The organism is Microbispora sp. H10830 (assembly GCF_014161375.1).
In the GTDB taxonomy this organism is placed as follows: Bacteria; Actinomycetota; Actinomycetes; order Streptosporangiales; family Streptosporangiaceae; genus Microbispora; species Microbispora catharanthi.
In genome coordinates this window covers 1-113,478 of sequence record NZ_JABBWX010000017.1, presented here as the reverse complement: position 1 = coordinate 113,478, position 113,478 = coordinate 1, and the positions used below count along the sequence as shown (strand labels likewise).

Sequence of the window (113,478 nt, the reverse complement as noted above, 5' to 3'; positions counted from 1 at the left end):
TCGCGATGGCGAAGGCGATCGCGTAGAACTGGACCGCCGCGCCCTTCTGCAGGAAGTAGGCCACCCCCACCACCGCCGTCCACACGACCAGGCTGGCCAGGACCGTGCGCTTGGTCCCGATCCTGGCCGCGATCCGCGCGAGCCCGAGCGCGCCGCCGACGGCGATGAACTGCACCATGAGGATCGCCCCGATCTGGTGCGTCTGGCTCAGCCCCAGCTCCTGGTCGGCGTACGTCGCGGAGAACCCGATAACCGTCTGCACGCCGTCGTTGTAGATCAGGTAGGCCGCGAGGAACAGCAGCGTTCGCGGATAACGCCGCAGGTCGGCGAGGGTCCGGCCGAGCTGGCGGATGCTGCCGGCCGCGGCCCGGGCCGCGGTCGCCTCGTGGACGGGCACCCGCCGGTTGCGCAGGCGCAGCATCGGGATCAGGGTGAACGCGCCCCACCACAGGCCCGCCGAGGCCAGGCTCACGCGGACCGCCAGGCCCTCCTCGACCGCGCCGGACAGGTAGAGCACCAGGTTGAGCGCCAGCAGCAGACCGCCGCCGAGGTAGCCGAAGCCCCAGCCCCTGCTGGAGATCGCGTCGCGTTCCTCCGCGCCGGAGATCTGCGGCAGGAAGGAGTCGTAGACCACCCGCGCCACGCCGAAGGTCACGTTGGCGACCAGGAACAGCACGCCGCCGAGCAGGTAGCCGCCGCCGGAGACGAGGTAGAAGCCGAGCGTGGCCGCCGCGCCCACGTAGGCGAAGACCCCGAGGATCTGCTTCTTGCGGCCGGTGTGGTCGGCCAGGGCGCCGGCGATCGGCATGATCACGATCTGCAGCAGCACCGAGATCGTCACCAGGGCCGTGAAGTACGCCTTCGGCCGCAGGTCGAGGCCCAGGAACGACACGAAGCCGTCCTCGCCGCCCGCCGCCGTCGTGGCGACCGAGGTCAGGTAGGGCCCGAGGAAGACGGTCAGGACGGTCGTCTGGAACGCCGAGTCAGCCCAGTCGTACCAGTACCAGCCGCGTTGCTCGCGTCGTCGCGCGCCGGGGATCTCCTCCTGAACGACCTGGGGAGCGGTCATGGTCTCTCCTCACGGGGGTGGAGCGTCGCCGGGGCCGAGGGCTCCGCAGGGGCAGGGTTCGGCAGGGGCAGGGTTCGGCAGGGGCAGGGTTCGGCGGGGGCAGGGGTTCGGCGTGGACAGAGGATCAGCGGCTTCGGCGGGGCGTTCCGGGCCGGGTGTGATGGTCCGGGGTCACGGCTCGGCCGGGCGGGGGTGCCACTGCCCGCGTGACTTGAGCACGTCGCGCAGGCCGCTGATGTTGTCCGTCATGATCCCGTCGACGCCGAGATCGAGCAGATGTGCCATCGTCACCGGGTCGTTCACCGTCCACACGTGCACCTGCATGCCGATCGCGTGCGCGGTGCGCACGAGGGCACGGGTGGTCACCCGCAGGCCGCGGAACCCGATCGGCGCCTGCGCGCACGGCACTCCCGCCCGGGCCAGCCCGGACAGCAGCCTGCCGTACCCGCCTCCCATCGCGGCCGTGCGCAGGGCGGCCAGGCCGCGCGGGCCGAGCGAGAAGCAGACCTCCCGGTCGATCGCGCGCCGGGCGCGGGCCAGCCGCACATCGGAGAACGAGGTCAGGCACACGCGGTCGTAGGCGCGGGTGCGGCGGATCGCCCGGGCCAGCGGCACGATCGCGGCGCTCTCCTTGACGTCGATGTTGAACCGCACGTCCGGCCAGGCGCCGAGCAGGTCCTCCATCAGCGGGATCTCGTGCCGGCCGCCGATCCTGGCCCTGCGCACCTCGCGGTAGGGCAGCCGCGAGATGCGGCCGGTGCCGTCGGTGACGCGGTCGAGGGTGTGGTCGTGGAACGCCAGCAGGACGCCGTCGGCGGTCGCGTGCGCGTCGGTCTCCAGGTAGGTGTAGCCGAGCTCGACCGCCCGGGAGAAAGCGGCCATGGTGTTCTCGCGGGCCTCCGCCGCCCCGCCTCGATGCGCGAAGGCGAGCGGTCCGGGATGGTCGAGGAACGCGAAACGGCGATGCACGAGAGGAGTATGCCGGGTTCCGGCCATACAGTCAGCGCACCAAGGTGAACATTTGCGTCACAAGAGTCCCTTGTCATCTTCGCGGCGGAAGTTCCGCTTCGATGTGCCGCGGTTCACTCCGTGTCCGAAGGCCCTTGTCCGATTCGGCCTCCCGACAGGAGGCCGGCCAGGTGGGCGGCGATGTCGTCGATCGTGGGGTGATCCCAGGCCAGGGTCGGCTCGACCAATAGGCCGACGGCCTCTTCCACGTCGACGCACAGACTGAGCGCGTGGATCGAGTCCAGGCCGTACGTGCGGAGCTTGACCGTCGGGTCGATCTCCGCGGGTGGCAGCCGGAGATAGACGGCCACCCGCTCGATCAGCCATCGGCGCAGGTCGCCGTGGGGCCCGGGATCGGGGACGGCGTTCATGCGACGGTCTCCGGCAGGTCGTTGAGCGCGGGTTCCAGTTCGGCGTACAGCGGGGTGAGGGTTCCGCTGAGGAACAGCTCCCGCATGTGGCGGCGGCGAAGCTTGCCGCTGGTGGTCTGCCGCACCGCGCCGCGGGCCACCAGCATCAGGCTCAGCGGGACGCCGAACTCCCGCGTCACCTGATCCATGACCCGGTCGGCCGTCTCGCCGAGGTCCCCCGGCTGTCCCCGCCGTATCTCCTGGACCAGAACGACGTGTTCCCCGCCGTCGTCGCGGCGGACGCCGAAGGCGGCGCTGCGCCCCGCGGCCGGGTTGGACCGCGCGGCCGCCTCCTCCAGGTCCTGCGGGTAGAGGTTGCGGCCGTTGACGATGATCACATCCTTGATCCGCCCCGTCACGTAGAGCTGGCCGTCGAGCAGGAACCCCAGGTCTCCGGTGCGCAGCCAGCGGCCGTGCTGCGCGGAATCGTCGGCGCGGAAGGTGGCGCGGGTCTCCGCGGGGCGGCCCCGGTAGCCGAGGGCGACGCTGGGGCCCGAGACCCAGATCTCCCCGATCTCGCCGTCGGCGAGGGGGCGGAAGCCGTCCGGCTCGACGATCCGCAGGTCGAGCCCGGAGACAGGGCCGCACGCGACCAGGGGCGTCCCCTCGGGCACCGGGACCGCCCGATGCCGTTCCAGCGCGGAGGGGTCGAACCGCCGCACGGTCACGCCCTGCCCCTGTGGCACGCAGGTGACCATCAAGGTGCATTCGGCCAGGCCGTAGCCGGGATTCCAGGTGGTCGGGCGGAATCCGGCGGGAGCGAACCGCCGCTCGAACTCGGCGAGCGTGCCGGCCCGGATCGGCTCGGCTCCGCTGAGGGCCATGGTCAGCGTGGACAGGTCCAGGCCGGCGAGCTGCTCGTCGGTGATCCTGCGGGTGCACCAGGCGTACCCGAAGTCCGGCGACACGGTCCAGTCCGCGCCGTACCGGCTGATCAGCTCCAGCCAGCGCACCGGCCGCGCGACGAACGCGGCCGGTGACATGAACACCAGGTCGGCGCCCGCGTGGAGCGCCTGTAACTGGAGGCCGACCAGGCCCATATCGTGATAGTGGGGCAGCCACCCGGCCAGCCGCCGCACCGGCGTGTTCCGGGCCAGCAACCGGAAGAGCTCCAGGTTGTGCAGCAGGTTGCCGTGTGAGACCTCGACTCCCCGCGGGTCGCTCGTCGAGCCGGAGGTGTACTGCAGATAGGCGAGGGTGCCGGCGGTCATGGCGGGCGGGGTCCAGGCGTCCGGATCGGCGACGGCGGGATCGGCCACACGGGCAGAGAAGCCGGACAGCTCGGCCGCGTGCGCGGAATCGGTCAGGACCAGCCGCGCGCCCGCGTCCCGCATCAGTGCCCGCACGCGGTTCGCGTGCGGTGCGCCCGCGTCCGGCAGGGGAGCGGGGATGGCCGGCACCCGGGCGTAGAGACAGCCGAGGAACGCGACGGTGAAGTCGAGCCCCGCCGGGTAGAGCAGCAACACCGGCTGATCGGTCAGGCCGCGTGCGGCGAGCCACACGGCGGTGGCGCGCGCCCGCCTGTCCAGTTCGGCGAAGGTGAGCCGGGCCGGGCTGCCGTCGTCCCGCACGAAGACGAACTCCCGATCGTCGCCGAGGCGGGCCCGTACGTGTGTGACGAAGTCGGTCATTCGGGCAGCCCCTCCCGTACGTACCAGGAGACCAGCCGGTCGAGGGTCGAGGGAGTGACGGCGGGCGGAGCCGTCGCATCCCGCCACTCGAAGTCGTAGTGGTGCCGGAAATAGGTCGCGGTGTACTTGGCCCGCATGTTGACCACCGCCTCGAACTGGCTGAACGGCCTGGCGCGGATCTCTTCGGGCGTGGCGGGAACCAGTTCGATCGGCAGGTGGGCGTTGATCACGTCGAACAGGTCGCGCACCGGCACGGTGGCTCCGTTCACCAGGTGGGAGACCGGACGCGCCCGGTCCGCGGCGGCGAGCGCGAGCAGCCGGGAGACCGTGGTGTCGACGGGGGCCAGATGGAGGTTGGCGTCCGGATGGCAGGGGAGGCGGACCCGTTCCCCGGGCGTGCGCCGGGCGAAGAAGGCGATCACCCGGAGGAAGTCGTACAGGCCGTAGTCGGTCAGCGCCCGCCCGGTGCGGGAGTGCCCGACCATCACGCCCAGCCGGGCCACCAGGGCGGCGCCCTCGCGGACGGACCGCGACCGTGCCAGCGCGATCTCCGCCTGGCGTTTGGAGTATTCGTAGAAGTTCCGGAACCGGTCCGGCGGAGCCTGCGACGGCCAGTCCTCGGGAACGGGGCCCTCGGTATCGAGCCCGCACTGATAGGCCGTCCCGACGAGGACGTAGCGCGAGCCGGGCCGGGCGTGCCGCTCGTACGTCGCCAGCGTGTTCGCCGATCCCGTCACGTTCACGTTCAGGAGCTCCTCCTCGCGGCGGGGGAAGAAGGTGACGAGCGCCGCGACATGCCAGTAGGTGCAGGGCTCGGCGAAGACCTCGGTGACAGGAAGGCCGAGGTCCGGCTCGTCCAGCGCCAGCCCGCGCACCCGGAGGCGTCGAGCCGGGGACTCGTCGAAGCCGAGGCAGCACAGCGCGTCCGCGACCCGGCGGCGCACCACCTCGGCGGAGGCGCGGGCGAGGGCGATCACCTCGTCGCCCCCGGCCAGCAGTGAGCCGATGAGATGAGAGGCCACGAAGCCGTTGGCCCCGTCGATCACGTGAACCCGCACCACGGCACCTTCCCACAATCGGTAGCGGACGGTAAAGTCTCGGTCGCTCACGGTAACAGGACTCGGGAGGTCCCATGCTCAACGACCTGCAGCAGCGCAAGCTGACCCATCTGTTCACGCTTCTGGACGTGGACGACGACGGGACCATCGACAAGATGGACTACACCGCCTCGGCCGACCGGCTGGTGAACGCGTTCGGGTTCGCGCCGGGCTCCACGCAGTCGCAGCGGGTCCGGGACCGGTACGCGAGGCTGTGGGACGAGGTCACCCTGCCCATGGACACCGACGGGGACGAGCGCGTCGAGCTGAAAGAGTTCATGGCCGGGTTCCATCGGTTCGTCACTCAGCCCGAGGCGGGCTACCACACCCATGTCGCGCCGGTCGCCGACGCCTTCTACGACCTCATGGACACCGACGGAGACGGGAGGATCACCCGGACCGAATACCTGCGGATGGCCGCGAGCGCCTTCCGCATGTCGGAGGCGAACGCCGCCGCCGCGTTCGAGCATCTCGACCTGGACGGCAACGGCTCACTGAGCCGGCAGGAGCTGCACGTGGCCAACGAGCAGTTCTTCCGGAGCCCGGACGCGGAGTGCCACGGCAACTGGCTGTTCGGTCCGCTTCCCGCGTAGGGCCGAGCCGCCGTACGGCAGGGAGAGGGCTCGCGGCGCGGCCGGGCCGCGAGCCCGCACGTCGTGCGCTGGTCCGGGCGCGACGCCGGGGGCCGTCTCGGGGGGCGGCTACCCGGCGGACGACGCCCATTCCTGCCGCCTGGCCTCCGCCATCGCGATGGCCGCGGCGACCGCCACGTTGACAGAGCCCACGCGGCCGACCTGGGGGATGTAGGCCACCGAGTCGGCCGCCTCCAGGCAGGCGGGGGAGCAGCCGTGGTCCTCGCTGCCGAGCACCAGGCAGACGTCGCCGTCGAGCTTGGCCTCGTGCAGGGGAACGGCGTCGCCGGTCAGCTCGACGGCGACCACCCGGAATCCCTCCTCCCTGGCCGCGCGTACGGCCTCGGTCACCGGGACCGGCTCGTGCCACTCGACCAGACGGTCGGTGCCGAGTGCGGTCTTCTGGGCCTTGGGGTTGGTGGGCGGGGTGGCGTTGCCGGCCAGCCAGACCGTCTCCACGCCGAAGGCGGCGGCCGTACGGAAGATCGATCCGATGTTGAAGGGGCCGGTCACCGATTCGAGGATCAGCGCGAGACGGCCCTCGGTGTTGCGGCGCCAGGTGCGGTTGAGCCGCTTGACGTCGGTCGGCTTGAGCTGCCTGCGCGGGTTCGGGGTGCTCATGGCTCCTTGCTTTCTCGCTGCTGGGTCTCTCGCTCGGCGGGACGGGCGTCGACCCGCAGTACGCGGTAGGCGGACCGGGAGGCCAGCCGTGAGGTGGGCAGGCCCTGATCGCTCAGCCAGCGCTGCAGGGAGTCGGAGCCCAGGTGCTTCTGCACGACCAGGTAGGCGCTGCCGTCGGGGGTGAGCCGGTCGAGCCACCGGGTGAGCATCTCGTGAAGCGCGGCCTTGCCGATCCGGATGGCCGGGTTCGACCAGATGGCCCTGAACCTGACGTCCGCCGGCATCTCGTCGACATGAACCGACCTTACTTTGTCAAGGCCGGCGCTCCTGGCGTTGCGCGCGCACAGCTCCACCGAGCGGCGGTTGACGTCGACGGCCCACACCGTGGCCCCCGGCGCCCGCGACGCCATCGTCAGCGCGATGGGCCCGTATCCGCATCCGAGGTCGAGCAGGTCGCCCTCGGCCGGAGGCGGGGGCACGCTCTCCAGCAGCACCCGGGTTCCCGGATCGATCCGTTCGGGGGAGAACACCCCACGGTCGGTCTCCAGCCGCAGGTGAAGATCCGGGAGGACCAGGGTGACCGAACCGGGCCGGCTGGCCGTCTGGGGGCTCTCCTCGAAGTAATGGGCCACGTGCCCAAACGTACCAACGCCGCGGACCTGTGATCTCCACGCGTGCGGTCCGTGCCGCGCGTCCGCGGCCCTGGCGTCATCGCCGTTCGGTGAGTTCGGGCAGGGGCAGGGCGCCTCAGGGCGTCAGGCGGGTCAGGGGATGCGGGCGCCCAGCAGCATCGCCGCCGCGGCGGCCAGCAGGCCCGCGACGATCGCCGCGACGAGGAACCGCTGGGTGATCTCCTGGTGCACGACCTTGTAGCCGAGCGAGGTGCCGATCTGCGCGTACACGTCGCGCAGTTCGCTGCCCGACTCCGCGGTGTAGGCCCGGCCTCCGGTGCCGTCCGACAGCGACTTCAGCGTGGTCTTGTTGACCGGCACCTGCACCGCCCGGTTGTCGATCGTCACCGTGCCCTCGGGCGTGCCGTACGCGATCGTGGACACCGGCACCTTGGCGCCGACCGACGCCTCGATGGCCTCGTTGACCGACCGTCCGGAGGTGTTGTCGCCGTCCGACAACAGCACGATGGCGGACGGGGGCGGATCGGTGACGGCCCGCTGGTCGAACGATCTGATCGAGTCGAGCGAGTTGAACACGGCCTCGCCGATCGCCGTGCCGGGCCGGGTGGTGAGGCTGGAGATCGCGGTGTTCACGGCGGCGTGGTCGGTGGTGGGGGAGATCACGACGGCGGCCGATCTGGCGAAGGCCACCACTCCGACGTTGAACCGGTCGGGCAGGTCTCTCACGAACTGCTGGGCGGCCTGCTTGGCCGCGACGAGCCGGGTGGGCGGGACGTCGGCCGACTCCATCGACAGCGACACGTCCACGGCGACCATGATGGTGGCGCGGTCGCGGGGCACCCTCACCTCGCCCGCGGGCCGGGCGGCGCCGAGCACCAGCAGGCTCATCATGACGAGGAACAGCACGGCCGGCACGTGCCGCCGCCAGGTGGGCCGCTCGGGCGCCACGAGCGACAGCAGTGCGAGGTTCGTGAAGCGCACCGTGTAGCGGCGACGCGCGAACTGCGCCGCGACGTACGCCGCGACCATCGCGGCGACCAGGACGAACAGCCAGAGCCAGCCGGGGGTGAGGAAGGTCATGCGCCCGCCTTCCTGTTCGCGGCCCGGCGCAGCAGGTGGGAGGCCCGCCGCTGGCGCAACACGAACTCGGCGATGTCGAACACCCAGTCGCGATCGGTGCGCAGCACCAGGTGGGCCGCCCCGGCCCGGCGCAGCGCCGCCCGGGTCGCCAGGCGCTGCTCGGCCGCCGCCTCGGCGTACCGCTCCCTGAGCGCGTGCGACAGGTGGACGCCGCGCGAGCGCCCGGTCTCGGGGTCGGCGAGGGTGACGAACCCGACGTCGGGCAGTTCCAGCTCGCGGGGATCGATGATCTCCACGGCGAGCACCTGGTGCCGCGCGGCCAGGCGGCGCAGCGGCGGCTCCCAGGAGTCGGGCGAGTCGAGGAAATCGGAGACGACCACCCGCAGCCCGCGCTTGCGGTGCGCCGTCGCCATCATCTCCAGAGCCTCCCCGAGGTCCACCGAACCCTGCGCGGGCGGCGCGCTGAGCAGCGAGTGCAGCAGAGCGTACAGCCGGGGCCGGCCGGGCCTGGCCGGAAAGCGGTGCACGTCGTCGCCGTACAGGATGTAGGCGCCGAACCGGTCGCCCACCCGGCTCGCCAGGATCCCGATCGCCCCGACGGCGCTGACGACCAGGTCGCGCTTGGACATGTCGGCAGTGCCGAACTCCATGCTGGCCGACAGGTCGGCCACCGCCCAGGTCTCCAGCTCCCGGTCGGCGATCAGGTCCCGCACGTGCGGGACCGTCGTGCGCGCCGTCACCGCCCAGTCCATGCGGCGCACGTCGTCCTCGCCCGGCACGTACACGCGGGTGTCGCCGTGGTCGCTGCCGGGCCCGGGGATCAGCCCCTGGTGGCGGCCCTGCAGCAGCCCGTCCAGCCGCCGCACCACCGTCAGCTCCAGCCGCCGCAGCGCCTGGTCGGGGTTCGCCCCGCTCATCGCATGCCCTGGTTCCACACGACGAGCGGCGGCGGCACCGACTGAAGGACCCGGCGTACGACGTCGTCGGGGTCCACCTCGTCGGCCAGCGCGTCGAAGGTGAGCATCAGCCGGTGCGACATGACGTCGACCGCCACGTCGCGGACGTCGTCGGGCAGCAGGTAGTCGCGTCCGCGCAGCAGGGCCAGAGCCCGCCCGGCGGCGATCAGCCCAAGCGTCGCCCGGGGGCTCACCCCGATCTCGATCGTGTCCTGCAGGTCGGCCAGGCCGTAGTCCGCCGGGGTGCGCGTGGCCATGACCAGCCGTACGACGTAGTCGGCCACGAGCTGGTGGACCGAGACCTCCTCGGCCAGGTCCTGCAGCCGCACGAGCGTGGCCGGGTCGAGCACCGGCCTGGGCACGGGCGGGCGCACGCTCATCCGCTGCAGGATCTCCAGCTCCTCGTGCGCGCTCGGATGGGACACGCGCACCTTGAACAGGAACCGGTCGCGCTGCACCTCGGGCAGCGGGTAGACGCCCTCCGACTCGATCGGGTTCTGCGTCGCCAGCACGACGAACGGCCGGGGCAGCGGGTGGGTGCGCCCCGCGAGCGTCACCTGCCGCTCGGCCATCACCTCCAGCAGGGCCGACTGCACCTTCGCGGGAGCGCGGTTGATCTCGTCGGCGAGCAGGAAGTTGACGAACACCGGCCCGAGCTCGACGTCGAACCGCTCGGAGCTCGGGTGGTAGACGCGGGTGCCGACGATGTCGCTGGGCACCAGGTCGGGGGTGAACTGGATGCGGGCGAACGTGCCGCCCACGACGGTGGCCAGCGTCGAGGCGGCCAGCGTCTTGGCGACCCCCGGGACGCCTTCGAGCAGGCAGTGTCCCCGGGCGAGCAGCGCCACCAGCAGCCGCTCGACCATGTGCTCCTGTCCGACGATCACACGCCGGACCTCGCCCAGCGCCTCCCGCAGGGCGTCCAGCGGGGCCTCGCCCTCCTCCTGCTCCGTCACGCCCTCGCCGGGCTCCGGGTCACTGCGTTCATCGGCAACGGTCATGCTCGTTATTCAATCGTGACTCGGCTGGAGAATCCATTTCTCTCCCATTTGCCCGTCCCAGCGCGTGCCACACCCCCTGACGCGCCCGTGGGTTCCGGATGTGGGGGTGTGTTTTGATGTGGGGGATGGTCACTCCGCTGCAGTACGGCGACCCGCCCCACGTGGGGCCGTTCGCGCTGCAGGCGCGTCTGCAGACGGCCCCGGCCGGGCTCGTCTACCTGGGCCAGGCGTCCGACGGCCGGGTGGTGTCGGTGGCGGTCCTGTCCAGCGGCGCCGCCCTCGACGCCGCCGCGAGGGACCGGTTCGTCACCGCGATCAAGGACGCGCAAGGCCGGACGGGTGTACGCGGGTGGGGCGCCTCCTTGGTCGACCGGGTGCGCGGCAGGGTGTCCCCCGACACGCCTCCCGTCCTGGCGATGCAGGACGGGCCCGCGCCCTGGGTGGCCGTGCCGTACATGCCGAACGGCCCGGGGGCCGAGCGGTTCCTCGACCCGGTCACCGTGTCCGGCACGCTGATCGGGCAGCGGCACGGGCCCGACTTCGCGCATTACTGGCTGGGCGACCGCACCCCCGCGCTGCCGGCCCCGCCCGCGCCGCCCCCGCCGCCGGTGGCCACCCGGCGCTCGGTCGTGCTCGCCTCGACGCTGCTGGCCACGCTCGTGCTCGCGCTGCTGCTGGTCACCTGGATGCTGCTGTTCCGCGGCGAGGACGAGCCGGAGCCGCCCCGGCCGCTGCCGAACACGCAGTTCGTGCCCACCCCGCCGCCCGAGCCCGCCTCGCCCGAGCCGCAGCAGCCCACCCCCGGCCCGTCCGGCAGCGGCGACGGCAGCCAGAGCCCCTGGCCGGACGACCTCTTCGACGGCCGCGGCCCGATCTGACGCACCCGTCAGGCGCCGGTGAAGACCAGTGAGGCGTTGTGGCCGCCGAAACCGAAGGAGTTGACCAGCCCGGCCGTCCAGCGGCCGCTGCGCGGCGCCCCGGCCACCAGGTCGAGCTTGACCTCCGGGTCCGGGTCGCCGAGGTTGCGGATCGCGGGGATCACCCCGTCGCGCAGGGCGAGGACGGTGGCGATCGCGCCCAGCGACCCGGCCGCGCCGCACAGGTGACCGGTCATCGACTTGATCGCTGTGACCACGGGATGCGTCCCGATCGCCTCGGCGATCGACGCGTTCTCGGTCAGGTCGCCCGTGGGGGTCGAGGTGGCGTGGGCGTTCACGTGCCCCACGTCGAGAGCGTCCAGACCGGCGTCGGTCAGGGCGAGCCGCATCGCGCGCGCCTGTCCGGCCGCGTCGGCGGCGGTGATGTGGTGGGCGTCGGAGGTGACCCCGGCGCCGGCGAGGGTGGCGTGCACCCGGGCGCCGCGGGCGGCGGCGAACTCCTCGCGTTCCAGCACCACCAGCGCGGCCCCCTCGCCCAGCACGAAGCCGTCGCGCCCCACGTCGAACGGCCGCGACGCCTCCTGCGGCGCGTCGTTGCGCGTGGAGACGGCCTTGGCATGCGCGAACCCGGCCAGGGTCAGCCGATGGACGCATGCCTCCGCGCCGCCCGCGATGACCATGTCCGCGCGCCCGAGCCTGATGAGGTCCAGGCCCATCGCGATCGCCTCGGCGCCGGTGGCGCAGGCGCTCACCGGCGTGTGCGCGCCTCCGCGCGCGCCGAGCTCGATGCTGACCACCGCCGCCGGCCCGTTGGGCATCAGCATCGGCACCGTGTAGGGCGAGATCCTGCGCGGGCCGGACCTTTCGAGGATCTCGTTCTGAGTCAGCGTGGTCAGGACGCCGCCGACCCCCGTGCCGATCACCACGGCGAGGCGCTCGGGCTCGACGCCGGGCGCCCCCGCGTCCGCCCACGCCTCCCGCGCGGCGACCAGCGCCGCCTGCTGGCAGCGGTCGAGCCGCCGCGCCGCCACCCGCCCCAGCACCTCGGCGGGGTCCACCGGCAGCCGACCGGCGATCCGTACGGGCAGGTCATCGGCCCAGCCCTCCTCGATCAGGCGGATGCCCGACCGTCCTTCCAGCAGGCCCGCCCAGGTGGTGGCCACGTCCGCGCCCAGCGGTGTGATGGCGCCCAGCCCGGTGACCGACACCCGCGCCCTGATCCCGTCTCCCATCGACGACCTCTTTTCTGTGATGGCCGCACCGACTCGTCCCGTACGGTGGTGGGCGAATCGCGCCGGAAGCTTCGGGTTCCCACGCTGCCAAAGCACCCCACCTCGGGCAGGCGTGACGATCAACCAAAAAGCCGCGGAAGATTTGTCGGTGCCGCGCAGCCCGCCGCCGCTCCTCACCGGTCCGTGGTCGCCTGTCGCAGAGCGGCGTGCGAACCTCGTGGGCGTCTTTCTGAAGGGCTGGTCGAGCCCCGCGGCCGGCCACCGCCGCTCTCCACTGAATAGGCTCGGATGCGTCGCTACATGTCGAAAAGATCAGGGAGACCCGTAATTGGTGATCATCGCTGAGGAGACGGCGTTCGACGAGGCGGAGGTGTTTGAGCTCTACGACTCGGTCGGCTGGCACCCATGGACGCGCGATGTCGCTCGGGTGTGCCGGAGCCTGGCCAACTCGCACCTGGTCATCACCGCCAGAGACGAGTCGGGCCGACTGCTCGGCCTGGCACGGACGGTGTCCGACGACGAGATCGTCTGCTACGTGCAGGAGCTGCTGGTCAACGCCCAGCACCACGGCAAGGGCGTCGGCCGCCGGCTGCTGGAGCACCTCAAGGACCGGTATGCGCATTGCCGCTACTTCGTCCTCACCACCGATCACGAATCCACCTCGGAAGGCCCCGCCAACCACGCCTTCTACCGCCGCCTCGGGCTGATCGAGCACCACGAGCAGGGCCTGTCGGCCTTCGGCCTGCGGGTGCGCGACCCGCGGAGCCTCTAGACCCTCTAGGCGCGTTTTCGCACGTCAGGGCTTGAGTAGCAGGCACTTGGCCATCGAGTTCTCCTCAGTATGGCCGGGACCGTGTTCAGGCGCGCTCACGCTCGGCCCGCTGCCGGACCAGCTCCTCGACCGCGCTCGGCAGGGTCGTCTCGAAGTCGATCAGCTTCGCCCATGTCGGCGTCACCACGATCCGGACCATGCCGTCGTAGAGCGAGCGGACCTCGGCCTCCCACTCGACCCGCTGCTCGGGCGTCATCTCGTACGAGCCGTTCATCTGGAGGTACTCGTCCGGGATGCCGTCGACGACGTCCAGTTCGGCCCGACCGCGGATCAGCAGGATCTTGGGCGGATGCACCTCGGTGTCGATCGTCAGGGCGACCATCGGGTTCTCGCGCAGAGCCGGGAGCTTCGGAGCATTCTTCGTGGTGCACATGACGATCTCCGATCCGTTCCAGGTGAACGCGATCGGGACGTTCCGGGGCGTGCCGTCCTTGGCCACGTAGGCCAGCCGGGTCACGTCGCGTGCCAACAGCTCTCGGCTGATCGGCCGGTCCAGAATCTCGATGATCTCGCTCGCTCGCATAGCCGTCCCTCCAGGGTCGTTGTCGTGATCCGCCCCAGGGACGGAGCCGTCGGAGCATTCTCGACATCCGCCGGCCCCCGATTTCCCAAACTTTTCTGGCTCCCACCGCCATGACAGTCATCCACACCGCCGAACCCGGCCGCCGCCAGCGCTGACCCCACCCACAGCGCCGCGCTGGATGGCGACAACTCCCCCCGGATTGCGGCCTTGGCGTCGGCGGTCGAGCGTGTACTCAGTGGTCGCGTACGGTCCGCCCTGCAGACAGTCGACTGATCCCGCCGCGAACTGCTCTCATTCCTCTCCTGCTCTCACGACGCGGAATCGCAGATGCGTGACGTGCGGCGACTCGTTCAACATGGTCCGTTCCAGCTCGATGTGGTCGGTGCCCAGGTTGTCGAACAGCCGGGTGCCCGCACCGAGCAGCACGGGTACCAGTTGGATCTGAATCTCGTCTACCAGACCAGCTTTCACGAACTGCTGGGCGATATTCGCCCCACCCATCACAAGGACGTTCTTTTCGCCCGCGACCTCTTGGGCATGCTTGAGCGCGCTCTGGATGCCGTCGGTGACGAAGGTGAACGTTCCCCTTTTCATGACCAGCTCTTCTCGAGCCTCGTGCGTGAGCACGAAGCACGGCAGCGGGAACGGAGTATCCCCCCACAGACCCACTCCCACATCAAAGGTTCGCCTGCCCACCACGACCGCTCCTGTCGCCGCGTACAGATCGTCCGATACCTCGGCGTCCGCACTGCTTGCTGACTTCTGGGTGTCGTACGCGCCTCGATCGGCATCGTTGTCGAAGAGCCATTCATGGAGCCGCTCGCCGCCCTGACCCATGGGCCGCTCAAAGCCGACGTCCGGGCCCGCACTGAAGCCGTCCAGTGACACTGACATGTTCAACAGAACCTTTCCCATGAGGGTTCCTCCTTGCTGGTCTTCTGACCGAGACCTTGTTCTCGCAGCCGCCACCGTTATTCGTCGTCATCAGGCTCGCGGCGCTTCTTTCGGCCGGTCAGGCCAGGTGAGCTTCCGTTCCGTTCCTGCCGGTCGCGCCGCGCCGCGCCACGCGGGCGCGAGCGCGGCGAACAGCACGCCGGCGGTGAGAGCGAATCCCGCCGGATATCCCACTGGTCCGGCCAGAAGGCCGAACCCGGCTGCGCCGATGCCCAGGCCGCCGTCGTAGGCAAGGTTCCACAGTGCGCTCACCCGACCGAAGTCGGACGCGGAGACACGCTCGAACATCAGCGCCAGGGTTACGTTCTGGGCCATGCCGAACCCGATCCCGAACAGCCCCATGCCGGCGACAACCGCGAGCGGGTTGTCCACCCGGACGAGCCCGGCCGCGCCGAGGGCGGCTGCGAGAACCGCAGGGACGAGCAAGCGGGCGGAGCCGTGACGGTCGCCGTACCACCCGGCGCCCCAGCGGGCGAGCGGAGCAGCGCAGGACTGCACGAGCAGGGCTACCGCGCCCAGCTGGTACGACTCCGCCGACAGGGCCAGGGGGAGGAAGGTCAGCAGGGCGCCGGCCGCCAGAGTCACGGCGGCGAAGATGACCGCCGGTCTGGCAAGCCCACCGATGCGTAAAGCGCCGAGGACGCTGCCATGGTGCTCCACTCTGGCCGACCGGGCGGGCAGGCCGTGTACGGCGGCCAGCACGAGCAGCGACAGCGCCGCCCCTGCAAGGAAGACCGGCCAGTAGCCGATGCGCGCGTTCAGCCACAGACCCAGTGGCAGGCACACGATGGACGGGACCGTGACGGCCAGGCCGTACAGTCCCAACCCCTCACCGCGGCGCTCGGCGGGCACGAATTCGGCGATGGCAGCCGAACCCGCCACGGAGAGGATCCCGAGCCCCGCGCCACGCAGCATGCAGACGCCCATCACGAGCGGCAGCGAGGATGATGCCGCCAGCACTACCGCCGGTGCCCCGAGCAGGATCAGGCCCAGCGTCATGGCCGCGCGGTATCCGTACCTGCTGAGCAGGCCAGGCACCGCGAACTCCACCAGCACGGTCGCGAGCATCATCGCGCCGGTGGACAACCCCGCGCCCACGCTGCCCGCGCCGGCGGCGGCCGTATAGAGGGGGACGACCGGCAGCAGCAGGTAGAAACTGCCGCAGGAGCCGAGCGAAGTGATCAGCAACATGACCACGGGGCGGCTCAGGATCGACTGCGGATGCGCGACATCCGGGAGACGAGCGTCGACGCCGGTGAACGAAGACCGCCCGGCACGCCCTCGGCGACCAGATGGTCGAGACTCTGTCCGGGCACTGACCTCTTGGTGATCCATGCGCCGATCGTAGGAAGAGCACCGGTTCAGCTATAAGGTCCAGTTTCATGCCGATTGAGTGGACCGGTTCTGGGCCGGAACTCCTGCTGCGGGTCGACCGGAACCAGCCGGAACCGCTGCGCGACCAGCTCGAACGTGCAGTGCGTGAGGCCATCCGTTCCGGTCGGCTGGCGCCCGGAGAGCGACTCCCCTCCTCACGTGCTCTGGCCCGGGATCTCGGCATCTCCCGCGGCCTGGTGACCGAGTGCTATGCACAGCTGCAGGCAGAGGGCTACATCGTCACGCGACCGGGTTCGGCTACCCGGGTGGCCTCCACCGAGCACCCGTCCACGACCGCGCCGTCGCGACCCTCACCTGCCGCGCCCGTCACGATCGACTTCCGGCCCGGCGTGCCCGACCTGTCCAGCTTTCCTCGCGAGCACTGGAGCCGTGCCCTGCGCCACGCCTGCCGCGACGCACCCAGTGACCTGCTCGGCTACATCGACCCGCACGGTAGCCCGGCGCTGCGCGAAGTAATCGCCGCCTACCTACGGCGTGTTCGTGGCGCCGCCGCAGAGGCCACCCACGTGCTCATCTGCGCCGGCTACGCGCAAGGGCTGCAACTCGTCCTCCGGGCCCTGGCGAGCGAGGGTGTGAGCGTCGTGGCGTTCGAGGACCCCAGCGACCCCGACCACCGCGCCATCGCCGCGATGCTGGGTCTGGAGGTCGTGGGTGTCCCGGTCGACGAGTGTGGAATCGACACCGGAGCGCTGGCAGCCACAAATGCACGCGCCGTGGTGCTCACACCCGCGCATCAATCGCCCACCGGGGTCGTGCTGGCTCCTGATCGGCGACAGGCTCTGATCACCTGGGCCGCCGCCCACGATGCGACGATCATCGAGGACGACTACGACGCCGAGTTCCGGTACGACCGCGAACCGGTCGGCGCTCTGCAGGGCCTGGCACCGGACCGGGTCGCGCTGCTCGGCTCTGTAAGCAAGTCACTCGCGCCCGCCCTGCGGCTCGGATGGATTGTGTCCCCACCCCGCCTCGCTTCTGCTGTCGCCTATCAGAAGAAGCTGGGCGACCGGGGCTCACCGGTCTTCGACCAACTCGCCTTGGCCGACCTGGTGCAGTCGGGCCGCTACGACCGCCACCTACGTCACATGCGTACGCGCTACGCCGCCCGCCGGGCGGCCCTCGTAGAGGCGCTCCACCGGCACGCACCCAAGGTGGAGCTGCGCGGGCCGTCCGCCGGCTTCCACACCGTCGCACAGCTACCGACCGGCACGGACGAGCTTGCCGTAGTCGCGGCCGCCCGTAGGCGGTCCGTCGGGCTGTACGGGATGAGCACCTACCGAGTCGACCAGCAGACACGGCCCACGCAGCTCGTTCTCGGATTCGGAAACCTGACCGTGGACGCCATCGCTGACGGCATCGGAAGCATCGCCGACCTGCTGCAGGGCGGCTGACCGCAGCCAGCCCTGATCACTTCACCAGGCGCACGCCGACCCCAGCGCGCGCCTGCGCGGTGTTGGCGTTGCCGATCGTGGACAGAAGCGCCCCGGCCGCGGCTCCGACGCCTGGCCCCGCCGTGCAGGAGCCCAGCGAGCTCGCCGTCCCCATGATCAGCCCTCCCAGCTCTACCGCAGATAAGCACAGGGAGTCACCTCGGTCGCGCCGGGTCGCGCCCGGACGCGACAGTCCCGCCGGCGGAGGCACTTCATGGCCGACTGTCGTCAGCGGTCGAAGCATTAACCGGATAGTTCATCCGATTGTGCTACCATCCCGCCTAACCGGATGAACTATCCGTTTATTGGGATGGAGGGGCTCATGATGAAGACAGCTGTGGTCACGGCCGGCACGGGAGGCATCGGCTTCGAGACCGCGCTGGGACTGGCCGCCGCAGGGTTCGCGGTCACTGTGGTCGGGCGCGACGCCGACCGGGGAGCCAGGGCGGTCGAGCGGATCAACGCGACACAACCGGCGCACCCCGGCCGGTTCCTGTCCGCCGACCTCGCCTCGCTCGACCAGGTCCGCGCGCTGGCCGACCGCATCGCTGCCGACCACGCCGCGTCGGGGGAGCCGTTGACGGTGCTGGTCAACAACGTTGGGGCAATGTTCGCCGAGCGCACGGACCTGGGCGGCGTCGAGGCGTCGTTCGTCGTCAACCACCTCTCGCCGTACCTGCTGACCGAACTACTGCTCCCCACGCTCACCGCCGGGGCGCCGAGCAGGATCGTGAACGTGACCTCGGGCGCGGTCGGCGTCGCCAAGCGGGTGTTCGACGCCGTCGAGCCGCCAGGCGCCTACTACGGCTTCCACTGGTACGGCCGCGCCAAGCTCGCCAACCTCGCCTACACGCTCGACCTGGCGAGGCGGCTGGACGGCACGGGCGTGTCAGTCTTCGCCGCCGATCCCGGAGGCGCCGCGACCGACATGACCAACGGCACCCTGACCGACCCGAAGATCGTCTCTCCTGCCCTGCGGCTGCTGTGGCCGCTGGTACGCCGCACGTTCGAACGCTCCACCTCCGGTCCGGCGTCCGCGGCGGCCAGGCCCTCGATCATCGCCGCCACCGACCACGCGCTGACCGGCCGGACCGGCCTCGTCATCGGGCCCCAGGCACACCCCGTCGCCCCGTTCCGTGCGGCGACCGACCGCCGCATCGCCGAGGCCGTACGCCTGCTCAGCGAAACCCACGCACCTCCGGTGGCCAGAGCGAATGCATGACCATCCGCAGGTGCGCCCCCAGCCGGCTGCCGGTCACACGATCAGCGCCGGCTCGCTCTCGTCGCTCTCTCGAGAAACACACCGAACTCCCACCGCTCCCCGGCGGCATCGAGGCCAACTTCAGGCCGATCACGGATGGACTCGCCGCGCATCATCACCGGCTCCTCGGCCAGGAGCACGACGCGCGCTGACAGCCCGCGGTGGGCAGGCCAGGCAGCCCGCCCACCGCCCGACAGCCAGGTCCCCGGGGAACGCCCGCATATGATCAGACGACGAGCCCGTGAACCAAGACGAGCAACCTGGACTCTTCCCACATGATGACCACACAGCTGCGCAAAGACGCCGCCCGCAACTGGGAGCGGATCGTCGCCACCGCCCGCGACCTGGTCGACCAGGGCACCGCATTGCAGCTGAACGACGTCGCACGCCGGGCAGGCCTCGGGGTCGCCACGGTCTACCGGCACTTCGCCACCCCCGAGGCACTGCTGGAGACCGTCGCCGCTCCCTGCCTGGAAGCCCTGGCCGCGCATGGCGAGCAGGCTTTGGCCGACACCGACCCCTGGCGCGCGCTGGAGGGCTTCCTGTCCCGCATCGTCGAAGCACAGGTCACCGACCCCGCCCTGCCCCCGGTCGCCGCCGCGACCACGGACACCCTGCCGCGCACCACGGAACTCAAGAAGTCACTCGCGTCCGCCGGCACCACACTCCTCGAGCGGGCCCGCGACGCCAGAGTCGTCCGCTCCGACCTCGCCGCCGCCGACCTTGTCCCGCTCATGTGCGGCATCGCCCACGCCGTGACCGTCCACGGCGGCACCCCCACCGACCGGATCGATACCGCCCAGCGTTACCTCGCCACTCTGCTCGAAGGCATGCGCCCCACACCGCCGAACACGTGAGCTTGCTCAATGTCATGTCGTCCGCCTCGCTCAGCGGGGGGAGACGAAGCCCGACTCGTAGGCGGCGACCACCGCCTGCGTACGGTCGCGGGCGCCCAGCTTGGTCAGGACGTTGCCCACGTGGGTCTTGACCGTCTCCGTGCCGACGACGAGCTCGGCGGCGATCTCGGCGTTCGACAGGCCGCGTGCCATCAGCCGCAGCACGTCACCCTCACGCGCGGTCAGCCTGCCGATGCCGGGGACGGCGCGGGCGGCGCCGCGGGCCGCGACCAGCGACCGGATGGCGGCGGGGAACAGCAGCGACTCGCCCGCCGCCACCACCCGGATCGCCTGGACGAGCTCGTCCGCCCTCGCCCGCTTGAGCAGGAAGCCGCTCGCGCCGGCCCGCAGCGCCTCGTAGACGTAGTCGTCGTTCTCGAAGGTCGTCACCACGACCACCTTGGGCGCGCTTTCCGCGACGGTAAGGGCCCGCGTCGCCTGGATGCCGTCCACCGCGGGCATGCGCACGTCCATCAGGACGACGTCGGGCCGGAGCGAGCGGGCCAGCGACACCGCCGCCGCGCCGTCGGCGGCCTCGCCCACGACGCTCAGGCCGGGCTCGGACTCGATGATGATCCGCAGGCCGGTGCGGATCAGGTCCTCGTCGTCGGCCAGCAGCACCCCGATGCTCGCGTTCATGTCCCCGTCCGCCCCTCACCGGATTCCTCGCCCATGCCCTCGCCCGCGCTGTCGCCGCGTGTGTCCGGGAGCAGGGCGGCATGCGCGCCCGGAAGCGGGACGCGGACCTCGACCCTCCACGTCTCGCCGTCGCCTTCCGCCTCCATCCGGCCGCCGAGCAGCGTCACCCGCTCCCGGATGCCGTCCAGCCCGTGACCCGCCCTGCCGCCGCTCCTGCCGCGCCGCTGTGGTCCGGCAGGGCCGCGCCGGTGATGCGCACGGACCTCGTTGCGCACGCACATCTCCAGGACGCGGTCGCGCACCTCGGCGTCCACCTCGATCGGGCCCGTGCCGTGCCGGATCGCGTTGGTCAACGCCTCCTGCGCGACGCGGTAGGCCTCCCGGGAGATCACGGGAGGCACGCCGGACAGGTCGCCGAGCCGCCGGACGACCGGTCTGTCCCCGGTGACGGCGGCGTCGAGCAACGCGGTGAGGTCGCCGAGGGACGGCTCGGGGGAGGCACGCCCCCCGCCCTCGCGCAGCACGCCGATGACATGGTCGAGCTCGTCCAGCGCGCTCCGGGCGGAGGTCTCGATCGCCTCCAGGGCCGCCCGGGCGGCGGCGGGGTTCCGGTCGAGCACCCGGCCCGCGGCGGCGGCCTGCACGGTCACCACGCTGAGGGCGTGGCCCACCGAGTCGTGCAGCTCCCTGGCGAGCCGGTTGCGCACCGCCAGCCGATGGGCGGCCTGCCGCGCCAGGGCGAGCCGGTCGGCCGCGGACGGCCCGAGGAACGCGGGGGCCAGGCGGGCGAGCAGCGCCCCGGCGCCGACCGCGAGGAAGAGCAGGCAGACGAGGCCGGCCAGCCCCGCGGGCGGACCCCACATCGTGGCCCAGCCGGCGCGGATCCCGTGGTCCACCAGCCCGAGGTGATCCCCGGCCAGCGGGAGGACCGCCAGCCAGACCGTGAACGGCACCATGGCCAGGGTCACACCGCTCACCAGGCCGCCGATCCCCAGGTGGAGGGTGAACCACGCCGCGGTCCGGCGGCGTTCCGACCATGTCCGCCGGACCGAAGACGGCGGGGTCTCGACGGCCGCGCCCAGCAACGTGCGAGCGGCGGCGACCTCGAAGGCCCTGACCGGCAGGAACAGCCCCGACACGGCCACCGCCGGGAGCACCCCGATGAAGATCAACGGCTGCACCGACAGCAGCGGATCGCCGACGTCCGGCCTCGGACGCCACAGCGCCGTCGCGACCTCTCCGGCCATCATGTAAGGCATGAGCAGGGCCCCGCCGACGATCAGGCAGGCCCACCTGCGGTAGGTGACCCTGTCGATCAGCGGGGCGAGGGCGCGGTTCACGGTCCGATGGTCCCGCACTCGCGGCGCATGCCGCGCCGTCCGGTCACGGTCTGTGGACGAGCACCCGCCACCCGTGCGCGGGCACGAGAGCGGGATCCTCGTCCGGGCCGCCCGCCCCGGCACAGCTCTCCGCGACGGTCAGACGGGAGACGTCCACGGGGAAGCGGTAGGCGTCGTCGCCGATGTTGAGCAGCGTGACGACTTCTCCCGTCCCCGCCTGGCTGCGCAGCGCGAGGGCCCTGTTGGCGACATGCTCGGCCTCCGTACGAGCCCGGACCAGCCAGGGGTGCCGGCGGCGCAGGCCGACCAGCCGCTGGTGGAGCCGGTAGACGGGCATGCCGTGCGACGCCAGGTCGCCCGGGCCGTCGGGGAAGGCGGGCCGGATCGCGTCGTCGCCCCCGGCGCGTTCCTCCTTGATCCCGAGCAACGCCTGCTCGTCGCCGTAGTAGAGGCTCGGCACCCCGCCCACCGTCATCAGGACGGCCAGCGCGTGCCCCAGGTGCCGCGAATCGGCGAGCCTGCTGGCCAGGCGCGTCACGTCGTGGTTGCCGACGAACGTCATCGGCGCGAACACCTCCAGCAGCCGGTTGTGCCGGTCGAGCGCCCAGGCGAGTTCGTAGAAGTTGCCGTCGTTGAGCGAGCTCCAGATGGCCTTCCACAGCTCGTACTGCGTCACCGAGTCGAGCCCGCCCTCGGTCACGTACGCCGCGTAGTCGCCGTGGATCACCTCGCCGGCGAACCAGGCGTCCGGATGCTCGCGCCGCACCCGGGTGACGGCCTCCCGCCAGAAGGCGCGCGGCACCGCGTACGCCGCGTCGAGCCGCCAGCCGGACGCGCCGCGGCCGAGCCAGTGGCCCATCACCCGTACGACGTGGTCGAGGACGGCGGGCTCCGCGTGGTTCAGCGCGACCAGGTGGTCGTGGCCCTCGAACACGGCGAAGCCGCCGGCGCCGTCACCGGGACGGAACCAGCGGGCGGCGGGGGAGTCCGGCCCTTCCGTCAGTGCCCGTGTGAAGACCGGAAACCCCCTGCCCACATGGTTGAACACCCCGTCGAGCAGCACCCGCAGCCCGCGCCGCCGCGCCTGCGCCACCAGGTGGTCGAAGTCGTCGTCGTCCCCGAGCCGGGGATCGACGCGGAAATGGTCCACCGTGTCGTACCCGTGCGTCTCGGACGCGAAGATCGGGCCGAGCTGGAGACCCGTACAGCCGAGGTTCACGGCGTAGTCGAGCCAGCTCTCCAGACGCCGCAGCCGGTGCCGGACCGGCGTTTCCCCGGGTGCCGCCGTCAACGGGGCGCCGGTGAAACCCAGCGGGTAGACATGCCACCAGATCGCGTGGTCGCTCCACGACGTCACATCCGCTCCTCATCGCTCGTCCCTCTGGTCACAGTGTCGCCGTCGCGGCCCCCTCCCGTGCCGGCGGCCCCTCGACGCCGGCGTGCCGTACGAAGGCGGGACGCCCCCGCCCGCAGGCGCGGCAGACGCCACGCGTGCGGTAGTGGTAGCCGACGGCCGCCGTCCCCATCGTCAGCCCCCAGGCGAGGAACCAGGGATAGATGACGTCGAACACCCAGGGAGACAGGCCCTCCAGGGGAGCCTTCGCGAGGCCGAGGGCGACCGCGACGCGCAGTCCCGTGCCGAGGACGCCGACCGGGACCAGCATGACGCTCCCCACGAAGGCGGCGGTCAGCGGCATCCACCGCGGCATGCGCAGCGGTGGCCGCCAGGTCCGGGCGAAACCGAGCCCGAGCGCCATGCCGATCAGCGCCAGCACCCCGGTGTCGCCCAGCCCCGGCGTCCACAGGTGCACATCCCCGAACGCCCGGGGATCGGTGAGGCCGAACGTGCCCCCGAGGCCCCACTGCACCTTCAGCGCGCCGTAGCCGGCCGCGAGCAGCACGGTCAGGTATCCGGCGCGGACGCTCAGCCTCTGCCACGATCCCCGGGCCGGCCACGTCCCCCGGCCCCCGTCGGCGGGGGAGGTGTGGCCCGCGTCGTCGCGGCCTTCGGGCTGAGCCGCGTCGTGGCCCGCAGGCCGGCCGCAACGTGCGCAGGCGCCGCGTGCGCGGCGGCGACGCCGCACGGCGGTCACGAGGAGCGTCGTGCCGGCGGCGAGCGCGGCGGCGCGGGCGGCGGCCATCGGCCAGTCGAAACCGAGGTCGACGACACCGCTCTCCCCGGTGACCGCCGCGATCGCCGCCATGATCCCGCCCACGATGTCGAAGGCGAACCCGCTCGCCCCGACACCGGCCAGCGCGAGACCGGCCACCGCCGCGGCGCCGGTGGCGAGCGCGCCGGTGGGCGCGGGCGGGGACTCCCGAAGGTGTGTCGTTTCCATGACTCCAGGCTCGCGGTCGCGTTCTCGCCGGGCCTCCCCACCGGGCGGGACGCGCCTCCCTCGCACGGGGGAAAGTCGCTTGAGCCTCACGTAGCGTGAGCTCTTAGCGTCGGCGGCATGGAGATCATCGTTCACGACACGGCCACCGCGATGGCCGATCTGCTGGCCGCCCCCCTCGCGGACCGGCCCGCGGCGCTCACCGGAATGCTGCGCCCGATGTGGGACGCCGTGCCCTGGATGCCCGTCGCCGACGTCGTCGGCATGCACCACAAGGGCTCCGGGTTCCGCGTCGACCGGGACGACGAGCGCTACCTGCCCGCGTTGCGGCGGATGCGCGACGCGGGGGTGTGGGAGCAGGTCGGCGACGCGCTCACCGCCGCGTGGAGCCGCCAGCGCGAGGCCGTGCCCGGCATCCGGCACCCCGAGACGCTGCAGGTCTACATCGTCCTCGGCGACCCGGACGCGGAGCACTTGGTGCGGCGCAACCACGGCTACCTCGGCATGAGCGGCAAGGGCCTGGTCTACCTCCTCGTCTGGCCGACGGAGGACAACGTCGGCCGTCTCGGGCACTGCGCCGTCCACGAGCTCAACCACAACGTCAGGTACTCGAACGTCGTCTGGGACCCCGCGACCGTCACCCTCGGCGAGCAGGTCGTCTCCGAAGGGCTCGCCGAGGCGTTCGCCCGCGAGCTGCACGGACCGGAGGGGCTCGGGCCGTGGAGCGTTTCCCTGGACGGGCCCGCGCTCGACAGCGCGTACGCCACCATCACCGGGGCCCTCGACCTGACCGGCATGCACAACTTCACCGCGTACGTGCACGGGGACGCCACAGCGGAGTTGATGGGGCAGCCGCCCGTCGGCCTGCCCGACCACGCGGGCTACCCCGTCGGGCTGCGGATCGTCGACGCCCACCTCGCCGCCTCGGGCCTGACCGCCGCCGAGAGCACGGCGTTGCCCAGAAAGGAGATCCTGGCCAACGCCGGGCTGTCCGCCGCCCGCTAGGCTCGCTCGTCGAGCCTAGGTCAAACGGGTGCAAAGGGGGACGGAGCCGCATGGGTGCCGGACAGGTCGTGCTCCTGCTCCTCGCTGCCGTGGCCGCCGGATGGGTGGACGCCGTCGTCGGCGGGGGAGGGCTGCTGCAGCTTCCGGTGCTGCTCCTGGCCGGCCTCACCCCGGTCCAGGCGCTGGCGACGAACAAGTCCGCCGCGATCTTCGGGACGGGCTCGGCCGCCGTCACCTACGCGAGGAAGACGAAGCTCGACCGGGGGGTGGCCGTGCCGGCCGCGGCGCTGGCGGTCGTGTTCGCCGGCCTGGGCGCCGCCTCGGCGGCCCTGCTCGACGCGGACGTGCTGAAGCCACTGGTGATGATCGTGCTGCTGGGTGTGGGGGCGTTCGTGACCCTGCGGCCGGGGTTCGGCCGCCTGCCCCACCCGCACCTGCGTACGCGTGCGCGGGTGGTGACGGGAGTCGCGGTGGCGGGCGTCGGCATCGCCTATTACGACGGCATCGTCGGGCCGGGCACCGGCACGTTCCTGCTCATCGCGTTCACCTCGATCCTCGGGATGGACTTCGTCCACGCCTCCGCCACGGCGAAGGTCGTCAACACCGGCACCAACCTCGGCGCGCTCGCCGTCTTCGCCGCGCAGGGCCACGTGGTGTGGGCGCTCGGCCTGGCCATGGCCGCCTGCAACATCGCCGGAGCGCAGATCGGCGCACGGATGGCGCTCAGCCGGGGCGCGGGGTTCGTCCGCGTCGTCCTGCTGTGCGTGGTGGCCGCCCTGGTCGCCAAGCTCGGGTACGACCAGTTTTTCGATCGATAAGATCGCCCAGGCCGAGCCCGTGGCCGGCGCCTCAGCCGTGGGGTTCCACCACGACCTTGAGCCCGCGCCGGGAGACGGCGGCGGCGAAGGCGTCCGCCGTGGCCGCGAGCGGGAAGTGGTCGGTGACCAGCGACGACACGTCCACCGACCCGTTCTCGACGAGGCGGATGGCCCGGGGATAGGTGAGGTTCATCCGCCGGACCAGCGCGAGCGTGAGGCCCTTGCGCCGGGCCAGCGACGCGGGGAACGACGTGCGGTCCTCGTCGGGGATGCCGGCCAGCACGACCCGGCCGCCGGGCCGGGCCGCGGTCATGGCGAGGCGCACCGCGTCGTCGTCGCCCGCCACCTCGAAGGCCACGCGTACGCCGAGGCCGTCAAGCCCGTCGATCCCGGTCCACGCGGCGGGTCCAGCATCCTCGGGGGACAGGGCGTGGTCGGCGCCGAACCGCAGGGCGGCGGCGCGACGGTGCGGCAGGGGATCGACGGCGACCACCGTCGAGGCGCCGGCGAGCCGGGCGAGCCGGACCACCAGCAGCCCGATCGGCCCGCACCCGACGACGGCGACGGGCGCCCCGAGCCCCATATGTCCCAGGTCCACGGCGTGGATCGCCACACCGAGCGGTTCGAGCATGGCCCCGTCGCTGTCGGAGAGCGCGTCGGGCAGCGGGTGCAGCAGGTCGTCGGGCCAGGCGAGCCACTCGCGCAGGCCGCCGTCGAGCGTGCCGTGCCCGGCGAAGCGGACATCCGGGCACAGGTTGCCGTACCCCGTCGCGCACACCCCGCACGTGCCGCAGGGGATGGCGGGGTCGACCGCGACCCGGGTGCCGTGCCGTGGGCCGCCCTCGATCACTCCGGCGATCTCGTGCCCCACGACGAGCGGATCGTCCAGCACCGCGTCGCCGATGCCGCCTTCGGAGTACCAGTGCAGGTCGGAGCCGCACAGGCCGACCGCGGTGACGCGCACCAGGCTCTCGCCGGGCCCGGGAACGGGCCGAGGTTCCTCGGACAGCCGGATGTCGCCCACCTTGTGCAGCCGGGCGGCCCTCACGGCCTGATCCCTCGCGCCATCGCCGCTCCCCCTCGATCCGTCCTCCACCTTGATCGTAACCCCGCGCCCGATCGGGGGCTTCGCCGGCCTTGGCCGTCGAAGCCCCCGCGTCACCGGTGTCCGGCGTGCCGGCGGGGGCCGGCGTCAGAAGCGATAACGCAGGATCCAGCCGGCGTTCCTCCACGCGGGGACCAGGCCTATCAAGGCCACCAGCAGCCGGTAGTACAGCGGGGAGCGTCTGAGCAGGGAGGCGTCACCTGGGCTGCCGACCTCCGCGAGGCGAAGCCGGCGATGGAATCCTTCGACGTCGCGCGGGTCGCCGGGAAACCACTGTTCGGCGATCCCGAACTTCGTGAAAAGCGGCACGGGCCGTTTCTCCCGCTGCTTCCTCACCACAGGGGAGGTGATGTTGAAGCAGATCTCGCCGCTGGGGAAATGCTCGACGATCTGGGTGAGGATCCGCCGTACGTCGTGTTCGGGGAGGAAGTTCAGCAGGCCGTCGGCGACCACGATCGCGGGTCTGTCGCGCGGGACAGAATCGAGCCAGCCGGGCTCGGTGACGGACGCGCCGACGGCGGTGTGACCGGGACGCGGGGGGTACAGCCGGCCGGCGATCTCGACGACGTCCGGGAAGTCCACGTCGTACCAATGGTGGCCGTCTCCCGGGTCGACGCGCCGGACACGGCTGTCGAACCCGCAGCCGATGTCGAGGACGACCGCGCCCGGCGTCCGGCCGAGAAACGCCCTGACCCAGTCGTCCATCATCCTCGAGCGCACCCCGACCGCGAAGCGTCCGAGACCGAGCGGCTTGAACTGGTCGAAGTCGAAGTCCAGCAGGCCGATCGCCCGCTGGGCCCACTCGTCGCCGAGGATCGGGTGCCGGTCCCGGCTGTCGAGCCAGCGCAGGTAGAGCTCCAGAAGCGCGGTGACGCGCACTCCCGTGAAGTCGACGGGGATCTTTCGCATGAGGTCCTCCCGGTGGTCACACCGGCCGCTCGTCCCCGCGGTAACCGGTCTGGTGGAGCACGGCCAGCAGAAAGTCCCGGATCTCGTCCTCGCTGCTGGTGTCGGGCTGGGTGGTGAGGTGCGTGCCGACCGCGCCGGTGAGAATCGTCTGGATGACGCCGAGGTCGGCGGAGGGGGGGAACCTTCCGCGATCACGCGCGTGCTCCAGGCTGGCGCGGATCGCCTCCTCGCGCCGCCGGATGCTTGCGTTCCAGTACGCCTCGCGCAGGGCCGGGTAGTCGTGGAGCGATGTCATCAGCCGGCGGGTGAGCCGGCGTAGCCGGGGCCGGGCCAGGTGGTGGGCCCATGCGGCGAGCATCTGCTCGATGTCGACCGGCTCCGGCGGCGGGGGCGACGCGTCCTGGCCCGCGCCGATCGCGGCGACGAGCAGCCGGATCTTGTCCGGGAACCGCCGGTACACCGTCGCCCGGGTCACGCCGGCGCGGCGGGCGACCTGCTCGATCGTGACCGCGTCGATCCCGCGCTCGATCAGCAGATCCACGGCTGCCGCGAGGATGGCCGCGTCGATGTCCGCGCTTCGCGGACGTCCCGGCGGCCGCTCTCGCTCCGCTTCCCCCATATTATTTACAATACAGTACAGCTCTGTATTGTAAATGTCGTCGGTGCGGTCGGTTGGGGCTGGGACGGCTGCCGGCGAGCACAACGCGCTCGAGGCGGTCCGGTTGCGCGGAAGGTCTCTGCGGCCGCTGAGGGCGGCCAGAAGCGCGCGGAGCGGTCCGGGGGCATGCGGGAGACGAGCCGGAGGGCCAGGGGGAGGAGCCGGGCGGGGACGGACACGCCGAGGGCCGGGCCCTGCCGGGCCCGGCCCTCGGAACGTTCCCGCACGGGGTCTACGACCGGGCCTGGCCGGTCATCTGCCGTGCCTGGTCGCGGGTCTGCTCGGTGACCTGGCGCGCCTGGTCGCGAGCCTCCTCGCCGGTGGTCCTGCTCGCCTCCGCGGCCGTCTCGCGCACCTGCTGGACCGCCTGCCTGGCGTCCTCGCCCACACGCTGCGCGGTCTCCTGGACGGCCTGCTTCACCGGCTCGACCATCTCCCCGGCCCGGTCCTTGACCTGCACGGCCGCCCGTTCCTCGGCGGAGGTCTTCGGCAGCAGGCTCGCGGCCAGCAGCCCCGCCCCGAAGGCGATCAACCCCGTGGCGAGCGGGTTGCCCTGCGTGCTGCGCATCGCCTGCCGCGGCGCGTCGCGCACGGTATGGGCCGCCTGCTGGGCGCCGTGCCGCACCATCTCGCCCGCCTCGGCGGCGGTGCCGCGGACCGTCTCACCGGCGTGCGCCGCGGCGTCCCGCATCGTCCCCGCGGCCTCACCGGCCTGGTCGCGAACCGTGTGGGTGGCGTGTGCCGGCACTCCCATCACCTTCTCCCTCACCGATTGCGCCGCCTGGCGCACCCTGTCCGTACGGCGCCGCACGATGCGCGCCGGGCTCGTCCGGTCGGCGAGCCGGTCCACGTCGGCGGCGAGTTCCGCGCGCGTGACCTCGATCTCGGCCCTTATCTCCTCTGGGCTCGCGCCCATCGCACGTCCTCCTTCAGCGTCTCGATGGTCTGCTCGGGCGTGGGGTTCACCTCGCGCATGCGCTCCTTGCCCCGTGCGAACAGCACCCCGCCGATCACCGCCCACACGGCCGCGACGATGAGCGCGGCCCAGGCCAGGTCCATGACGTTGCCGAGCCCGAACACGACGGCCAGCGTGACGAGGAGCGCCACCATGTATCCGGCGAAGCCGGCCCCGCCGAGCATTCCGGCGGCCTTGCCGGCCTTGGCGGCCTCCTGCCGGATCTCGGCCTTGGCGAGCTCCACCTCCTGGCGGAACAGCATGGACAGGTCCTCGCCGATCTCCCCGACCAGCTTGCCCAGTGAGGGCTCGGCGGGTGGGCTGGGGTAGCTCATCGCGGGCCACCTCCGTCGCCCGGCGTCCCCGGATAGCCGTCCGCGTCGCCGTCGGGGTGGCCGTCCCGGATCTCCTCGGACGGGTAGCGCGCGCCGGTCGTGTAACCGGTCCCGGTGCCGTCGCGCGTTCCGTCACCGGCTCGATAGCCGTCTCCGGTGCCGTACGACGGTGAGGCGGTCACGCCGGTTCCAGGGCCTCCGGTGCCCGTGCTCCCGCTCACCGACTCTCCGACCAGGGTGTGCTGCGTGCCCGTGCCGTACGTGGTCGGCGGGCGGGTGCCGTACGGGGCGGACGAGGGCGATCCGGAACCGTATGCGGCGCCGCTTCCGCCGGCGTCGGTGCCGTATGCGGTGCCGGAGTCGAACCGCCTCGCGGCACCGTCGGCGTGGGGGTCCTCGGCCGAGGTGACGGCCTTGACGGCCCGTCCCACGAGGAAGCCCGCGACCAGGGCGCCGGCGAGGAACAGCCCAGGGCGACGCCGCGCGAAGTCCTGTACGTCGCGCACCGCGCCGTGCAGGCCCTCGGTCTCCAGGTAGTCGGCGGCGCGGTGACCCTGCTCCGCGACCTGCTGGACCACGCCCCGCATGGGGGAGTCGGGCTTGGCGTTGTCGCCGATGGCCTCCAGTTCGCCGGTCCACTGCCGGATCGCGCCGGCCGCGCGCCTGCTCTGGTGCCGCGCCTGCTCGTCGGTGTGCCTGCGCAACTGGTGGAGAACCTGCCGAGTCTGCTCCCTGGCCTCGTGGGCCACCGTACGCGCCTGGTCCTTGGCGGTGACCGCCACCTCGCCGGCGGCGGTCCTGGCCTCGTGGGCCGTCTCCTGCGCCGCCTGCCGGACCTGCTGCGCGGTGCCCTGCTGCGGGGCGCCCTGATATCCGGTCCCCTGCTGTCCGGCCTGCTGCCGGCCGGCGCCCTGCGGCAGCTCGCTTCCCCCGGCGTATGTTCGCGTCTCGGTATGGAAGTCGCTCACTGAAGCCTCCTTGGGTCGAAATCGTCCCTGGAGCGGCGAGCTACCCCTGAAGTCCGAACGGACGCACAAAGTGCTCAAAAAAGTCAAAAAGGCGTATAGGTCTGGTCAAGTGTCCTGCGTACAGGCCTGAACGGGCGGGGCGGGGGCGGTGCGGCCCCCCGGGTGGGAGGCCGGGGACGTGCCCGGCGCACGGTTGGGAAACGGTGGCCTCTCTTCGGCGGAGATGCGGGAAAGCAAATTGGAGAGCGCTTTCCCAGAGCCTGGACCCCGATGGCCGCCCTGTCAAGGCCGGCCCTCGACGCGGCGGAAATCCGCAGTTCAACGGGGGAAATCGCGGTCGGAACGGTCGGCTGCGCGGGTGTGGCAGAGGGCCGCCCCTTGACACTCTCCGCCTTCCGCGACACTCTCCTCCTTGGAGAGCGCTCTCCAAACCGATGGCGGTGAGGAGAGCCCGTGCTCGCGTGGCCGACGCCTGTCACCTGGGGCGACTCCCGCACTTGCGGGGGCCGTCCGCGCCGCGCTGTCGCAAGACCGCGCTGTCACAGCACCGCGCTGTCACAGGCACAAGGACCGTTCACCCCCCAGACCGCCGCCCGCACGGGCGGGCGGTCGCACCCGCAAGAGTGAGGACAACACCCGTGCGCAGACGCAAGCCATATCTCTTCGCCGTCGCCGGAGCCCTCGTGCTCGCCGCGACCGCCTGCGGTGCCGACGACTCGTCGTCCAAAGCCGGCTCGGCCGGTGGGAGCGCGGCCCAGACGATCACCTACTGGGCGTCCAACCAGGGCACCAGCCTGGAGAACGACAAGGAGGTGCTCAAGCCCGAGCTGGACAGGTTCACCAAGGAGACCGGGATCACGGTGAACCTGGAAGTCGTCCCCTGGGCCGACCTGCTCAACCGGATCCTCGCCGCGACGACGTCGGGCAAGGGCCCGGACGTCGTCAACATCGGCAACACCTGGTCGGCCTCGCTGCAGGCGACTGGGGCGTTCGTGCCGTGGGACGACGCGCTGCTCAAGACGCTCGGCGGCAAGGAGCGCTTCCTCGGCCCCAGCCTCGCCGCGACCGGCGCCCCCGGTCAGCCGCCCACCGCCGTGCCGATCTACGGCATGACGTACGGCCTCTTCTACAACAAGAAGATGTTCAAGGAGGCCGGCATCGACAAGCCGCCGGCCACCTGGGACGAGCTGATCGCCGACGGCAGGAAGCTGACCAAGGACGGCAAGTGGGGGCTCGCCGTGGAGGGAGCGAGCGTCAGCGAGAACGCCCACCACGCCTTCATCTTCGGGCAGCAGCACGGCGCGGACCTGTTCGACGCCTCCGGCAAGCCGCACTTCGACTCCGACCAGGAGGTCGCGGCCATCAAGCAGTACCTCGACCTGATGGCCGCCCACAAGATCGTCAACCCGAGCAACGCCGAGTACGCCAACGGCACCGAGGCGGTGCAGGACTTCGTCTCGGGCAAGGCCGGCATGCTGATGTGGCAGTCGATCGCCACGCAGCTCAAGCAGGCCGGCTGGTCCGAGGACGACTACGGCCTGGCCCCGATCCCGCTGCCCGACCCGTCGCAGGGCGGCAAGCAGGTGAACGCGATGGTCGCCGGCATCAACCTCGCCGTCTTCAAGACGGCCGCGAACAAGGACGGGGCGCTGAAGTTCGCCCGGTTCATGACGTCCAAGCAGACCCAGCAGAACCTCAACAAGGCGTACGGCTCGCTGCCGACCGTCACGGACGCCTACGACGACCCGGCGTTCGAGAGCGAGACGATCAAGACGTTCCAGCAGATCCTCTCCACCACGGCCGCGCCGCTGCCACAGGTGGCGCAGGAGAGCCAGTTCGAGACGCTCGTGGGCAACGCGATGAACCAGCTGTTCGCCGACGCCGCGAGCGGCAAGCCGGTCACCGAGGAGGCCGTCAAGGCCAAGCTGACCGAGGCCAACCAGCAGATGGGCGGCTGAGCGGCCCGGTGACCCGGCGCCGGGCGGAGGCTCCGCCCGGCGCCCCGACGCAGACCCTCGACATCGAGAGGAAGTCCGTGACTCCTCCGTCCCCTGAAGAGGACGGCTCCTCGCTGTCCCCGGCCGAGACGGCCGGGGCAGGCGACGGCCAAGCCCTGACCGATGCCCCACCGGGGCGTACAAGGACGGCATCAGGCGAGCGATCCCCCGGCCGGACGGATCCGGCGGTCCCCGCACCGGATTCGACGGTGGCGCCCGCGACGTCCAGGCCCGCGACGTCCCGGCCCGCGACGTCCCGGCCCGCGACGTTCCGTCCCGCCACGTCCCGGCCCGGCGCGGGACGAAGGCCCGCGTCTCCAGACGGCCCGCCGCCTCCGGGCGGGCGGCGGCGGGGGCCCGTAGACCGGGTCCCGGTGCGGTTGCGCCGCGTCGCCCTGCCCTACCTGCTGATTCTTCCGGCCGTGCTGCTCGAACTGCTCGTCCACCTGGTGCCGATGCTGATCGGCATCGGGATGAGCTTCCTGAAGCTCACCCAGTTCTTCCTGCGCAACTGGTCGGCCGCGCCCTTCGCGGGGCTGGACAACTACAGCGTCGCGGTCGACTTCGACAGCGCGGTCGGCCGCTCGCTGCTGCACTCGTTCCTCGTCACCGTCGTGTTCACCCTGCTCACCGTCGGGCTGTCGTGGCTGTTCGGCATCTGCGGCGCGGTGCTCATGCAGGGCTCGTTCCGGGGCCGGGCCGTGCTGCGCGCGCTGTTCCTCGTGCCGTACGCCCTGCCGGTCTACGCCGGGGTGATCACCTGGAGCTTCCTGCTCCAGCGCGACCCGGGGCTCGTCAACCACGTGCTCGTGGACCAGTTGCACCTGTTCGGCGAGCGGCCGTTCTGGCTGATCGGGGCCAACAGCTTCTGGTCCCTCATCGTGGTCTGCGTGTGGCGGTCGTGGCCGTTCGCCTTCCTCGTGCTGATGGCCGGGCTGCAGAACATCCCCGACGACCTGTACGAGGCGGCCGCGATCGACGGCGCGGGCTGGGGACGGCGGCTGCGCGCGGTGACGCTGCCCATGCTGCGCCCCGTCAACCAGGTGCTCGTGCTGGTGCTGTTCCTGTGGACGTTCAACGACTTCAACACGCCGTACGTGCTGTTCGGCAAATCGGCCCCGCACGAGGCGGACCTGATCTCGATCCACATCTACCAGAGCTCGTTCGTCACCTGGAACTTCGGCTCGGGCTCGGCCATGTCGGTGCTGCTCCTGCTGTTCCTGCTGCTGGTGACCGCCGTGTATCTGGTGGCGACGTCGCGGAGGAGGAGCGATGCGTGACCCCCGATGGCTGCCCTGGGCGCGGTGGGCCGGTCTCGGCCTGCTCGGCCTGTTCACCCTGACCCCGCTCTACGTGATGCTGACCTCGGCGATCAAGCCGCTGCGGGACGTGCAGGGGGACTTCCACTGGATCCCCACGACGATCACGCTCCGTCCGTTCGCCGACATGTGGCGGACGGTCCCGCTGGCGCGTTACTTCGCCAACAGCCTGATCGTGTCGTCGGTGGCCGCGCTGGTGTCGGTCCTCATCGCGATCTTCGCGGCGTACGCCATCAGCCGCTTCCGCTTCCCCGGCCGCCGGATCTTCTCGGTCACCGTGCTGTCGACGCAGATGTTCCCCGGCATCCTCTTCCTGCTCCCGCTGTTCATGATCTACGTGAACCTCGGGACCGCGCTCGGGGTCGAGCTGTACGCCAGCCGCACCGGGCTGATCATCACCTATCTGACCTTCTCGCTGCCGTTCTCGATCTGGATGCTGGCCGGATATTTCGACTCGATCCCCACGGCCCTGGACGAGGCCGCCCAGGTGGACGGGAGCGGCCCCATCGGGGCCCTGCTGCGGGTCGTCCTTCCCGCCGCCACCCCCGGTATCGTGGCCGTCGCGATCTACGCGTTCATGACGGCGTGGGGGGAGGTGCTGTTCGCCTCGGTCATGACCGACGAGTCGAGCCGCACGCTCGCCGTCGGCCTCCAGGGGTACGCCACCGAGAACGACGTCTACTGGAACCAGATCATGGCGGCCTCGCTGGTCGTCAGCGTCCCCGTGGTGGCCGGGTTCCTGCTGCTGCAGCGCTACCTCGTGCAGGGCCTCACCGCGGGCGCCGTGAAGTGAACGCTCACCGTCACCACCACCCTCGAACCAAGGAGAACCAGCGAATGGAGCCGCAGCGCGGCCACGCCCCCGATGTAACCGCTTTCAACGATTTCGTGTGGGGCGTCGCCACCTCGGCCTACCAGATCGAGGGCGCGGCCCTCGAGGACGGCAGGCTGCCCTCGATCTGGGACACCTTCTGCGAGGTGCCCGGGGCGATCGACGGCGGCGACACCGGCGAAGTGGCCTGCGACCACTACCACCGGTGGCGCGAGGACGTCGGCCTGCTCGAACGCCTCGGCGTCGACGCCTACCGCTTCTCGGTGGCCTGGCCGCGCGTGGTGCCCGACGGCACAGGACCGGTGAACCCGCGCGGGCTCGCCTTCTACGACCACCTCGTGGACGCCCTGCTCGACGCCGGCATCCGGCCGTTCGCGACCCTCTACCACTGGGACCTGCCGCAGGCGCTGCAGGACCGCGGCGGGTGGCCCGAGCGCGACACCGCCCAGCGCTTCGCCGACTACGCCGCCGTCGTGGCCGAACGGCTCGGCGACCGCGTCGCCGACTGGACGACGCTCAACGAGCCGCTGTGCTGCTCCTGGCACGGGCACCTGGAGGGCTCCATGGCGCCCGGGGTGAAGGACCTGGAGGCCGCGGTCCGCACGTCCTATCACCTCCACCTCGCCCACGGCCTGGGCACGCAGGCCGTACGGGCCGCGGCGCGGCTGACGCCGTCGATCGGGATCGTCAACAACCTCAGCCCCTGCGACCCGGCGACCGACAGCGAGGAGGACCACGCCGCAGCGCGGCGCCTCGACGGGCACGTCAACCGGTGGTGGCTCGACCCGGTCACCGGCCGCGGCTACCCCGAGGACATGCTCGCGGTCTACGGCGTCGACCTGCCGATCCGGCCCGGCGACCTGGAGACGATCGCCGCCCCGCTCGACTACCTGGGCGTCAACTACTACTTCCGGCAGGTGGTGGCGGCCGACCCCGAGGGGCCCGTGCCGTACGCGCGGCAGGTCGAGGTGCCGGGGGCGACCACCACGGCCATGGGCTGGGAGGTCGACGCGGGCGGTCTGGAGCGCCTGCTGGTGCGCCTCGCGCGGGAGTACGCCACGCCCCGTCTGTACGTCACCGAGAGCGGGTCCGCCTGGCCCGACACGGTCGGCGCCGACGGAACGGTCGACGACCCGGAGCGCCTGGCCTATCTGGAGGACCACATCGCGGCCTGCGGCCGGGCCATCGAACAGGGGGCGCCGGTGGCGGGCTACTTCGCGTGGTCGCTGCTGGACAACTTCGAGTGGGCCTACGGATACGACAAGCGGTTCGGCCTGGTGCACGTCGACTACGGGACCCAGGCGCGGACCGTCAAGTCGAGCGGCCGGCGCTACGCCGAGATCATCGGAGCGAGCAAGCGGCTGCGGGTGGCCTGAGAGAGGCGAACGGGGCGCAGGTGGTCCGTCAGGCCGACTCGCGGACCACCAGCGTCGGCTGCATGATGATCGAGGTGACCTGGAAGTCCGGGTCCGCGGCGTGCGCGAGCAGCAGGCGGGCCATCTCGGCCGCCATGTCCTCCATCGGCTGGCGCACGGTCGTCAGCGGCGGGCGGCAGGTGACCGCGGCGCTGTCGTCGAACCCGATCACCGCGACGTCCTCGGGCACCCGGCGCCCGAGGTCGCGCAGCGCAAGCAGCGCGCCCTGCGCCATGAGGTCGTTGGCGACGAAGACGCCGTCGATGTCCGGGTGCTCCTTCACGAGCCGGTGCATGCCGGCCTCTCCGCTCGCGGGCATGAAGTCGCCCTCCACGGCCGGCACGTACGGGTGGCCGTGGCCGGCCATGGCCTCCTGGAATCCCGACAACCGGTCCTGGGCGGCGGGCACGTCGAAGGGGCCGCTGATGGTCGCCACCCGCCGGCAGCCGCGCGCCACCAGGCGATCGGCCGCCAGCGCCGCGCCCGCCCGGTGGGCGAGGTCGACGTAGCTGATCGGGATCGGCCGGGCGGGCCGCGCCCACAGCACGGCGGGCAGCCCGGCGTCCACCAGCAGCTTCGGCAGCGGGTCCTCGCCGTGCGTCGAGACCACCAGGGCGCCGTCGGCGCTGCCCTGCCGGAGGAACGACACGACGTCGTCGCGGGTCTGCGCCGAGTCCGCCAGCATCAGCACCGGGTGGATGCCCCGCGGCCGCAGATATCCGACCACGCCGCTGGCGACCCGGCCTAAGAACGGGTCGGCGAAGACGCGGGACTCGAACGGCTCGCCGCCCTTCGCGTCGCCCGCGCCCGACACGACCAGCGCGACCGCTCCCGTACGGCGGGTGACGAGCGAGCGGGCGGCCCGGTTCGGCACGTAGCCGGTCGTCGCGATGGCGCGGTGCACCGCCTCCTGGATGTCCGGCGCGACGTTGCGGATACCGTTGATCACGCGCGAGACGGTCGCCCGGGACACTCCCGCCACCCGGGCCACGTCCTCCAGCGTGGGGGCTCCCGACGTATGCGGGAGATCGGTGCTCATGCAGCCATTTATAGCACGAGGTGGAGAGCGCTCTCCGGTATCGCGGGAGCGGCGGCGGAGCATGGTGACCACGCTCGGGGGCCGGTCCGCCCGGACGCGTTCGGGCACAAGGGCCAGGAGCGGGTGCGGGGTGGGATCGTCGGCGAGCTCCAGCGGTAGTAGCAGGCGTCGCCGCAGGGGGTTGTGCTCCACGACGCCGCGAAGGTGCTCAGCCGTACGGACGATCACCGCGACGGACAGGCCGAGCTCCTCCTGGACCCCTCGCTCGATCGCGGCGGCGATCGGCTCGGCGTCCCCGTCCGCGGTGAACAGGGCGCACGCGAGATGGGGCATGGCGACGCGCTCGGAGCGTTCTCCCTTTATTCGCGGGGCTTCTCCTCCGTGCCAGCCGGCTCCTCTGGGGGGATGGACGGCGCGGTGGCGGTGTCTTCGCCGTTCTCCTCGCCCGCGGCGCTCTCCTGGCGGGCCAGAGCGGTGCTGCCGTCCGGGCAGGTCACCGTATGCCAGCCTGGTGGCCATACGTGATCCGGATGGTCGGCGATTTGAGTCCACTCGGCCCTGCTCATCCTAGATCCAGTGAAGTCGGTGACGGTCACCCCATCGAACACGACGTCGCTGGTGAAGGTCGCCTCGTCGAACCGAGCGAACTCGGTGAAGGTCGCCTCGTCAAACCAGGCGTTCCCGTGGAAGGCCGCCTCGGGGAACAGGGCATGGTCAGTGAAGGTCGCCTCGCTGAACCGGGCGTTCCCTGAGAAGGTCGCCCTGAAGAAGACAGCGTCCAGGGTGAAGGTCGCCCCGTCGAAATCGGCCTCCCCCGTGAAGGTCGTCCTGCTGAACCGCGCGCCGCCGGTGAAGGTCGCCCCGAAGAACCAGGTGTCCCCGGCGAAGGTCGCCCCGTCGAATTGGGCCTGGCCGGTGAAGACCGCCCCGTGAAACGAGGTGTCCCCGGTGAAGACCGCCCCGTCGAATTGGGCCTCGGCGAGGTGGGCCTCAGCGAGGTCAAGGTCGATGAGGGTGGCGCCGGTCAGGTCGATGCGCATGCCGGGCCAGTGGCGGGGCTGCGACGGGAGACTCGCACGCTGGTCGGGGCGTTCGTCCCGCAGGTGTTCGGCCAGGATGGTCTGGGCGGTGAGGCGGACCTGCCGTTCTCCCTCTGCTGGGTCGGGATCGGCGGGGGCGGCAACCTGCCAGGGGCCCGGCGTCGATGGGGCCGACCGCTGGGGGCCGGGCCTGCGGGGCGGCGTGTAGGGCATGCGCAGGTAGGCGCAGATGACGTTGACGATGGTCTGCCGGTGGCCGGGGTTGTCTTGGGCCAGGCGCTCCAAGGCGTACAAGCCGGCCAGGCGGACGGCAGCCTTGTCATGGCCGAGCTGCTCGGCGGCTTTGGTGTACAGCTCGGTGACACGGCGCTCGGTGGCGTCGTGGGTGGCATGGGCGGTAGTGATCTCCTGGTGACGCTGGCGGCGGAACGACAGGGCCAGGGTGACGGCGGCGCCGACGCCGGCGCCGGCGGCCAGCGCGGTGCGCAGGGCCTCCCCGCGCGCGCTGCCGGCCTGCCCCGGCGGGGCCGCGGGCAGGCCGGTCAGCAGCCACCACATGGTGGCAGCCACCGTGCTGCCGACCAGCAGCACTACTGGCAGGATCCACCAGGCTGCGGCGCGGGGGGTTCGCGGGGGCTCGGGCGGCGAGGCGAGCTCGGCCGGACGGCGGCGGGACAACCAGGGCATGTGGTCATTTCATCCGGTTGCCGGTGGGCCCGCCAGGTATCACGGGCGTGCCCGGGCGCCACAGGCCGCACTTGAGCGGGCTTTGTGGAGCCGTCACCGCGCGATGAGCAGGCGTGGTGGGGGACGGCGCGTTGGTGCGGGTTGTTGCGGCGGTCGGCGGGAGCGTCGCGCATCAATTCCTCGGGGGCTATTTCCATTCATGTGGCAGAAGATCGTGATTTTCCCGACATGAAAGGAGCGGCTCATGGCCAGATGGCGCGTCGCCCTCGCCCTTGAGATGACCCTGTTGCCCACCCTGGGCATCATGGCTCTCGCGACGGGCGGGACAACCGCGAACGCGGAGTCGGTGGCCCCGGCGGCCACGCCGACGCCTGCATCACGATGTCACGAAACGCCCAGCAAGGCGACCTGCGACAACACTGATCCGGAGACCACCGGCTGCTCAGCGGGTGCCTACACCGTGGGAAGCTCGACGCTCTGGTTCCACAACACCCGGGGTGAGCGGACCGTGGCCGCGAACGCGACGATCGAGTTGCGCTACTCGCCCACGTGCAAGACCAATTGGGCTCGGGCGACCGTCAACAGCCGGCCGGACCGCGGTGACGGTCTGGTGAGTGTCGAGCTGTGCCGAGGCAGCGGATCCACTGACTGCACCGACCAGTACAGCGCGTACAACACCTGGGCCTACTCCGACCAGCTCTACGCACCGAATGTGGTCGCCTACGCGTATGGCTGGTGCTGCGCCGGCAACGGGTCCGGCGGGGCGTCCGGGTCCTTCGGCGCCTGACACGCAGGAGCGGCGGCAGCCGGACGCGGCGCCGCCGCAGAGGCCGGGGGCATCAGACGCGGATGATGCCGGGAGCATCGGCGATGGCATGACAAAGCCTCGCCGGGCTTCCGCCGGGCGCCCCTCCGTCGTCCTTCGCGCAGGCGACGGGTGGACGCCCCTTCCCCTGCGGACTGTCCGTCTACCTGCCACGTGAGCGACTTCGATCCTTTAGCAGGCCCGAAAGCAGGCGTCGGGTCGACGGTTTCAGAGCCGGCGGCGCCGCTGTCACCCGTCCCTCGCGGATACGGGAGGCGACCTGTGCTTCGAGCCCTTGGTTTCCCGGCGGCCAGCCGGTCTGCCCTCGCACTCATCCCCCGACGGTGCCGCATCCGCGAATGGAGTCGATGTGTACCTTTGGTCATCGCGAACAGCACGATGCGTCGTGCGAAGCGCCACGGCCCTGGTGGTCTCGCTCGGCCTGTTACTCGGCGGCACTGAGGTTCCCACCGAGGCCGCGCCGTACGCCGGGACGATCGAACAGACGGCGCCGCGTCCCGGCAGGGCCGTTCCGGAGGGCACACGTCCGGCCGGAAGCCCGGTCGTGCCCGAGGGGGACGAGATCGTCTTCGGGGACGGCGACACCTCCGGATACCACCTGTACGCGGCCGGGCCGGCGGACGGCTGGACGTGGCACGCGCTGGCGACCATCCAGCCCGGCCACGGCGAAGACGAACGCTGGATCGGACAGCAGTGCCTGACCGGCGACGGGCGCTGGGTGGTGGTCGTCGTAGCGCCGTGGAGCGCGGCGAACTCCGAGGCGGGTATGAACAGCGGAGGCATGGCGTACGCGGTCGACGCGCACACCGGCGCCGTACGGCCGCTCGCCTCCGGTGTGTCGCTGGCGTACTTCAATCCTGGCTGCGGCACCGGCAGCGAGGTGGCGCTGACCAGCTATCTGGGCCGGGACCAGCGCCCGACCCGGGTCGGCGTGCTGGACGCCGCCAGCGGACGCCGGACGCGGACGACCACGGTGCGGGCGGAGGTCACCTCGGCCGTCCCGGCCGGCGATCGCATCGTAGCGGCGCGAGGCGGCGACCTGGTGGACGTCACCGATGACCGGATCGCTGCGCTGCATCGGTTCCCGGGCCGGGTGACCGACGTGACGCCGTCCGCCGGTGGAGGCGTCCACCTGGTCGCCCACGTGGGCGGGACCGGTGAGGCCTGGGGGTGGGCGGCCGGTCATGGCCGGCGCCTCGCCACCGGTACGTCCATCGCCCTGCACCTGCACAACGGCCGTTCGGGCCGGACGATCGTGTCCGGCGCCGCCCATCTGGAGGCCGGCTCCGGTCTTGTCTCCGCGCCCGCGGCCGTCGATCCGGATTCGGTATCGCTGTCCGGCGGTGCGGCGCTGCCCGAGCAACGCGGCAAGGACGGCAAGCGGGCCGACATCCTCCCCAGGGGCGCCGCCGGCCCGACGGCCCGCAGGCTGCCGGCTCCACTGCCGCTGCGCACCACTGCCCTGCCGAAGCTACGGCTCGATGGCGGCACAGCCGCCCAGACGCTCGGGATGGACGGCGAGTACGCCTGTGCGGTGTCACGCAACGACGTGTTCAAGCAGGTGTGGCAGCCGACTTCCGAACAGGTTCTGTGGGCGGTCAGCCAGGCCGTCCAGGGTGCGCTGAAGCCCGGACTCGCCGGTGCGCGGCCGGCCCATGTGGAGATGTACGCCCGGGACGCCGGCAAACCCCTCGCCCCGGGATACCCCAGTGAGGACTTCCCCCTGGTCTCCGGCGCGCCCGCCGTGCCGCCACTGGTGCTGTACGGCATCCTCGCCCAAGAGTCCAACTTCAGCCAGGCCAGCTGGCACGCGCTGCCGGGCCGGTCGGCGAACCCGCTCATCGCCAACTACTACGGCACCGGCACCGACGGGACCTCGATCGACTACTCCCAAGCCGACTGCGGGTACGGCATCGCCCAGATCACCGACGGTATGCGGTTCTCCATCGGCGCCACCATCCCCAGCGACCAGCAGGTGCGCGTGGCCGTCGACTACGCCACCAACATCGCCGCGGCCGTGACCGTCCTGCAGGACAAATGGCTGCAACTGCACAGCCTCGGCATCACCATGAACGACGACGACCCCACGAAGGTGGAGAACTGGTACGCCGCCATCTGGGGATACAACTCCGGAGTGCACACCGATCCCGCAGACCGCAAGGGGCTGGGCTGGTTCAACAACCCCGCCAACCCGATCTATCCACCGCGGCACGCCTTCCTGCACGACGGGACGCAGGTGACGTACGGCGATGCTCGCACGCCGTCCCATTGGCCCTATCAGGAGCGGGTCTTCGGATGGATCGACGTCCCTCAGATGGACACCCGCGGCTATCTGAAATACCGCGGCTCCTATGACTGGGACGACGGGGTCGGCCGGTTCCTGCAGGTCCCCGGCCCCACCACGTTCTGCGATGTGGGCATCAACTACTGCCTCCCCGGCCAGGTCGGCGGATCCTCGGACCCCTGCCCGTCGGAAGACACCCTCTGCTGGTGGGACAGGCCGGTGACCTGGACGGACTGCGCCACCTCCTGTACCACCTCCACGCCGGGCAACGCGCCCAACGGTCACGCCTACTTCCCGCAACCCGGCGCCGCGGAGCCCCACGCCGACCCGGACAGCGCGACCTGCTCCCTGACGGGATCGGCCGACCCGGGGGCGAACGCGATCGTCGTCGACGACACCGCCCTCGGCGACGGAAAGAACCCCGCCCGGTTGACCCCCAACCTGATGAACTGCGACAGCCACGCCCCCGGCGCCATCGCCCCGGCCTCGGCCGACGCCTCTTTCCGCCTCGTCGGACCCGACGGCGAGGACGTGCTGAACACCCCCTCGAGCGTTCCCGCCATCGACCTCCATCAGATCGGCGGTGGCGCGGCGGGGCATGTTTTCTTCACCCACACCGGCGGGACGGCGTACGCGGATACCGAGGTGCGCGGGCAATGGGCGGCGACCCTGACCGCAGACCCCACTTACGGCACGGTCTACCAGGTGAAGGCATTCGTACCGGACGTGGCGGCCGCCACGGGTCACGCCACGTACGAGATCGACACCAGCGACCTCAACGAACCCGACCTTCCCGGCGCCGAAAACAACAGGGGACTACGACGCACCATCGACCAAGGCGGATACGTCAACGCGTGGGCACCACTCGGCTACTACCTGTGTGGCGGCCCCTCTTCCACCACGTCGACCGGCCCCTCCTCGTGCCGGATGACCGTCACCCTGCGCTCGATCACACCGGATGACGACGGCACCCAGGGATCCGACACGGCATTCGACGCGGTCGCCTTCGTGCCCGTGCCGACCGGAGGATACGTCGCCTTGGGCGACTCCTACTCCTCGGGCGAGGGCCTCGGCGGCGGCGACAACCTGTCCCCCGCAGGCTGGGAAGACGGCACCGACGTATCGCAGAACAACCCGGGCGACCACGGAAACCTGTGCCACCGGGGCACCTACAACTGGCCCTACCAGGTCGCCATCGACAAAAACCTGCTGAACTTCATCGACCTGACCTGCTCCGGCTCCAACCTGGGCGACGTCGCCGGCCTCCGGTACTACATGGAGGAAAGGATCGACGAGTGGATCCCAGGACTGTACACCGCATGGTTCCTCGACGACGGGAAACTCCACGAGACACCCGGTTCGGGTAACGACTGGATGACCGACATCCCGAACAACGAGAGGGCGGGGTCCGCCTTCTTCGGCGAGCCCAGCACCCAACTCCAACTGCTCCGCGCGCTGCGGCCCAGGCTGGTCACCCTCACCGTGGGCGGCAACGACGCAGGGTTCGCCGACGTCATCAACACCTGCCTGCACCCGCCCTCGTGTCTGGAGGTCTACGGGGCGGGCAGCGGGCAGGACAGGCTCGACGCCCGGATCGACAGCCTGAAGAGCTTCCTGACCACGGCATACCAGGACATCGCGGCCGCGGCGGGTGGGGCGGACAAGGTCTACGTGGTGACCTACCCCGGCATCCTCACTCCGCCCGATGAGAGCGGGGATCCCACCGCCACCGACTGCGTCGGCATGACCGATGCCACCCGTCGCTGGCTGCGGCCGAAGGTGACCCGGCTCGCAGGTGTGATCAAAGCCGCCGCCACCGAGGCCCACATCCACTCGATAGACATCAGCGGGCTGTTCGACGGCCACGAGGCCTGCACCGGCGACCCCTACATCACCCTCCCGAACCTGCTCTACGCGGGCTCATGGCCGGCGTTCGACAACTGGTTCCACCCGAACCAGGCCGGCTACGACGCGATGAGCAGACAGATCGCGAGACAGATCACGATCCCCTGAACGGGCGAGCTCGGCCGGGCACCGAAAACGAGGTCCTGCCTTCGTAGGGGCCCTGCGGCCGGCGTGGCGCGGACATGGGCGGCACGCTGGGCCGCGTGCCTATAAGCAGGACTTTGTTCACCATGATGGGCCGCTGGAAATGCCGATGGGCTACGGCCGCCGAACCCCGGGTCGACCACCTACGCCTCAAGACCGAACACCGCGGAGACTCGCCGTGCGAGATGCTCCTCGGTGCCCCCGGAAGTCACCCTGAGCCCGTAGAGGCCCAGATGGCGGGTCTGCTCGCTGAGCCGGTCGGTGAACAGCGCGTCGCGCTGGAGCAGGTTCTGCAGCGCGCGCTGCGGGTCACCGGTCTTGGCGAGGAATCCCCATGCCGGTCCGCCACGACTGTCGAACACCGCCTGGCGGAACTGGGGAGTCGGCAGCAGCCACACGGCATGGCGCACTTCGGTGAGCAGGGGTCGGACGAGGCCGGGCAGCAGCCGGAATCCCTCGGCGACCACCGGCCGGTCGGCGGGGAGGGCGAGAAGGTCTTCGACGATCAGCTTGAATCCTTCGCCGTGGAACCAGTGGAAGGTATCGAGCATCTCGCGCGGACTTCTGACCACCCAGCGTTCGTCCATGTCCATGGCGGCGAACCTGCTCAGGTAAGGAGCTTGTTCCACGGGCATGCGGCGGGCGTGGTCGGGCATGACCGCGTCGGTATCGTACAGACGCATCCCGTACCGGTCGGCCAGGCGCCGGGCGATGGTGGTTTTTCCGGACCCGCTGCCGCCGCCGATCCAGTAGACGTGGCGCAGCCGTTCCCTCCAACCGCTGGGAGAAGCACCTTCGTGCGGTGCAGAGTCCATTCGTCAGCTCCTGTCGAGTGCCTGCCCGGAGGCGTTGAGAGCCCGCCCAGAGCGTCTCGCAACTCGTTGTTAGCAGATCTTCCGTTTACGGGACCATCGGGATAGGCCCGCAGGGGACTGTTGTGCGTGGAGACCGGCGGGCGGAAGCCCCAGGGGCCGGTTCGCGGTGACGTCCCAGAGGCGGATCCGGGCGCTCATCGGCGGGCGAGGTCGATCCGGTCACCGATGTGGAGCATGCGATGATCGGGTCCGCGCCCATCGCCGCCGAACTGACATGGTGAACGTCCCCGGCCCGGCGGGGCGCACCTCGAACGACACGTGAGGAAGAGCGACAGGAATGCCCGACGACCTGGCACTTCGACCCGTCACCGAAGCCGACCTGGACGCCTTCGACTCGGCCTTCCAGAGCGAGAGCGGCGCGACTGCGCACCAGTGGTTCGGATTCACCCCGACCATCGCGCTGCGGGAGGCGCTGCGCACCCGCGGGCTCCTGGCCGGAGCCGACAACATGCTCGCCGTGACGGTGGACGGCGAGCTCGCGGGGCGGGTCGAGTGGCTGGAGCGGCGCTGGGGCCGCCGTGACACGTCGCTGTGCTGGGAGATCGCCGTGGGCCTGCTGCCGGACTGGCGGGGCAGGGGAATCGGGACCCGGGCCCAGCGGGAACTCGTCCGCTATCTGTTCACGCACACGCGGGTGGAACGCGTGCAGGCGACCACCGACCCGGAGAACGCGGCCGAGACACGGTGCCTGGAGAAGATCGGATTCCGGCTCGAAGGCGTGGTGCGGCGTGCCCAGTGGCGAGGCGGGCGCTGGCACGACCAGCTCCTGTACTCGATCCTGCGGGACGAGTTCGACCTCGCGTCCGGATGAGCCGGAAAATCCGCTGCCAGGGCGGCACGGCGGGGGACAAGATGAGACATGCCCATCGATGATCTTCCTGGTGCCATCCGGCTTCCCGACGGCACCCCGGTGCGGGGCCGCGGCCTGAGACGTCCCACGCCGCCGGGCGTCCTGCCCGACCACGGCCTCTACCTGGGCGGCCGGCGGCTCAGGCACAAGCACGACCCCGGCCTCACCTGGCCGCACGAGTGGATCGACTGGCCCGACTTCCTCCTGCCCCGTGACCAGGAGCACGCGATCGGCCGCATCAGGGCGCTGCACGAGCACGCGCGTGCGGGCCGCCGGGTCGAGGTCGCCTGCGGCGGGGGAGTCGGGCGTACCGGCACCGTGATCGCGTGCCTGGCCATCCTGTCGGGCCTGCCCGCCGACCGGGCCGTCGCCTGGACCCGGGCCGAATATCACCCGCGGGCCGTTGAGACGCCCTGGCAGCGCCGCTGGGTGCTGCGCTTTCCCGCGTCCTGACAGACGAGCCGCGCCGCCGGGCGGGGGAGGGAGGCCGGTCGCGGACGTCCGAAATCCGTATGGTTGGGTGCCCTTGTGCTTGTGGACGTGCTGGGGCTGGCCGGGGTCGGCCTGGTCGCCGGAGTGGTCAGCACGGTCGTGAGCCTGGCCTCGATCGTGTCGTACCCCGCGCTGCTGGCCTTCGGCCTGCCGCCGCTGGCCGCGAACGTCACCAACACGGTCGCGCTGCTGTTCACCGGTGTGGGGGCGGCGGCCGGGTCGCGGCCCGAACTGGCGGGCCAGGGACGTCTCGTCGGCCGTCTCGGCTTCGCCGCCGCGCTGGGCGGTGCGGCCGGCGCCGGGCTGCTGCTGGTGACGCCGTCGCGGACGTTCGAGATGGTCGCCCCGTGGCTGGTCGCGGGCGCCTCGCTGCTGCTGTTGCTGCGCCCGCCACGCCCCGGCCAGGTGAGCCTCGGCGGGGAGGGCGGCCTGGGGCTGCGCGTGGGCGTCCTCTGCGTCGCCGTCTACACCGGCTACTTCGGGGCCGCCGGCGGGATCATCATGTTCGCCGTGCTCGCGGCGGCTCTCGACCGGCCGGCGGCGGGCGTCAACGCGGTCAAGAACGTCATCTCGGCGCTCGCCAACGCCGTCGCGGCCGTCTGGTTCGCCCTCTTCGGGCCGGTCGACTGGGCGGCGGTGGGCCCGCTCGCCGTGGGGTTCCTCGTGGGCGGCTGGCTCGGCCCGGCGGTCGCGCGCCGCCTGCCCGGCCAGACGCTCCGCCTCGCCGCGGCCCTCTGCGGTCTCGCGGTCGCGGTCAAGCTCGGCGTCGACGCCTACCGTGGCGGCTGAGCGGCGATCCCGGGTGGCTCCGCCGCGGCGACGGCCTCGGCGTGCCGGGCCCGCAGGCGCTCCCGGATCTCCTCAGGCGCGTACGCGCGCCGCCGGCGCTCGGCCCGGGCGATCACCACACCGGTCGCCGCGACACCCGCGAAGGCCGCCAGACCGAGTACCTTCCACCAACGCATGTGCCTAGGCTACTGCCGTGGCTCATACGCGGATAAGTCTCGACAAGGCGCTCGAACTAACCCGTACCGGCGACCTCTGGGTGTTCCGCGGACGCAGTGTGCCGGACCGCGCCATCCAGGTCACCACCAACAGCCCGGTGAACCACGTCGGCATGGCCGTCGTCATCGAGGACCTGCCGCCGCTCATGTGGCACGCCGAACTCGGCCGGTCGCTGCCCGACATGTGGTCGGGCACGCATCAGCGCGGCGTCCAGTTGCACGACATGCGTGACGCGGTCTGCGTCTGGGCGGCGAGGTATGGTCAGCGCGCCTGGCTGCGGCAGTTGGAGCCGTCCGCCGGCAGGGAGATGGAGGACGCCGTCCTGCGGACGATCGCGCGGCTGGACGGCACGCCGTTCCCGTCCACGGCCCGCCTCGCCGGGCGCTGGCTGCGCGGGCGGCTGCCATCGCTCCGGCGAGGAGCACGGGACGGCGCTCGGGACGGCACGAGAGACGGCGCCCGGGACGCCGCGCTGGACCGTGCGCTGGAGACGGCCTACTGCGCCGAGGTCGTCGCCGTGACGTACGAGGAGATGGGCCTGCTGCCCGCCGGCCGCCGCCCCAACTGGTATGACCCCGGAAGGTTCTGGAGCGGCGACAACCTCGTTCTCGGCGAGGGGCACCGGCTGGGCGGAGAGATCGCGGTCGACGTCCCCGGCGGCGAGGCGCCCTGACGGGGCATCGGGGGGACCGGTCACACCTACTCGCCGGTACGCACTCGTTCCGAAGTTTTTCTCACGGCCGTCAACCTAGAGCAACCAAGGCGCGTCAGGTGTAGGCACCGTTCGTCCAGACCCGGAGGGCAGAGCCCCATGCCTACTCCTGAGATGAGACGCGAGGATCTCGCCGGAACCACCGACCGAGAGCGGCAGGCACGTCTCGCGCTCGACGCCATACGCCGCCAGGGTCCAGAGGCGGTGCAAGAGGAGACGCTCCGCATGAAGTCCGAGTTGTTCCGGTTGTACGGCTGGGAGGGGTACCAGCGGGTCATCGCCAAGATGGAGAGCGACCTGGCGCGGCTGCACGAGTCACGCTGAGAGCCGCCGCCGGGACTCATCCGGAGGAGACGCCGGTCAGGCGCCGTCCGAGCCACTCGGTCACCCGCCTCACGAATACGACCCGGTTGGCCCGCCGCCGGATCTCGTGCCCCTCGTCCTCGAACAGCAGCAGCTCGCAGGGCACGCCCCGGGCCCGGGCCGAGCGGACGACCTGCTCGGCCTCGTACACCGGGACGTTGGTGTCCCGCGCGCCGTGCACCACGAGCAGGGGAGCGGCCAGGCGGTCGAAGGCGTGCAGGGGCGACAGGGCGTGCAGCAGGTCGCGGTCGGCCTCCGGATGGCCGTACTCGCTCACGGCCGCCGCCGCGATCCAGGGCTCCGTACGCTCGTAGAAGGTGGCGAAGTCCGCCATCCCGCACACGTCCACCCCGGCGCGGAAGAGCCGTGGATATGTGACGAGCGCGGCCAGCGTGAGGTAGCCGCCGTACGACCAGCCCAGGCACGCGAGCCGGGCGGGGTCGGCGAGCCCGGCCCGCACCAGATAGGCGGCGCAGTCGGCCACGTCGTCGATGGCGCGGAAGCGCGACGCGTGGTTGTCGGCGTCGCGGAAGGCCCGCCCGAACCCGGCCGAGCCGCGCACGTTCGGCGCGAACACGCCGATGCCGGCGGCCACCAGGCACTGGTACAGCGGGGTGAACACCGGTCGCTCCTGGTCCTCGGGCCCGCCGTGCAGGAAGACCGCGTACGGCGCCGGGCCCAGGACGCCGGGTGGCCGGTAGAGCCATCCGCTGAGCTCCAGCCCGTCGCGGGCCGGGACGCGCACGAGTTCGGCGTCCACGGCCCCGCCGAGCCGGCCGGCCCCGGCGACCGGCAGGTAGCGGCCCGCGTCCAGGTCGCACAGCACGACGTGCGACGGCTGGGCCGGACCCTCGACGGCGAGCACGGCCGCCCGGCCGTCCAGCGACAGCCTGATCGAGGAGACCACCTCACCTGGCGGAGCGGGGAGCGGGCGTCGCACCCACCCGGGGCCACCGCCGAACCCCGCACCGAATCCCGCACCGAACCCGGCCGCCGCGCCGCCACTTCCGCCACCGACCCTGCCCCCGGCGCTCGTGGCGGTCTCGGCATCCGCGCCCCCGGCGTCCTCGGAACCGCCGCCGGGGCCGTTGGCCGCCTCCAGCACCTCCAGTTCCGAGCGCCCGGCCGCGTTCCACACCAGCACGAGGCGGCGGCCGTCCACGCTGAGTGCGAAGCGATCCAGCTCGGCGTCCGGGCGCTCGGCCACCACGACCGGCAGGCCCTCTCGACCCCCGCCGACCAGCTCGTTGACAGGTCCGCCGACCGGCACGGCGACCAGCGCGGCGCGGTCCCGGCCCGTGTCGGTCAGCAGGTAGGCGGTTCCGCCGGTGGGGGAGAGCACGCCGTGCTCGGTCGAGCCGGGCAGGTCGGCAAGCAGCGACCGCTCGGCGACGCCCTCGGAAGGGCCCGTGCCGCTCCCCGACGGGCCCGTGCCACCCTCCGGGAGGTGCACGCCACCCGGGGAGAGGTCCTTGACGTACACGCGCCGGACTCCGCGCGGGCCGTGCCGCAGCAGCAGCCTCGCGTGGTCGCGGCTGACCGCCTCCGGCTGCAGCAGCGGCCCTGCGGCGACCGTCTCCCGGCTCCCGGTGGCCGCGTCGATCAGCAGGGCCTCGGTCAGCCCGGCCGCGGAGACCTCGGCCACCAGGAGCAGGTCGCCCCGGCCGGTCCACCCGACGAACCACGCCGATCCGCCCTCGGGCGCGGCCAGCGGGCGCAGGCCGCCGCCGTCGGTTCGAACCGTCCAGACCTGTGTGTGCTCGCCGCCGCCCGGCGCCACGAGCACGGCCAGCCGGTCTCCGGCCGGCGACCAGCTCACGTCGGCGACCGGCTCGGGGCCCGTGTCGACGACCCGTGCCCGCCCGCCCGGCCCCAGCGGCTGGACCCAGACCCGCGGCGCGCCGTCCCTGTCGCTGACGTACGCGACGGCGCGCCGGTCCGGCCCCGGCGTCGGCGTCCAGCAGCCCCAGGCGTCGAGAAAGCTGGCGTCGAGAAAACCGGGCCCGGGGAACGCGGTGCCGAGGAGGTGCTCCGCCATCAGATTCCTTGAGCCTGCAGCCACATCTCCAGCAGCCCGAGCTGCCACAGCATGTTGACCCCCGTCGTGGTGCGGTGGGCCTCCCGGTTCTCCAGCAGCTCCTCGACGTACGCCTTGTCGAACAGGCCGCGGGAGCGCGCGGCGGGCGCGGTGAGCGCGTCGCGCACCAGGTCGAGGAACGGCCCGTCGATGTGCCGGATCGCGGGCACCGGGAAGTACCCCTTCGGCCGGTCGACGACCTCGCGCGGCAGCAGCGCCCGGGAGGCCTCCTTCAGGATGCCCTTGCCGCCGCCGGCGAGTTTGAGCTCCGGCGGGCACGCCGCCGCCAGCTCGACCAGCTCGTGGTCGAGGAACGGCGTGCGGGCCTCCAGACCGTGGGCCATCGTCATGTTGTCCACGCGTTTCACCGGGTCGTCGGCGAGCATCAGCCGGGTCTCCAGGCGCAACACCGCGTCGAGCGCGGTCTCGGCGCCCGGCCGGTCGAGGTGGCGGCGGACGACATCGGCGCTCACGTCCTCCTCGGCCAGATGGCCCGATGCGACGATGCCGGTGAGGTCCTCGTGCGGCCGGTCGAAGAACTCCCGGGCGTACGTCGCGAAGGCCTCCTCGCGTGGCACGGCGGCCAGCGGGGGGAACCAGCGGTATCCGGCGAACACCTCGTCGGCGCCCTGCCCGGACTGCACGACCTTGACGTGTCTGGCCACCTCTCCCGACAGCAGGTGGAAGGCGACGCAGTCGTGGCTGACCATGGGCTCGCTCATGGCACGCACCGCCTCCGGCAGGCCGGAAAGCAGGCGGGAGTCCTCGATGAGGATGCGGTGGTGGTCGGTGCCGAAGCGTTCGGCGACCAGGTCGGAGTAGCGGAACTCGTCTCCGGCGTCGCCGCCGGCCGCGGGGAATCCGATGCTGAACGTCGACAGGTCCCGCTGGCCCTCCTCGGCCAGCAGGGCCACGATGACGCTGGAGTCGAGCCCGCCCGACAGCAGCACGCCCACGGGCACGTCCGCGACCATGCGCCTGCGGACGGCGGCGCGCAGCCGGTCGAGCACGGCCTCGCGCCAGTCGTGCGCGTCCATCCCCTCGTATCGCGGCAGGCGGGCGAAGGGCGGGTTCCAGTAGACCGTGTCATGGGAGGTCCCGTCGGCCTCGACCGTGCGTACGGTCGCCGGAGGCAGCTTGCGCACCCCGGCGAGGACGGTGCGCTCGCCGGGCACCAGCGAGTGGAAGGTCATGTAGTGGTGCAGCGCCACCGGGTCGATGTCGGTGTTCACCTCGCCCCCGGCCAGCAGCGCGGGCAGGGTGGAGGCGAAGCGCAGCCGCCGCCCGTCCCCCGACACGTACATGGGCTTGATGCCGAGCCGGTCGCGGGCGAGCGTCAGCCGTCCCGTCGCCGGTTCGAAGACGGCGAAGGCGAACATCCCCGCGAAGCGGTGCACGCAGTCGGGACCCCAGCGGTGGAACGCCTTGACCAGGACCTCGGTGTCGGAGTCGGAGAAGAAGCGGTATCCCTCGGCCCGCAGCTCCTCGCGCAGCTCGCGGTAGTTGTAGAGGCAGCCGTTGAAGACCGCGGCCAGGCCGAGGGAGGAATCCGCCATCGGCTGAGCCGCCTTGTCCGACAGGTCGATGATTTTCAGGCGCCGGTGGCCGAGGGCGACCGGGCCCTGCGACCACAGGCCCGACCCGTCCGGGCCGCGATCGTGCATCGCGTCGGTCATCCTGCCCACCGCGCCGATGTCGGCGCGCCGCCCGTCGAAACGGATCTCGCCGGTCAGTCCGCACATGTCCTACCTCCCGGCCGCCGCGAGTCGCCGGTCCCCGGATCTCGTCTCGGCCAGCAGGAGGTCCACCACGTCGGTCAGCCGGCCGCCGCGCCGGAACGCCTCGCGCTGCCGGGCGGCCGATCCGCCGTCCGCCAGCGCGCGGGCCGCCAGCGACGAGACGAGCGCCCAGTCGCCGGCCTCCTCCAGCTGCGGCCGGAGCCCCTCCAGCATCCGGACGACGACCGTGCGGGCCTGCTTCGGCACGCCCTCGGCGGGATCGACCAGCTCGCCCTCCAGCCCCGAGCGCGCCGCCCGCCAGGAGGCGGCCCGCACCAGCTCCGTACGCACGCAATCCTCGGCCGCGGAGGGCGGCGCGTCGGCGGCGAGGGCGTCCAGCTCCCGGCTGACGAGCGCGCGGAACAGCCCGGCGATCAGCACGATGTCGTCCACGCGCGGGCAGGCGTCGCACACCCGCAGCTCGACGGTCGGCACGTGTGCCGACGGCCGGACGTCGAAGTAGAGCATGCCGGGATCGCTGATGACCCCCGACCGGATCAGCTCGTCGACCATCGCGTCGTACTCCTCGGCCGACTCGAACCGCGTCGCGGGTCCCGCGGTCGGCCAGCGCTGCCACACCATGGACCGGAAGCTCGCGTAGCCGGTGTCGGCCCCCATCCAGTACGGCGAGCTGCAGCTCAGTGCCAGCAGCGGCGGCAGCCAGGGAGCCAGCCGGTGTGTGACGGCCACCGCGAGGTCACGGTCGCGCACCTCGGCGTGCACCTGCGTGCCGCAGATGAGCTGCTCGCGGGCGAGCGCCTGGTAGTCGGCCAGCATCTGCTCGTAGCGCGGATCGGGGGAGATCTTCACCGTCTCGGGATCGACCAGCGGGACCGTCCCCGCGGCGACGACGCCCAGGCCGAGGCCGTCCGCCGCGGCGACCGCGTCGGCGCGCAGCCCGGTCAGCGCCAGGGAGAGGTCCTCCAGACGCGTGCACGGGCGGGTGTTGGCCTCCACGACCGAGCGGTGCAACTCCTGCGTGAACCGGTCGGGTGGCAACTGATCGAGGAGCAGACCAGCGCGTGGGACGAGCTGCCGGGTTCCCAGGTCCACGACGTGGAACTCCTCTTCGACGCCGACCGTGATGTCCCGTGCGAGGTCCGTCATGTAACCGCTCCCCAGGCTGATGCGTGCTTTCGTGTCCTCTGCCCTGAAAGTCGGCTTACGCACGTCTCCGGTTTGGCATGGTGATGAAAGTTACAGGCCCTCACCGGAGGATCCCCAGCTCACCGGGATCGGCCGTGAGGGAGCCTTGACCGGGTCGCCGCCCCGCCGCCACGATCTCGGCGTTCCGAGCACGACCGTGACCGCAGGGGAGCCCGATGACCGGCCGCGCAACCTCCGTCCGACGCCGCATCTGGGCGGCCGCCGTCGCCGCGGTGCTGCTCACCGCCTGGCCCGCCGCGACGCCGGCCGGCGCGGTCGACGACCCGCCCGCGCCGGTGACCGGCAGCGCGACCTACTTCGACGGCCTCGGCTCGCCGTACGGCGGCTGCGGCATGCCGCAGTCCGAGCTGGACTCGCAGGACTTCGTCGCGCTCAACGTGTACGACACCCCCGGCGACTACTCCTTCTACCCCCGGCCGCTGACCGGCGCGAACGCGTCCAAGGCCGGGCTGTGGAACAACGGCCTCAACTGCGGCCGGTACGTGCAGGTGACCGTCTCCGACTACTGCACCGGCGTCAACGACGGCGCGCCCGGCCAGCCGTTCTGCCGCAACGGCTCGTGGGTCTCCGACGCCTACAACGGCGCCACGCTCACGATGCTCGTCGCTGACAGCTGCGGCGACTCCAACGGCTGGTGCCGCGACGACCGGTATCACCTGGACCTGTCGAAGCCGTCGCTCAACAGGTTCGCCAAGAACGGGGCGCCGGTCGGGGACATGTACCCGAACCACTGGAACAACCGCCACGTGACCTGGTCGTTCGTCCCGGCGCCCGGCTACAGCGGCGACATCAGGATCGGGTTCATGAAGGGCGCGCAGGCGTGGTGGCCCGCGATCGCGGTCTCCCACCTGCCCAACGGCATCCACGGGGTGGAGTACTACGCCGACGGCGCCTGGAAGCAAGCCCAGATGAACTCCGACATGGGCCAGTCGTACATCATCGGCGGGGTCACGCAGGGCGCGACGCGGTTCCAGATCCGGGTGCGCGACGTGTCCGACGCGCTGGTGAACGGCGGCCGGGTCTACAGCTTCGCCCTGCCCGCGTCCTGCGGATCGCAATGCGGCGCGGACTACACCGAGGCGAGCTACACCACGACGACGCCCAGCGGCTCGCCGTCGCCGTCACCGTCCGCGTCACCCTCGGCATCACCGTCCGTCTCGCCGTCGGCGTCCCCTTCCGCGTCCCCTTCTGTGTCCCCCTCCGCGTCGCCCAGCCCCAGCCCGTCCCCATCGGCGAACCCCGGGACCTGCCAGGTGACCTACCAGGTGGCCAGCTCGTGGCAGGGCGGGTTCACGGCGAACGTCACGGTCAAGAACACCGGCGCCGCGGTCTTGCCGGACTGGACGGTCACCTGGGACATGCCGTCCGGAGTGAGCCTCGTCAGCGGCTGGAGCGCGACCGTGACCTCCAGCGGCACCCGCTGGACGGCCAAGGCGCCCTCATGGGCGAGAAGCCTCGCGCCCGGCGCGTCGGCGAGCTTCGGCTTCCAGGCGTCCGGCCCCTCCTCGCCGGGGGCGAGCGGGTTCGCCTGCTCCTGACCCTCGCGGCCTGCTTCTGACCCGTCCGACCGTTCCCGACCTCCGGCCGGCTCGCGCGCCTCGGCGCCGCGCGAGCCGGCCGCTCCATATCCGCCGCGGGAGGAGAAAGGTCCCGCTGCGCAGGGACCAGCGGCCCTGCCCAGGACGAGGCGCAGGCGGTCGGATAGGGGCAGGAGCAGAAGGAGGAGCCATGACCGAACCCGTCATCGTGGGCACCGACGGTTCGCGCGCCGCGGCCGCCGCGGTGGAGTGGGCCGCGGGCGACGCGGCGCGCAAGGGCCTGCCTCTGCGGATCGTCCACGCGGTGGACCGCCTGCCGTACGAGATCGCGCGCTATCCGATCCCGATCGAGGACCAGCTCGACCGGGCCGGCCGGCGGATCCTGGAGGAGGCCGAGCAGGCCGTGCGGGAGACCCATCAGGCCGTCCGCGTGACCACCACCATGATCGAGGGCGACCCGTCCCGGGTGCTGCGTCAGGAGGCCGGGAACGCGGCGGAGATCGTTATCGGCGGCAGGGGACACGGCGGGTTCGCCGGCATGCTGCTCGGGTCGGTCGGCATGCACGTCGCCGGTCAGGTCGACGTCCCCGTCGTCGTGGTGCGTGCCGGGGTGTCGGCGCCCCACGGGCTGGTCGTCGTCGGGATCGACGGCTCCGACGAGGCCGGCGCCGCCCTGACCTACGCGTTCGAGGAAGCGCGGCTGCGCGACTGCCGCCTGCTCGCCCTGTACGCCTGGCGGCTTCCGGTGCACCCCTTCGCGCCCGAGATCACCTATGACGTCGACGAGGTGCGCAAGGCCCAGGAGGACTACGTGGCGGGCGCGCTGCGGACCCACCGGGACCGGTATCCCGACGTCGCCGCCGAGATGCGGGCCGTCTGCGGGCATCCCGTCGACGCGCTGGTCGAGGCCGGGGAGAAGGCCGACCTGCTCGTCGTGGGGTCGCGAGGGCGCGGCGCCGTCGGCGCGACGGTGCTCGGCTCGGTGAGCCGGGCGGTCCTGCACCACGCGCACTGCCCCGTCGCGGTGGTGCGGCCTCCCCGGAGCTGAGAACGGAGCGTGCGGACCCTACCCGCGAGTTGAGGGTTGCCGAAGGACCTACTGCGGATTTTCAGGAAAAGTCTCATAGAGGACTTGAATGAGAAACTTGAAGGAGGAAATCCAGCGAGAAAAGGACCTCGTGTGACCGAGAACGACGTCATCGAATTCATGATCGGCCTGCCGGCTGTCGTCGCCTTCACCGCCGCGGAGGACAACGGCGCTCCGCGGGCGGCATGGGGAGACACCTTCTTCTACTACGACCCCGACGACGAGCCGGCCAACCGGAAGATGCCCTTCGCCACGATCGTCGTGAAGGATTACGAGGGATTCGACACCGCCTCCGACCTGAACCGCCCCGGCGTCTTCCGGGTCAACATCGGGGTCGGCCGCGCCGTGTTCGAGGAACTGCTCGGCTATCCGCCGGCCGCGCACGCCGGCCACCACGAGGCGCTGGACTACCGCGTGCCGGACCGCATCCTGCCGCACCCCGTATACGCCGCCCAGTCGTGGATCTGCGTGCTCAATCCCGGCGACGCCACCGCCGCACGGGTGCGTGCTCTCCTCACCGACGCGCGCGCCCGTGCGGCCGCCCGCCACAGGACGGGTGAGCGGGCCACCCGCGCGTGAACCACCCGCACCCGCTGCCGCCCGGCGGCGGGTGTTAGCGTGGCCCGGGGGATGCGATCTTCGAGGAGGTCTCATGTCGGTTCTCGTCGCGTTCAGCGTCACGCCGATCGGCGCCGGTGAGGATGTCGGCGAGATCGTGGCGGAGGCGGTGCGCGTGGTCCGCGCGTCCGGACTGCCCAACCGCACCGACGCCATGTTCACCACCGTCGAGGGGGAGACGTGGGACGAGGTGCTCGGCGTCGTCAAGGACGCCGTCGCCGCCGTGGAGGCCCGCTGCGCCCGCGTCAGCCTGGTGCTCAAGGCCGACGCCCGCGCCGGGCAGGGCAGGCTCGACGCCAAGGTCGCCACCGTGGAACGCCACCTCGCCGAAGGCGCCTCCTGATCACCGCCGGGGGCGCGTGCCGCGCCGCCGCGTACGCCGGGGGAGCCCGTCAGGCGGAGGCGGCCAGGGCGGCCTTCAGCGCCGAGCGGGACAGGCGGTCGGCGGCGCGCGTCGTCTCGGGAAGCCGGTGACGTGGGGTCAGGGCCAGCACGTCGTGGCAGGCGGTCTCCAGGTCGACGCGGTGGCCGACGGAGACGAAGACCGGTTTGACGCCGTCCCGGGTGCGCAGCACCCGGCCGACCACCTGGCCGTCCAGGAGCAGTTCGCTCCACGAGCCGCGCTCCCGGCCGGGCGGCTCGAAGGAGCCGACGAAGGCCGTCTTGCCGACCCCGATCGTGGGCAGGCCGGTGAGCACTCCGAGGTGGCAGGCGAGGCCGAACCGCCGTGGATGCGCCAGGCCGTACCCGTCGCAGACGATCAGGTCGGGCGTGACGGTGAGCCGCTCCAGCGCCTCGACGAGGCTGGGCAGTTCGCGGAAGGCGAGCAGGCCGGGCACGTAGCCGAAGGCGGGCCGTCCCGGCACCGTCACCTGCTCGACCACCTCCAGGCTCGTCCCGTCGAGCACCACGACCGCGGCGGCCAGCAGGTCGTCGGCGTAGGCCACGTCCACCCCCGCGACCAGGGCGGGGTCACGGGGACCCGGGCCGGTCAGGTCCAACCGGGGCCGCAGGGCGTCCTGGATCGCCTGCGCCTCCTCGGCCGTGGCCGGAGCGGCGATGGAACAGACCTTCATGCGGGAACGATAGACGCCACCGGCGAGCGCGGCGGAGCGACCCCGTCGATCCCGCATCGTGGTCGGCCGCGGACCGGCGGGCCCGCAGCAGCGGGACGGCGGCGGCGAGCGCGGCGACGGTGGCGAGTGCCGCGGGCGCGACGCCGCCCAGCTCGGCCAGCCGCTCCGCGGGGCCCTCCAGGAGGCCCGCCACGCCGTCGGCCAGAGTCGTGAGGACGACCAGCAGAGCGCCTGTGCGGCCGAGCAGCCGGTGAGGCGTGACGGCCTGCCTGTGGCTGAGCAGGGCGACGGAGGCGATCAGCGTCCCGGTCGCCGGGACGGCGGTCCCGAGGACATACCAGATCCACCCCGGCCCGGTCCCGGACATGGCGAGCAGCAGGGTGAACGGCCCGCTCACGAGCAGGGCCCACCAGGCCAGGCGGAAGGTCCCGAGCCTCCGGTGCAGCAGCACGGCGAGCAGCGCCCCGAGGACGGACGGGATGTACGCCGGCGCGCTCATCAGCCACCGGGCGAACTCGCTGTTCGCCCCGCTCAGATCGCGGAACGCCGTCTCCCACGCTCCGCCCGCCACCGCGTCGGTGATCTCGCCGAGCAGGGCCGACAGCACCAGACAGAGGGCGATCGCCCGCAGCGCCGGATGCCGGACCGTGAAGCGGATCCCCTCCGCCGTCTCCCGCCACAGTCCAGCCCTGGGCGGCGGCGGCCTCTCGACGGCGGAGACCCCCAGGAACAGCGCCGCCGCCGCGGCCAACGCCAGGCCGACGGCGAACAGGAACGCGGAACCCTGCCAGACGGTCCCCGTCAGCCTCTGCGGCATGACGACGATCTGCGGCAGCAGGGCCAGCAGCAGGACGTTCGCCGGAAGCAGGCGCTCGCGCCGTACGACGGACGGCAGGTACGCGTCCCGGCCGAGCCCCGTCACCATCGCCAGGACGCCGCTCGCCGGCATCACCGCGAGGAGAAGCGGCCAGGTGGGTGCTCCGAGAGCTCCGGCCGCCGAGACGGACGTGAGCGCCCCCGCTCCCAGCAGCGCCGACACCACCAGGACGGACCGGCGGCGCGTCCGGTCGATCAGCACTCCCAGCGGCAGCGCCAGCACGAGGATCGCGACCGGCTCCACGGTCCTGTCGAACATGACGAGGAGCTTCAACGAGATTCTCCGGTCAGCGGTCCACAGAGCCGGTTCGGCCAGCGAGTAGGAGACGCAGACGACGACGGCGGCGAGTGCGAAGAGCGCGAACCGCCGTCGTGCGGGGCTGGGGGAGGCCATCCGGCGATCTTCGCCGCGACCGTCCGGTCCGCGCAAACCGCGCCGGCGGCCGCGTCAGTAGCCCCGCGCCGGATCGATCCGGCCCAGCAGCGGCTCCCCCCGCAGGTAGCGGGCGACGTTCTCGCGCACGCGCTCGGCGAGGCTCTCGGTGAGGCGGGCCTGCGGGTTGGCGCTGTGCGACGTGATGAGCACGTTCGGCTCGGTCCACAGGCCGTGCCCGTCGGGCAGCGGCTCGGGGTCGGTGACGTCGAGGGCGGCGCCGCCGATCTCGCCGGCGCGCAGCGCGGCGAGCAGGGCGTCGGTGTCGACGAGCTCGCCCCGGGCCACGTTGACCAGCCACGCGTGCGGGCCCAGGGCGCGCAGCTCGTCCCGCCCGACCATCCGGTAGGTCTCCGGGGTGGCGGGCGCGGCCAGGATGACGTGATCCGCCCGTGGCCAGACGGCGGCCAGGCCGTCGAACGGCACGGTCGCGGCCGCGCCCTCCACAGGCTCGCCCGAGCGGTTGACCGCGAGGACGTTCGCCCCGAGGGCGCGCAGCGCGGGGATGACCGCCCTGCCGATCCCGCCCGCGCCGACGACGGCCACCGTGCTTGCGCGCAGCGTGCCGGGCTGGTCGCGCTGCCACGTACGGCTACGGGCGGCGGCGGGCAGCCGGTGCACCCCGGCCAGCAGCAGGGCGAGGGCGTGCTCGGCGACCTGCGGGGCGTAGGCACCCGCAGCCGAGCACCACACACGTGTGGAGTCGACGAGCCCCTCCCGCGTCCACCGTTCGACGCCCGCGGAAGGCAGCTGGACCCAGCGCACGCTCGGCGTCAGGTAGTCCCGCACGCCCTCCGGCCGCGAGTCGGTCCAGACCAGCGCCTCCGCCCGGCGGGGATCGCCGACCACCTCACCACCGGCGGCGCGGACGGATTCGACGATCAGCGGCGGGTCCGCCGGGGCCACACAGACGGTGAGCACGCCTGTCCCTTCCTGGTCGCGCCGGGCGCCTCCGCGGCGCGGGTTTCCTCCCCAAGAGTATGGTCCGCCCGCTTCGGCCGATCACCGCCCCGGTTCATCGCGATCAGGACGGGGCCCTGCGCGGTCAGCCGCCGTTGTTCGGGTGCAGGACCACCTTGGTCCAGCCCTTCTCCCGCGCGTCGAAGTGCGCGTACGCCTCGGGCGCGTCGTCGATGTCCAGCTCGTGCGAGACGATCCAGGACGGCCGGGCGCCGGCCTCGTGGATGAGGGCGCACAGCTGGCGGTTGTAGTTCTTGACGTTGCACTGGCCGGTGCTCATCGTCTGGCCCTTGTACCAGAAGGTCCCGTAGTCGATGGCCATCTCTCCCCGCTTGTAGAGGTCGTTCCCGCCGCCGGGGTCGCGAGGGAGGAAGAGGCCGACGACGGCGATGTTCCCGGTGAACTTCACCGACTTGACCAGGTCGTTCAGCGTCATGTTGGGACGCTCCGAGCCTTCCGGGTCGTGCGCCTGGAAGCCCACGCACTCGCAGCCCCGGTCGGCGCCGATTCCCTGGGTGAGCTCCAGGACCTGCTCGACAGGGGAGGAGCGGGAGTCGTCGATCGGGATCGCGCCGATCTCCTCCGCCTTGGCCAGCCGGTCCTGATGGTGGTCGATGACCATCACGCCGCTCGCGTTCCTGAGCAGGGCGGAGTAGGCGGCCATCAGGCCGACCGGGCCCGCGCCGTAGATCACGACGGTGTCGCCCGGCTGCACGCAGGCGAGCATGGTCGCGTGCCAGCCGGTGGGCCAGACGTCGGCCAGCATGACGTAGTCGGTCTGCTTCTCCCGCGCGTCCTCCGGCAGGATGAGGCAGTTGAAGTCCCCGTACGGCACCCGCAGCAGCTCGGCCTGGCCGCCGTTGTACGGGCCCATGTCGGCGTAGCCGTACGCGGCTCCGGCCAGGCCCGGTACGGGGTTGGTGGTCAGGCAGAAGGCTGTCAGACCCTTCTCGCAGTTGGCGCAGAAGCCGCACGAGATGTTGAACGGCAGGCACACCATGTCGCCGACCTTGACCCGGTCGACGGCGTCCCCGATCTCCACGACCTCGCCGAGGTTCTCGTGACCGAGGACCCGGCCCGGCGCGAAATTGGTCCGGCCCTCGTACATGTGCAGGTCGGACCCGCAGATGTTGGAGGTGGTGACGCGGACGAGCACGTCGGTGTGCCGTTCGATCCGGGCATCCGGAACGGTGGTGACTTTGACCTTTCGAGGGCCTTCGTAGACCACGGCTTTCATGGCTACTCTCAAACGCGATCGTTACGGCGGACGCGTGTCGATGCGGCGCGCTGCGCGGCCCCGCTTACCGCGACGGCGGCCCAGTGCCAATGCGTACCGGGCCGATGCGTTCCGGGCCTCCGCGCCCGCGCTGTATCGATGTGAGAGGCGTACCCCGCCGGGTGGGGAGAAAACGGGTCTAACCGTGCGGGAACCGGAGGGGGAGCCGGGCGCCGAGCACGAAGCCGCCCTCGGGAGTCGGCCCGGAGAAGAAGCGGCCCTGCGCGAGGGAGACGCGCTCCCGGATTCCGGCCAGGCCGAACCCGCCGCCGAGGGAGGGCGCCGCCCTGACCGTTTTCCCGCCGGTGTCGGCGCGGTCCGGCGTGTCGACCACGGAGACGGCCACCTGGTCGCCGCTGACCTCGCAGGTGACATGTACGAGGGAGTCCGGTGCGTGCTTGCGCACGTTGCTGAGCCCCTCCTGCACCAGGCGGTAGCACGCGTGCGAGACCTGTCTCGGCAGCGCCCCGGGGGGAGCGTCGAGGCGGAGATCGACCTTGAGCCCGCTCGCCTGGGCCTCGCCGACCAGCCGGGCGATCGCCTCGGTGCCCTCGGCGAGGTCCCCGTCCTCGTGCCGGAGCACGGTGAGCAACTGACGCAGTTCGCCGAGTGCCTGTACGCCCTTGTCCTCGATGACCGCCGTCAGCTCCCGGATCTCGCCCGGCTCGGTGGCGTCACGGGCCATGCCCGCGTTGAGCACCATGGCGGTGACCGCGTGGGTGACGGTGTCGTGCATCTCCCTGGCGATCTTGCGGCGCTCTTCGGAGGCGGCGATCTCCTCGCGTTCGCGTACGCCGACACGTAGATCCCGGATGAGCCGCCGGTAGGCGTACACCCAGGTGCCGACCACCGCGGGCAGGTAGATGAGGGTCAGCGCACGGATGATGTTCAAGTAGACGGAGTGGTCGGTGTGAGGGTTGCGGTAGTCGACGGCGAAGTAGACCACCGTCAGGGCCATGGCGACGTACTGCCACCGGCGCACCCGATGCTCGGCGGTCATCGAGAAGACGGCGAGGATCATCGGCACGACCTGCCCGGTGACGCAGGCGCACGCGGCCGAGGCGACGATCGCGGGCCAGGGGGTGCGGCGCCGCACCAGCATGGCCGCCGCGGTGATCACCCCTGTCGCGATCTCGAGCCCGTCCGGTGCGCCGCCCCAGATGGAGAAGCTGTAACCGATGAGCGTGGTGGGGACGGTGAACGCGATGACGGCCGCGGCCAGGGCCGCGTCCACGAACCAGTCGCGGCGCACGTCCCGTATGTTCCACATGCTGCTAGTTTGCGACTTTTGCCCGGTGCTCGTCACATCGGCCTTCCCTTTTTGCGGGTGCCGGACGCCGCAGGGGGCGGGCGCGGTCTTGACGCAATCAAATGAACGACCATTTAATTCCGTCGTGGGCCGGATCGCGGGTGTCACCGCCGCCGAGACGCGGGAGCGGCTGCTCCGCGCGGCCGCCGACGTGTTCGCCCGGCGCGGGTACGACGGCACGCGCGTGGCCGACATCGCCGCAGAGGCCGGGGTGAGCAACGGCGCCCTGTACGCGCACTTCGGCTCGAAGGCCGAGCTGATCGTGGCCGCGCTGCGCGCCCACGGGCCGCGGCTCCTGGCCGACCTGCTGGCCGCCGACCCCGATCGGCCGGTCGCCGACCTGCTCGTCGCCGTGGGCCGCCGCCTCCCTCGCCGTCCCGACGCCCGCGGCTCCCTGATCGTCGAGGCGCTCGTCGCGGCCCGCCGCGACGAGGACGTGGCCCGTCCGATGCACGACTACGTCGGCGAGCGGGCCGGCTGGCTGGCCGGGCTCGTCCGCGCCGCCCAGGACGACGGCGAGATCGATCCGGCGCTCTCGCCCGGCGCCGTCGCCCATTTCTGTCTCCTGCTCGCGATGGGCAGCGCACTCCTCACGCCGGACCTGCACGCGGTCGGCGACGAGGAGTGGACCGCCCTGCTCACCCGCCTCGTCACCGCCATCGCCCCGACCGACCCCACTCCGCGGACGCCACTGAGAAAAGGGGAGCACCAGTGAAAGTGCAGATCGATCCCGAGCGCTGCCAGGGACACGGCCGCTGCTACGACCTGTCGCCCGGCCTGTTCACCGAGGACGACGAGGGCTATGGCCAGGTCGCCGGCGACGGCGTCGTGCCGGCGGGCGGCGAGCGCGCGGCGCGGGTCGCGGCCTCCAACTGCCCGGAGAAGGCGATCGTCCTCGTCGAGGAGGCCTGACATGACCGTCGACGATCGCTTCGTCCGCGACTTCCGCGAGGGGCAGGAGGAGCCTCTCGGCACCCGCAACGAGATCATCACCGGCCCGGTCTCCGACTGGGCCACCGACTTCTCCCACCTGGAGCCCGACTGGGCCGCCGATCCGTACCCCATCCAGGACGACCTGCGGGGGCGCTGCCCGATCGCGCACACCGAGAGGTTCGGCGGCGGGTGGCTGCCGACGCGGTACGAGGACGTCGCGGCGATCGCCTACGACACCGAGCACTTCTCCTCCCGGGCGATCATCATGAGCAACTACCGGCCGCCCAGGGATATCGCGCCGGTGGGAGCCGTGCCGCCGATCTCCTCCGACCCGCCGTTCCACCACGACGCGCGCAAGCTGCTGCTCCCGGCGTTCACCAAGAAGGAGGTGGCGAAGCGGGAGGAGGCGGCCCGGGCGTTCTGCCACTCGCTGATCGACGGGTTCGAAGGCGCGGAGATCGTCGACGCCGCCCGTGACTACGCGCAGCACATCCCGATGCGGGTCATCGCCGACATGCTGGGCTTCCCGCCGGAGGACGGGCCCAGGTTCCGGGAGTTCGTCGAGCACGCCCTCGAAGGCGTCAACCTGCCGCCGGAGCAGCGGGTCGCGAACATGGGGGAGCTGTTCGACTACCTGCTGGAGCAGATCCGCGACCACGTCGCCGACCCGCGCGACGACCTCACCACCTATCTCATCGACGCGGAGCTGTACGGCCGCAAGCTCGAGCCCTCGCACGTGGCCGGCACGATGGCCCTGCTGCTCATCGCCGGGATCGACACGACGTGGAGCGCGATCGGCGCCTCACTGTGGCACCTGGCGAAGACCCCGGCCGACCGCGAGCGCCTGGTCGCCGAGCCGGGCCTGCTGCCGACCGCGATGGAGGAGTTCCTCCGGGCGTACGCGCCGGTCACGATGGCGCGGATGGTCAAGGAGGACATGCACTGGCGCGGCGTCGACATGAAGGCCGACGACTGGGTCCTGCTGTCGTTCCCGGCCGCCAACCGCGATCCCGCGCAGTTCGACCGGGCCGACGAAGTGATCATCGACCGCGAGATCAACCGGCACGCGGCGTTCGGGCTCGGCATCCACCGCTGCGTCGGTTCCCATCTGGCCCGCATGGAGCTCCGGGTCGCCCTGGAGGTCTGGCTGGAGCGGGTCCCCGTGTTCGGCCTCGCCGACCCCTCGACGGTGACCTGGGCCCCCGGCCAGGTGCGGGGGCCGCGCACGCTTCCGCTCCGCATCGGCTGACCGCCCGCGGGGCCGTCCGCCGGGGTCCGGATGAGCGTCATCGGGTCCCCGGGCGGGGACGCGCGGCGCCGGCGTACGCCGCCAGGGTGTGCCGGGCGGTGCGCGCCCAGCTGTAGCGCTCCCGCACGTACGCGGCTCCCCGCAGGGCGAGCCGGTCCGCCTCCTCGGGGTCGGCGAGGAGGCGCAGCAGGGCCGCGGCCAGCTCGCCGGGGTCGTCGCGTCCGCAGCGAACGGCGCCGTCGCCGACGACCTCCGGCGAGTAGCCCGGCCCGACGACCACGGGACGGGCGAGCGCCATCGCCTCGACGGCGACCAGGCCGAACGGCTCGTACACCGACGGGAAGACGCAGACGTCGGCGGCCAGGAAGTGCGCGAACACCTCGGCCGAGGCGAGGAAGCGGTTGCCGGCGACCACGTGCCCGGAGGTCTGCGTCCGCTCGATCAGCCGGGTCACCGTCGCGGCGTCGTCGGTCTGCGGCGCCTGGGCGCCGATGAGCACGAACCGCGCGTCATCGTGCTCGGCGGCGACCCGCGGCACCGCCCGGATCAGCGTGTGCACCCCCTTGTGCGGCGACGGCCGCCCGGCGAACACGACGAGCCGGCCCTGCCCGCCGGGCAGGTAGCGCCGCCGCACCTCCGCGCGGACCCGGTCGCGCTCGCCGCCGGGCAGTCCGGCCAGCCGCAGCAGGCCGGGCTCCTCGAAGCCGTGCGGCACGACGAGCATCCGGTCCGCCGGCCAGCCGCGGGCGGCGAGGTCGTCGCGCATGCGGGCGCTCGGCACGACGATCAGGCGCGCCGTCCTCGCCTGGGCCGTCTCCAGAAGGTCGAGGAGGACGGCGTACGCCGACCTGTGCCCGGCTCCGGAGGCGTTCAGCTCGCGGGTGTGCACATGGAACACGACGGGCAGCCGTCCCAGCACGCGGCACAGGATCCCGGCCACGCAGCCCATCCAGTCGTGCACGGCGACGACCGCCCCGGTCCGTCCCGCCTCCGCGCGCAGGATCCGGGCGGCTGCCCGCACGTTGAACGCGAGCAGTCCGGCGACCCTGGCGAGCCGCCGCACACCCGGGGGGAGGACCGGGCCCCCGCGCAGGCCGTAACCGGGGGTGCGCAGGCGGTGCAGCGTGACGGCGCCCCGGCGTTCCGTCCGGGGGGCCCGGCCCCGGCGGGCCGTGGCGCCGAAGACCACGACCGGCACCCCGGAGTCACGCAGGGCGTCCATGATCCGCTCGGCGTACCGCCCCAGCCCGCCGACGACGTCGGGCGGGACCTCCGAGCAGACGGCGTAGACGCGGACGCCGGAGGGGACGTGATCAGCGGTGGGCACGGCGCGAACCTAGTCGCTCACACCCCGCCCGGCAAAGACCGTGGCGGGGCCTGCCGTGATCACGGGAGAAAGGAGAGGAGAACCGATGCGTGTGGTGGTGCTGGGAGCGGTGCGGCCACCCGTCGGTGACTACGTACGGAGCGGTGCCAGGTCGTCGCCCGCTCCGGAACAGGCACGGACCACGTCCGCCGTGAGCGTCACCCCCGGTACGCCGCACAGCACCTCATGAAGGTCCCGCGAGGCCGCCAGCTCCCGGAGCGACTCCGGCAGGTCCTGCACGCCGGAACCTTCCGTGATCCGATCGACGGCCTCGGGATGCGACTCCAGGTAGTCCGCCAGCTCCGGCCATCGGATGCGAAGAAGCGTCCACAGCGCGAGGGCGTCGGTCGGCACCAGACTGCCCTCCAGAACGCGCACGGCACGCAGGACGGTGTAGGTGTTGACGAACCGTTTCATCGCGCGCGGATTGCTGTGCAGCAACCGCGAGAACTTCGCGAGGGCGTGGTGGGAGACGTCCTGTACGCCGGCGTCGAGGATCCGTTCGACCGCCTGCGAGGCCACGATCTCGCGGACCCGGGGGTCGGCTTTCGCCAACGTCTCCAGCACCTCGATTTCGTCGCTGCTCGTGGTGAGCGCCGCACGGACCCGGTCGGCGGTGGCCGGCGGGGGCTTCGCGACGCTCACACCGAGCAGTTCGCCGAAGTACAGGTCCCGGCTGGCCCCGCCGAGTTTGGGCATGGGGACGCTGAGCTGGAAGAGCTTGTCCAGGAACAAATAGCCGATCGGACGCCCCGGCTCGGCGACCGCCGATGTGAACGTCTCGTAGGCGTTCTCGTAGGCGCAGCGCAGCCAGGCGCCGTCCATCGCGACGACGAAGCTCGGGGCGTGGAAGTCCGGAGTGCGGCGTACGGGCCGTCGCCAGTGCTCGGGCACGTCGCGGACGAGCGTCTGGACGGAATCGAGGAAGTTCACGACGTAGTCGGCGTTGCAGCGGTCGAGGTCCTCCACGAAGACGACGATGGGCCGGCCGGCGTGGCGCACGAGCCAGGCGATGTGCTCGGCGACGTCGTTCATGGGGTCGGTGTGGGACTGCTCGAAGGTGCGGGCCCTGCGCGCCGATCCCCACATCGCGTACCTGCTGACGAGTATCCCGGCCGTCCACAACGCGCCGGCCGCTCCGACGACGGTGGTCACGGTCTTGAACGCCGGCTCGACGCTGCGGGCCGTGATGACGCCCGCTCTGAACAGGATCGCGGCGAGGAGCGCCGTGCCGACCAGGAGCAGGCCTGACAGCACCTGAGGGGCGCCGTCGCGACGGACCCGCGCGAGAAGCTCTCGTACGAGGAAGAAGGGACGCCGCCAGCGGGGCCTGTGCTGGACGACCGCCTTGCGGACCGTGGTGAGCAGCGCCCACCAGGGTGGTTCGATCCGCACATGCCGCCAGGTGTCGAAGAAGGCCACGATCGAGTCGCTCCGCAGGTCGCGGGCGAGCAGTTTGAGCAGGGTGCTCTTGCCCGTCCCCCACGAACCGTCGATGTGCACCAGAAACGACGCGTCCGGGGCCTCCGTCCGCGCGTGGCGCAGTTGCCTGGCGAGCACGTTCGCCAGCGCGGCCCGCTTGAGCACATCGTGGTCGGCCGGCGCGTCGCTGACCCACTGCGTGCGCTCCCGGCCGCCGGGCGCGAACTCTCCGGGCCTTCGGCGCCGGTCCTCGGGAACCTCGGCGGCTCGCTCCCGAACAGAGCGGATGACGGCGTCGAACTCCGGCCACGTCTCGGCGAGAACGGGGGCCGGGCTCATGTACGCGACTCTGCCGCCTTCCCCGTCCGCCGCGAAGAGGATGCCGAGCACCGCGCCGAGCTCGGGGCTCCAGACGGGCGCTCCGGAATAGCCGGCCGTGAACCCCGCGCTGCCGGTGGCCTCCAATTGGACGGCGCCGTGCGGCAGGCTTCCCACCGTGCGCCCGGACGCCCAGAGCCCGCCCGGGCTGCCGGGTGGGAAACCGTAGGCGCTGACCTGAAGGCCCGGCGGCGCGGCGGGGGCGAACCCGACCGGCCGGACGTCCTGCGGCAGCGGGGCTGCTTCCAGCCTGAGGACGGCGAGGTCCCCGGTTCCGAGCTCGGAATCCGGCACCTGCGGCGCCAGGAAGTGGACGCTCGCCCGCAAGGGCCCCTTGCGCAGGAACGGGAAGTCCACGAGCACGGTCTCCGGCGGTTCCTCCTTCCCGCGAACGATCACGTGCGCGCACGTGAGCACGAGATCCGCTGCGACGAGCACGCCCGCTCCCGCGATCGCCCCCGTTCCGTCGGAGACGCGCGCGATGGCCTGCTCGACTCCGGAAGCCGGGGGAGGAGTGCTCATGGTCACATCGTCCTACGCCCCGACGGGACATGTGGCACGTCTCACCCCCAGACGTCGACGGGGGCACCACCGCATGACGGGTGGTGCCCCTCTTCCGGTCACTTGGCCGTGTTGTCGACCTCCAGCACGAGCGGCGCGAGCTCGAACCGGTCGAGGTTGGGCGCGTACGCCGTCGTGTTGCCGAGGACGAGCGCGCCGGAGGCGGTCGTCAGGGTGAGCGGCGTCGCCTGGGACCAGAAGTTGTCCCACGCGTAGCTGTGGCGGAACACTCCGCGCGCCGTCGCCCCGCCCGTCTCGGTGATGTCGAGGAACCGGCTGATGACGTCGGTGTTGTAGGGGTGCCCGGTGTTCCTGTCGGCGTTGGCGTAGTGCGCCACGAGGACGTACTCGCCGGGGCCGAAACCGCTGGGCCGGGTGAGGGTGAGCGTGTTGCCCGCGCCGTTGCCGACGTCGCCCACGTAGGCGCCCGCGGAGGCGTTCGAGCCGCTCGTGGCGGGGACGGTGACCACGCGGGCCGTTCCGGCGCGCCGCGCCTGCTCGGCCTCGACGCGGTAGGCCGCCGCGTCCGCCTCCTCGGCCCTGACCGTGGTCAGGCCGCGCAGCCGCAGGCCGGCCGGACCGCCCACCTCGATCACCGAGACGCCGGTGGGGAGGTACACGCGGGCCCGGGAGGCCGCCTCGCCGGGGCGCGTCGCCCGCACACCCGCGATCCGTCGTCCGTCGACGCGGACGTCGAGGTCGCCGGCTCCGGCCGCCTTGTAGGAGAAGGTGAGGTCGTAGTAGCCGTTCTCGCTCACGGCGGCGAAGAACGTGGCCCGGGCGCCGCCGCCGAGGGTGACGGCGGCGCCCTTGCCCTCGCGGGTCATGCCCGCGCCGCCGGACAGCCGGGCCTCGTCGGCCGGGTACGCCGCCCGCTCGGGGCCGGTGATCTCGGTGAGGTCGAACTTGTCCAGCGTGACGTCGCTGCCCGGCAGCAGGGTCGTGCCGTCGGCGCTGGTGCGCAGGGACAGCTCGTGGGTGCCGGCGGTCAGCTCGACCTCCACGTCGGTGCGGCCGCGGTAGGTCCAGCCGAGGTCGGCCGAATACTGCACGATCTGGTCGAGCGTGCCGTCCACGAACAGCGCGTGCCTGCCGGGAGCCTTGTTCGCGCCCTGGAAGATGCCCAGGCGGTAGCGGCCGTCGCGCGGCACGGTCACCGGGAACGTGACGGCGGAGCCGGCCTTGTTCATGGAGCCGACGTCCCGCTTGCCGGAGGTCGCGTAGATCTGCGGGTCCGCGGTGGTGTCCTTGCCGTACGCCTGGGCCGAGGTGAGTGTGGCCGACTCGGCCTCCACCGAGACGCTCCACGGCGCGTCGGCCGCGGGTGCGCCGCCGCTCGACGGGACGATCGTGACCCGGTAGGCGGCCATCACGTCGCCGCCCGGCAGGTTCACCTGGAGCGTGCCGCCACGCAGGGTGGTCCGGGTGGCCGCCACGACCGGCGGCTGCACGGCGTCGCCCTCGTAGCCGGTCCACGTCGTCTTGGACACGACGACGTCGACCTGCGTGCCGAAGACCGCGGAGTCGAGCCCGGAGACGTCAAGCCGGACCGGCGCGGCGCCGCCGCCGACCAGCACGGTGCCCCGCCGTACGGAGGGGTCGACGGCCGCGAGGGCCTGGACCGTGTCGGGGACGTTCGGCTGCGGCGGGGTCACCTTCACCGTCTGCCCGGTCAGGTCCGCGTACCACTTGAGCAGCCACCACGCGCCGTTCCCCTGGCGGGTGCGCACCGCGTGGTCGGAGAGGTTGCCGGCGTAGGTCCAGAAGGCCATGTCCGCGTCCACCTTGGTGTCCTCGAACATGGTGATCCACTGGATCATCTGGCCGGGGACGGACATGTCGCGCCGGTTGCCGTACTCGTCGATGTTGATCGGCAGCGGGCCGACGCCGAGGTCGCGCTCCATCTGCCGGTAGTCCTCGTAGTGGCCCCGGTAGTCGGCGAGGCTGCCGCGAGACAGTTCGTGCCAGGCCATGATGTCCGGCAGGCAACTCTTCGCGCCGCAGGTGTTGTCTTTGGCCCAGGTGAGGAAGTCGCGCAGGCGGCCGGGGTTGTAGCTCGCCTCGTTCGGGCCGACGATGCGGGCGCCGGGGTCGATCGACCGGATGCGCTCGACCACCGCCTTCCAGTCGCTGAAGAACTTCTGCTTGAGCTGGGCCCAGTTCTGGTACCAGATCCAGTCGGGCTCGTTGAACGGCACCCAGACGAACCTGTCCTTGTCCTGCGGACGCTCCGTGACGACCTTGCGCACCATCGCGTCGACCTTGGCAAGGTAGTCGTCGATGCCGAGGTTCTCGTAGGGCCACTTGCTGTAGACGTCCTGCATGTAGACGACGATCTCCTCGCCGCCCGCCGACAAGAAGCCGTCCGCGATCTTGAGTGCGTCGCCGTTGGGGTGCTGGTCGCCGTCCGGGGCCTTCTGGGCGACCGTACGCGGCCGGGCGCCGGCGACGAGGGAGTCTCCGGGGACGCCCGGGTCGGACAGGCCGTACAGCATGCCGGTCGCGCCGCCGTGGACCGGCCCGGTGCGCTGCCCGAAGTCCACCGCGACGACGTCGGCGGCGGCGGTGTCCGCGCCCGCCGGTCCGGCGACGGGCCCGGCGGTCAGGGTCGCCGCGGCGAGGGCCGCGGTCGCGGCCGTCACGCGGGCGCGCCGGGATGACCTTTGTCGGTGCATGGGTGTCCTCTCCTGTTACCGGGGCGCGCGAGCGCCCGGAGGGGGTGGTACGGCGGGCTCGGCGGGCACCGCCGGGATCGGAGCCGAAAGGGTGGGCGCCGTCGTCGTTCGACGGCGCTTACTTCACGGCGCTCACTTCACGGCGCCGCTGGTGATGCCGGAGATGATCTTGCGTTGGGCGACGGCGAAGACCACGACGAGCGGCAGGCTCATGAGGATGACGTAGGCGAAGATGAGGTGCCAGTTGTTGAGATAGAGCCCCGCGCCGGCCACGCGGAAGAGGTTGAGCGGCAGGGTGTCGAGGCGGCCGCCGACCACGAAGAAGGCGTAGAAGACGTCGTTCCAGACGTAGAGGCAGACGAGGATCGTGGCGGTGGCCAGGACCGGCCGCAGCAGGGGCAGGACGACGTGGAAGAAGACGCGCACGGGCCCGGCGCCGTCGATCTGGGCGGCCTCCTCCAGCGAGGTGGGGATGGTGCGGACGAAGCCGGTGACGAAGAAGATCACGGTGGACATGTAGATGCCCATGTAGACGCCGATCATCCCGACGGCGCTGCCTGCCAGGCCGAGCTGGCGCAGCAGCAGCACGACCGTGATCACCGCAGGGGGCAGGATGATGCCGCTGATGGCGAGCGCGTACAGCACGGCGTTGAGCCGGGTGGCGCGCCGGGCGAGGATCCAGGACGCCATCGACCCGAGGATCAGGACGCCGACCACGGCGGGCACCACGACGAGGAGGCTGCCGAAGAACGCGGCGGGCACCTCGCCCTCACTCCACACCTCGCCCAGGTTCTCCAGCAGGTGCCAGTGGGTGGGCGGGGTGAGGTTCGGGATGAGCGCCTCGCCCCGCGACTTGCCGGCGGTCGCCACGACGAGCCACAGCGGGATGCCGATGGTGACGAGTGCCAGCGCCGTGGCGGCGAACGGCTGCAGCCGGGCCGGGAACGAGGTGTCCCTGGCCGCGGAGCCGGTCACGGAGGAGGCGTGCCGGCGGGCGGGGGAGTGCGGCGTCACAGGATCTCCTCGCGCTTGCGCAGGATGCGGATGACGGGGAAGGCCATGAGCGACACGAGCAGGAACAGCACCAGGCTCATGGTCGTGGCCTGGGCGAACAGGCCCTGTCCGAAGGTGCGGTAGATGAAGATGTTGAGGATCTCGGTCGTCCGGGCCGGACCGCCGCCGGTGGTGGCCTGCACGATGTCGAAGCCGTTCATCGAGCCGAGCAGGGCGGTGGCGACGTTGAATGTGATCGCGGGGGCGAGCAGCGGGAAGCGCAGGCGCCGGAACGCGTGCCACCGCGATGCGCCGTCGATGCGGGACGCCTCCATGATCTCCTCGGGGATCGTCTTGAGCCCGGCCAGGTAGATGAGCATGGACAGGCCCATCCACTTCCACGCGTGGACCAGGGCGACCACGACGATGGTCCAGTGGGTGTCGCCCAGCCAGGCGTGGTCCACGTCGTGGCGGAAGATCTCGGACAGCAGCTGGTTGAGGCTGCCCTCGGGCTTGAGCAGGGCCTGGAAGATGTAGCCGACGGCGAGGGCCGACATCAGCACCGGGATGAGGAAGACAACCCGCAGCGTGCGGTTGAGCCAGGTGTCGCGCTCCAGCAGGAGGGCCAGGCCGAGCCCGAAGAGGTTCTGGAAGACCGCCACGAGCACGGCGTAGACCACGGTGACGCGCAGCGCCGAGAACAGCGTGCCGCTGGAGGCGAGGTCGGCGAAGTTGTCGAACCCGACCGGCCTGATGGCGCTCTTGAAGCCCGACCAGTCGGTGAACGCGTACACGAAGTTGAACGCGGTCGGCAGGAAGAAGAACACCAGCAGGATCGCGAACGCCGGGGCCATGAACCACATCGGGTGGGTCCGGTCCGGCCTGCGGCGGGTGCGACCGGCGGGACCGCGTGAGGCGGGCGGCGGCGCGAGCGGCCGGTCAGGGACGGGGGTGTCCGTGGCAGTCAGCATGGCATGTCCTCAGGTGCCGGGCGCGGAGACGGGGGCGAGCCGCGGCCTCCGCGCCCTGTCGATGGGCCTGTCGATGGGCGCGAGTCGTCGGGCGCGAGTCGTCGGGCGGGAGTCGTCCGGCGCGAGTCGTCGGGCGTCAGAAACCGGCCGCGCCGGCTGCCCTGGCGAGCTGGGCGAACTGCTCCTGGGTGGTGGAGGCCACCTGTTCGGGCGTCATGGTGCCGGTGATCATGTCGGCGAGGTTGATGTACAGGTCGGGGTTGGCCACGGCCAGGGCCTGCATGGAGCCGACGGCCTCGCCGAGGGAGTCGTGCACCTGCTGCAGCGCCTTGGGCACCGAGGCCGGGCTCGGCACGTCGGTCTCCAGGGAGACGGTGTTGCGGTCGGCGATGAAGTCCTTGTAGCCCGGGCCCATCCAGAACGACAGGAGCTGGCGCGCGGCGGCCTCGCGCTTGGCGTCACCGGTCGTGAACGCCACCAGGGCGTTGGACTGGTCGGGGATGAAGGTGCCGACGTTGCCGCTGGGGGAGATCGGGAAGAAGCCGATTCTCTTGTCGAGGGTGGCGGTGTCGGCGGTGGCCTGGAGCTGGCCGAAGAAGGAGTTGACCTGCACCACCATGGCGGCCTTGCCGTCGAGCAGGGCCTTGCCCTGGTCCTCGAACCTGGCGGTCTTGATGTCCTTGTTGAACAGTCCCTCGTCGATCAGCGACTTGTACTTCTTGATCGCGTCGAGCACGACCGGGCTGGAGAAGGTCTCCTGGCCCTTGTTGATCTTGTCCCAGAGCCCGTCCTTGGCGGCGTCGGCGAGCTGGACCTGGACCCACCACTGGGTGGCCCATCGGTCGCCGGCCATCTCGTAGAAGGGGGTGACGCCCTTGGCCTTGAGCGTGCGGGCCAGCTCGACCATCTCGTCGAAGGTCTTCGGAGTCTCGGTGATCCCGTTGGCCTCGAAGACCTCCTTGTTGTAATAGACGCCCTCGACGGCCGGGCTGGTGACCAGTGCGGCGTACCGCGTGCCGTTCAGGATCCCGGTGATGTCCTTGAGCTGGGGAGCGAGCTTGGACAGCCAGGGGGCCTGGTCCAGCGGCTGCAGGTTCGTCTTGGCGTTGAGGGCCGTGAGCATGGATGCGGTCGGCTGCCAGAACGCCAGGTCGGGCTTGTCCCCGGTCGCGACCTTGGTCTGCACGCCCTGCTCGTACGGGTCGGGAATGGTGACGATCTCGACCTTCGCGCCCGTGGCCCTGCCGAACGCCTCGACGACCTGCTTGGGGACGGTGTTGCTGTTCTGCGCGGCCCAGATCGTCAGGGTGACGCCGTCGAGCTTGGCCGTCGGCTCCGCCCAGCCGGCGGCGGTCGCGTCGCCCGCGGTGCCGCCGGCGGGGTCCGCGGAGGGGGCCACAGAAGGGTCGCTGCAGGCCGCGGCGCCCGCGGCGAGTACGGCGACGACCGCCAGGGTCTGCCATTTCTTCATTGTTTCGATCTTTCTCCTGGGGGGCGCCCGGACCGCAGGCCCGGGATTTTAGAGCAGAAGGAATTAATCGGACGAGGGTGATGAGGATGGTGAAAGGCGAAAAATGCGGGCAGAAGGGCCGGAAATCGGCTTGGTGAGGACGAGCCGGCCCGTCTCCTGGTCCCACTCCCCGTCCCAGGCGGGCAGGTGGCGGGGGTAGACGACCTCGACGTCCACCCGGCGTCCGGCGAGGTGGGGGAGGGGCAGCGAGGCCGTCGCCCGCTCGTCCGCGCGGCACCAGACCCCCACGTACGTGTGGTCCGGCGTGGTCAGGCCGAGGCTGAGCCAGGGGTCGGCCCAGCCCGGAAGCCCCAGCGGCCAGACGGGGACCGCCGCGGCCAGGTCGGTGCGGATGTCCCGGTAGGCGGCGACGGCCGCCCTGACCGCCTGGCGCTGCGCACCGGTCATGGTGGGCAGGTGGCCGGACAGGTAGAGGCGGCCCAGCATGCCGGTGCACAGGCTGTAGGCGACCCGCTCGTCATCCATGTCCGGCTGGGGGTAGGCCCAGCTCGCCGCCTGCTCCGGCAGGACGGACAGGGGAGCGGCCACCGCGATCGGGGGATAGAGCAGGGGGTCCTGCTGGTCGCTGGTGGACTGGAGCTGCATGCGCGACAGCAGGGCGTAGTCCATGCGCATCGCGCCGGAGGCGCAGTTCTCCAGGATCAGGTCCGGATGGCGGTCGAGGACCGCCTCCAGCCACGCCAGGTGGGCACGGTTGCAGGCGAGCAGTCCCGCGCCCGGGCTCGCGGCGTCCACGTCGGTGCCCGCGCCGGGGTCGATGTTGTAGTCGAGCTTGAAGTAGCCCACGCCGAGCTGCTCCACGAGCCGGTCGACGACCTCGTCGAGATGGGCGACGGCGGCCGGGTGGCGGAGGTCGAGGTGGTAGCGGCCGTGCTCCACGATCCTCGTGCCGCCCCGCTGCAGGAACGCCTCGGCGGGCAGCTTGTCGGCCATCGGGCTGCGCACGCCGATCACCTCGGGCTCCAGCCACAGGCCCGGGACCATGCCGCGCCCCCTGATGTGGGAGAGGACCTCCTCGATGCCCCGCGGGAAGCGCGTCTGGGACGGCTGCCACTCGCCCACGCTGTCCCACCAGTCGCCGTCGTCGTCGTACCAGCCGGCGTCGACGCAGAACACCTCGGCGCCCGCCTCGGCTGCGGCGTCGATCAGCGGGATCAGCTTCGCGGTCGTCGGGTCGCCCATGAGGGTGTTCATGTAGTCGTTGAACACGACGGGCAGGCGGGCCCGGTCCTGATGGGGGCGCACCAGGGCGCGGCGGTGGGCGGTCAGCGCGGCCGCCGCACTGTGCAGCCCAGAGGCACTGTGCAGCCCAGAGGCACTGTGCAACGCACCTGAGGCGCTGTGCAACGCACCTGAGGCGGCGTCGTGCAGCCTGCCGGAGGCTCCGCGCGGCCCGCCGGAGGAGACGGCCACCGACGCCGGGACCGTGGTGAACGACTCGCCGGGGGCGAGGACGGTGTGCCACTGGTGGTCGATGTCGGTGGGGCCGAGCAGCGCGACGTAGGCGCCGTCCCTGCGCTCGCCGACCTCCCATCGCCACGGGCCGTTGTGCTCGACCTGCCACAGCCACGCCCGGCCAGAGTCCGGGTCGAGCAGGCCCGCCGTGGGCAGGTGCTGCCCCGTCGACCAGGTGCCCGTGCTGGTGACCGCCAGGCGGCCCCGGCCGTCCTGGCCGTGCAGCGGCAGGTTGAGGTCCGCCATCTCCTCGCGCATCGGCCGTACGCGCCAGCGGCTCTCGCCCAGCCACTCGCTGTCGGCGCGCACGACCTGCAGCCCGCCGGCCGAGCCGGCCGGGAACCCGGCGGCGAACGAGGTCACGCCCAGCACGACCGCCTCTGCGGTGCCGCGGTTGGCGATCGTCGTCCAGGACTGTACGGCCGGCACGCCCTCCGCCGAGCGCAGGTGCGCGTGCGCCTCCAGGCCGGTCTGCTCGTCCCGCATGGTGACCCGCAGCTCGTGCCACTGCCCGTCGCGGACCTGCTCGGCCCCTACGTAGGTGAAACGGCGGCCGACGGCGGTGTCGGAGAAGCGGTGAGAGGCCCGCGCCCGTCCCTGACCGGCGAGCAGCACCTCCACGAGAGGCTGCGCGGGCGGTCTCGTCCCCGGATCGCCCGCGCCCAGTTCGCGGATGCTCACCACGCCGTCGGGTGATATGGCGATCACCACCCGAAGTGCCGAGTGCCCCCACACCAGGCTGGTCTCGGTGTGCCGTGAGTTCACCTGCGTCTCCTGACGATCGAGCCGGGTTCTCCGGAGGTCATGGCGGTGTGCGGGCCGTGACGGTGACCCTCGCGAGGAGAACGGCCTGGGCGCCGGGCGAGCCCAGGCGTCATCCCCTGCATGCGTGTGACCGGTCACATCCGCACGAATGCGAGTGTGACCGGTCACACGATCGAGGGGAAGGCTCCGTTACGTTGTTGTTAACAACATCCGGCGGCGCGTCCGAATCGGCCGTTGGCCGCCCCGTCGCCCCCACGGCCCGTGAGCTCTGGAGGCCGTGACCGCGGCTTACCGCGCGGCGCGAATGCGGCTCACGCGCGCGGAGGCGCCGTGGACTCGCGCACCACCAGCCGCGGCGGCGTCAGCGACACCGCGGGCTGAGGCGTCCCGGCGAGCTCGGCCAGCACCGCCGCCACCGTGGCGCGGCCCAGTCCGGCGAAGTCCATCTCCACCGTCGTGAGCGCCGGCGTCCAGTACTCCGAGCCGGGCACCCCGTCGAAGCCCACGATGCTCACGTCGCCCGGCACGTCCTTGCCCGCCTCGAACAGCGCGCGGCGCACCGCCAGAGCGATGTCGTCGTTGCCGCACAGGATCGCGGTCACGCCGGGGTCGGCGGCCAGGGTCCGTCCCGCCTCGTACGCCGATCGCACATCCCAGCCCGCCGGTACCACGGGCGGGACCGCCGCTCCGGCTTCGGCCAGCGCACGGCGCCAGCCCGCCTGACGTCCGCTGTGCTCCGACTCCGAGGGGATCGCCACGTGATGGACGGTCCGGTGTCCCAGGGCCAGCAGGTGCCGCGTCGCCTCGGCCGACGCCTGCTGCTCGTCCAGGCAGATCGCGGGCCGCCCCACACCGCGTACGCCCGGCTCGATGGCGGCCGCCGCGGGCAGGGACTCGGGGAGTGCGCGCAGCACCGCGATGCCGGCCGCGTCGAACGCGATCACGATCACACCCCCGGCGCTCGGATCGCTGACGTAGTCGGCGGCGTTGCGCACATCGCCCTCGCGGTCCGACTCGACCACCCTCACCCCGACGGCCAGGCCCTCGACCCGGGCCGCCTCCTCGATGCCCTGCAGGGTCGAGGCGTAGCCGTACAGCATGGTGTCGGAGGTGACCACCGTCACGCCCCGCGCCCGCCCCGTCCCCAGCGCCCGGGCCACCCGGTTGGGCCGGTACTGCAGCCGTTCGATGACCTCCATGACGGTCCGCCGCGTATCGGCGCTCACCTTGGGCGAGGCGTTGAGCACCCGGGACACCGTCTGCCTGGACACGCCCGCCGCCGCCGCGACGTCGCGGATGCTCGGCACCGTCTCCCGGCCGGGACGCGGCGAGGGCACCTCAACAGGGGTTTCGTTCACGCCCCCATCGTGATCGGTCCGCCGAGCCGGGGTCAAAACCGCCGTCCGGATCGAGCGGTCACGAGCCGGCCTCTCCCTCCGGCAGGACGTCCTCCGGCCGCAGGGCGAGCAGCAGGCCGAGCATCGTGTACCCCACGAGCAGGTGACCGCCGCCGACCCACCGGGACGCCGCGTCGCCGACCAGCACGTACGCGGGGACGGTGACGACGCCCCAGCTCTCGGCGACCAGGGGCCACCAGCGCAGCAGGCCCCTCCAGCGGCGGGCCGGCAGGAGCTTGACGCTGATCACGAACATGCCGAACATCGACAGCGGCCAGAACAGGTCGAGCACGCCGAGCAGCGCGCCGTCGCCCGCCGCCTCGGGCAGGATCGCGTGCAGCAGCGACCACATGCTCGCCAGGGCCAGCAGCACGGCCTCGATCCTCAGCATGATCACACTGGCCCGCGAGGTGCCCGTGGCGCCGGTCCGCGACTGCACGACGAGCAGGCCGAACAGGCCGATCTGGAAGGCCAGACCGCCCAGGTCGCCGATCCGTCCGGCCGTCCCGCCGGCCGACGGGTCGAACAGGAAGATGGTCACGACCCAGATCAGCGTTCCCGCGGCCAGTCCCAGGCCGAGGCGGCGCACCCTGTCCGCGGTGATCGGGGCGGGCCCGGCCGGGGCGGGAGTGCCCCCGCGCACGTCGGTGCGGGCTCTGGCCGGGGTCGTGGTGTAGTGCGGTTCCATCTCACGTCCTTCATCGGTTCGTTGGCGGGCCGGGACGGCCGCGCGGATCAAGGCTCGGGGCCGCCGGACCCGGGAGGGCAGGGCCGCCGGTCCCCGATCGCGCCCCTGACATGTCCGCCCGATTCGGGACGCGGGTCCTCCTTCGGCCGGGACATCCCGATACTGCGCAAAACAGGGAGATTCGACCCGTCACAATGCTTGCCGTGAGGAAAGCGGAGATAGCGGACGCGCCGGAGGCCCTCAGGGCCGCACCCGCGGGCGAGAGCCGTCTGCCGGCCGCGGTGGCGGTGGCCGCCGTCGCCGCCCTGCTCGCCGTGGCCGCCGGTACGGTGCTGCTGGACGTCCTCGCGCGGGGAGCGAGGGTGCCCGTGGGCGCCGAGCTCGATCCGGGATGGACCTCCGCGCTGGCCGGGCTCGCACAGGCGGTGCCGGGCGTGCTGTTGCTGCGGCGGCTGCCGCGGCATCCCGTGGCGTGGGTGCTGACCGGCTCCGGCGTGATGTGGCTGCTGAACGGGGCCGCCGGCGCGTGGGCGGCCTACGCGGTGTACGTTGAGCCGGGCCTGCCGGGGGCGTCGGCCGCCTACTGGTTCTACCTACGGCTGGGCGCCGCGCTGCTGCTCCAGTTGCCGCTGCTGATCCTGCTGTTCCCCGACGGGCGGCTCCCCGGCGTCCCGCTCTGGCGCCGGCTCTCGATCGCCAGCCTCGCGCTGACCGCGGCGCTGCCCGCGCTGCGGCTGGTGGCGCCCGTGTCCGTGCTCAGCCGGCACGGGGGAGTTCCGCTGCCGCCCGAGATCACCCGGTTGGCGCTTGACCCGGTCGTGCTGCCCCTGCCGTACGTGGTCTGGGAGCCGCTGCTGACGGCCGCCTCGGCGGCGGTGGTGGTGAGCCTGGTCGTGCCGTTCGCGGTGACGGTGCACCGCTACCGCGCCGCGGCGTCGGGCGGTCCCGGCGACGCCGAGCGCGGGGCGCAGATCCGGTGGCTGACCTGGGCGGCGCTGGCGGACATGTTCGTGCTGCTGCTCCCGCTGGTGCTGCCGCCCGACGTGCCCGCGTTCCTGCTCACGGTGGCCGTCGCGCTGACCTCCTTCGCCGTGGTCGTGGCGGTGACCAAGCACCGCCTGTACGACGTCGACCGGCTGCTGCCCGCGACCTTCGGCTACGGCATGGCGGCCGTGCTCGTCGTCGTGGTCGACGCCGCCGTCTTCACCGCCGCCGCCGGCGCGGTGGACGAGCGCCAGGCGGCACTCGCCGCGATCGCGGTCGTCACGCTCGTCTACCTTCCCGCCCGGACGTGGCTCGTGCGCACCGTCAGGCGGCTGCTGCGCGGGCCGCGCGAGGATCCGTACGCGACCGTCTCGACGCTGGCCGAGCGGCTCGAACTCGCGGCGGGCCCGGACGAGCAGCTCGTCGCCCTGGCCCGCACGCTGGCCGAGGCGTTCCGGCTGTCCTACGTGCGCGTGGAGATCGAAAGACCGGACGGGGAGCGCTCGGCGGTCGAGCACGGCGTGGCCCGCGGCCCTTCGGTGTCGCTGCCGGTGGCCTACCGGGGCGAGCAGGTGGGCCGGCTGGTGCTCTGCCGCACCGACCTGACCGAGCGCGACCAGCGCCTGCTCGGCGACCTCGTACGGCAGGCCGCCGCAGCCGCCCGCGCCACGGAGATGAGCGCCGGGCTGCAGCGCATCCGCGCCACGCTGGTGGTGGCCAGGGAGGAGGAGCGGCGGCGGCTGCGGCGCGACCTGCACGACGGGCTGGGGCCGAGCCTGGGCGCGGTGGCGCTGCGCATCGAGACCGCCCGCAACCTGTCGCGCACCGCTCCACAGCAGGCCGACGCGATCCTCGCGCGGACGGCCGAGGAGGTGTCCGCCGTGGTCGCGGAGGTCCGCCAGATCGTCCACGACCTGCGCCCGCCCGCCCTCGACGAGCTGGGCCTGCGGGGAGCCGTCGAGCAGCAGGCCGGTCGCTTCCGCGGCGGGCTCACGGTGGCCCTGGGCGGGGTGCTGACCGGGGACGACGAGCCGCTGCCCGCACTTCCCGCGGCGGTGGAGGTAGCGGCGTACCGCATCGTCTCCGAGGCGCTGGCGAATGTGGCACGACATGCGCACGCGGCCCGCTGCGAGATCGGGCTCGCCGTGCGGGACGACATGCTCCACGTCGTCGTACGGGACGACGGGGTCGGGATCGGCGAGGACGTCACGGCGGGCGTCGGGATGCTGTCCCTGCGGGAGCGCGCGGCCGAACTCGGCGGCGACTGCGTGGTCACCTGCCCGGAGGGCGGCGGGACGCTGGTCCACGCGCGGCTGCCGCTGGCGGAGAAGAGGGAGTTCACCGGTGTCTGAAGAACCGACCCCGCCGATCCGGGTGCTGCTCGCCGACGACCATCCGGTCTACCGCGACGGCCTGGCCGCGCTGCTGGGCTCGATGGCGGGCGTCGAGGTGGCGGGCACGGCCGCCACAGGGCGGGAGGCCGTCGAACGCGCCGCCGCCCTGCGGCCCGATGTCGTGGTCATGGACGTGCGCATGCCCGACGTGGACGGGATCGAGGCGACCCGGCGGATCACCGCCGCGAATCCCGGCATGGGGGTGGTCGTGCTGACGATGTCGGAGGAGGACGCCACGCTGTTCGCGGCCATGCGGGCCGGGGCGCGGGGCTACCTGCTGAAGGGGGCGAACCAGGCCGAGATCCTGCGGGCCGTCACCGCGGTCGCCCATGGCGAGGCCATCTTCGGCCCCGCCGTGGCCCGCCGGGTCGCGGAGTTCTTCACCGAGGGGCCCCCGGCCGCGGACCAGGAGGTCTTCCCCCAGCTCACGCCGCGCGAGCGGGAGATCCTCTCCCTGGTCGCGGCGGGGCGCACCAATGCGCGGATCGCCGAGGTGTTGTTCCTGTCGCAGAAGACGGTGCGCAACAACGTCTCCACGATCTTCGCCAAACTTCAGGTAGCCGACCGCGCCGAGGCCATCATCCGGGCCCGGGACGCGGGGCTCGGCCGTGGTCACGGCGGCAGGCGGCCCTGACGACGGCCGCGGACGCCTGTAGTCTCGGCGCGTGCGGCACGAGTCACCGGACGGCGGTGCGGGCCTGCGCCGGCATCTGCCGGACGGCGGGACCCGGCCCGGCCATCGGCTGCGGTTCGGCTCCGGCGCGGCGGGCATCGAGCGGCTGGAGGCGTCGCTCGTCGGCGAGGGGTTCGCCACGCACCGCCACGACACGTACGCGATCGGGATGACGCTGCGGGGCGTGCAGACGTTCCGCTACCGCGGTGAGCCGCGGCACTGCCTGCCGGGGGAGTGGCACGTCCTGCATCCCGACGAGCCGCACGACGGTGTGGCGGGCACCGACGAGGGGTTCGGCTACCGGATCATCTACCTCGACCCCTCCCTCGTCCAGGAGGCGCTGGGCGGGGCGCCGCTGCCGTTCGTCGCCGACCCCGTGATCGGGCGGCGCGACGCCGACCCCGCGCTCGCGGCGTGCCTGCGGGACATCGACGAGCCGCTTGACGAGGTCGAACGGCTGACGCTCACGCTTCGGGTGGTCCACACGCTGGTGCGGCACTCCTCCGTGCGGAACTCCTCCGCGGGGAGCTCCGTACGGCCGGGCGCGCGGGCTCCGCTGGCGCTGGAGGCGCTGGCCCGCGTGCGCGACCTGATCGCCGACGACCCGACGGTGCGGCACACGCTCGCGGAGTTCGAGCAGGTCTCGGGCCTGGACCGGTGGACGGTCGCGCGCCGGTTCCGCGTCGCGTTCGGCACCAGCCCGACCCGCTTCCGCACGATGCGGCAACTCGACCTCGCCCGCCGGCTGCTGCGCGACGGCGTGCCTCTGGCCGAGGCGGCCCAGCTCGCCGGCTTCGCCGACCAGGCCCACATGTCGCGCATGTTCAAACGGGCCTACGGCCTCACGCCCGCCCGGTGGACCGCCGCGCTCGCATGACCGTCGGCCGGTCGGAGTGTGCCGCGGACTGTGAAGGCGCCCGGGCGCACCCGGCCGGGAGCGGAGCCTGGCCTGCTGGTGGCCGCAGGGCCGGTTCATCTCGTCGATTGGGCATTCGACGACGCGGCCGGTGGCCGGGGCATATCGACGCCGGCTGCGACCACCTGACCGATTGAAGCCGGATAGCGCGGACTTCGATCCGGGATCTACCGGATGAAGAAACTTTCCGACCGCAAATTCCAGTTGCAGGCACCGACCCCCAGCATTTGGGCCCCGAGAACTACTGAATAGATGCACCTGTGCGTTATCTTATTGCTGATGCCCCATCCGCCGGGGCCCCAGTTGCTGAAGTACCACCTCTGGCGGTAGAAGCCATTGCAGCGAGCGGCGCGGATGCCGGAGGGTGCGTCCTCTACGCATCGGCCGGTGGAACGGTTCACCAGATAGTGAGTGCCGTCAGGGTTGTTGGTGACGTTGAACTTCTGGAAGTCGAGGCCGTTACACGGGAAGGTGCGCAGGCCGTAGGCGCTGTCGTCGAGACATCTCCCGGTCGCGTTGCTCTTTATGACGCGGGTCCCGCCGAGGCCCGCGTACGCCGGGCCCGAAGCTGCGGCATCGGCAGTTGTCGCGGTGACGGCTCCCGCCGCCGTGACGAGAAGAACGACGATGACACGGGTTAAGCTCTTCATGGCACTTTCCTTTCTTTAGTAGTCGCTGCCGGCTGCGGGTCGATGACCGGGTGAGGAATAGCGCTGAGGCCTCTCCCGGCCTTCGCATCACTCATACGGCCATTGGGTTGAAACGAGGTTGCACATCACTGTCCCCTGGCAAGACAGTCGCCGCGGGCCGCAAGGGTGACCGTGTACGACGTGTGCTCTGGGGTCATTTCCGGGTCACCGCCATCACTCCGACAACGGCGGCCCAGATGCCGATGAGCGATCCGACCGGGAACAGGGGGTCGAACTGGTCGGTGAACGCGATGGTGGCGGAGGCGAGCGCGTAGGCCAGCCCGCCGACCAGGCCGAGCGCGAGCGTGATGCGGTTGCCGACCGTCCGGGTGAGGCCGCCGGCGACGGCGAGGAACACAATGCTCAGCGCCCAGAGCGTGTCTATGATCGTCTCGTTCCACGTTTGCATCGTGGAGATGGTCGTCGGCTGACCCGCCGCGAGGGAATCGGCCTCCAACGCAGAGAACAGGTGCGCGGCCATACCGACGGTGGCGAGGGCGCCGATGCCGGCGACGACCTTGGTCGCCGCGGCCATGCCCTTGCTAAGGTCGCGGCGCGAGATTGCGAAGATCCCGGCGGCGAACAGGCCCATCGAGAGCAGCAGCAGTGCATGGGAGGGATACCAGCTCGGCTGCACGAGCATCTCGTGCAGCTGTTGGACTTTGTTGCCCTCGCCGCTGTCGCCGGGATGGGTGGCGCCGCCGGCGATGAAGGTGATGCCGCCCAGCACCAGGCAGATGCCACTGACCCGGTTGAGCCGCGAGGTGGTGGAAGGGCGCGTCGTGACCGGCGTGCTCATGGCTGCCTCCTCGTGCTTGCCGATGATGGGTCAACCGTGGCCGACAGGCGTCCTTCGCGGATGCGTGCACGCCCTGCTTTTCCGCAGGGAAAACCCTCATTCGCAGGCCTGGTCGGCTGTGTCACCATTTCGGTGTGGCCGCAGCGGCGAACGCGTACGAGGAGGCCCCGCCGGCAGCCCGCGAGGCAGGACTCGGCGTGGTGGCGCTGGTGGTTGCCGTGCTCGTCAGCTACGGGTGGCATCTCGGATTCCACCTTGCGAACGCCCACAACGGGCTGATCGCGGCGTCGTGGACGGCGGTCGGGCTCTACGTCGTCCGGATGCGGCCCCGGCACCGGGAGGGCTGGCTGTTCGTAGCCACCGGTGTGGTGCACGCCGTGATGTTCTTCGGCCGGCAGTACGGCCTGCACGAGGGTCCGCTGCCGGCGGCGTCCTGGCTGGGGTGGGTCGGCGTCTGGCCACTGCCGCTCGCGATCGCGGCGTTCGTCTGGACGCTGATGGCGTTCCCTGACGGCAGGCTGCTCTCCCGGAGATGGATCGGTGCCGCATGGGGCATGGTCGCGATGGCGGGCGCGATGGCGACGGCCTCCGCGTTGTGGCCGGTGGAGTACGACCGGACCGGTCTGGTCGCGCCGCACCCGTTCGATTTGCCGGGGGCTGCGACGGCTGCCCGGGTGTGGGAGTACGCGCAGTTCAGCTACCTGCTCTTCCAGGCGCTCGGAACGGTCGCGATCGTGGTCCGTCTGCGGCGTACCGGCGGCGATGAGGCGCGCCGGATGCGGTGGCTGGCGTTCGCGGTCGTGATGGACATCCTGATCCTGGTGGCCGGCGTGTCGATCCTCGGCAGCCCGGTGCCGGGGTTGCTCGCCTTGCCGCTCGTTCCGGTCGCCGCCGCGTTCGGGATCTTGAGGCACCGGCTCTATGACATCGATCCGGTCATCAACAAGACCATCGTCGTCGGAGCGATGCTGCTGCTTATCACCGCCGGCTACGTCGCGCTCGTGGTCGGCGTCGGCGGGCTGGTGCCAGTAGAGGAACGCTGGCGGTCGCTGCTCGCGACCGCCGTCGTCGCAGTCGTGTTCGAGCCGTTGCGGCGACGTGCCCAGCGTCTGGCCGACCGCCTCGTCTACGGGCTACGGGCGACGCCGTATGAGGCACTGTCCCGGCTGTCCGCTCAGCTCGCCGCGGCACCTGAGGAGCTGCTGGACGGGATCGCCGCGACGGTCGCGAGCGCGCTCGGCGCAAGGGAGGTAGTCGTCTGGGTCGGCGACGAGGCGTGCATGATTCCGCGGGCCGGCTGGCCTCACCCCGTGGGCCGAGTCAATCCGGCGCCCCTGAGCGGGCTGCACCACGGGCCGCGCTGGCATGTGCGACCGATCGTCGATCGGGACACTGCCCGTGGCGCGATCGCCGTCCGCAAACCGCCCGGTGAGCCCATGACCGCGGCTGAGGAGCGGCTGCTGACGGACCTGGTCGCGCAGACCGGCCTGGTGATTCTCCAGCAGGAGCAGGCTCAGCAGTTGCAGGCGGCGGCGCGGCGCATCGTCTCCGCGGAGGACGCGGCCCGGCGGCGCTTGGAGCGTGACCTCCACGACGGCGTGCAACTCCGACTCGTGACGCTGGGGCTGGAGCTCGGCGCTCTCGCCGAGCAGGTGAAGGCGTCCGGCGACGGCCTCCTCGTGTCCAGGGCCAAAGACGCTCGCGCTCAGCTGCTGGAGGCCACGGCAGATCTTCGCGAACTGGCCCGCGGCCTGCATCCCATGGTGCTCGCGCAGGACGGTTTGGAGGCCGCGCTGGCTGCCGTGGCCGACAGGTCCGCCATCCCTGTGCGGCTGCGGGTGAGCGTCGAGAGCAGACTTCCACGCGAGATCGAGGCTACGGCGTACTACCTGGTCAGCGAGTCGATCACGAACGCGGCGCGGCACGCGGCGGCGAGCGTGGTGACCGTGGACGTTACCGCTGGTGGCGACGGGTTGCGGATCGTGGTGACCGACGACGGCCGCGGCGGTGCACGGCCCGCGGCGGGCGGCGGGCTGCAAGGGCTCGCGGACCGGGTCGCCGCGCTGGGAGCCAGGCTCGAACTCGACAGCCCTGCCGGTGGTGGGACGCGACTCAGGACGGTTCTGCCATGCGGGTGATCGTCGCCGACGATGCGCTGCTGTTCCGGGAGGGGATGACGCGCATCCTCACCGAGATGGGTTTCGAGGTGATCGGCCAGGCGCGCCACGGTGCCGAGCTGGTCAGCCTGGTGCGCCGGGATCCCCCCGCCGTGGTCATCACCGACCTGCGGATGCCGCCCGGCTTCGCCGACGAAGGCATCGAGGCTGCCACCGAGATCCGGTCTTTCGCACCGCAAGTGGGACTCATGCTGCTGTCGCAGCACGTCGAGGTGCACCACGCACTGCGGCTCATGCACGAGTTCGACGGCGCGGTCGGTTACCTCCTCAAGGACCGGGTGTCGGATCTCGGAGCGTTCGCCGTCGACATCCGTCGAGTCGCGGCCGGCGAGGTCGTCATGGACCCTGAGCTGGTGTCGCGGCTGGTCGGCCGCCGCCGGGAACACGACTCCCTCGCCGGGCTCACCGATCGAGAGCGCGAGGTCCTAGCGCTGATGGCCCAGGGTCTGACCAATGCGGCACTCGCCAAGGAGCTCTTCGTCAGCCCGAAGACCGTCGAGGGCTACGTGCGCAGCGTCTTCACCAAACTCGGTCTGGCACCGGGCGAGCGGGAGCACCGGCGCGTGCTGGCGGTGTTGCAGTTCCTGCGCAAGCACTGACCCATATGCCGCGCTCGACCTCGGCCGGATGCCCATCGTGCACGCAGGCCGACGGACTACGCGCACGCGGCAGCAGAGATGGATCCGTCGGCGCGTTCGCCCGCCGCTCGAGCCGGTTACAACCAAGGCAGAGCCCTTGCCGAGCAGCTCACCGAGTTCTGGTTCCTCCCCTAGCTCGACCCGAGGACTGGCGTATGCGGCGCTCATCCACATCATCACTGTCAGCCGAGGCCGCCCGAGCCGTCAGTCGGCGAGAACGTAGCCCCCCACGGAGGACGGGATGACGAAGGAGTCGAGCCGGCGCAACTGGTGCGTGGCGCGGTTCACCCGATACCAGGTATGCGTCCTGCGCAGGTCACCGCCCACCTGACGATCGGAGCGGGTCAGCACGTCGAGGTGGCCCGCCTTGTCCCAGCGTGCCGTCAGGGCGACCTCGCCCTTGTGGAGCCGGATGGGGATGCTGCCCTTCTTCGCGGTCGCCAGGTTGCGAGTGAGGACCACGTTCTTCACGGAACCGCCGGTCTTCGTCCACTTCGGCGCGGCCACGGTGACGCCGTCGGGGCCGAGGTCGCCCCGCATGTAGACGGATCGCCGCAATCTCACCGACCACGTGCCGGTCGAATAGAGCACCGCCGTCCGGTTGTCGCCCGCCATCATGCGCTTTCCGTCCGGGCTGAAGTCCCAGGTCTGGTATCCCCTCGGCAGGGTGAACACCTTTCCTGTGGTCATGTCCACGACCCGGTCGACCTCCCGTTCGGAGGCGTTCACGCCGCGCATGCTGAGAAACCGGCCACGCGGAGAGAGGGTGAGTGCGTCCATCCGGAGGTCGTCCGGCCATGTCACCGCGGGAACCTCGCGTGCCCTGCCGGTGGCGGCCTCCCAGATCGTGAGCACGCCGTCCTTCCCCGCGAAGTACGCGGCCTGGGCGCCATCCTGAGAGACGGCGATGACGGCGGCGACGGTGTACTCGTCGTCCGCCACGGTCCTGCGGGCGCCGGGGAGCGCGACGACACGGCCGTTGCTCAGCCAGAGCTTCAACGGGCCGCAGGGATGCCGGCCGCCGTCGGCCTGGAGGCAGGACCCGAGACCCGCGTAACGGATCACGGGTGTGGCCGGCGCGGCCTCGGCATGGGGGGTGGTCATGAACGCTGCGGCGGCCACCACCGCGGCCGGCGCTACTCGGGACAGCATCCCGACATCTTCGCATGATGCCGACATCAAGGATCGCGGTCGCGTCCGGTCCTGCCTTCGAGGCCGGTCACCGCGCTAGAGCCCGCCGTCGACGCTGAGCACGGCGCCGGTGACGTAGGACGTCCGGTCCGAGAGCAGCCAGGCGACCGCCTCGGCGATCTTCCCCGGCCTGCGGCGAGCCGGTGCGCGACGCGACCGAGGAGACGTTGACGATGACGGGCCGGGTCAGCGGTGCGCGTCCGGTCCAGCGCCGCGCCGCCTCCCGGCACAGCCGCACGGGCGCCACCAGGTTCACCTCGACGACCCGCCGCAGGTCCGCGTCGGTCAGGCCGGTGAACGGCCCGATCCTGCCGGTCACCCCGCGTTGTTCACCAGGCCCGCGACCTCGCCGACGGACCCGGCCAGTTCGAACAGCCTCTCCGGCGCGTCCTCCTCGGTCACGTCGAGCCGTACGCCGCGGACGAGGGCGCCGGAGTGGCCGAGGCCGGCCTCCAGCGTCTCGGCGTCGGCGTCGGAGTTCGAGTGCGTGAAGACGACGCCGAACCCGTCCGCGCACAGGCGCCGCACGGTGCTCCGGCCGATCCCGCGCGTCCCTCCGGTGACGATGACGACCGGGCGAGGGTTCATCCGCGTGTTCCTTCCCCGTCTGTCCTGGCCTCGATCGCGTGCACGACGGCCGCCATGTCCAGGCCGGCGTGGCCCAGCGCGAGGGTCTCGCCGAACAGGGCGTGGCAGACGTCCAGCAGCGGCGAGGCGATGCCGTCCCGCCGCGCCGCCTCGGCGATGAGCCGGTTGTTCTTCAGCACGTCGGCGATGGCGGCCTGGGCGGCGAAGTCGCGCCCGGCCAGCTTCACCGCCTTCACCCGCGAGACGTCACTCGCCATCTGGCCCGAGTTGAGCACGTCCACGAGCAGCCCGATGTCGAGGCCCTGGCGCTCGCCGAAGTGCAGCGACTCCGCGAGGCCGGTGACCGTCGTGATCAGGAAGATGTTGACCGCGAGCTTCATCAGCAGCGCCTTGGGCGCGGGCCCGCACACCACCGTCTTGACGCACATCGGCTTCAGCAGCGGGCGTACCTCCTCCACGGCCTCCGGCCGGCCGGCGAGCATCGCCACCAGCCGCCCCTGCTCGGCGGGCACGCGGGAGCCGGAGATCGGCGCCTCGACGTAGCCGCCCCCGGCCGCGAGCACGTCGGCCTCCAGCCCCGCCGAGTAGACGGGGGAGGTCGTGCCCATGTGGACCACGACCCGGTCCGCGACGTTGCGGGCGAAGGCGGGCGTGCCGCGCTCAAGCACCGCGTCGATCGCGGCCTCGTCGGCCAGCATGAGGATCACCACCCGCGCCCGCCGGAACACCTCGGCCGCGCTGCCGGCCACCTCCGCGCCCGCGGCGTGTAGCGGCTCGCTCCTGGTGGCCGTGCGGTTCCACACCACGAGAGGCGTTCCGGCGCGGACCAGGTTGAGCGCCATGGGCTGCCCCATGATTCCGAGACCGACGAAACCCACATCCATCCGCTCGCCTCCCCGCGCATACATCCGCGTGCCGTCCTGGCGGCACGCCGGGGACCGTTGTAGCCCATGGCACGGCGGCGGTCTTGAACGATTGTGCCCGTCCGGGGTTCCGCGGCCCTGCGCCGGCCACGGCAGCCGTCACGAACCGGCCGGCTCACGCCGGCTCAGCACCTCGTAGATGAGGGTGCCGGCAGCCACGAGGGCGACCACGGCACCGTAGACCAGTGAGGTTTCCCGCAGGCCCTGCGTGGTGATGGCGATCCCGGCGATCAACGCCGGGATACTGAAGGCCAGGTAGCTCACCACGTAGATCGCCGAGATCAGCGCGGCTCGCTCATGCGGTGCCGCGAGCTGACTGACCGTCCGGAAGGCGCCGAGGTAGGCCGGCCCCCACCCGGCGCCGGCGACGAGCGTCGCCGCGACGAAGACGGTCAGCGAAGACGACGCCACGGCGACGATCAGCAGGATCGTTCCGAGGAGGAGGAGCAGCGTTCCCTCACGCTGGAGGCGCTCCGGTGCACGCTTCCTGAGCAGCACGGACACGAACGCCGAGACTGCGGCGAGCGCTCCGAGCGTGAGGCCGATCGCCGCGTGGTTGTGCTCGTCGAACACCGCGGCGAGCAGCGAGGCCCCGACGGAGAAGATCAGCCCGCCGAGCATCCACGTGGAGAGCATGACGGGGACCGCGCGCAGGAACGCACGCTTGGCCGGCGCGGGGACGAGCACCTTCGGGCGCAGCGCGGCGGCGGCGCCGGGGGTCCGCGCGACGGTCTCAGGAAGCACCGCCGTCGCGACTGCGAGACCGATGAACGCTGCCGTGAGAACCACGAAGATCAGCCGGGTGGGGTGCGGCGCGTACTGGATCAGCACCCCGCTCCCGATCGTGCCGATGCTCAAGCCTCCCGTAGTGGCTGCGCCGTTGACGAGCGATCCCAGCCGCGAGCCGTCGGTGGGTTGCAGGTCGAGCAGGTACGCACCGACCACACCGATCGCGGCACCGGTCGCGAGGCCCTGGATGACGCGGGCGGCGAAGAGGGCGGTGACGCCGTGCGCGCCGAGGAAGACGGCCATCGCGGCCGCCTCGGTGACCAGCGCCGCGGCGAGGACCGGGCGGCGGCCGAGGAAGTCGGAGAGCCGTCCCACCGTGAGCAGGCTGACCAGCAGCGCGAGCACGTAGACGGCGAAGATCGCCGTCAGCGTGAGGGCGCTGAAGCCGAACTCGGCCTGGTACACGGGATAGAGGGGGCTCGGCGCGCTCGAGGCGGACAGCAAGATGGCGGTGGTGCCCGCCACCAGCCAGAAGGCCGCGGAGCGTGGCAGCGCCGCGAGCCTGCGGCGTCTCACCGCCGGGGTGTCGAGGGCGTGCTGTCGTTCGTGCAAGCGACTTGTCATCATGGCTCCAACCGGCCTGCCGTTCGAAATGGATCGACCGGTTGTAACCGCACTGTCCCGCATTTAGTTCCAAAAATCTCGAAATGTGCGGACAGCGCGACGCGTGAGCTTTCCCACTCCGAGCTGACGATGTCGAGCCGGCCGTCACACTGCGTGATCCGGTGCTGCTGGGCGCGGTCCTGTCGTCGTAACCCGGCACAGCCGGACTATCCACGGCGTTCGGCCATGCGCGCCCGCCAGAGCCGGGTCTGCCCAGGGTGGGCGTCGGCGAGCGCCGCGCGACCTGGCCTGGTGTCGAGGCGCACGAGGCGGAGCAGGGCGAGACGTGGCGAGTCCTGAGCGTCACCTATCCGCCATCGATCCACACCCACAACGCGACGCAGCGATCGTGGCAGTCGCCCACCGGCGCCGTAGTCAGCTCATCGGTCGTGCGGCGCTGGCGATGCACCAGGGCCGTGTACCGGGGGCCGTGCACCGGGAGGAGCGCCGCCGGGTCGACCGGAGAGGCGTCCGCGCCATGCCTGCGCACCGCGGACTTGAGCGCGCGGAAGGCATGTAGGTCGTCGTTCTCGAACTCGCGCAGGATCCGAGCGTTGTCGAGCGCCTCGGCCAGGCCCGTCGGCTTCTTCGAGCCGCCATACTCCAGTTTGGTCGGCTCGTCGCGCTGGATGAACATGACCGAGTTCCCGGACGAGTCGATCAGCGGGGACCGGGGCGCGCCGGGCCGGTAGCGGTGTTTCGGGGAAGGCCGGAACTCGGCACCTTCCCGTAGACCCGGACGTGCCGGACGGCCAGGGCGTGGAGCTTCGAGGCGTCCGCGTGCCCGTCCGGCGAGGGGTGAGCATTTCTGCCATCCGTAATGTGCCGTTCGTCAGGCGGCTGTCCGAGCGCGTTAGAGATAAGCGGCATGACCTCCCTTGAGAGAAGAACGCTCCTTCGAGCGGGCATCGCGCTCGGCGGCGGCCTCGCCGTGTCGCCCGTGCTGGGCGCCGTGTCGGCGCGCGCCAACGCGTCCGCGCCCGCGTACGTCGTCTCCGGCCGACCCGAGCTCAGCCACGGCGTGCAGAGCGGCGACGCGACGGTGGACTCGGCGGTCGTCTGGGGCCGCGCGGATCGGCCGGGGCGGCTCGTCGTCGAGTACGGCACCCGTCCGGACCTGCGGAACGCGGAGACCGTCCGGGGACCGTGGCTCACTCCGGACACCGATCTGACCGGACGGGTGCGCCTGCGTGGACTGCCCGCCGGCCGGCGGATCCACTACCGCGTGCGAGTCGAGAACGAGCGCGGAGCGGCCGGCAAGGCGGTCGGTGGGTCGCTGGTCACCGCGCCACGGGAGAACCAGCCCGCCGATGTGCGATTCGTGTGGTCCGGGGACATCGTCGGCCAGGGCTGGGGGATCAACTCGGATATCGGCGGCATGACCATCTTCGAGGAGATGCGCCGCCTGCGCCCGGACTTCTTCCTGTGCAGCGGCGACACCGTCTACTCCGACGGCCCGCTCACCGAGAGCGTGACGCTGCCAGACGGCCGGGTCTGGCGCAACGTCACGACCCCGGAGAAGTCCAAGGTCGCCGAGACGCTCGCCGAGTACCGCGGGCAGTTCGCGTACAACCTGCTGGACGCCAACTACCGTGCGCTCGCCGCCGAGGTGGCGCAGATCAATCAGTGGGACGACCACGAGGTCCGCAACAACTGGTACCCCGGCCAGATCCTCGACGACGCCCGTTACACCGAGAAGAACGTCGACGTGCTCGCCGCCCGCGCCCGGCAGGCGTTCCACGAGTGGGTGCCGATCGGAGACGACCGGGTCTACCGCACACTGTCCTACGGCCGCCACCTGGACGTCTTCGTCCTGGACATGCGGACCTACAAGGACCCCAACGACGACAACCGCTACGCCGACCCGCGCCGCGGCCTGCTCGGCGACCAGCAGCGGCGCTGGCTGATCGACGGCCTGAGCAGGAGCCGCGCGACCTGGAAGGTCATCGCGGCCGACCTGCCACTCGGCCTCGTAGTCCCCGACGGGGCCACGGCGCAGGAAGGCGTGGCCCAGGGCGACGCGGGCGGGCCGCTCGGGCGCGAGCTGGAGTTCGCCGAGGTGCTGCGCACGGCTCAGCGGCGCGGCGTGCGCGGGATCGTGTTCGTCACCGCCGATGTGCACTACACGGCCGCACACCACTACGACCCCGCACGCGCGGCTTTCAAGGACTTCGACCCGTTCTGGGAGTTCGTCTCCGGTCCGCTCAACGCCGGCGCGTTCGGGCCCAACGTGCTCGACGGCACGTTCGGACCCCGCCCCGAGTTCGTGCACGCTCCGCCGCAGGCGAACTCATCCCCGATGGAGGGCTTCCAGCACTTCGGCGAGATCGAGATCGACGGCCCGAGCGGCGACCTGACGGTTCGCCTGCGCGACGCCCGATCCGCGGTGCTGTGGAGCACGACGCTGCGCCCCGAGCGCTGACCGGAGCAGAGCCGCGCGCCGACCCGCCTCACCGCTGACGTCCACGTACGGGTATCGCGGCTCCAGCTGAGGGCACGACCCTCACGACAGCAGCTGGTTGATCTTGTCGCGGGCGACCGTGGCGAGGACGCCCGCCTTGTGCGGCTGGCCGTGCAGGAACGCCTCGGTGAAGTGCTTGGCCTGCTCGTACTTGACCTTGCCCGGCATCGGCGGCTCGTTGGGATTGACGTCGCAGTCCACCAGGGCCGGTCCGTCGTGCGCCAGGGCCTCGCGGATCGCGCCCGGCAGGTCCTTCGGGTCCTTGATCTTCGCGCCGTACGCCCCGCAGGCGCGGGCCCAGGCGGAGAAGTCGGCCTCGGGCTGCCGGTGCCGCACGGCGTACTCGGGGTAGCCGAGGATGATCTGCTCCCACAGGATCTGCCCGTAGCTGTTGTTGTTGTTGACCACGACCTTGATGGGCAGGTCGTGCCGCACGGCGGTGAGGAAGTCGGCCATGAGCATGGCGAAGCCTCCGTCGCCCACGAAGGCGATCACTTGCCGGCCGGGGAAGGCGTGCTGCATCCCGATGGCGTACGGCAGGCCCGGGGCCATCGTGGCGAGGTTGCCCGACAGGTAGAACTCCCGCCCGCCGCGGATCGTCCAGTGCCGCGCGGCCCACGTCGCGATGGTCCCGGAGTCGCAGGTCAGGATGGCCTCGCCGGAGGCCGCCTCGTCGACGCAGCCCATGAGGTACTGCGGTGCGATGGGGTCGCGACTCGGGTCCTGCAGCGCCTTCATGTCCTCCCGCCAGGCGTCCATCTTGCGCTGGTACTTCTCCAGGAACGACCGGTCCTTCGCCGGTTCGAGCATGGGCAGCAGCGCCTGCAACGCCAGTTTGGCGTCGGCGGCGACCGGGGCCTGCGTCGGCCGGCGGATGCCGAGCAGGGTGGGGTCGGCGTCGACCTGCACCACCCGGGCCTGGCCCTCCGGCGGCAGGAACTTCCCATAGGGGAAGGACGTGCCGACCATGAACAGCGTGTCGCACTCCTCCATGAGTTCCTCGCTCGGCGCGGTGCCGAGCAGGCCGAGCCCGCCGGTGGTGAGCGGGTGGTCGTCGGGCACCACGAACTTGCCGGGCAGGGTCTTGACGATGGGGCTGGCCAGCCTGTCGGCGACCGCCAGCACCTCCTCGCGGGCATGCCGCGCGCCGACGCCGACGAGCATGGCGATCTTCTGGCCCTGCCGCAGCACCTCGGCCGCCCTGGTCAGGTCCTCCTCGACCGGCCGCAGCGGCGGGAGAGAGCACGTCGTCAGGCTCGCGGGCGGGGTGCCGGGGCCGACATGCCGGTACGGGTCCTCGCTCGCGGGCGCCACCTGGATGTCGTTGGGGAAGGTCAGGTGCGACACCGTCCGCTTGGTCAGCGCGTTGCGCACCGCGAGGTCGACCACGCCGGGCATCTGCTGCGGATTGGTGACCATCAGGTTGTAGGCGGCCAGGTCCTGGTAGAGGCGGTCGAGGTGGACCTCCTGCTGATAGTGGGTCCCCAGCACCGAGGTCTCCTGCATGCCGGTCAGGGCCAGCACGGGCACGTGGTCGAGCTTGGCGTCGTACAGGCCGTTCAGCAGGTGGATGGCGCCCGGCCCGGAAGTCGCGGCGCACACGCCGAGACGCCCGGTCGCCTTCGCGTAGCCGGTCGCCATGAACGCGGCGGCCTCCTCGTGGTGCACCAGGATGAATCGCAGCTTCTCCCGGTGCCGGCGGAAGCCCTCCATCAGGCCGTTGATCCCGTCACCGGGGAGCCCGAAGATCGTGTCGACCCCCCACTCCACCAGCCGCCGGGCCAGGCTCTCACCCACGATCTCGGTCATGTCCGCCTCCGATCGACATCAGCCGTACGGGCGCCCCGGCGTCCGCGCAAGCCTTCAGCGGTCCCGCGCTCTGCGTCCCCCGGCCGGTGCGGTCCGGTGACCGCTGCGCCAGCCGAGGGCGTACGCGGCGACGAGGCCGGCGGCGACGGCGAGCGGCTTCGGGGACGACATCGCGGACTTCAGCTGTTTCACGCCGCCCTTCGGGTCGGCCACGGCGCCCGCGACGCTGCCGATCGCCGACGCCAGTTTGTCGCCCGCGCTCTTCACCGCGTTGCTCTGAACGTTCATGATCGACTCCGGCATCGAACGGCTCGCCCGTGGGGCCCTTCCCACCCCCGATATGCGTAAACGACGCCGCAGGTCACGGCGGCTTTGTGCGCAGCAGACCCGTACATCGCACGGCCCACATGGGCGAATCCCCGCCGCGCTTTTACCCGCCCCCGCGGTCCTGCCCGCGCTCGGCGGGAAGGGTCGCGCGAGAGGTCGTCGGAGACGCTGTCGTCAGGCACGCGTCCGGCCGGCGATCCGCGAGGAGGCGGACATGACCCGTGTCTTCCCGAGACCGGAGCCGTCGTCGCCGCCCCGCGCGGGGCCGGGGGCGGCAGAGGCCAGGAACCCGCCGCTGCCCCCGTACGCCGGGGAACTGCGCGACCGGCTCGGCGAGGCCATCGCGGGCGAGGTGAGGTTCGGCGGCGGAGACCGGGCCATGTACGCCTACGACGCGTCCGTCTACCGGCAGGTGCCGCTCGGTGTGGTGACGCCCAGGGACGCCGCCGACGTCGAGGCCGCGCTGGAGGTGTGCCGCCGCTTCGGCGCGCCCGTGCTCGCCCGCGGCTGCGGCACCTCGCTGACCGGACAGACCGTCAACGGGGCCGTGGTGTTCGACTTCACCCGCCACATGGACCGCATCGCCGAGCTCACCCCCATGCGGCATACCGCGCGGGTGCAGCCCGGCGTCGTCTGCGACCGGCTCAGGGACGCCGCCGCGCCGTACGGCCTGACCTTCGGCCCGGACCCCGCGACCCACGACCACGCGACGATCGGCGGCATGGTCGGCAACAACTCCTGCGGCACCCACTCGGTGACGGCGGGCAAGACCGTCGACAACATCGAGGAACTGGAGATCGTCACCTACGACGGCACCCGCATGCGGGTGGGCCCCACCGGCGAGGACGAGCTGGAGTGCGTCATCGCGGCCGGTGGGCGGCGCGGCGCGATCTACGCCGGGCTGCGCCACATCCGCGACACCTACGCCGACGCGATCCGCCGGGGCCTGCCCGACATCCCCCGCCGGGTGTCCGGCTACAACCTCGACGCGCTGCTCCCCGAGAACGGCTTCCACGTCGCGCGGGCGCTGGTGGGCTCGGAGGGCACGCTGGCGCTGACCCTCGACGCGACCTGCCGGCTGGTGCGGCTGCCGCCCCGCCGCGCGCTCGTCGTGCTCGGCTACCCCGACATCCCCTCCTCCGGCGACGACGTGCCCTGGCTGCTGCGGTTCGGGGCCATCGGGCTGGAGTTCACCAGCCGCCACGTCGTGACCAACCTCCAGGCCAAGGGCTTCCGCTTCGGCGGCGAGGACCTGCTGCCGCCCGGCCGGGCGTGGCTGCTCATGGAGTTCGGCGGCGAGACCCAGCGCGAGGCCGACGCGCGGGCCGCGCGGCTGGTCCGGGCCGTACGGTCGCGCCCGCACGGCCCGAGCTGCAGGTTCTACGACGACCCTGCCGACGAGACCGCGGTGTGGGAGATCCGGCGTCACTCGGCCGGCACCGCCCGCATGCCCGTCGGGCTCGGCGGCCACGGCGGCTGGCCCAACTGGGAGGACGCCGCCGTCCACCCGGACGTCCTCGGGCCCTACCTGCGCGACTTCCTGCGCCTGCTCGACCGGCACGGCTACGACGCCGTCTTCTACGGCCACTGGGGCCAGGGATGCGTCCACAGCCGCATCGACTTCGACCTGCGCAGCCTCGACGGCGTCCGGGCCTTCCGGCGGTTCATGGAGGAGGCCGCCGACCTCGTCGTCGCGTACGGCGGGTCGCTGTCGGGGGAGCACGGGGACGGGCACGGGCGGGCCGAGCTGTGGCCGCGCATGTTCCCGCCCGAGCTGATGCGGGCCTTCGAGGAGTTCAAACGCGTCTGGGACCCCGACGGCCGGATGAACCCGCACAAGCTGATCGACCCCTACCCGCTGGACGCGCACCTGCGGGAGGGGCCGGCGTACCGGCCGCGCGACCTGGAGCACGTCTTCGGCTACCCACTCGACGGCGGCAGCTTCACCGAGGCGGCCGGCCGCTGCTTCGGCGTGGGCAAGTGCCGCCACCTGTCCGGCGGAGTGATGTGCCCGAGCTTCATGGTGACCCACGAGGAGAAGCACTCCACCCGGGGCCGGGCCCGGCTGCTGCAGGAGATGGCCGAGAGCGCGGGCCCCGTCGAGGGCCGCTGGCGCAGCGAGGCCGTACGCGAGGCCCTCGACCTCTGCCTGGCCTGCAAGGGATGCAGGAGCGACTGCCCGGTGCAGGTGGACATGGCCACCTACAAGGCCGAGTTCCTCCACCACTACTACGCCGGCAGGCCGCGGCCCCGGCAGGCGTACGCGCTGGGGCTCATCGACGTGTGGACCCGGCTGGCCGCGCGCGCCCCACGGCTGGCCAACGCCGTCACCCACGCGCCGGCGCTCGGCCGGCTGGTGAAGCTGGCCGCCGGGATCGCGCCCGAGCGTGACGTGCCGCGCTTCGCGCCCCGCACGTTCCGCCGCGTGATGGCCGGTCACGTGCCGCGCAACCCGGGCGGGCCGCCCGTCCTGCTGTGGCCGGACACCTTCACGGAGCACTTCCAGCCGGAGGTGGGGGTCGCGGCCGTGGACGTCCTGGAGGCCGCCGGGTTCCACGTCATCGTGCCGGAGGGCCCGCTGTGCTGCGGTCGCCCGCTGTACGACTACGGGATGCTCACGCTCGCACGGCGCTACCTGCGCCGGGTGCTCGACGCGGTCGGCCCGCTCGTCGAGGCCGGGATCCCGGTGGTCGGCCTGGAGCCGAGCTGCCTGGCCGTCTTCCGCGACGAGCTGACCAACCTGCTGCCCGACGACCTCGACGCGCGGCGGCTGCACGCCGGCAGCTACCTGCTGTCGGAGTTCCTCACGCGGCACGCGCCGGGCTGGCCGCCGCCCCGGCTGCGGCGCGAGGCGCTCGTCCAGGTGCACTGTCACCACCACGCGGTGATGGGTTTCGAGGCCGAGCGCGCGCTGCTGCGCGACATGGGGCTGGACGTGGAGATCCCGGACTCCGGATGCTGCGGCATGGCCGGCAGCTTCGGCTACGAGGCCGGCGAGCACTACGCGGTGTCGATGGCGGCGGGGGAGCGGGTGCTGCTCCCGAAGGTGCGCGCCGCCGCCCCCGGCACCCTGATCGTCGCCGACGGGTTCAGCTGCCGGGGTCAGATCGCCGCCGGCACCGGCCGCAGGCCCCTGCACCTGGCCCAGGTGCTCGCGCTCGCGATCCGCGAGGGCGAACTCGGGCCCGCCGGCCACACCGTCGACAGCGCCGTCGACAGCGCCGTCGACAGCGCCGCCGGTGGTGGAGCCGGCGGACGTGAGGGCCTGCGCGCGCTCGTCGCGGGCGGCGCGGGAGCCGCCGTCGCCGTAGCGGTGGCACTCGCCGCCAGGCGGCGCGTACGCGTTTCATCGAGGGAGACCCATCATGGGCGATGAGCTCACCGCCGCGGACGTCCTCGTCGACCGGCTGATCCGGTGGGGGGTGGACGTCGTCTTCGGACTGCCGGGCGACGGCATCAACGGCTTCATGGACGCCCTGCACAACCGCAGGGGGGATCTGCGCTACATCCACTGCCGCCACGAGGAGGTGGCCGCGATGGCGGCCGTCGGCTACGCCAAGTTCACCGGGCGGCTCGGCGTGTGCTTCGCGACCTCGGGACCCGGCGCCGCCCACCTGCTGAACGGGCTGCTCGACGCGCGGACCGACCAGGCGCCGCTCCTGGCGATCAGCGGCATGACCTACCACGACCTCGTCGGAACCAGCTATCTGCAGGACGTCAACACCGACTACATGTTCGACGACGTGGCGCTGTACAACCAGCGCATCATGGGGCCGGCGCACGTCGTCAACGTCACCGACTACGCCGTGCGCACGGCGCTGACCCAGCGCGGCCCGGCCCACCTCACGTTCCCGATCGACTACCAGGCGGCCCCGGCGAGCTCGGGCAGCCGCTTCCGGCGCAACGTCGAGGGCCACACTTCCACCGCGTACCGGCCGCCGATCCGGGTGCCGCGCCGGCAGGACCTCGACGCGGCCGCGCGGGTGCTGTCGGGGCGGAGCAGGCCGGTCATCCTCGCCGGGGCGGGTGCCCGCGGCGCGGTGGACGAGCTCGAGGCGGTCGCGGAGAAGCTCGGCGCGCCGATCGTCAAGGCCCAGCTCGGCAAGGACTGCGTGCCCGACGACAGCCCCTACACCACCGGTCCCATCGGCCTGGTCGGCAGCCGCCCGAGCGAGGACGCGATGGAGGAGTGCGACGCGCTGCTGATCGTCGGGTCCACCATGCCGTACATCGAGTACTACCCCGCGCCCGGGCAGGCCGTGTGCGTGCAGATCGACGACATGCCCGAACGGCTCGGCCTGCGCTACCCGGTGGACGTGCCGCTGGCCGGCGACGCGCGGGCCACCCTGGCCGAGCTCCTGCCGCTGCTGACCCGCAACGAGGACAGGTCGTTCCTCACCAGGGCCCAGCAGGGGATGCGCGAGTGGTGGCGGCTCATGGAGGAGCGCGGCACGCGCACCGACATGCCGATGAAGCCGCAGGTGCCCGCCTGGGCGCTGAACGGCGCGCTCAGGCCGGACGCCATCGTGTGCGGCGACTCGGGCACGGTCACGAGCTGGGCGGCCCGGCAGATCAAGATTCGCAGGGGGCAGATGTTCAGCTTCTCCGGCACGAACTGCTCGATGGCGGCCGGCCTGCCGTACGCCATCGGCGCGCAGGCCGCCTATCCGGGACGGCAGGTCGTCGCATTCACCGGGGACGGGTCGCTGACGATGCAGCTCGGCGACTTCCTCACCGCCGTGCAGCACGACCTGCCCATCAAGATCGTGGTGGTGAAGAACAACTCTCTCGGCCTGATCAAGTGGGAGCAGATGGTGTTCCTCGGCAACCCCGAGTATGGCGTCAACCTCGCCCCGATCGACTTCGTCAAATTCGCCGAGGCGTGCGGCGCCCGGGGAATGTGCATCACCGACCCGAGAAGCTGCGCCGACCAGATGTACGAGGCGCTCTCCTGGGACGGTCCTGTCATCGTCGAATGCCTGGTCGATCAGCACGAGCCGCCGCTCCCGGCCAAGGTGAAGAGCCACCAGGTGCAGAAGCTGACCGAGGCGCTGGTCCAGGGCACGCCGAACCGCAACCGCATCGCCCTGCAGATGGTGAAGGACATGCTGGACGAGTCGAGCTTCGCGGCCAGCCCGGCGCACGCCGTGCCCCGCAAGGTCGGCCAGGCCGCGGCCACGCTGGTGGGCAGGCTCCGCGACCGCGCCAGGGGCGAGCACCCCGAGTAGGGGCCGCGCTCGGTCAGGGTGCCGGGCTTATCCGGATTGCCGGGCTTATCCGGGATGACGGCGCAGCAGGAGCATGGCGGCGTCGTCGGGGAACGGGCCGCCGACGTGGCGCAGCAGGTCGGCGCGCAGTTCGTCGAGGGCCATCTGCGGATCGGCGCCCCGCAGCAGATGCGCCCGCTCCGCGAGCGGGTAGAAGCGGCCCTGCCGGTCGCGACCCTCGATCACGCCGTCGGTGTAGAAGAGGATCTGGTCGCCGTCCCCGAACGGCACCCGGTGCGGCTTCGGGCGCGGCGAGCCGAGCGCGCCGAGCCCGAGCGGGAGGGCCTCCTCCTGCGGCTCGGCGAAGTGGACGCCGCCATCGCGCAGCAGCACGAGAGGGGCGGGGTGGCCGCAATTGAGCAGGGAGATCTCCCCGTCGTGGACCTCCGCGAGTATGGCGGTGACGAACTTCTCGCCGCTCAGGTGCCGGGCCAGGCTGGTCTCCACGCGCTCGACCACTGCGGAAAGTTCAGACTGGTCGTAGGCGGCCTCGCGGAAGGCGCCGAGCACCCACGCCGCGGTCTCGACCGCCTCCAGACCCTTGCCCTGCACGTCGCCGATGAGGATCCGTACGCCCTCCGGGGTCGTCACCACCTCGTAGAGGTCGCCGCCGATCTGGGCCTCCGCGGCGGCGGAGGTGTAGGAGAGCGCGACCCGCAGGTCGCCGGCGCGGCGGGGGACCGGGCGCAGGAGCACCCGCTGGGCCGCCTCGGCGACCAGGCGGACGTTGGCCAGCTCGCGCTCCCGCCGGTTGCGCAGCCTGCTGGCCAGCATGCTCGCGGCGGTGACGCCGATGATCGCCGCGATCGTGAGGTTGTTCTGCGGCCTGCCGAGGAGACCGTCGTAGACGGCGAGGGGGATGCAGATGACGAGGGCGAGCAGGCCCACCAGGGCCGTGCGGCGCACGCCGCCCGCCACCGAGGCGAAGGTCGGGCCCAGGGTGAGGAGCGGCAGGAAGCCGACTCCGGGCCCACTGACCAGGTCGACGACAATGACGAGGAGAATCGCGATGAACGGCAACGCACGCAGGACGCTCTGGGAACTCATCGCGACTCCATAGCCGGCCCCCACGTCAGCACGAGATTCCTTTCCTGATGGCTTTACTTCTTCCCGCGTAGTGAACAAGGCACTCCCCGATGTCCGCGACGGATGACACCATTTCGGGCCGGTCGGTCAAGTCGCGGCGGGCCCCACCTGATCACTACGAGTAGTGACGTTACTCGAATTCGTGACGCGGCGGCCGGTAAAGCAGGACATCCGGACTTCCCCCCATGCCGTCACGGCAGCTCCGCGAAGCGCTCGACCTGGTCCGTGCGGCCGGACACGATGATGACGTCGCCATAGCCGAGTTCGGTCTCGGCGGTGGCGTAGGTGAACTCCTCGCCCGGCCGCTTGACCGCCACCACCGTCACCCCGTACTTGCGGCGCAGGCTGGACTCGCCGAGGGGGACTCCGACGTACTCCTTGGGCGGAAGGGTCTTGACCAGGGCGAAGTTCTCGTCGACCTCCATGTAGTCGAGCATCCGCCCGCTCACCAGGTGGGCCACGCGCTCACCCATGTCGTACTCGGGAAAGACCACGTGCTGGACGCCGATCCGGCTGAGGATGCGGCCGTGCTGTTGGCTGACGGCCTTGGCCCAGATGTCGTTGATCTCCATCTCCACCAGCAGCGACGAGGTGAGGATGCTCGCCTCCAGGTCGCTGCCGATGGCGCACACCGCGCGGTAGAAGTCCGGCAGGCCGAGCTGGCGCAACGCCTCGGGGTCGGTGGCGTCGGCGGTGGCGATGTGCGTGATCTGGCCCGCGAGGCTCTGCACGACCTTGGGGCGGTGGTCGATGGCGAGCACCTCGGTGCCGCGCCGCACCAGCTCCAGGGCGAGCGCGGTGCCGAAGCGGCCCAGACCGATCACGGCCACGGGGTCGTTTCTCATGTCAGCCAACGATGACGTCCTCCTCGGGTAATTCATAGCGGCGGGTGCGCTCCTTGAGCGCCAGGGCGGAGCCCAGCGTGAGCGGGCCGATCCGGCCGACGAACATCAGCAGCGTGAGCAGCACCTGCGCGGCGGGGGAGACGGCGGAAACGACGCCGACGGACAGTCCGGTCGTGCCGAAGGCGGAGACGACCTCGAAGAGCACCCGGTCCGGGGAGTGCGGCGTCAGCACCAGCAGGACGTAGGTGAACAGCGCGACCAGGGCCACGCTCAGCGCGGTCAGCGAGACCGCCTGTCGCTGTGCCGCCTCGGTGAGCCGGCGGTGGCCGATGTTCACCCGGCTCTCGCCGCGCAGCTCCGCCCAGACGATGAACGTGAGCAGGCCCAGCGTGGTGACCTTGATGCCGCCGGCGGTGCCCGCGCTGCCGCCGCCGACGAACATCAGCAGCTCGGTGACGAGCCAGCTGGAGGGATGCATCTGCGTGATGTCGAGGCTGTTGAACCCGGCGCTGCGTGGCATGACGGCGGTGAAGAACGCGGCGAGCAGCTTGCCCTGCCCGTCCATCGGCCCGAGCGTGCGGGGGTTGGTCCACTCCGTGAGGAGGAAGACCAGAGTGCCGCCCGCCAGCAGGACGGTGGTGACCGTGAGCGTGATGCGGGTGAGCAGCGACCAGCGGCCGGGGCGGCGCCAGGAACGGCGCAGCTCGAACACCACGGGATAGCCGAGCCCGCCCACGATCACCGCCGTCGCGACGGTCAGGCAGACCCACGGATCGGCGGCGAACCTGACCAGGCTGTCGGGCCACAGCGCGAAACCGGCGTTGTTGAACGACGAGACCGCGTGGAACAGGCCCAGATACAGGCCGCGCCCGACGGGCTCGCCATACCCGAGCACGAACCTGAGCGTGAGAACGGTTCCCACGACGGCCTCGCAGAGCAGGTTGAAGAGCACGACCTTGCCCACCACGCGCCGCAGGTCGCTGCCGTTGAGCACCCTGGTCTCGGCCTGCGCGGACAACCGGGCCCGCAGGCCCAGCCTGCGGGAGACGAGCAGGGTGAAGACGGTCGCCAGGGTCATGATGCCGAGGCCGCCCACCTGGATGAGGACGGCGATGACCGCCTCGCCGAACACCGACCAGTGCGTGGCCGTGTCGACGACGGTCAGCCCGTTCACGCACACCGCCGACGTCGCGGTGAACAGGGCGGTGATCCAGTCCGCGGGCTTCCCCGAGGTCGTGGCGAGCGGACTGGACAGCAGGGCGGTCCCCAGGAGGACCGTCACCCCGAACACTGTCGTGATGACCTGCGCCGGCTGGTGGAAACGCGCCACCATGGCCCAGAACAGCCTCATGTGGGCTTCTCTCCGTCGTCGCGGCCCCGTACGCGTCCGCGCAGGCGACGGGCGGCGCCGTACCAGGCGGGGACCTCGCGTTCGTCGTCGAACCAGCGGGCCACCAGGATGTCGGTCGAGGAGTGCAGCAGGATCGAGGCGACGATGGTGACCGCGACGAGCTGGAAGACCTGCTGCGCGGCGGCGATGCCGGAGGCGAGCACGATGAGTCCGTAGACGACCGAGGCGAAGCCCTTGGGCCCGAACCACGCCGCCGCGGCCTGCTCGCGCACGCCCAGGCGCGAGCCCAGGAAGGACACCCAGATGGCGACCGGCCGGGCCACGATGAGCGCCAGGATCGCGAAGACCCAGCCCGCCCAGCCGACCGAGCCGAGCAGGGCCGGGCTGATCAGCGCGCCGAACACCAGCAGGGCGCCCAGCTTGAACAGCTCGGCGATCAGCTCGCCGAAGTGCTCGAACGACTCGCGCTGCCGCTCGCCGAACGTCGCCACCGTGATGCCGGCGCAGAAGGCGGCCAGGAACAGGTTGCCGTGCGTGGCCTTGCCCAGCGCCAGCACCAGCAGGCCGATCGCCAGCGCGTTCAACGGCTCGTAGGCGGTGGAGGCGGAGAACCAGCGGGTGCGCTCCAGCCTGATCGCCAGCCACGGAACGGCCACGCCGATCAGCACGCCCACGCCGAGCTCCAGGGCGAGCTCACCGAGATGCAGATTGTCCGATCCGGCGGCGACGGCGAGGAACACCATCACGAACGGCAGCGCCAGCCCGTCGTTGACGCCTGATTCGACGTTGAGCAGCCGGCGCAGCCGGGGCGGCACCTTCTCGTTGCCGACCAGCGCGGCGGCGAACACCGGGTCGGTGGGCGAGAGGATCGCGCCGATCAGCAGCGACTCGATCCAGCCCAGCCCGACCAGGTAGTGCGCGCCCACCGCGGTCACCAGCAGCGTGAGCGGCAGCCCCCAGCCCAGGGCCCGGCCGGGCAGCTTCCACGCCTCGCGCAGCTCGGCCCAGCCGACCCGCATGCCATCGGTGAACAGCACCGCGAACAGCGCGAGCTCCGCCAGCGTGCCGACGATCTCGTCGTCCGGGGCGATGGGCATCACGCCGAGCACGCCGTCGCCCAGAAGGAACCCGGCGACCAGGAACAACGCCGCGGTGGACAGGATCGTACGGTTGGCCAGGCTGGACAGCAGCACCGCCAGCAGCAGGACACCGGCGAAGGCCGGCAGCAGAACGTTCATTGGCGGCCCGCCTCATGCGTGCCATCCTGGCGGGGCGTCTGCGATACCACCGAGAACCTCCGTGCGGGCAACGGGACCACGTCCGCCGACCCGACTTCCCGGCACACCGCGGCCTACCGTAACAGCACATTTCCCACCAGGCACATCAAGGCTCTCAACCGGTGGCACGATCGGGCGGTGTCGGCCCGCGACCCCGATGAAGCCGGCGGCGAACGACAGGTTCGTCAGCTCCGCGACGCCGCCGATCACGTTGCCGGCGAGCCGGCCGGCCCGCCGGGATTTCGGTCAGCCGGTTGTAACGGCGAATGGGCCGCGGGCGCCGAACACGAGGCGGGCGAAGTTCTCGCCGATGCGGCGATGTCCCGCGGGGTCGGGGTGCACCTCGTCGGGCAGCGGCAGTTCCGCGTAGTCCGCCTCGCCGTAAAGGTCGCGGCCGTCGAGGTAGTGCAGGTTCGGGTCGTCGACCGCCCGCTGCCGCACGATCCGGGCGAGTTCGTCGCGGATGACGTTGAGCGTCAGACGCCCGGCGGCGCGCTCGGCGGGGTCGCCCGTGGCCTTGAACCGCACGGTCCCGCCGTCGAAGTCGGGCGCGAGCGGGCCAGGGGTGTCCTCCTGGACCGGGCACAGGATGGAGGACACGACCAGCAGCGGCGTGGCCGGATGCCCCTCGCGGATGGTGTCGAGGAAGCCGTGGACCGCGGGGGTGAAGGCGCGCAGGCGCATCACGTCGCCGTTGACGATGTTGATGCCGATCTTGACGCTGATCAGGTCGGCGGGGGTGTCCCGCATCGCGCGGGCGGTGAACGGGTCGAGCAGCGCGCTGCCGCCGAACCCCAGGTTGATCAGCTCCACTTCGCCCAGGGCGGCGGCCAGGGCCGGCCAGATGGCGGTCGGGTGGGCGGCGTTCGAGCCGTGGCTGATGGAACTGCCGTGGTGCAGCCACACCCTGAGTCCGCTGTCCGGCGCCGGCTCGATCGGGGCGTCGGTGCGCAGGGCGATCAGTTCGGTGATCTCCGTATGAGGAAGCCAGATCTCGACGTTCTTGTCACCCGCGGGAAGATCGGCGAACCGGGCGGTGCCGGGAGGTCCTTCGCGCAGCTCGGCGGACTGCGTGGCCATGTCGATCAGGCGGACGTTGCCGCCGGTCACCGTGGCCTGGGCCGTGAGGCGGCCGTAGACGAGCAGGTCGTATACGCCGTCTGCCGGGGCGGGAAGACCCCGGTAGGCCCTCTTGGTGGGCAGCGTGTCCAGTTCGATGGTGGTGGCCCGGGTCCGGAACGCCAGGCGTACGCCGGACGGCTGGGCCTCGGCCATGGCCAGTTGCCCGTCGGGGATCTGCCGGCGAGCCCAGGCGGGCAGCCGGTGCGGCAGCAGGCCGTGCGCCGTGCGTTCCGCGTCGAGGGCGCCGAGCAGGATGTCCGGGGTGACGGGTGTGGTGATCCAGTCGTGCTCGATGCTCATCGTCTCAACCTGTTGATCGGGATTGCCGGAGTGTTCCGCCGCGCCGGTGGTGGTCAGGGCGTGGTCCGGTTGCGCAGCAGGATGTCGAGGGAGTCCACGATCCAGGACCAGGATTGCTCCGGGTCGACGGCGGTGTGGCTGAAGCCTCCGCTCATCTCCAGGCTGACGTAACCGTGGAAGACGCTGCCCAGCATCCGGACCGCGTGTGTCTGGTCCGGCTCGGCGATGTCGTAGCCGCGCAGGATGGCCCGCGTCATCTGTGCGTGCCTGACGCCGGCGCTGGCGGCTGCCGTCTCGGGGTCGAGCCTGTGCCGGGCGGCGTCGTAGCGGCCGGGATGCTCCCGGGCGTAGCCGCGGTAGGCGTCCGCGAAGGCGGCCAGGGCGTCCTTGCCCGCGCGCCCGGCCAGCGCGTCCGCGACCCGGTCGGCGAGTTCCTCCAGCGCGAACAGGGCGATCCCGGTCTTCAGGTCCTGGGAGCTCTTCAGGTGCGAGTAGAGACTCGCGACCTTGACGCCGAATCGCCGGGCCAGCGCCGAGATCGTCACCTGGTCGAAGCCGACCTCGTCGGCCAGCTCCGCCCCCGCCCTGATCAGGCGTTCCGTGGTCAGCCCCGCCCGCGCCATAACCCTCTCCCTGCTTCACCTGAACTCATTATGGATTTGCCTAACATATTTAGGCAAATCATGGATGGATGTCGCCGCGGATGTCCGGCAGGCTTGAATATCATGTCTGCCGATATATGCTGAGTACGTGACAGCACGGGCGATGACGGAACCGGCGTTCCTCGTTCTCACCGCACTCGTCGACGAGCCGCGGCACGGCTACGGCATCGCGCAGGAGGTCGAGCGGCTCTCCGGAGGGCGCGTTCAACTCAAGATCGGCACCCTGTACGGAGTGCTCGACCGGCTCGCGGCCGACGGGTTCGTGGAGGCGGACCGCGAGGAGGTGCGGCAGGGACGGCTGCGCCGCTATTACCGGCTGACCGACGAGGGGGCGCGGGCGCTGGAAGAGGAGGCCGTACGGCTGGCCGACAACGCGCGCCGCGCCGTCGATCGGCTGCGGCTCAGGCAGGCGGGAGGGCTGGCATGAGCGAGCGAATCAGCAGGCACGGCGAGCGAAGCGGTGGACGCGGCGTGCTCGAGGAGCGCTACCGGCGGTGGCTGCGGCTGCTGCCTGCGTCCTACCGGGCCGAGCGCGAGGAGGAGATGGTCTCGGCCTTCATGGAAGGCGCCCAGCCCGGGCGGACCGGAAACGACGACCAGCGTCCGCGTTTCCTGGAGATCGCCAGCGTGGCCGCGCTCGCGCTGCGGCTGCGGCTGGGCGGTCCGGGATCGCCGCCCGGGTCCTACCTCTGGGGTGAGGCGGTCCGCCGGGCCGCCCTGCTCGGCCTCGTCTTCTGGACGGTGCTCGCCGGCCTGTACGCCGGGCAGGCGGTGCTGACGTACGGCATCCCCGTGGATGCTCTGCCTGACGGGGTCATGGGCATCGGCGATCCCGGATCGCCCGATCGGATGCGGCTCGTGCTGGCGGACCTGACGCCCCTGCTGTGGGTGGCCGCCCTGGGCGCGCTCGTCCGAGGCCGCGCCCGCACGGCCAAGGCGGCGGCGATCGCTGCCCTGGTCGTGCCGTACGTGCCGGCGCCGCCGTTCATCCTCGGATGGGAGAGCGCGGTGCGCTGGGCCTGCTCGGCCCTTCCGGCCGTGGTCACGGTGCTGGCGCTGGCGATCGGGTTCCACCGCGACGCGCCGCCGCCCCGCCTGCCCGTGCGGCCGGCCCTGCTCATGCTCGTGCTCCCGATCGCCGTGGGCCTCCTGCTCTCCCTGGTCGTCGGTGTGCTCGGGGCGGCGACGCGGGCGGGGACGATCTCGGAGCGGCTCCTCATACCGGTCTGGATGTGGGTCGACACGACGGGCCTCGCGTGCTTGTCGCTGCTGGCGGTCGCGGTGTGGTGCGTGATCCGGCGCTGGACGCCGGGGCGGCCCGTCGCGCCCGTGGCACTGGCGGCGGCGATCCTCACCGTGCCCGTCGCGCTCGCGCGGGCGACCACATGGCCCCTGGGCGTGGCCGACGCGACCCGCCTCGCCGCGACCCTGCAACTGGCCGTGCTCGTGGCGAGCGGGATCACGCTCGTCGTCATCGGCGTACGGGCACTGCGGGCGGTGGACGGAGGCCTCACGGAGGTGCGCGGGCAGCCCGGATGACGACCGGCCGCGCCGTCAGGGCCGTACATCGAGGCGTTCCTTCTCCAAGAAACCGCCTCCCGGGCGCGCCTGATGCGGAACACGGCCGGGGCCGGGAGGCTCGTAGTAGCCCTCGGTGTCGTGGATGACGGCAAAAGACGGAAGCCGCCCCCGTCGGCCGGGGGCGGCTCCGTTCATGCCGGAGGGCTCACGCCCAGGGCTGGGAGACGACCCAGCTCACGTCGTCGTTCCATGCGGTGGCGTTGTCGAAGGAGTTCGAGCCGCCGTTGCTGGCGATGTAGACGGTGTTGTTGTAGTGGCGGATGAACCGGGTCGGGAAGTTGTAGGAGGCGAACGACGTGCCCTGACCGTTCTTCCCCGTCTGAGGGCAGAAGGTGGCGTCGGAGGCGAACAGCGAGCTGCCGTCGTTCGACTGCCGGTAGAGCTGGTAGTTGCGGTGCCGCAGGAAGTCGCCGGGGTAGTTCCTCGACTCGAACGAGACGCACGAGCCGCTGGCCAGGCCGCTGCGCACGATCCAGGTGGCGTCGCTCTTATCCAGCGAGGAGCTGGAGGAGGTGATCACCGACGTGACGGCGTTGTCGTTCTGGTGCCGGATGTAGCGGTCGGTGTAGCCGGGCGTGGTCGCGCGCAGCGAGATCGACGAACCCGGGGTGAGCGATCCGCCGGGGTTGCTGCCGCCCGACGTCGAGTATCCGGCGGCGACGATGTTGGCCTGCACGGCGTTCTCGGTGGCGTCCGACGGGTAGCCGGACGTCATCACGCCCTCATAGAAGGTGCCCCTGGCGCCGACGCTGTTGTCGCCGCCGATGCCGAGGATGATGGCGCCTTCCTTCTTCATGGGGTTGTAGCCCGCGACGTTGGGACGCACCCCGTTGTAGAAGGTCGACAGGCTGCCCGACTGGGCGTTGCCGCCGCGGATGGCCCAGTGGTTGGGCTCACCCTTGATGATGGCGGTCAGGAACCGGTGGCTGATGCTCGGGTCACCCGCGTTGTAGTGCTGGTTCACGCCGGAGAACAGGCCGTTCTCCAGGTCTGCCATGATCCAGGGGCCGTTGCCTGCGCCGTAGCCCCAGACCTTGATGTTGCCGAAGTAGATGGCCTCCATCGTGCCGTTGCCGTTGTCGCGGCTGTTGGTCTCGGCGTTGCCGTAGTCGAAGCAGCAGCCGCCGTTGTAGTGGGTGCCGTCGAAGATGGCGTACATGCCCTCCGGCTGGTCGCCCTTGGCGACGCCGTTGGTGTTGTTGTTGCGGTAGCCGGTGCCGGGGGCCACGTAGACGCCGTAGGCCTTCTGCCCGCCGACCGTGATCGGCGCCGCGGTCGCGACCGCGAGGTTGTCGTAGCCGCCCGCGGCCGGGCCGGAGAACCCGCCGGGAGGCGCCTGGGTGAGGCGGTTGTTCCGGCCGGACTGGTCGTAGATGATCGTGATGAGGCAGGTGGTGCCGGCACAGAAGGAGTCCTGCGCGGCGGCGTTGGCGACGCCGCCCGGGCTCAGCACGCCGATGTCACGAGTGGCGTTGTCCGAGGAACGGCGCACCTGGTAGAGCGAGCCGTTGTAGTTGCCGTACAGGGCGCGGGTCGTGCTGTGCGCCGCAACACACGGCGTGCCACCGGCGGCGTAGATGTCACACGGCCCCTGCGTGGCGGCCTCCGACGGTGCGGAGAGGCCGGCCAGCAGGCCGGCGGCGAGTGTGATCGCCGCGCCCGCGGACAGCGCCGCCCTTTTCAGATGCCCTAATCGGAAAATCATGATGGCTTTCGTGCCTTCCTGGTGGGGGGTGTCTCTGATCGGTAGGTGTTAGCGCTAACAATTGCAGCTGTGAGCCCGCCGTTTCACAGTCGTGCACGGGGATCGGTGCGCTCAGTTTTGGCGTCTGACCCGTCTCCGTCAAGGCCCGAATTTGCGGAGAGGACGTTCGCGTGCGCCGCCCGGGTCTCGTCCGGGGTTGACTTCCCGGACGGGACGCCGCGAACTGTGCGGGGTGATCGGCCCCGTGTTACTCCTGGTCAATGGAGATTTCGCGATGCTCGCCCCGCCGTCGTGACGCCTGGATCCGGCCGGTCGCGCGGGGCTTGAACGGAAAGCCGTGAAAGTTTCACGACCGATGCCCGTGCGCCGCAGCTCGACCATTTTCCGGTCTTGACGGGTGCGCCGGAATCCCCCACAGTGACGGCAGACGCCCGCCGTGCCCGCCGCCTGCGGGCGGCTCATCCTGTCGTTCCCGACCTAAATGGCAGGCCGAAAATGTTATAGATAACATCCGGGATCACGGTCGCCCGGCCGCGCCGGGGGCGCCCACCGTGGCGAGCCAGCGGCGGGCCTGTCCTGCCGTGCGCAGCCGTACGACGGTGAGATGCGGATGTCGGCCGATGCGCTCCAGCGTGGTCGTCCGCTTCCGCTCGTGCTGTGACCATGCCCAGCGGATGGGGTGCCCGGGGTCGACCCAGTCCCGCACGCTCTCCCTGTTGCCGTTCCACAACTCCTTCCTCGACACGGCGCGGGCGAGCGAGCGGCGTACGACCCGGTGCATCACGGTGCGACGCGGGAGGTCGAGCCAGACGACGGTGTCGGCCCGTTCCCACAGCAGGTCGTCCAGGAAGGAGTGGTACTGGTCCTCCGTCACCCAGCGAGGCGCGGACGAGAAGCCGTCGACGTCGGACTCGAACTCCGGCCGCTTCGTCCAGCCCGGCCCGTGGTGCAACGCGTCGAGTTCGTGACGGGGGAGCCCGAGCCGCCGCTCCAGGGCCCTGGCCATCGTCGTCTTACCCGCCCCGGAGATGCCCGCGATCAGCACTCTGTCCACGGTGACATTCCACCAGCGATCTCCAAGTGCTCAGCGCTCCCCGGCTGGCGAAGGGACGTCCGCGCCTCCACCGTCATCGCGCGCTGCGATCCGGCCCGCACGAGCGATCAGGCCGCCACGGGGATCATCGTGGCCGTGTACGTCGGAGTGATCCTGGCCCAGCTTCCGCTCGGCATGCTGGGCACGATGACGGTCAGCGCCCGGTACGCGTCGGGCATGATCGACGCGACCTTCGTCGGAACTCGGCCATGGTCGCCGCGGTCTTCCACGGCCGGTGTGCGGGCCACTTGTACGGTGCTGGGTGTGACTGGCGAGACCGACCTGCGCGTTCTGCTGAGCACCATGCGCCCGCGGCTCAACCCGGGCCGCTATGTGTTCACCACCGTCGACGGCGCAATCCCTCCCGGCGTCGGTCCCGTCGTCACGGTCGCCGAGGAGGAGGGCCTGACACTGGTCCTGCCGCAGCAGGAGGCCGACGCCGCAGGGCTGGCGTACGAGTACGTCGCGGGCTGGATCACGCTGCGCGTCCACTCGGCGCTGGAGGCGGTCGGCCTGACCGCCGCCGTCGCACGGGAGCTCGCGGCCGCCGGCCTGAGTTGCAACGTCGTCGCCGGTTTCCACCACGACCATCTCTTCGTGCCGTACGCACGTGCCGCCGAGGCGGTGGCCGTGCTGGAGGGCCTCACGCGACGCTCCACCTGACACCGGACGCTACGGTGCAGGACGGCTGGCGGGTGTGGCACAGCCGGGATCTGAAAGTTTCAAAGGCTCTGACCTGCGTTCTGACTGTGTCCACAGAAATCCGCAACGGTCAGAAAGTGGCGTCTGAACAGGGATAATGCCAATCTGTTCCATTCTAAGATTTCGCCGGCGTTACGGGAATCGTTGACAATCGTGCGAGCGCGGTCCGATACTTTCGACAAAGCTCCGATAGTTTTCGGAGGCGTACGGCACTGACGTGCGGTGGCCGCGACCCGCCCATTTACGGCTCCGCCGAGTCGTCGTAGGCCGCCTGCCCCCGTCAGCCTTCACGAGGAGGAAGCGCGCATGATCGACGCTCCCGTTCACTGGTCAGGCCGCAGACGCGGCGGCCTCAGGCTGCTCGTCGTCCGGGCCTGCGCCGTGGCGCTGGCCGCGGCCGTGGCGCTGCTGCCCGGCGTCGCCCACGCGGCCGTCACCACGAACCAGACCGGCACCAACAACGGCTACTTCTTTTCGTTCTGGACCGACAGCCAGGGCACGGTCTCCATGGATCTGGGGTCCGGCGGGAACTACAGCACCTCCTGGCGCAACACCG

100 protein-coding genes and 1 pseudogene (1 of these 101 only partly in view) are annotated in these 113,478 nt (G+C 71.6%); 37 read left to right on the top strand and 64 right to left on the bottom strand.

All coding sequences use genetic code 11. The annotated features are described in order from the left end of the window. From HHX35_RS34265 to HHX35_RS34245, 5 genes are all read right to left on the bottom strand, one after another. Positions 1 to 1,069, bottom strand: the 5' portion of a protein-coding gene (locus HHX35_RS34265) for an MFS transporter (RefSeq protein WP_139579391.1). 281 nt of this gene lie to the left of the window's left edge; 1,069 of the gene's 1,350 nt are visible here — the first part of the coding sequence; the start codon lies at positions 1,067 to 1,069; the stop codon falls past the left edge of the window. 171 nt (positions 1,070 to 1,240) lie between these two features. Next, positions 1,241 to 2,038, bottom strand: coding sequence for a glycerophosphodiester phosphodiesterase (locus HHX35_RS34260; protein ID WP_396781383.1), 798 nt, complete (start codon positions 2,036 to 2,038; stop codon positions 1,241 to 1,243). A 113-nt stretch (positions 2,039 to 2,151) separates the two neighbouring features. Continuing rightward, the gene (locus tag HHX35_RS34255; RefSeq protein ID WP_182902797.1) at positions 2,152 to 2,448 is read right to left on the bottom strand and encodes an acyl carrier protein; all 297 of its coding nucleotides are present in this window, start codon (positions 2,446 to 2,448) and stop codon (positions 2,152 to 2,154) included. Then, on the bottom strand, positions 2,445 to 4,118 hold the full coding sequence (locus HHX35_RS34250; protein ID WP_182902796.1) for a fatty acyl-AMP ligase: 1,674 nt from the start codon (positions 4,116 to 4,118) through the stop codon (positions 2,445 to 2,447). Before HHX35_RS34250 ends, HHX35_RS34255 begins: the two co-directional genes overlap by 4 nt. Then, the gene (locus HHX35_RS34245; RefSeq protein ID WP_182902795.1) at positions 4,115 to 5,176 is read right to left on the bottom strand and encodes an SDR family oxidoreductase; all 1,062 of its coding nucleotides are present in this window, start codon (positions 5,174 to 5,176) and stop codon (positions 4,115 to 4,117) included. The genes HHX35_RS34250 and HHX35_RS34245 overlap by 4 nt, the downstream gene beginning before the upstream one ends. Positions 5,177 to 5,250: 74 nt before the next feature. On the opposite strand from HHX35_RS34245, the gene HHX35_RS34240 reads away from it, so the two are divergent. Next, positions 5,251 to 5,808, top strand: a complete 558-nt coding sequence (locus tag HHX35_RS34240) for an EF-hand domain-containing protein (RefSeq protein ID WP_182902794.1) — start codon at positions 5,251 to 5,253, stop codon at positions 5,806 to 5,808. Positions 5,809 to 5,916: 108 nt separating this feature from the next. On the opposite strand, the gene HHX35_RS34235 is transcribed toward HHX35_RS34240, so the two are convergent. The 5 genes from HHX35_RS34235 to HHX35_RS34215 all read right to left on the bottom strand — a co-directional run bounded on the left by HHX35_RS34235 (position 5,917) and on the right by HHX35_RS34215 (position 10,137). After that, the gene (locus HHX35_RS34235) at positions 5,917 to 6,468 is read right to left on the bottom strand and encodes a TrmH family RNA methyltransferase (RefSeq protein ID WP_182902793.1); all 552 of its coding nucleotides are present in this window, start codon (positions 6,466 to 6,468) and stop codon (positions 5,917 to 5,919) included. Next, positions 6,465 to 7,100 carry a methyltransferase gene (locus HHX35_RS34230; RefSeq protein WP_182902792.1) on the bottom strand — a complete coding sequence of 212 codons (636 nt, stop codon included), beginning with the start codon at positions 7,098 to 7,100 and terminating at the stop codon, positions 6,465 to 6,467. Before HHX35_RS34230 ends, HHX35_RS34235 begins: the two co-directional genes overlap by 4 nt. Before the next feature lie 132 nt (positions 7,101 to 7,232). Continuing rightward, positions 7,233 to 8,180 (bottom strand): VWA domain-containing protein, encoded by a 948-nt coding sequence (locus tag HHX35_RS34225; protein ID WP_182902791.1) that lies wholly within the window; start codon positions 8,178 to 8,180, stop codon positions 7,233 to 7,235. Further along, positions 8,177 to 9,097: a DUF58 domain-containing protein gene (locus tag HHX35_RS34220; RefSeq protein WP_182902790.1), complete on the bottom strand. Its 921-nt coding sequence runs from the start codon at positions 9,095 to 9,097 to the stop codon at positions 8,177 to 8,179. Before HHX35_RS34220 ends, HHX35_RS34225 begins: the two co-directional genes overlap by 4 nt. Beyond that, complete coding sequence (locus HHX35_RS34215) at positions 9,094 to 10,137, bottom strand: MoxR family ATPase (protein ID WP_182902789.1); 1,044 nt, start codon at positions 10,135 to 10,137, stop codon at positions 9,094 to 9,096. Before HHX35_RS34215 ends, HHX35_RS34220 begins: the two co-directional genes overlap by 4 nt. Positions 10,138 to 10,262: 125 nt before the next feature. Between HHX35_RS34215 and HHX35_RS34210 the strand changes: the two genes are divergently transcribed. Continuing rightward, positions 10,263 to 11,015, top strand: coding sequence for a hypothetical protein (locus HHX35_RS34210; protein WP_259405653.1), 753 nt, complete (start codon positions 10,263 to 10,265; stop codon positions 11,013 to 11,015). 8 nt (positions 11,016 to 11,023) lie between these two features. On the opposite strand, the gene HHX35_RS34205 is transcribed toward HHX35_RS34210, so the two are convergent. Then, positions 11,024 to 12,247: a beta-ketoacyl synthase gene (locus HHX35_RS34205; protein ID WP_182902787.1), complete on the bottom strand. Its 1,224-nt coding sequence runs from the start codon at positions 12,245 to 12,247 to the stop codon at positions 11,024 to 11,026. A 331-nt stretch (positions 12,248 to 12,578) separates the two neighbouring features. On the opposite strand from HHX35_RS34205, the gene HHX35_RS34200 reads away from it, so the two are divergent. Further along, positions 12,579 to 13,019 carry a GNAT family N-acetyltransferase gene (locus tag HHX35_RS34200; RefSeq protein ID WP_310739505.1) on the top strand — a complete coding sequence of 147 codons (441 nt, stop codon included), beginning with the start codon at positions 12,579 to 12,581 and terminating at the stop codon, positions 13,017 to 13,019. 85 nt (positions 13,020 to 13,104) lie between these two features. Here the strand turns inward: HHX35_RS34200 and HHX35_RS34195 are convergent, their stop codons facing one another. From HHX35_RS34195 to HHX35_RS34185, 3 genes are all read right to left on the bottom strand, one after another. Continuing rightward, positions 13,105 to 13,602: a pyridoxamine 5'-phosphate oxidase family protein gene (locus HHX35_RS34195; RefSeq protein ID WP_182902786.1), complete on the bottom strand. Its 498-nt coding sequence runs from the start codon at positions 13,600 to 13,602 to the stop codon at positions 13,105 to 13,107. A 291-nt stretch (positions 13,603 to 13,893) separates the two neighbouring features. Beyond that, positions 13,894 to 14,517, bottom strand: coding sequence for a dihydrofolate reductase family protein (locus HHX35_RS34190; RefSeq protein ID WP_182902785.1), 624 nt, complete (start codon positions 14,515 to 14,517; stop codon positions 13,894 to 13,896). A 69-nt stretch (positions 14,518 to 14,586) separates the two neighbouring features. Then, positions 14,587 to 15,891 carry an MFS transporter gene (locus HHX35_RS34185; protein ID WP_182902784.1) on the bottom strand — a complete coding sequence of 435 codons (1,305 nt, stop codon included), beginning with the start codon at positions 15,889 to 15,891 and terminating at the stop codon, positions 14,587 to 14,589. Between the two features lie 47 nt (positions 15,892 to 15,938). Here HHX35_RS34185 and HHX35_RS34180 point away from each other — a divergent pair, with 47 nt between their 5' ends. Continuing rightward, a complete protein-coding gene (locus HHX35_RS34180) occupies positions 15,939 to 17,342 on the top strand; it encodes a PLP-dependent aminotransferase family protein (RefSeq protein WP_182902783.1) in 1,404 nt (467 codons plus the stop codon). Positions 17,343 to 17,358: 16 nt separating this feature from the next. On the opposite strand, the gene HHX35_RS34175 is transcribed toward HHX35_RS34180, so the two are convergent. Further along, a complete protein-coding gene (locus HHX35_RS34175) occupies positions 17,359 to 17,496 on the bottom strand; it encodes a hypothetical protein (protein ID WP_182902782.1) in 138 nt (45 codons plus the stop codon). 207 nt (positions 17,497 to 17,703) lie between these two features. On the opposite strand from HHX35_RS34175, the gene HHX35_RS34170 reads away from it, so the two are divergent. Beyond that, positions 17,704 to 18,603 (top strand): SDR family NAD(P)-dependent oxidoreductase, encoded by a 900-nt coding sequence (locus HHX35_RS34170; RefSeq protein WP_182902781.1) that lies wholly within the window; start codon positions 17,704 to 17,706, stop codon positions 18,601 to 18,603. Between the two features lie 314 nt (positions 18,604 to 18,917). Continuing rightward, entirely contained in the window at positions 18,918 to 19,499 is a 582-nt protein-coding gene (locus HHX35_RS34165) for a TetR/AcrR family transcriptional regulator (protein WP_182902780.1), read from the top strand. A 30-nt stretch (positions 19,500 to 19,529) separates the two neighbouring features. Here the strand turns inward: HHX35_RS34165 and HHX35_RS34160 are convergent, their stop codons facing one another. From HHX35_RS34160 to HHX35_RS34145, 4 genes are read right to left on the bottom strand one after another with little or no spacing between them, the layout of a single operon-like run. After that, on the bottom strand, positions 19,530 to 20,177 hold the full coding sequence (locus tag HHX35_RS34160) for a response regulator transcription factor (RefSeq protein ID WP_182902779.1): 648 nt from the start codon (positions 20,175 to 20,177) through the stop codon (positions 19,530 to 19,532). Then, positions 20,174 to 21,517 carry a histidine kinase gene (locus HHX35_RS34155; protein ID WP_310739499.1) on the bottom strand — a complete coding sequence of 448 codons (1,344 nt, stop codon included), beginning with the start codon at positions 21,515 to 21,517 and terminating at the stop codon, positions 20,174 to 20,176. Before HHX35_RS34155 ends, HHX35_RS34160 begins: the two co-directional genes overlap by 4 nt. Positions 21,518 to 21,560: 43 nt before the next feature. Then, on the bottom strand, positions 21,561 to 22,874 hold the full coding sequence (locus tag HHX35_RS34150; RefSeq protein ID WP_182902778.1) for an alpha-amylase family protein: 1,314 nt from the start codon (positions 22,872 to 22,874) through the stop codon (positions 21,561 to 21,563). A gap of 28 nt (positions 22,875 to 22,902) precedes the next feature. After that, positions 22,903 to 23,856, bottom strand: coding sequence for a hypothetical protein (locus HHX35_RS34145; protein ID WP_182902777.1), 954 nt, complete (start codon positions 23,854 to 23,856; stop codon positions 22,903 to 22,905). A gap of 117 nt (positions 23,857 to 23,973) precedes the next feature. Between HHX35_RS34145 and HHX35_RS34140 the strand changes: the two genes are divergently transcribed. Both HHX35_RS34140 and HHX35_RS34135 read left to right on the top strand, forming a co-directional pair. After that, positions 23,974 to 24,858 (top strand): DUF2268 domain-containing protein, encoded by an 885-nt coding sequence (locus HHX35_RS34140; RefSeq protein WP_182902776.1) that lies wholly within the window; start codon positions 23,974 to 23,976, stop codon positions 24,856 to 24,858. A gap of 50 nt (positions 24,859 to 24,908) precedes the next feature. Next, positions 24,909 to 25,676 (top strand): TSUP family transporter, encoded by a 768-nt coding sequence (locus HHX35_RS34135; protein WP_182902775.1) that lies wholly within the window; start codon positions 24,909 to 24,911, stop codon positions 25,674 to 25,676. Positions 25,677 to 25,707: 31 nt separating this feature from the next. Here the strand turns inward: HHX35_RS34135 and HHX35_RS34130 are convergent, their stop codons facing one another. From HHX35_RS34130 to HHX35_RS34105, 6 genes are all read right to left on the bottom strand, one after another. Further along, on the bottom strand, positions 25,708 to 26,724 hold the full coding sequence (locus HHX35_RS34130) for a zinc-binding dehydrogenase (protein WP_182902774.1): 1,017 nt from the start codon (positions 26,722 to 26,724) through the stop codon (positions 25,708 to 25,710). Positions 26,725 to 26,868: 144 nt separating this feature from the next. Beyond that, complete coding sequence (locus HHX35_RS34125; protein ID WP_182902773.1) at positions 26,869 to 27,690, bottom strand: class I SAM-dependent methyltransferase; 822 nt, start codon at positions 27,688 to 27,690, stop codon at positions 26,869 to 26,871. A 16-nt stretch (positions 27,691 to 27,706) separates the two neighbouring features. Further along, positions 27,707 to 28,309, bottom strand: coding sequence for a TetR/AcrR family transcriptional regulator (locus HHX35_RS34120; RefSeq protein ID WP_182902772.1), 603 nt, complete (start codon positions 28,307 to 28,309; stop codon positions 27,707 to 27,709). Between the two features lie 271 nt (positions 28,310 to 28,580). Continuing rightward, entirely contained in the window at positions 28,581 to 29,264 is a 684-nt protein-coding gene (locus tag HHX35_RS34115) for a DUF3618 domain-containing protein (RefSeq protein ID WP_182902771.1), read from the bottom strand. Continuing rightward, positions 29,240 to 29,638 (bottom strand): phage holin family protein, encoded by a 399-nt coding sequence (locus HHX35_RS34110; protein ID WP_182902770.1) that lies wholly within the window; start codon positions 29,636 to 29,638, stop codon positions 29,240 to 29,242. Before HHX35_RS34110 ends, HHX35_RS34115 begins: the two co-directional genes overlap by 25 nt. Continuing rightward, positions 29,635 to 30,606, bottom strand: a complete 972-nt coding sequence (locus tag HHX35_RS34105; protein WP_182902769.1) for a hypothetical protein — start codon at positions 30,604 to 30,606, stop codon at positions 29,635 to 29,637. Before HHX35_RS34105 ends, HHX35_RS34110 begins: the two co-directional genes overlap by 4 nt. A 638-nt stretch (positions 30,607 to 31,244) precedes the next feature. Between HHX35_RS34105 and HHX35_RS34100 the strand changes: the two genes are divergently transcribed. From HHX35_RS34100 to HHX35_RS34085, 4 genes are all read left to right on the top strand, one after another. After that, positions 31,245 to 32,564 carry an extracellular solute-binding protein gene (locus HHX35_RS34100; RefSeq protein ID WP_220506220.1) on the top strand — a complete coding sequence of 440 codons (1,320 nt, stop codon included), beginning with the start codon at positions 31,245 to 31,247 and terminating at the stop codon, positions 32,562 to 32,564. 413 nt (positions 32,565 to 32,977) lie between these two features. Then, positions 32,978 to 33,883: a sugar ABC transporter permease gene (locus HHX35_RS34095; protein WP_310739498.1), complete on the top strand. Its 906-nt coding sequence runs from the start codon at positions 32,978 to 32,980 to the stop codon at positions 33,881 to 33,883. Beyond that, positions 33,876 to 34,715, top strand: a complete 840-nt coding sequence (locus tag HHX35_RS34090; protein WP_182902766.1) for a carbohydrate ABC transporter permease — start codon at positions 33,876 to 33,878, stop codon at positions 34,713 to 34,715. The genes HHX35_RS34095 and HHX35_RS34090 overlap by 8 nt, the downstream gene beginning before the upstream one ends. Before the next feature lie 44 nt (positions 34,716 to 34,759). Next, complete coding sequence (locus HHX35_RS34085) at positions 34,760 to 36,130, top strand: GH1 family beta-glucosidase (protein ID WP_182902765.1); 1,371 nt, start codon at positions 34,760 to 34,762, stop codon at positions 36,128 to 36,130. A 28-nt stretch (positions 36,131 to 36,158) separates the two neighbouring features. Here the strand turns inward: HHX35_RS34085 and HHX35_RS34080 are convergent, their stop codons facing one another. Further along, positions 36,159 to 37,541 (bottom strand): substrate-binding domain-containing protein, encoded by a 1,383-nt coding sequence (locus HHX35_RS34080; RefSeq protein ID WP_182902764.1) that lies wholly within the window; start codon positions 37,539 to 37,541, stop codon positions 36,159 to 36,161. A 26-nt stretch (positions 37,542 to 37,567) separates the two neighbouring features. Continuing rightward, entirely contained in the window at positions 37,568 to 38,935 is a 1,368-nt protein-coding gene (locus tag HHX35_RS34075; RefSeq protein ID WP_182902763.1) for a pentapeptide repeat-containing protein, read from the bottom strand. Positions 38,936 to 39,179: 244 nt separating this feature from the next. Here HHX35_RS34075 and HHX35_RS34070 point away from each other — a divergent pair, with 244 nt between their 5' ends. Both HHX35_RS34070 and HHX35_RS34065 read left to right on the top strand, forming a co-directional pair. After that, a complete protein-coding gene (locus HHX35_RS34070) occupies positions 39,180 to 39,722 on the top strand; it encodes a DUF2690 domain-containing protein (protein ID WP_182902762.1) in 543 nt (180 codons plus the stop codon). Positions 39,723 to 40,146: 424 nt separating this feature from the next. Continuing rightward, positions 40,147 to 44,058, top strand: coding sequence for an SGNH/GDSL hydrolase family protein (locus HHX35_RS34065; protein ID WP_182902761.1), 3,912 nt, complete (start codon positions 40,147 to 40,149; stop codon positions 44,056 to 44,058). A 179-nt stretch (positions 44,059 to 44,237) separates the two neighbouring features. Here HHX35_RS34065 and HHX35_RS34060 read toward each other — a convergent pair whose 3' ends face one another. Then, on the bottom strand, positions 44,238 to 44,909 hold the full coding sequence (locus HHX35_RS34060; RefSeq protein ID WP_182902760.1) for a shikimate kinase: 672 nt from the start codon (positions 44,907 to 44,909) through the stop codon (positions 44,238 to 44,240). Positions 44,910 to 45,246: 337 nt separating this feature from the next. Here HHX35_RS34060 and HHX35_RS34055 point away from each other — a divergent pair, with 337 nt between their 5' ends. The 3 genes from HHX35_RS34055 (at position 45,247) to HHX35_RS34045 (ending at position 47,100) form a co-directional block, all read left to right on the top strand. Next, positions 45,247 to 45,780 (top strand): GNAT family N-acetyltransferase, encoded by a 534-nt coding sequence (locus tag HHX35_RS34055; RefSeq protein ID WP_182902759.1) that lies wholly within the window; start codon positions 45,247 to 45,249, stop codon positions 45,778 to 45,780. A gap of 48 nt (positions 45,781 to 45,828) precedes the next feature. After that, positions 45,829 to 46,272 carry a protein-tyrosine phosphatase family protein gene (locus HHX35_RS34050; protein WP_182902758.1) on the top strand — a complete coding sequence of 148 codons (444 nt, stop codon included), beginning with the start codon at positions 45,829 to 45,831 and terminating at the stop codon, positions 46,270 to 46,272. Positions 46,273 to 46,353: 81 nt separating this feature from the next. Continuing rightward, positions 46,354 to 47,100 (top strand): sulfite exporter TauE/SafE family protein, encoded by a 747-nt coding sequence (locus tag HHX35_RS34045; protein ID WP_310739497.1) that lies wholly within the window; start codon positions 46,354 to 46,356, stop codon positions 47,098 to 47,100. Here HHX35_RS34045 and HHX35_RS34040 read toward each other — a convergent pair. Then, entirely contained in the window at positions 47,085 to 47,276 is a 192-nt protein-coding gene (locus HHX35_RS34040) for a hypothetical protein (RefSeq protein ID WP_182902757.1), read from the bottom strand. The genes HHX35_RS34045 and HHX35_RS34040 overlap by 16 nt on opposite strands. Before the next feature lie 32 nt (positions 47,277 to 47,308). Here HHX35_RS34040 and HHX35_RS34035 point away from each other — a divergent pair, with 32 nt between their 5' ends. Beyond that, entirely contained in the window at positions 47,309 to 47,989 is a 681-nt protein-coding gene (locus HHX35_RS34035; RefSeq protein ID WP_396781405.1) for a hypothetical protein, read from the top strand. A 379-nt stretch (positions 47,990 to 48,368) separates the two neighbouring features. Here HHX35_RS34035 and HHX35_RS34030 read toward each other — a convergent pair whose 3' ends face one another. From HHX35_RS34030 to HHX35_RS34020, 3 genes are read right to left on the bottom strand one after another with little or no spacing between them, the layout of a single operon-like run. Continuing rightward, positions 48,369 to 50,429 (bottom strand): alpha/beta fold hydrolase, encoded by a 2,061-nt coding sequence (locus HHX35_RS34030; protein WP_182902755.1) that lies wholly within the window; start codon positions 50,427 to 50,429, stop codon positions 48,369 to 48,371. Continuing rightward, positions 50,429 to 52,210: an N-acetylglutaminylglutamine amidotransferase gene (locus HHX35_RS34025; RefSeq protein WP_182902754.1), complete on the bottom strand. Its 1,782-nt coding sequence runs from the start codon at positions 52,208 to 52,210 to the stop codon at positions 50,429 to 50,431. The genes HHX35_RS34030 and HHX35_RS34025 overlap by 1 nt, the downstream gene beginning before the upstream one ends. 3 nt (positions 52,211 to 52,213) lie before the next feature. Continuing rightward, positions 52,214 to 53,353: a glutamate--cysteine ligase gene (locus tag HHX35_RS34020; protein ID WP_182902753.1), complete on the bottom strand. Its 1,140-nt coding sequence runs from the start codon at positions 53,351 to 53,353 to the stop codon at positions 52,214 to 52,216. Positions 53,354 to 53,568: 215 nt separating this feature from the next. On the opposite strand from HHX35_RS34020, the gene HHX35_RS34015 reads away from it, so the two are divergent. The 4 genes from HHX35_RS34015 (at position 53,569) to HHX35_RS34000 (ending at position 56,999) form a co-directional block, all read left to right on the top strand. Beyond that, entirely contained in the window at positions 53,569 to 54,951 is a 1,383-nt protein-coding gene (locus HHX35_RS34015; RefSeq protein WP_182902752.1) for a cellulose binding domain-containing protein, read from the top strand. A 190-nt stretch (positions 54,952 to 55,141) separates the two neighbouring features. Continuing rightward, positions 55,142 to 55,999 carry a universal stress protein gene (locus tag HHX35_RS34010; protein ID WP_182902751.1) on the top strand — a complete coding sequence of 286 codons (858 nt, stop codon included), beginning with the start codon at positions 55,142 to 55,144 and terminating at the stop codon, positions 55,997 to 55,999. Between the two features lie 132 nt (positions 56,000 to 56,131). Next, a complete protein-coding gene (locus tag HHX35_RS34005; RefSeq protein WP_182902750.1) occupies positions 56,132 to 56,617 on the top strand; it encodes a DUF6194 family protein in 486 nt (161 codons plus the stop codon). A gap of 73 nt (positions 56,618 to 56,690) precedes the next feature. Continuing rightward, positions 56,691 to 56,999 carry a thiamine-binding protein gene (locus HHX35_RS34000; RefSeq protein WP_182902749.1) on the top strand — a complete coding sequence of 103 codons (309 nt, stop codon included), beginning with the start codon at positions 56,691 to 56,693 and terminating at the stop codon, positions 56,997 to 56,999. A 49-nt stretch (positions 57,000 to 57,048) separates the two neighbouring features. On the opposite strand, the gene HHX35_RS33995 is transcribed toward HHX35_RS34000, so the two are convergent. The 5 genes from HHX35_RS33995 to HHX35_RS33975 all read right to left on the bottom strand — a co-directional run bounded on the left by HHX35_RS33995 (position 57,049) and on the right by HHX35_RS33975 (position 62,547). Next, positions 57,049 to 57,732, bottom strand: a complete 684-nt coding sequence (locus HHX35_RS33995; protein WP_182902748.1) for an endonuclease V — start codon at positions 57,730 to 57,732, stop codon at positions 57,049 to 57,051. Next, positions 57,629 to 59,002: a hypothetical protein gene (locus tag HHX35_RS33990; protein WP_182902747.1), complete on the bottom strand. Its 1,374-nt coding sequence runs from the start codon at positions 59,000 to 59,002 to the stop codon at positions 57,629 to 57,631. The genes HHX35_RS33995 and HHX35_RS33990 overlap by 104 nt, the downstream gene beginning before the upstream one ends. 54 nt (positions 59,003 to 59,056) lie before the next feature. Next, positions 59,057 to 59,962, bottom strand: coding sequence for a D-isomer specific 2-hydroxyacid dehydrogenase family protein (locus HHX35_RS33985; protein ID WP_182902746.1), 906 nt, complete (start codon positions 59,960 to 59,962; stop codon positions 59,057 to 59,059). Between the two features lie 124 nt (positions 59,963 to 60,086). Further along, positions 60,087 to 61,238, bottom strand: a complete 1,152-nt coding sequence (locus HHX35_RS33980) for a glutathione-independent formaldehyde dehydrogenase (RefSeq protein ID WP_182902745.1) — start codon at positions 61,236 to 61,238, stop codon at positions 60,087 to 60,089. Positions 61,239 to 61,416: 178 nt separating this feature from the next. After that, positions 61,417 to 62,547, bottom strand: coding sequence for a sensor histidine kinase (locus HHX35_RS33975; RefSeq protein WP_182902744.1), 1,131 nt, complete (start codon positions 62,545 to 62,547; stop codon positions 61,417 to 61,419). Between the two features lie 124 nt (positions 62,548 to 62,671). Here HHX35_RS33975 and HHX35_RS33970 point away from each other — a divergent pair, with 124 nt between their 5' ends. Genes HHX35_RS33970 through HHX35_RS33960 form a run of 3 tightly spaced genes read left to right on the top strand, consistent with a single transcriptional unit; the run spans position 62,672 to position 64,768 of the window. Further along, positions 62,672 to 63,301: a TetR/AcrR family transcriptional regulator gene (locus HHX35_RS33970; protein ID WP_182902743.1), complete on the top strand. Its 630-nt coding sequence runs from the start codon at positions 62,672 to 62,674 to the stop codon at positions 63,299 to 63,301. Beyond that, positions 63,298 to 63,498, top strand: coding sequence for a ferredoxin (locus HHX35_RS33965; RefSeq protein ID WP_182902742.1), 201 nt, complete (start codon positions 63,298 to 63,300; stop codon positions 63,496 to 63,498). Before HHX35_RS33970 ends, HHX35_RS33965 begins: the two co-directional genes overlap by 4 nt. A 1-nt stretch (position 63,499) precedes the next feature. Next, entirely contained in the window at positions 63,500 to 64,768 is a 1,269-nt protein-coding gene (locus tag HHX35_RS33960; RefSeq protein ID WP_182902741.1) for a cytochrome P450, read from the top strand. 37 nt (positions 64,769 to 64,805) lie between these two features. Here HHX35_RS33960 and HHX35_RS33955 read toward each other — a convergent pair whose 3' ends face one another. From HHX35_RS33955 to HHX35_RS33915, 9 genes are all read right to left on the bottom strand, one after another. Further along, a complete protein-coding gene (locus HHX35_RS33955) occupies positions 64,806 to 66,095 on the bottom strand; it encodes a glycosyltransferase family 4 protein (protein WP_182902740.1) in 1,290 nt (429 codons plus the stop codon). A gap of 129 nt (positions 66,096 to 66,224) precedes the next feature. Next, on the bottom strand, positions 66,225 to 68,456 hold the full coding sequence (locus HHX35_RS33950) for a P-loop NTPase fold protein (RefSeq protein WP_182902739.1): 2,232 nt from the start codon (positions 68,454 to 68,456) through the stop codon (positions 66,225 to 66,227). A gap of 98 nt (positions 68,457 to 68,554) precedes the next feature. Continuing rightward, positions 68,555 to 71,170: a CBM35 domain-containing protein gene (locus HHX35_RS33945; RefSeq protein WP_182902738.1), complete on the bottom strand. Its 2,616-nt coding sequence runs from the start codon at positions 71,168 to 71,170 to the stop codon at positions 68,555 to 68,557. A 132-nt stretch (positions 71,171 to 71,302) separates the two neighbouring features. After that, positions 71,303 to 72,184, bottom strand: a complete 882-nt coding sequence (locus HHX35_RS44855; protein WP_220506218.1) for a carbohydrate ABC transporter permease — start codon at positions 72,182 to 72,184, stop codon at positions 71,303 to 71,305. Further along, positions 72,181 to 73,134: a carbohydrate ABC transporter permease gene (locus HHX35_RS33935; protein WP_182902737.1), complete on the bottom strand. Its 954-nt coding sequence runs from the start codon at positions 73,132 to 73,134 to the stop codon at positions 72,181 to 72,183. Before HHX35_RS33935 ends, HHX35_RS44855 begins: the two co-directional genes overlap by 4 nt. Before the next feature lie 136 nt (positions 73,135 to 73,270). Beyond that, positions 73,271 to 74,605, bottom strand: coding sequence for an ABC transporter substrate-binding protein (locus HHX35_RS33930; protein WP_182902736.1), 1,335 nt, complete (start codon positions 74,603 to 74,605; stop codon positions 73,271 to 73,273). Positions 74,606 to 74,668: 63 nt separating this feature from the next. After that, positions 74,669 to 76,885, bottom strand: coding sequence for a glycoside hydrolase family 36 protein (locus tag HHX35_RS33925; RefSeq protein ID WP_182902735.1), 2,217 nt, complete (start codon positions 76,883 to 76,885; stop codon positions 74,669 to 74,671). 311 nt (positions 76,886 to 77,196) lie between these two features. Next, complete coding sequence (locus HHX35_RS33920; protein ID WP_220506217.1) at positions 77,197 to 78,243, bottom strand: LacI family DNA-binding transcriptional regulator; 1,047 nt, start codon at positions 78,241 to 78,243, stop codon at positions 77,197 to 77,199. 58 nt (positions 78,244 to 78,301) lie between these two features. Beyond that, the gene (locus tag HHX35_RS33915; protein ID WP_182902734.1) at positions 78,302 to 78,970 is read right to left on the bottom strand and encodes a hypothetical protein; all 669 of its coding nucleotides are present in this window, start codon (positions 78,968 to 78,970) and stop codon (positions 78,302 to 78,304) included. 203 nt (positions 78,971 to 79,173) lie between these two features. On the opposite strand from HHX35_RS33915, the gene HHX35_RS44850 reads away from it, so the two are divergent. The 3 genes from HHX35_RS44850 to HHX35_RS33905 are packed head-to-tail and all read left to right on the top strand — an operon-like array spanning position 79,174 to position 82,898. Next, complete coding sequence (locus HHX35_RS44850) at positions 79,174 to 81,306, top strand: sensor histidine kinase (RefSeq protein ID WP_310739494.1); 2,133 nt, start codon at positions 79,174 to 79,176, stop codon at positions 81,304 to 81,306. Further along, on the top strand, positions 81,299 to 81,982 hold the full coding sequence (locus HHX35_RS33910) for a response regulator transcription factor (RefSeq protein ID WP_310739493.1): 684 nt from the start codon (positions 81,299 to 81,301) through the stop codon (positions 81,980 to 81,982). The genes HHX35_RS44850 and HHX35_RS33910 overlap by 8 nt, the downstream gene beginning before the upstream one ends. Before the next feature lie 31 nt (positions 81,983 to 82,013). Then, positions 82,014 to 82,898 carry an AraC family transcriptional regulator gene (locus HHX35_RS33905; RefSeq protein WP_310739492.1) on the top strand — a complete coding sequence of 295 codons (885 nt, stop codon included), beginning with the start codon at positions 82,014 to 82,016 and terminating at the stop codon, positions 82,896 to 82,898. Positions 82,899 to 83,104: 206 nt separating this feature from the next. On the opposite strand, the gene HHX35_RS33900 is transcribed toward HHX35_RS33905, so the two are convergent. Further along, a complete protein-coding gene (locus tag HHX35_RS33900) occupies positions 83,105 to 83,587 on the bottom strand; it encodes an RICIN domain-containing protein (RefSeq protein WP_182902732.1) in 483 nt (160 codons plus the stop codon). Positions 83,588 to 83,780: 193 nt separating this feature from the next. Further along, positions 83,781 to 84,425, bottom strand: a complete 645-nt coding sequence (locus HHX35_RS33895; RefSeq protein ID WP_182902731.1) for a hypothetical protein — start codon at positions 84,423 to 84,425, stop codon at positions 83,781 to 83,783. Positions 84,426 to 84,559: 134 nt separating this feature from the next. On the opposite strand from HHX35_RS33895, the gene HHX35_RS44845 reads away from it, so the two are divergent. Together HHX35_RS44845 and HHX35_RS33885 are read left to right on the top strand one after the other, a co-directional pair. Beyond that, entirely contained in the window at positions 84,560 to 86,563 is a 2,004-nt protein-coding gene (locus HHX35_RS44845) for a histidine kinase (RefSeq protein ID WP_182902730.1), read from the top strand. Further along, positions 86,554 to 87,201, top strand: a complete 648-nt coding sequence (locus HHX35_RS33885; RefSeq protein WP_182902729.1) for a response regulator transcription factor — start codon at positions 86,554 to 86,556, stop codon at positions 87,199 to 87,201. The genes HHX35_RS44845 and HHX35_RS33885 overlap by 10 nt, the downstream gene beginning before the upstream one ends. A 243-nt stretch (positions 87,202 to 87,444) precedes the next feature. On the opposite strand, the gene HHX35_RS33880 is transcribed toward HHX35_RS33885, so the two are convergent. The 6 genes from HHX35_RS33880 to HHX35_RS44840 all read right to left on the bottom strand — a co-directional run bounded on the left by HHX35_RS33880 (position 87,445) and on the right by HHX35_RS44840 (position 91,971). After that, on the bottom strand, positions 87,445 to 88,392 hold the full coding sequence (locus HHX35_RS33880) for a hypothetical protein (protein WP_182902728.1): 948 nt from the start codon (positions 88,390 to 88,392) through the stop codon (positions 87,445 to 87,447). A 75-nt stretch (positions 88,393 to 88,467) separates the two neighbouring features. After that, positions 88,468 to 88,551: an SDR family oxidoreductase gene (locus HHX35_RS33875; RefSeq protein WP_182902855.1), complete on the bottom strand. Its 84-nt coding sequence runs from the start codon at positions 88,549 to 88,551 to the stop codon at positions 88,468 to 88,470. Positions 88,552 to 88,746: 195 nt separating this feature from the next. Then, entirely contained in the window at positions 88,747 to 89,019 is a 273-nt protein-coding gene (locus HHX35_RS33870) for an SDR family NAD(P)-dependent oxidoreductase (RefSeq protein ID WP_182902727.1), read from the bottom strand. After that, complete coding sequence (locus tag HHX35_RS33865; RefSeq protein WP_182902726.1) at positions 89,016 to 89,903, bottom strand: NAD(P)-dependent oxidoreductase; 888 nt, start codon at positions 89,901 to 89,903, stop codon at positions 89,016 to 89,018. The genes HHX35_RS33870 and HHX35_RS33865 overlap by 4 nt, the downstream gene beginning before the upstream one ends. Positions 89,904 to 90,041: 138 nt before the next feature. Further along, positions 90,042 to 91,283, bottom strand: a complete 1,242-nt coding sequence (locus HHX35_RS33860) for an MFS transporter (protein WP_220506216.1) — start codon at positions 91,281 to 91,283, stop codon at positions 90,042 to 90,044. A 358-nt stretch (positions 91,284 to 91,641) separates the two neighbouring features. Beyond that, positions 91,642 to 91,971, bottom strand: a complete 330-nt coding sequence (locus HHX35_RS44840) for a hypothetical protein (protein WP_182902725.1) — start codon at positions 91,969 to 91,971, stop codon at positions 91,642 to 91,644. A 231-nt stretch (positions 91,972 to 92,202) separates the two neighbouring features. Between HHX35_RS44840 and HHX35_RS33850 the strand changes: the two genes are divergently transcribed. Beyond that, on the top strand, positions 92,203 to 93,756 hold the full coding sequence (locus HHX35_RS33850; protein ID WP_182902724.1) for an alkaline phosphatase: 1,554 nt from the start codon (positions 92,203 to 92,205) through the stop codon (positions 93,754 to 93,756). 81 nt (positions 93,757 to 93,837) lie between these two features. On the opposite strand, the gene HHX35_RS33845 is transcribed toward HHX35_RS33850, so the two are convergent. Together HHX35_RS33845 and HHX35_RS33840 are read right to left on the bottom strand one after the other, a co-directional pair. Further along, a complete protein-coding gene (locus tag HHX35_RS33845) occupies positions 93,838 to 95,604 on the bottom strand; it encodes a thiamine pyrophosphate-dependent enzyme (protein ID WP_182902723.1) in 1,767 nt (588 codons plus the stop codon). A gap of 54 nt (positions 95,605 to 95,658) precedes the next feature. Then, positions 95,659 to 95,892, bottom strand: coding sequence for a hypothetical protein (locus HHX35_RS33840; protein WP_182902722.1), 234 nt, complete (start codon positions 95,890 to 95,892; stop codon positions 95,659 to 95,661). A gap of 253 nt (positions 95,893 to 96,145) precedes the next feature. Here HHX35_RS33840 and HHX35_RS33835 point away from each other — a divergent pair, with 253 nt between their 5' ends. Together HHX35_RS33835 and HHX35_RS33830 are read left to right on the top strand one after the other, a co-directional pair. Then, a complete protein-coding gene (locus HHX35_RS33835; RefSeq protein WP_182902721.1) occupies positions 96,146 to 99,307 on the top strand; it encodes an FAD-binding and (Fe-S)-binding domain-containing protein in 3,162 nt (1,053 codons plus the stop codon). Beyond that, the gene (locus HHX35_RS33830; protein ID WP_182902720.1) at positions 99,297 to 101,159 is read left to right on the top strand and encodes a thiamine pyrophosphate-dependent enzyme; all 1,863 of its coding nucleotides are present in this window, start codon (positions 99,297 to 99,299) and stop codon (positions 101,157 to 101,159) included. The genes HHX35_RS33835 and HHX35_RS33830 overlap by 11 nt, the downstream gene beginning before the upstream one ends. Positions 101,160 to 101,204: 45 nt before the next feature. On the opposite strand, the gene HHX35_RS33825 is transcribed toward HHX35_RS33830, so the two are convergent. The 6 genes from HHX35_RS33825 to HHX35_RS33800 all read right to left on the bottom strand — a co-directional run bounded on the left by HHX35_RS33825 (position 101,205) and on the right by HHX35_RS33800 (position 107,802). Continuing rightward, on the bottom strand, positions 101,205 to 102,245 hold the full coding sequence (locus HHX35_RS33825) for a PP2C family protein-serine/threonine phosphatase (protein ID WP_182902719.1): 1,041 nt from the start codon (positions 102,243 to 102,245) through the stop codon (positions 101,205 to 101,207). 230 nt (positions 102,246 to 102,475) lie between these two features. After that, positions 102,476 to 103,129 carry a TrkA family potassium uptake protein gene (locus HHX35_RS33820; RefSeq protein ID WP_240808668.1) on the bottom strand — a complete coding sequence of 218 codons (654 nt, stop codon included), beginning with the start codon at positions 103,127 to 103,129 and terminating at the stop codon, positions 102,476 to 102,478. A gap of 1 nt (position 103,130) precedes the next feature. Further along, positions 103,131 to 104,480 (bottom strand): TrkH family potassium uptake protein, encoded by a 1,350-nt coding sequence (locus HHX35_RS33815; protein WP_182902717.1) that lies wholly within the window; start codon positions 104,478 to 104,480, stop codon positions 103,131 to 103,133. Continuing rightward, on the bottom strand, positions 104,477 to 105,718 hold the full coding sequence (locus tag HHX35_RS33810) for a sodium:proton antiporter (RefSeq protein WP_182902716.1): 1,242 nt from the start codon (positions 105,716 to 105,718) through the stop codon (positions 104,477 to 104,479). Before HHX35_RS33810 ends, HHX35_RS33815 begins: the two co-directional genes overlap by 4 nt. 285 nt (positions 105,719 to 106,003) lie before the next feature. Next, a complete protein-coding gene (locus tag HHX35_RS33805; protein WP_182902715.1) occupies positions 106,004 to 107,179 on the bottom strand; it encodes a GDSL-type esterase/lipase family protein in 1,176 nt (391 codons plus the stop codon). Between the two features lie 53 nt (positions 107,180 to 107,232). Further along, positions 107,233 to 107,802 carry a TetR/AcrR family transcriptional regulator gene (locus HHX35_RS33800; protein ID WP_182902714.1) on the bottom strand — a complete coding sequence of 190 codons (570 nt, stop codon included), beginning with the start codon at positions 107,800 to 107,802 and terminating at the stop codon, positions 107,233 to 107,235. Positions 107,803 to 107,929: 127 nt separating this feature from the next. Between HHX35_RS33800 and HHX35_RS33795 the strand changes: the two genes are divergently transcribed. Continuing rightward, complete coding sequence (locus tag HHX35_RS33795; protein ID WP_310739487.1) at positions 107,930 to 108,268, top strand: PadR family transcriptional regulator; 339 nt, start codon at positions 107,930 to 107,932, stop codon at positions 108,266 to 108,268. Beyond that, the gene (locus HHX35_RS33790) at positions 108,265 to 109,380 is read left to right on the top strand and encodes a hypothetical protein (protein ID WP_182902713.1); all 1,116 of its coding nucleotides are present in this window, start codon (positions 108,265 to 108,267) and stop codon (positions 109,378 to 109,380) included. The genes HHX35_RS33795 and HHX35_RS33790 overlap by 4 nt, the downstream gene beginning before the upstream one ends. Before the next feature lie 187 nt (positions 109,381 to 109,567). Here the strand turns inward: HHX35_RS33790 and HHX35_RS33785 are convergent, their stop codons facing one another. After that, the gene (locus HHX35_RS33785; protein ID WP_182902712.1) at positions 109,568 to 111,127 is read right to left on the bottom strand and encodes an alpha-L-arabinofuranosidase B; all 1,560 of its coding nucleotides are present in this window, start codon (positions 111,125 to 111,127) and stop codon (positions 109,568 to 109,570) included. A gap of 517 nt (positions 111,128 to 111,644) precedes the next feature. After that, positions 111,645 to 112,181, bottom strand: coding sequence for an adenylate kinase (locus tag HHX35_RS33780; RefSeq protein ID WP_182902711.1), 537 nt, complete (start codon positions 112,179 to 112,181; stop codon positions 111,645 to 111,647). Positions 112,182 to 112,484: 303 nt separating this feature from the next. Here HHX35_RS33780 and HHX35_RS33775 point away from each other — a divergent pair, with 303 nt between their 5' ends. Continuing rightward, the gene (locus tag HHX35_RS33775) at positions 112,485 to 112,883 is read left to right on the top strand and encodes an ACT domain-containing protein (RefSeq protein ID WP_182902710.1); all 399 of its coding nucleotides are present in this window, start codon (positions 112,485 to 112,487) and stop codon (positions 112,881 to 112,883) included. A gap of 345 nt (positions 112,884 to 113,228) precedes the next feature. Continuing rightward, positions 113,229 to 113,478 (top strand): annotated as a pseudogene (locus tag HHX35_RS33770) (glycoside hydrolase family 11 protein); the annotation flags it as partial.

Excerpts from the sequence above, each read along its gene's own strand:
- HHX35_RS34050 (WP_182902758.1), top strand. The coding sequence starts at position 45,829 with ATGCCCATCGATGATCTTCCTGGTGCCATCCGGCTTCCCGACGGCACC.
- HHX35_RS33835 (WP_182902721.1), top strand. The coding sequence starts at position 96,146 with ATGACCCGTGTCTTCCCGAGACCGGAGCCGTCGTCGCCGCCCCGCGCG.
- HHX35_RS34115 (WP_182902771.1), bottom strand. The coding sequence starts at position 29,264 with ATGGGCGCGAGCCCAGAGGAGATAAGGGCCGAGATCGAGGTCACGCGC.
- HHX35_RS34195 (WP_182902786.1), bottom strand. The coding sequence starts at position 13,602 with ATGCGAGCGAGCGAGATCATCGAGATTCTGGACCGGCCGATCAGCCGA.
- HHX35_RS34240 (WP_182902794.1), top strand. The coding sequence starts at position 5,251 with ATGCTCAACGACCTGCAGCAGCGCAAGCTGACCCATCTGTTCACGCTT.
- HHX35_RS34040 (WP_182902757.1), bottom strand. The coding sequence starts at position 47,276 with ATGCGTTGGTGGAAGGTACTCGGTCTGGCGGCCTTCGCGGGTGTCGCG.
- HHX35_RS34070 (WP_182902762.1), top strand. The coding sequence starts at position 39,180 with ATGGCCAGATGGCGCGTCGCCCTCGCCCTTGAGATGACCCTGTTGCCC.
- HHX35_RS34175 (WP_182902782.1), bottom strand. The coding sequence starts at position 17,496 with ATGGGGACGGCGAGCTCGCTGGGCTCCTGCACGGCGGGGCCAGGCGTC.
- HHX35_RS34085 (WP_182902765.1), top strand. The coding sequence starts at position 34,760 with ATGGAGCCGCAGCGCGGCCACGCCCCCGATGTAACCGCTTTCAACGAT.
- HHX35_RS34160 (WP_182902779.1), bottom strand. The coding sequence starts at position 20,177 with ATGAACGCGAGCATCGGGGTGCTGCTGGCCGACGACGAGGACCTGATC.
- HHX35_RS34075 (WP_182902763.1), bottom strand. The coding sequence starts at position 38,935 with ATGCCCTGGTTGTCCCGCCGCCGTCCGGCCGAGCTCGCCTCGCCGCCC.
- HHX35_RS33960 (WP_182902741.1), top strand. The coding sequence starts at position 63,500 with ATGACCGTCGACGATCGCTTCGTCCGCGACTTCCGCGAGGGGCAGGAG.
- HHX35_RS34165 (WP_182902780.1), top strand. The coding sequence starts at position 18,918 with ATGATGACCACACAGCTGCGCAAAGACGCCGCCCGCAACTGGGAGCGG.
- HHX35_RS44840 (WP_182902725.1), bottom strand. The coding sequence starts at position 91,971 with ATGTTCATCCAGCGCGACGAGCCGACCAAACTGGAGTATGGCGGCTCG.
- HHX35_RS34030 (WP_182902755.1), bottom strand. The coding sequence starts at position 50,429 with ATGGCGGAGCACCTCCTCGGCACCGCGTTCCCCGGGCCCGGTTTTCTC.
- HHX35_RS33830 (WP_182902720.1), top strand. The coding sequence starts at position 99,297 with ATGGGCGATGAGCTCACCGCCGCGGACGTCCTCGTCGACCGGCTGATC.
- HHX35_RS34215 (WP_182902789.1), bottom strand. The coding sequence starts at position 10,137 with ATGACCGTTGCCGATGAACGCAGTGACCCGGAGCCCGGCGAGGGCGTG.
- HHX35_RS34060 (WP_182902760.1), bottom strand. The coding sequence starts at position 44,909 with ATGGACTCTGCACCGCACGAAGGTGCTTCTCCCAGCGGTTGGAGGGAA.
- HHX35_RS33805 (WP_182902715.1), bottom strand. The coding sequence starts at position 107,179 with ATGAGCATCGAGCACGACTGGATCACCACACCCGTCACCCCGGACATC.
- HHX35_RS33975 (WP_182902744.1), bottom strand. The coding sequence starts at position 62,547 with ATGTGGAACATACGGGACGTGCGCCGCGACTGGTTCGTGGACGCGGCC.
- HHX35_RS33900 (WP_182902732.1), bottom strand. The coding sequence starts at position 83,587 with ATGAAGAGCTTAACCCGTGTCATCGTCGTTCTTCTCGTCACGGCGGCG.
- HHX35_RS34010 (WP_182902751.1), top strand. The coding sequence starts at position 55,142 with ATGACCGAACCCGTCATCGTGGGCACCGACGGTTCGCGCGCCGCGGCC.
- HHX35_RS34135 (WP_182902775.1), top strand. The coding sequence starts at position 24,909 with ATGGGTGCCGGACAGGTCGTGCTCCTGCTCCTCGCTGCCGTGGCCGCC.
- HHX35_RS34090 (WP_182902766.1), top strand. The coding sequence starts at position 33,876 with ATGCGTGACCCCCGATGGCTGCCCTGGGCGCGGTGGGCCGGTCTCGGC.
- HHX35_RS33945 (WP_182902738.1), bottom strand. The coding sequence starts at position 71,170 with ATGCACCGACAAAGGTCATCCCGGCGCGCCCGCGTGACGGCCGCGACC.
- HHX35_RS34170 (WP_182902781.1), top strand. The coding sequence starts at position 17,704 with ATGATGAAGACAGCTGTGGTCACGGCCGGCACGGGAGGCATCGGCTTC.
- HHX35_RS33950 (WP_182902739.1), bottom strand. The coding sequence starts at position 68,456 with ATGAGCACTCCTCCCCCGGCTTCCGGAGTCGAGCAGGCCATCGCGCGC.
- HHX35_RS34210 (WP_259405653.1), top strand. The coding sequence starts at position 10,263 with ATGGTCACTCCGCTGCAGTACGGCGACCCGCCCCACGTGGGGCCGTTC.
- HHX35_RS33870 (WP_182902727.1), bottom strand. The coding sequence starts at position 89,019 with ATGAACCCTCGCCCGGTCGTCATCGTCACCGGAGGGACGCGCGGGATC.
- HHX35_RS33980 (WP_182902745.1), bottom strand. The coding sequence starts at position 61,238 with ATGAAAGCCGTGGTCTACGAAGGCCCTCGAAAGGTCAAAGTCACCACC.
- HHX35_RS33850 (WP_182902724.1), top strand. The coding sequence starts at position 92,203 with ATGACCTCCCTTGAGAGAAGAACGCTCCTTCGAGCGGGCATCGCGCTC.
- HHX35_RS34180 (WP_182902783.1), top strand. The coding sequence starts at position 15,939 with ATGCCGATTGAGTGGACCGGTTCTGGGCCGGAACTCCTGCTGCGGGTC.
- HHX35_RS33810 (WP_182902716.1), bottom strand. The coding sequence starts at position 105,718 with ATGAACGTTCTGCTGCCGGCCTTCGCCGGTGTCCTGCTGCTGGCGGTG.
- HHX35_RS33815 (WP_182902717.1), bottom strand. The coding sequence starts at position 104,480 with ATGAGGCTGTTCTGGGCCATGGTGGCGCGTTTCCACCAGCCGGCGCAG.
- HHX35_RS33790 (WP_182902713.1), top strand. The coding sequence starts at position 108,265 with ATGAGCGAGCGAATCAGCAGGCACGGCGAGCGAAGCGGTGGACGCGGC.
- HHX35_RS33845 (WP_182902723.1), bottom strand. The coding sequence starts at position 95,604 with ATGACCGAGATCGTGGGTGAGAGCCTGGCCCGGCGGCTGGTGGAGTGG.
- HHX35_RS33895 (WP_182902731.1), bottom strand. The coding sequence starts at position 84,425 with ATGAGCACGCCGGTCACGACGCGCCCTTCCACCACCTCGCGGCTCAAC.
- HHX35_RS34125 (WP_182902773.1), bottom strand. The coding sequence starts at position 27,690 with ATGCGAAAGATCCCCGTCGACTTCACGGGAGTGCGCGTCACCGCGCTT.
- HHX35_RS34190 (WP_182902785.1), bottom strand. The coding sequence starts at position 14,517 with ATGGGAAAGGTTCTGTTGAACATGTCAGTGTCACTGGACGGCTTCAGT.
- HHX35_RS33800 (WP_182902714.1), bottom strand. The coding sequence starts at position 107,802 with ATGGCGCGGGCGGGGCTGACCACGGAACGCCTGATCAGGGCGGGGGCG.
- HHX35_RS34235 (WP_182902793.1), bottom strand. The coding sequence starts at position 6,468 with ATGAGCACCCCGAACCCGCGCAGGCAGCTCAAGCCGACCGACGTCAAG.
- HHX35_RS34110 (WP_182902770.1), bottom strand. The coding sequence starts at position 29,638 with ATGAGCTACCCCAGCCCACCCGCCGAGCCCTCACTGGGCAAGCTGGTC.
- HHX35_RS34255 (WP_182902797.1), bottom strand. The coding sequence starts at position 2,448 with ATGAACGCCGTCCCCGATCCCGGGCCCCACGGCGACCTGCGCCGATGG.
- HHX35_RS34020 (WP_182902753.1), bottom strand. The coding sequence starts at position 53,353 with ATGACGGACCTCGCACGGGACATCACGGTCGGCGTCGAAGAGGAGTTC.
- HHX35_RS34025 (WP_182902754.1), bottom strand. The coding sequence starts at position 52,210 with ATGTGCGGACTGACCGGCGAGATCCGTTTCGACGGGCGGCGCGCCGAC.
- HHX35_RS33935 (WP_182902737.1), bottom strand. The coding sequence starts at position 73,134 with ATGCTGACTGCCACGGACACCCCCGTCCCTGACCGGCCGCTCGCGCCG.
- HHX35_RS34145 (WP_182902777.1), bottom strand. The coding sequence starts at position 23,856 with ATGGAAACGACACACCTTCGGGAGTCCCCGCCCGCGCCCACCGGCGCG.
- HHX35_RS34225 (WP_182902791.1), bottom strand. The coding sequence starts at position 8,180 with ATGACCTTCCTCACCCCCGGCTGGCTCTGGCTGTTCGTCCTGGTCGCC.
- HHX35_RS33885 (WP_182902729.1), top strand. The coding sequence starts at position 86,554 with ATGCGGGTGATCGTCGCCGACGATGCGCTGCTGTTCCGGGAGGGGATG.
- HHX35_RS33915 (WP_182902734.1), bottom strand. The coding sequence starts at position 78,970 with ATGGAACCGCACTACACCACGACCCCGGCCAGAGCCCGCACCGACGTG.
- HHX35_RS34185 (WP_182902784.1), bottom strand. The coding sequence starts at position 15,891 with ATGGATCACCAAGAGGTCAGTGCCCGGACAGAGTCTCGACCATCTGGT.
- HHX35_RS33840 (WP_182902722.1), bottom strand. The coding sequence starts at position 95,892 with ATGAACGTTCAGAGCAACGCGGTGAAGAGCGCGGGCGACAAACTGGCG.
- HHX35_RS33785 (WP_182902712.1), bottom strand. The coding sequence starts at position 111,127 with ATGATTTTCCGATTAGGGCATCTGAAAAGGGCGGCGCTGTCCGCGGGC.
- HHX35_RS33820 (WP_240808668.1), bottom strand. The coding sequence starts at position 103,129 with ATGAGAAACGACCCCGTGGCCGTGATCGGTCTGGGCCGCTTCGGCACC.
- HHX35_RS34015 (WP_182902752.1), top strand. The coding sequence starts at position 53,569 with ATGACCGGCCGCGCAACCTCCGTCCGACGCCGCATCTGGGCGGCCGCC.
- HHX35_RS33990 (WP_182902747.1), bottom strand. The coding sequence starts at position 59,002 with ATGGCCTCCCCCAGCCCCGCACGACGGCGGTTCGCGCTCTTCGCACTC.
- HHX35_RS33865 (WP_182902726.1), bottom strand. The coding sequence starts at position 89,903 with ATGGATGTGGGTTTCGTCGGTCTCGGAATCATGGGGCAGCCCATGGCG.
- HHX35_RS34205 (WP_182902787.1), bottom strand. The coding sequence starts at position 12,247 with ATGGGAGACGGGATCAGGGCGCGGGTGTCGGTCACCGGGCTGGGCGCC.
- HHX35_RS33995 (WP_182902748.1), bottom strand. The coding sequence starts at position 57,732 with ATGAAGGTCTGTTCCATCGCCGCTCCGGCCACGGCCGAGGAGGCGCAG.
- HHX35_RS34120 (WP_182902772.1), bottom strand. The coding sequence starts at position 28,309 with ATGGGGGAAGCGGAGCGAGAGCGGCCGCCGGGACGTCCGCGAAGCGCG.
- HHX35_RS34140 (WP_182902776.1), top strand. The coding sequence starts at position 23,974 with ATGGAGATCATCGTTCACGACACGGCCACCGCGATGGCCGATCTGCTG.
- HHX35_RS33930 (WP_182902736.1), bottom strand. The coding sequence starts at position 74,605 with ATGAAGAAATGGCAGACCCTGGCGGTCGTCGCCGTACTCGCCGCGGGC.
- HHX35_RS34000 (WP_182902749.1), top strand. The coding sequence starts at position 56,691 with ATGTCGGTTCTCGTCGCGTTCAGCGTCACGCCGATCGGCGCCGGTGAG.
- HHX35_RS34055 (WP_182902759.1), top strand. The coding sequence starts at position 45,247 with ATGCCCGACGACCTGGCACTTCGACCCGTCACCGAAGCCGACCTGGAC.
- HHX35_RS34080 (WP_182902764.1), bottom strand. The coding sequence starts at position 37,541 with ATGCCCCATCTCGCGTGCGCCCTGTTCACCGCGGACGGGGACGCCGAG.
- HHX35_RS34250 (WP_182902796.1), bottom strand. The coding sequence starts at position 4,118 with ATGACCGACTTCGTCACACACGTACGGGCCCGCCTCGGCGACGATCGG.
- HHX35_RS34220 (WP_182902790.1), bottom strand. The coding sequence starts at position 9,097 with ATGAGCGGGGCGAACCCCGACCAGGCGCTGCGGCGGCTGGAGCTGACG.
- HHX35_RS33880 (WP_182902728.1), bottom strand. The coding sequence starts at position 88,392 with ATGCTGTCCCGAGTAGCGCCGGCCGCGGTGGTGGCCGCCGCAGCGTTC.
- HHX35_RS33825 (WP_182902719.1), bottom strand. The coding sequence starts at position 102,245 with ATGAGTTCCCAGAGCGTCCTGCGTGCGTTGCCGTTCATCGCGATTCTC.